The following is a 115,343-nucleotide window of genomic DNA, read 5'->3' on the forward strand; positions in this document are numbered from 1 at the left end:
GCAGCTGTTCCAGCGCGGCGGGGTCCATCTCCTTCGTCCAACAACCCAGGATTGACTTTCGCGTTCGGTATTTTACGACGAAGGCGTCGAACGGAGCGGGGCATGTGAACTGGGCAGCTTGGGTCCAAATAGGCCAGGCAGACGGTCGCAACTCCGGTGGTCTCAAGCCGAAAAAGGTTGGCGGTAGATAGCGCTCCGGCCCCCGCGACGCGCCGCCAGCCCGCGTGAAGTGGCGGATTGAGCGAACATGATCGCCGTCGCCTCATCGATCAAGCTGGCCCTCGCACCACCCAATGAAGGGCTCGCCAGCAAGTTCGCCGACCTCAAGATGTTTGTGTTGCCGGGCCGTCGGGAGCGAACCCGCGAATGATTTCCGACCTGTGTGCTGCTGCGGCGTTCAAACTGGTCGGCATTGTCCCTGCCGGAATTCAGCATCAATCCGCCGAAGCGCGACGCGGCGACGCACCTACGGGTCTTGAACCGCCGCAGGCGAGATCCTTACCTGATCGGGTAGGTCGCGGCACCTGCCGCCCGCAGTAGGGAGGGAATGATGAACTACCTGCGAACAGCGATCCTTCTGGCTGGCCTCACGGCCCTGTTCATGGGTGTCGGTTATTTGATCGGCGGCGCCAGCGGCGCAACCATCGCTCTCGTGATCGCTGCCGCGACAAACCTGTTCGCCTACTGGAACTCGGATCGTATGGTGCTATCGATGTACGGCGCCCACGAGGTCGATCAGCGCACCGCGCCCGAACTCGTGAATATGGTGGCCGAACTCGCCGCGCGGGCCGGGCTGCCGCCGCCGCGGGTGTTTTTGATGGACAATCCGCAGCCCAATGCATTCGCCACCGGCCGCAATCCGCAGAACGCCGCGGTTGCCGTGACCACCGGGCTCGTGCAGTCGCTCAGCCGCGAGGAACTCGGCGGGGTGATTGCCCACGAACTCGCGCATGTGAAGAATCACGACACGCTTCTAATGACCATCACCGCGACGATCGCAGGTGCGATCTCAATGCTGGCGCAGTTTGGGATGTTCTTCGGCGGTCATCGCGATAACAACAATGGCCCGGGCATCATCGGTTCGATCGCGATGATGATCCTAGCGCCAATAGGCGCCATGTTAGTGCAGATGGCGATCAGCCGCACGCGCGAATACGCCGCCGACAATCTCGGCGCTCGCATCGTCGGCCAACCGATGTGGCTCGCGTCCGCGCTGGTCAAGATCGCCAACGCCGCGCACGAGATTCCCAACATAGAGGCCGAACGCAATCCGGCGACGGCGCACATGTTCATCATCAATCCGCTGTCGGGTCACGGTATCGACAGTCTGTTTTCGACGCATCCGTCGACCGAGAACCGGATCGCCGAGCTGCAGCGGCTCGCTGCCGAATTCGGTACGCGCGGCGCAGCGCCGTCGGCACGTCCGGGGCCGTCGGATCCTCGACGCGGTCCCTGGGCCGCGCTTCGCAACCGCGCCGCTCCTCGCGGGCCATGGGGGTGAAGACACCGACTTTGGGCCTGGTCACGGCGGAGGGGGGATCGGTTCGGTACCGCTTCAACCGCGATCCAGCCGCCGTTGCCGTAACGCGACCTCGTATCGGATCCCGGCTCTTCATCTACCGCGACACCTTTGGCTGACGGGCTCAAGCGAAGCTGCTATCATTCCTGGAGGGCCATTGGAACGGAGCAGCGCCATGGACGCAGTGACGACGAAGGGTTCTCAGATCGCCGACACGCATTCCCACCTCGTTCGACCCGAAAGTATGGAGTGGCAGAAGACCCGCTTCCCCGGCTGCGAGGCCAAGACGCTGCTGTTCGATCGCGCGACGGGCCTGATGACCGCGCTGATGCGGTTTGCGCCGGGCGCGGTGCTGCCCGACCACGAGCACGTCAACATCGAGCAGACCTACGTTCTCCAGGGAAGCCTGGTCGACAAGGAAGGCCCGGCGCAGGGCGTCGAGTGCAAGGCCGGCGAATTCATCTGGCGCGAGCCGGGCAGCCGCCACGTCGCATGGTGTCCCGAGGGCGGGCTGATGCTCGCGATCTTCCAGGTTCCCAACAGGTTTTTCGAGGCTGACGGCCGCGTCGTCGATGCCGCGGGCCAGGACTGGGACGAGACCTGGGGTCACACAGGCGTAGCCGACCGTGAAACTCGGTGACGGACTGCCGGTTTGGAATGGCAGGCCGCTTCGAGCTATTGGGCCGAAACCGGGATCAAGGGCCGGGCGAAACTGAGTTCGTGGCCGTCGGGGTCAACCAGGTGGAAGAAGCGCTCCCCCCATTCGGCATCGCGGGGCAGGGTAGTTGGCCGGTATCCCGCCGCGACCGCACGGTCGTAAAGTGCGTCAACATCGGCAACGTAGAAGATGACCCGCCCCCACCAGGACCAGCGCCGCTCGGCAGGCTGGGCGATTAGGTTGAGATAGCTCGTGCCTGCTCGAAAACTGGTGAATGACGACTCTCCGCCGCCATACAGGATCTCAAACCCCAGCGCGCGGTAGAACCCAACAGCTCGTAGCATTTCGTGGGTGCCCAATGTGATCGCACTGATTCCTTCGATCATGCACAGAACTCCTTTTTATTTACCTGCGCCGACCCTGCCATCAGCCTCGCCGCTCGCGTTGACGATTGTCTCCTGCTGGCATGACGTGAAAGAACAGATCGGCGTCGGGGCCGCTAATGGAGTAAAGCGACGCCCAGCATACTATTCAACTCGTCACAGCTGAGGCCGGCATTGTTCTTGACGTGACGTCAAGTCGATAGGATCATATTTGACTTGAGACGCCTGACCCTCGGAACGAAATGCGTCCGTGCGGTCCCGCGCCTTCTGTTTATGGCCTCGTTGTCGGCAGGAACGGGAGGTAGCAATGACTATCGACTATACTTCACCTTCAATCGCGCGATCGCAAGCAGGCCTTCAGCTGGCTCGACCGCAGTTTTTCTGTGATGAGGTTGGACGACGAGAATTTATCTGCGGCGGAGCCGCCGGTGTCCTTAGCGTGATACTTGCTACGCTCCTCGCTGGCGCGAAGCCGGCCAAGGCCCAGTCCGTCACCGGATCACTTCCTGAGCTTGACCGCGTGGCGGTTCGGATCGTGGTCGATAGCTATCAGTTCGCTGTCGCTCCGAGCAGGAAGCTGCCAAACCTTGATGTCCAGCATTTTGGCTGGGGCCTCAGCGACAAGCCGCCACGCAGAACGTTGGTCAGCGAATTCGGCCTTGCGATGCATGTCGAGTCGCGGCGGGGCAACGAGACGCGCAATACCCTGGTTGATTTCGGTTTCACGCCGGAAGCCCTTCTCAACAATGTGAATCTGCTTGGCATTGATCCTACGGCCGTCGACGCACTTGTGCTCAGCCACGGGCACCAGGACCACTTTGGCGGTCTCGTCGGTTTCTTGCAGGCGCACGGTGGCAGGCTCAAGCCCAAACTGCCGTTATTTGTCGGCGGCGAAGGATGCTTCTGCGCGCGCGAGTGGATCGCAGCGCCGGTGCGTGGCAACTTCGGCGTCATCGACCGCAAAGCACTCAAGGAGGCCAACGTCGCCGTCACCGTCGCGGAGAGACCTGCCCTGGTTGCCGATCATGCCGTGGCCACGGGGCAGATTGGTCAGAAGAGTTTCGAGAAGGTGCTATCACCGAGCGCAATGACCATTGGTTTTGACCGAGGCCTCGGCTGCTATCCCGACCGCCTCAGCGAGGCGGAACGCAGTGCGCCCGTCGTACCTGATCAATTTCAGCACGAGATCGCAACGGCGTTCAATCTGAAGGGACGGGGGCTTGTCGTCCTGACTTCGTGCAGCCATCGCGGCGTGGTCAACGCGATCAGGCAAGCGCAAGCCGCTTCCGGTGTGGAAAAAATACATGCAGTGATCGGCGGCTTTCATCTCGCGCCCTATCAAGAGGAATATGTTCGAGATACAGTCAAGGCACTCCAGGAAATCGATCCGTCTTACGTGATTCCGCTGCATTGTACGGGCGAACCTTTTTACGAAATCGCGCGCGCTGCGATGCCGACAAAACTTTTACGCTCGTACACGGGAACTCGCTTGGTTTTCGAGGCGTGAGCGTGGCATAACCCGGCTGGCAATTGAGGCCCCAGCCTTGCTACGCAGCTTGACCGCGCCGTGCATTTCGCCAGGGTGGTGAGAGCTGTAGCTAGATCAGTTCTGAAATGCCACGCCGACAAAATCGCCCTGCCGCCAGACCACGCGGCATTTGCGAATGGTGTGGAAATTATCGAATGTCAATTCGAAGTTCAGGGGCAAGACGTTAAGCTGTTGCAATCGAATTCCCGCGCCACGGTTTGTTACGTCGTGGACGGCACAAGTGAATACGCCGCGCTGCGCATCAAAGAAGAGCAACGCGCTCTTCGAGATCGTCGTTCTGCCGACGGATCGTCGTTCGACGCTCATTCAGGGCCACCGGCGTAAGGCTGCGCAGGGACTCAAGCCTATCGAAACGGGCTCCGACATCAACCGGGTTCAATTTTCTTCGTAAACAAACAATTTTATCGATTGCGTACTGCCGCTTCTGGTGAGGCGCACATGCCTGCGGGGGCGGGCTCCAATGCCGAGCCCCAGCGTCTCGGCCCGGGTTCCTGAAGTCGCGCGATGTCTGGACGGGGGTCAAGAGCTGACGTTCTGGCAATGAGTACCTCTTGCGCGGAGCCGGACATAAGTCAGCAGGTGATGAACAGAGGTGTTAATGTTAACGGGCGGGAAGAAGCTCAACGCTCGTCTCGATTATGCCGCAGTCTGGCCCACATAATACTGCCCGTTTCGGCGGTTCCCTTGCGGATCGAGTAATTCGTTAGGGCGGCGAACCCCGGGGGATGGATGGGCTACGGTACAGCACTCGCTGACAAGTCTCTGGCGGACAACGGCACTTCCTTGTTCCGCAAGATTGCGTGGGGCGTTGCAGTATTCTCGTTGGCATCGGGAATGGCTGCGTGGATTGCCGACTGCAATCCGGTTTCTTGGATTTCATATTCCGCTTCTTCGAGAGATGACTACACCCCATCGTTTGATGCCCGGTTCTTGCAAGGTTCTCAGCCCAATTCGTCTTCGACTCACGTCAAGTCGCCGCCCCTCGTTCAATCGATGTCTGCAGAATTGGAAATAAAACGCGAACAGGCCAAAGACCTTCTTGCCCAGCGACTATTATCTCTGGACTCGCGAGCGGCCCTCATCGACGAACTTAAGCCGTTCGACCAATCCAAGCCATCGATCGTGACTGCCATTCCTGTTCCCAGGTCGCGTCCCGTCGAGGCCGGTCTCGAATTGAAGAGCGGCCTCCCTGTTGCTCAAGCTGAAAATCGCACGTTGCTACAGAAACTTTCCGATCTGTTGCCCGCGCGTATAAGGCTTGCGTCGCTGGCTCCCGATGGCGGTCTCTTTCGCAGCGGGCCAGATCTCGCGTCGCTTGGTTACGACAATCTCACCGCCGTCTACGACATCTCGGCGCGCGCCGTTTACATGCCGGATGGATCAAAACTTGAGGCGCATTCAGGACTCGGCGGTCTGATGGACGATCCGGAACGTGTGAGTGAGCGAAATGCCGGTGCAACGCCGCCAAATGTATATGACTTGAAACCCCGAGAAAAACTGTTTCACGGCGTCCAGGCGCTCCGCATGATACCCGTGGGCGACAGCGGTACGCTTGGGCGGTCCGGATTGCTTGTGCACAGCTACCTGCTCGGTCCGAACGGTGATTCGAACGGCTGCGTGTCGATCAAGGACTATGAGACGTTTCTGAAAACGTTCACAAAGGGTGAGATCAAGCGCCTCGTTGTCGTGCCAAGCCTTAGCGGTGAGACGTCAGCGTCGCGGCGCTCACCCTCAGAGTCATGACGCTGATCATCAAGGCGCTGATCGTCAGACGTCATCAACGGTGGCGAAAGAATTCCGACTGACTTTGCCGTCCTCGTTCCACAACCCGATCATGAGCGAAGCATCAAATTCTGACACACCGCTAAGGACGACGTTCAACATAAGTTTGAACGGCAAGACGGTTTCGATTGGCACCGTCGGCCAAGCTTATCAGTTTATAACCAGTCTCAGCTCGGTCGAGTGGATGGAGTTTAAATCACTGCATGAGGATGCGGTAAACTCGCTTCAGGGGGCGGCCGCGAATGGGATGTTAACTGTCCAGGCAACAAACGCGTTGCGCGCGTTGTTCATCCGCGCCAGGCTTCTTTGAACAGAAGGGCGCTTGTTCGGCGTTTGATCCGTTGGCGCCACCGAATTAGCGTTCCGGCTATTTGCCCTTCGTCTCGACTTTCCGCTTTTCGTCTTCGTTCATCTGTTTGACAGTCGCATCCTGGTTGTTCTGGCCGGTCGTCTCAGTTGTGGTGGCCGGAGGGCTGGCGTTGGGAGTGGAAGTTTGTTCCGGTGGCGTCTTCGCCGGTCGCGTGGCTGAGACGTCGGGCGGAGAGCCCGTTTGGGCTCTGACCGCCTCCGTACTCAAAAGAACGGCGCTCGACAGTAGGGACACCGCGAGCGCCATGAGTTTGATGTTCATAGCTGGGCTCCTCTCAGATCAAGGGAAACCGCCTTTATCGTCTAACGTTCCATCTTTACGTCTCGAGTTGCTTGCCGATCGGCAGTGCCCGGATGCGTTTTCCGGTCGCTGCGAAGATGGCGTTGATCAAGGCTGGGGCAAACGGAGGCACGCCCGGCTCGCCGACGCCGCTTGGAGGGATATCGGCATCAGCGGGTATGATGTGCACGTTGGTGACGAGAGGAGATTCGTCGATTCGGATGACGGGGAAGTCGTCAAAATTACCCTGCTGGACTTTGCCGTCCTTGAAGGTGATCTCGCCATATCTGGCGAGGCTCAGGCCCATGATCGCGGCGCCTTCCATCTGTGACGCGATCCGCTCCGGATTGACGAACGTGCCGCAATCAATCACCGTATCGACCCGGGGGACGACAAGCTTACCCTTTTCGTCGACCGATACTTCGACAATGGTCGCGATATAGCTGACGAAGCTCCGATGCACGGCAATCCCAAGGCCGTGGCCTTTGGGCACGGTCCGTCCCCAGCCACCCTTGTCCGCGACAACCTCGACCGCACGGCGCAGACGCGCAGTATCGATCGGATAGCTATCGTACGGCTCGCCATAGTTCCACAGGTCCTTCACGGAATCGAGCTTGAGGATCCGCGGAGAGCCGATCAGTTCAAGCAGCATGTCCTTCTGGTCGCGGTTGGTGGCATGTGCGAGTTCGCCCACCATCGATTGGACTGCAAAGGCGTGCGGGATATTCGACACCGAGCGGAACCAGCCGATGCGGGTGTGAGCGGCGGCCTCCGGATTCTCGCATTGAACATTAGCAATCTCGAACGGCATGTCGACGAGACCCATGCCGAGTTCGAAGGGTGCCTCATGCACCGCATTGGCTGCAAAGGTTGAGGCGATGCTCGGCGCGACGCTACGATGTCGCCAGGCAATCACCTTGCCGCTCTTGTCGAGGCCCGCTTCGATCCGCTCAGCCGAAACGGTATGGAGAAAGCCGTGGCGAACGTCATCTTCCCGTGTCCATTGCACCTTCACCGGGGCACCAAGGGCCTTCGAAAGCAGCGCCGCTTCAAGCGCGTAATCACATTTCGATTTGCGCCCGAATCCGCCGCCGAGCAGCGTGACGTTGACGGTCACATTCTCCTCAGGGATCCCAAGCGTCTTTGCGGTGTCTTCCCGGGTCCCGCCGGGACTTTGCACGGGTGCCCAGATCTCGGCCTTGCCGTCCTTGACATTGGCGACCGCGACGGGTGGCTCCATGCTTACATGCGCGAGGTGAGGCAGGTAGTATTCGCCGACAATCACTTTGTCGGCGCCTTTCAGGGCGGCGTCCACGTCGCCCTCCTTACGTACAACCAGGCCCGGCTTGCGCGCGGCTTCCTCGAGTTGGGTCCGATAAGCGGCCGACTCGTACTTGCCGTTGGCCCCGTCGTCCCAGACGATCTTCAGTGCGTCGCGTCCTTTGATGGCCGCGCCGGTGTTGCGTGCGATCACCGCGACGCCACCGAGCGGCTGGAACTTGGACGGCCATGGCCAACCCTGCACCTCCATGACTTTCTCGACGCCGGAGATTTTCATCGCTGCGTTTGAGTCGAACGACACCAGCTTGCCGCCCGTCACCGGCGGCCGCGCGATCACGGCATACTTCATATTGGGAAGGCGCACATCGCCACCGTATTGCGCGGTGCCGACGGTAATGTCGCGAAGGTCGACAATTCTGACTTGACCTTTGCCGAGATAACGGAAGTTCTTCGGGTCCTTCAGCTTCAGGCCTTCGACGCTCGGTACCGATTGCTTCGCCGCATCGGCAGCCAGGTCGCCGAACCCGAGACGGCGGCCGGTTGCGGAATGAACCACCTCGTGGTTTACCGCCTTGACCTCGGTGGCCGGCACGCCCCAACGTTTGGCGGCTGCGCCTTCGAGCATTGTGCGCGCGGACGCGCCGATCTCGCGCATCGGGATCAAATAGTGCCGTGTGCTGCGCGATCCATCGGTATCCTGATTGCCGAACTTGACCTCGTCTCCGGGCGCCTGCGCCACCTTTACGCGCGACCAATCGGCCTCCATTTCCTCGGCCACAATCAAGGGCAGGCTGGTCCGGACACCCGTTCCCATTTCGGATCGGTGCGCCACGATCGTTACCGTTCCGTCGGATGCGATGGCAACGAAGACGCGCGGGTCGACGACCGTACCGTGTGGCATCTTTCCGGCACCGGTTTGATAGGCCGCAAACGCCTGACGCGACATCACCGGCGCGGCCAGCACGAGCCCGCCCACGATGCCGAGGCCTTTGAGAACGCTGCGACGGGAGACGTTTTCGACCTTGATGCGGCGCTCAATGCCGCGAAGCTTGTCGGGATTTGTGATGATGTTCATGATCAGACCCCCGTCGAAGCGAGATGGACCGCGTTTTCGATGCGCTGGTAAGCGCCGCAGCGGCAAATATTGCCCGCCATCGCTTCGCGTATCTGATCGTGTGTCGGCCTTGTGTTTTCCATCAGCAGCGCAGCAGCCTGCATGATCTGGCCGACCTGGCAATAACCGCATTGCGGGACATTTAGCTGGCGCCAGGCCTTCTGAACCGGGTGATCACCCGTGGGATGGAGGCCTTCGATTGTCGTGACCTCTCGGTCGACCACGTCGGAAACCGAAGTAATGCAGGCACGGACGGCCTGCTGGTTGACAATAACGGTGCATGAGCCGCAGAGAGCCTGGCCGCAGCCAAATTTTGTGCCCGTCAATCCGACTTCATCACGCAGAAACCAGAGTAGCGGAAGATCCGGGTCGCCGTCCCAGTTTCGTTCCTGGCCGTTAATCTTCACCTTGATCATGATCGATCCTCGCTCTTCATAAGCTGCCAATGCCTCTTCGGCGTGAACGAGAACCTGTTTCTTGACCGCTCAACGCCGTCGCTTCAAACTTCCTTGCAGGGTCTCACGGAAAGCGGAGCTTGCTGAGAATCCGCAAACTACATCCTTCGATCCGTTTGATTTTGTGTGTCGACGCCATCTCCTGTTTTTGCTTTTGCTTGTTCACTGGATCCGCTTCGCGAGATGGAAGTTCTCACGGCGCTACCGGAAGACGGGCGGATCGCCAGACGCTATTTTGATTTTGCATTTTTGCGCTAAATGTTTGGCGAAAGCAGGGCCTTGGAAGTTTCGCGTTTGTGTCAGTAATCCTTACGCAGGGGGTCCGAACGAAACCATACTTTTGAAAAACTGCAGCGTGGTATCAGGACACTGTGCAAGAATTTTCTGTTGCGTCGACTGACGTAGTCATGGATGTCCATTGTTTGCACGAAGCGGAGACCGGCGGAGCCGAATACTTCACAGGTTTAGCAAATCCGAACTACATCGGAATTTCGGTTTCACCCACAATGACGCGCTGTGCGATCCAGAGATGTCTGTGCTGTTCAGTGAAATACGCATGATGTGGCGTTCTGTACTTGCGACCAGATGAAGTGCGATGGACGCATCGGAGTGCCTGCAGTCACTTGGATCGAGAACGCTAGTGGAAGGCGCATTATTTAGAACGGCAATCGCATTACTCGGAACAACAAAACAAATTTGTCTGCCGCCTTCTTTTTGGCCGACTTCCGCCGTTCAATTTACGCATGTCCCAATCCGATCAGAGCACTGCAACATCGGCTGAAAGCATAGGCGCTGAACTCGGGACGGCTATGCCGTCGTGTTCAGACCCGACACGGCGCAAGCTCATCTTGACGGCTCTCGCCACGGGAGCGTGCATAGCGTCGTCCAGATCTGCTGCTGCTGCTGATGAGGATCAGCCGGGCAGCGATGAGCGACCCCAAAAGGGGGATGTTCTCGTTTTCTCGGAAAAGGATCATGCGGGCGAAGTCATCGAGCCGCAGGATCTGAAACTTGGCGGCCCGCCGGTGCGCGCCTGGCCAAAGGATCCGAAGACCTCGGTGGTCCGCAAGGGCTCGCGATTAAACGAGGTGGTTGTCGTAAGACTTGATCCGGCCGAGCTGGATGAGGAGACGCGGCCGCGCTCTGCTGACGGCATCGTCGCCTATTCGGCAATTTGCTCGCACGCGGGATGTCCCATTACGGCCTGGGTGAAGGGCGCAACCGGCGACAAAGATGTGCTTAAATGCGTCTGCCATAATTCCGAATTTGACCCCCGGCACAGCGCGCAAGTTGTGTTTGGACCAGCGCCCCGGCGTCAGGCGGCGCTTCCGTTGGCGATGGCCGACGGTTCACTCACGGTAGCTGCAACATTTGTTGGAAAGGTAGGCCAGCAGGCAGGGTGACAGCGGTCGCCACCGCATCGAAGTCGCACAATGATAAAAACAACCGCAAATAACGGGAGGTAGCACCTATGACGATGAAGCAATGGCTATTATCGAGCTTGGTCGCGTCCACATGCCTTATTCCGATCACTGCCGGCGCCGGCCCGATCGAGAATTACAGCCCGGTGACGGCTGATCGCCTCAAAAATCCTGAACCGGGCAATTGGATGCATTATCGCCGGACTTATGACGGCCAAGGATACAGTCCGCTCGACCAGATCAACACCTCGAACGTGAAAAATCTGACACCGGTGTGGACCTTCTCGACCGGTGTGGTGGAGGGACACGAGGCCCCACCGATCATAAACAATGGCGCGATGTTCGTCACAACCCCGATGGGCCAGGTGATCGCTCTCAACGCCAAAACCGGCGACGAGTACTGGCGATATAAACGGCAGCTTCCCGATGACCTCTTTCAGTTGCATCCGACCAACCGGGGCGTCGGACTGTGGCAAGACAAGCTATATCTGGCCACAACGGACGACCACTTGGTCGCGCTTGACGCCAAGACCGGCAAAGTGGTCTGGGATACCAAAGTTCAGGACTACAAGAAGGGCCAGTACTTGACCCTGATGCCGCTGGTCGTCGACGGAAAGGTGATCGTCGGCGGTTCCGGCGGCGAATTCGGCGTGCGTGGTTACATCGTTGCGTACGATGCCAACACCGGCAAGGAGCTGTGGCGGACCTTCACCATTCCGGGCGAGGGTGAGCCAGGTAGCGAAACGTGGAAGGGCGACGACTGGAAAACGGGTGGCGGATCTGCCTGGATGACGGGCAACTACGATATCGACACCAGGACGATATATTGGGGCACCGGCAACGCCGCACCTTGGCCGGGAGACACTCACCCCGGCGACAACCTCTACACGAGCGCAGTACTCGCGCTTGATCCTGATAGCGGCAAGATCAAAGCGTTCCACCAGTACCATCAAAACGATTCCTGGGATTGGGACGAGGTGGACGCACCAATGCTGGTCGACCTGCAAAGGGATGGCCGCTCTTTCAAGAGCCTCATCCATCCGGGACGCAACGCGATCTTCTGGGTACTCGAGCGCAAGCCGGACAAAATCAACTATGTAGCCGGCTGGCCCTTTGTTCATACCGATGTCTGGAAAGGCATTGAGCCCGAGACTGGCAGGCCGATTGTCGACCCAGCTCACAAGCCGGTTATCGGCAAGCGGGTTGAATTCTGTCCGTCGTTGTGGGGCGGCAAGGATTGGCCTTCCGCGGCCTATAGTCCGAAAACCGGATTGGTCTACGTTCCGGCCAACGAGAATTTCTGCGGAGGCTTTACCGGCGAGAAGGTGCCGTTGGTTGCGGGCCAACTTTGGCTCGGGACAAAGGCCGAAGATATCGGCCTGACGGTTCGTCCCGGTGCCACTCATTTTGGTGAACTGCAGGCATGGGATCCGGCCACCGGAAAGAAGGTCTGGTCGCACAATTTCCCAAAATCGCACCTGTTTGGTTCGGTCACTGCTACGGCGGGCGATCTCATCCTTGCGGGAGGTACCAATGACCGGATATTCCGCGCCTTCCATGCCAAGACAGGCGAACTGCTTTGGGAGCAAAAGACCAACTCCGGCATCATGGGCATGCCGATCGCGTATGAAGTCGACGGGACGCAGTATATCGCTGTCCAATCGGGCTGGGGCGTAGACGCGCAGCGCATCCAGGACGCATTGGCGAGCGGTAATAATGTCGGTATTGAGAATAACGTGCCGCAGGGCGGCGTCGTTTGGGTGTTCGCCGTCAAGAAGTGATTGCAAAGAGGCAATGTCCGGATCCTGGCCGCTTCAGGTGGCGGCCAGGTGTGCCTCGGAAAAGGCTCTAGTCCGCTGCTCTCAACCGATATCCTATCCCGGTTTCGGTCAGGACGAAATGCGGCCGCTCCGGATCGGCTTCGATCTTTTGCCTGAGCTGCCGCACATAGACCCGCAGGTATTGCGCGTCGGTCAGTTCATCCCACAATTCGTTCAAAAGGAACCTGTGAGTCAGTACCTTGCCGGCGTGCTGCACCAGAACGCGCAACAACTCGTATTCCTTGGGTGACAGCTTGATCTCCCTGTCGCTGACCTTGACGATGCGGCGCACCAGATCGACCGTGAGATCGCCTGACCGGAACACCGGCCGTTCGCCGTGAACCTGCAACTGATGCCGCAACGCCGCACGCATGCGGGCGAGCAGTTCATCCATCCCGAACGGTTTGGTGAGGTAGTCGTCGGCGCCGAGGTCGAGCGCCTGGACCTTTCCCGCCTCATCGCCACGGCTCGACAGCACCACTACAGGCACGCTGTCGTTACGCCCGCGGATCATGCGCAGCAATTCATGACCCTGGATATCGGGAAGGCCGAGATCGAGAATGATGAGTGCGGGCTTCTCAGCCAGCAATTCGAGACCGAGCTTGCCGTTGGAGGCTTCCAGGATCTCGTAGCCCTGCGTGCTCAACCCCATCCGCAGCAGCTTGCGAATCGGTGGCTCATCATCGATGACGAGGACCTTGATCGGCGTGGCGCTCATGCGGCGGTGTCCAGTGCGTCAGGGATCGCCGGGATCGGCAATCGGATAGTCAGCACGGCGCCGCTTCGATCGGTGCGGTTGGCAGCCGAGATCGTGCCATGCATCGCCTCGACAAAGCCGCGCGAAATAGCAAGGCCAAGGCCGGTGCCGGGACGGACATGGTCGCCTTTCTGCGCGCGATAGAACTTGTCGAAAATGCTCTCCAGCTCCGCCGGCGGAATGCCGTCGCCTTCGTCGAAAATCTGGAGGCATACCGAATCGTAGTCCCGCAGGCTCCTGATCGAGATCGTGCTGTCCGCAGGCGCATACTTCGCGGCGTTATCCAGCAGATTGAAAAGCACCTGCTCGAACAATACCGCATCGAGCTCCAGCATCGGCACGTCTGCGGCGAGCTCAAGCGAGACCTTGTGCCGCACGAGGATCTTGCTGGCGCGCCGCAATGCGCTGCCGACGATCTCGCCGATATCGTGTCGCGCCGTGTTAGGTACGATGGCGCCGGACTCCAGCTTGGTCATGTCGAGCAGATTGGCGATGAAGCGATTGAGCCGTTCGGACTCGTCGATCACGGTCGCGAGCAGATCGCGCTTTTCGGTATCGCTCAGGCCGCTGGAGAGATCCCGGAGCATGCTGGCGGCGCCGAGAACCGAGGCCAAGGGCGTCTTCAAATCGTGCGAGATCGAGGTCAACAGCGCCGAGCGCAGGCGTTCCGACTCCACGGTGCGCCTGACGCGATCCATATCCTCGACCAGCAGCACCCGCTCGATCGCCAGCGCGCCTTGATCCACCAAGGCATCCAGCAGACGGCGTTGGTCAGGCGTGAGCAGGGGCCCGGTTTTGTCATCGTCGATGCCGATAACGCCGATCGGCCCGCGTCCGGTTCGCATCGGCAGGAACAGACGCTTGGCCCCCGGCAGCGTGTCCGAGCCGCGCCCCGCCGGGAGGTCGTTACTCCATGCCCAGTTCGCGGCGGCAAGATCGGCCTTGTCTAGCTGATCCTCAGGCGGGTAGCCCGTCTTCACGATCAGTATGCCTTCCTCGGGCAACAGCATGACCACGCGTACCCGGAGCATTAGCGCGGTCTGGTAGGCGGTCGCCCACAACACATCGTCGAGTGTCGCGGTGCCCGCAAGTTTGCGGCTGAAGGCGTAAAGCGATTCCGTGGTCCGCACTCTTCCGATCGCGGTGTCGGCCTGCGTGCGTACCCGTGCCGCGACGTTGGAAACCAGGATCGCGATCAGCATGAAGAAGAAGAACGCCGCAACGTTGGTCGGATCGGTGATCGTGAGGGTATAGACCGGCGGCAAAAAGAAGAAATTGTAACCCAGCGACGCAGCGACGCTGGCCAGCAACGATGGCCACAGGCCGAAGCGAACCGCCACGCTCACTACCGCTGTAAGGAACACCAGATCGACGTTCTCGATCCCAAACCAAGGATGGATCAGCTCGGCAGCCCCGAGGCTGATTGCCACGAACGCCAGCGCCATTAGATATGGCCGTACATCGAATGGCTCGGATCGCGCAGCCGTCTGCACCGCGGTCTTGGCAGCGGACACTGCAGGCAGTTCGTCGCCGGGGATCACATGCACGCTGATATTGCCGGCGCGCCGCACCAGGTCATGGACCACAGAGCCCCGGATGATCTCGAACCACCGGGAGCGCGTCGACTTTCCGATGACAATATGGGTCACGTTATTGGCGTGCGCGAAGCTGATTACATCATCGGCAATGCGGCGTCCAACACCAGGAATGGTCAGTGCCTCGCCTCCCAGCGCTTCGGCCAAACGCGATGTGTCGGCAAGCCGGTCGCGCTGCTCGTCGGTCAGTTGCAGGCTGCGCCGCGTCTCAATGCTGATAGCGGTCCAGGGCGCGTGCAGCCGGTCCGCGAGCCGCTTGGTGTAGCGCACGAGGCCTGCCGCCCGCGGATCCTCGCTGATGCAAACCAGGACGCGCTCGCCCGCGGCCCAGGGTCCGGCGATCGCGTTGGCCTGCATATGCGTAAGGAGCTGCTCATCGACGCGCTCAGCGGTCCGCCGCAGCGCCAGTTCGCGCAGCGCGGTCAGATTGCCCGGCGAGAAATAATGCTCGAGTGCCCGCTCGGCCTGCTTGGGGACATAGACTTTGCCCTCCTTCAGCCGCTGAATCAGGTCGTCCGGCGTGAGATCGATCAATTCGATGGCGTCCGCCCGGTCGAACACCGAATCCGGCACGGTCTCGCGCACCCGGACATGCGTGATCTGGGCGACTACGTCGTTGAGGCTTTCGATATGCTGGATATTGACTGCGGTATAGACGTCGATGCCATGAGAGAGCAATTCCTCGACGTCGAGATAGCGCTTCGGATGACGGCTGCCCGGCGCATTGGTGTGGGCGAGTTCATCGACCAGTGCGATCCGCGGATGGCGCGCGATCAGCGCATCGAGATCCATCTCCTCGAGAATCTGATCCTTGTATTCGAGCCGTTTGCGCGGGATAACTTCAAGGCCGTGCAGCAGTACTTCGGTCTCCGCGCGTCCGTGGGTTTCGACGATGCCAACCACGACGTCGGCGCCGGCCTTTCGCTTGGCGTGCGCACTCTGCAACATCTCGTAGGTCTTGCCGACGCCCGGTGCGGCGCCGACAAAGATCTTGAGACGGCCGGCCTGATCGTTCTCTCGCCGCGCGGCTTCCAGCAGCGCGTCCGGCGAGGGTCTTTTTTCAAGGTCGCGGAGTTGATTTGCCATGCGGCAATATAGCCCTCACGCCCGATACCGCCTAGGTAGCTTTATTTGGTCGCAGCCGCATCCAGCGCCAAATTCAGCGCCAGCACGTTGACGCGCGGCTCCCCGAGCAAGCCGGCGAAGCGGCCTGTGGTGTTCTCCGTGACCAGCGCGCGGACGCGGTTTTCCGGCATATTCCGCGCCTTGGCGACACGCGGCACCTGGAATAGCGCGCCCTCCGGCGAGATATCGGGATCGAGGCCGCTGCCAGACGTGGTGACGAGATCAATCGGAACGGGCACGGAAGGATTCTCGGCTTTTAGCTTGTCGACGTCTTCCTTGACGCGGTCATTCAGCGCCTTGCTGGTCGGCCCGAGGTTGGAGCCGCCCGAATTGGCTGCATTGTACGGCGCCGGGACCGTCTTGGTGGAATCAGCGGGATCCGGCGCTAACGTCGCCGAGGGCCGACCATGGAAATACTTGTCGTCCTTGAATTCCTGCCCGATCAGGGCGGAGCCGACCACCTTGCCGTCCCTCTCGATCAGGCTGCCCTGCGCCTGCTTCGGAAAGATCACCCCCGCAATCGCGGTCATGGCGAGCGGATAGGCCAGGCCCGTGATCAGCGTCAGCAGGACCAGGACGATGATGGCGGGGCGAATTTCTCTCAAAATGACAGTTTCTCCTCAGTAGTTGCCCCCGTCATTGCGAGGAGCGAAGCGACGAAGCAATCCAATCTTTCTTCTCGGCTCCTGGATTGCTTCGCGGCGCTCGCAATCACGGTGTCAAGCCAGATGCAAGGCAGTGACGACGAGGTCGATGGCCTTGATGCCGATGAACGGAATGATAATGCCGCCGACGCCGTAGATCAGCAGGTTGCGCTTTAACAGCGCGCCGGCGCCGACGGCGCGATACGCCACGCCTTTCAAGGCAAGCGGAATTAGCGCGATGATGATCAGCGCATTAAAGATGATCGCCGACAGGATGGCGCTCTGCGGGCTCGTCAGGTGCATGATATTGAGCGCCTGGAGCTGCGGATAGAACGCTAGGAAGATCGCCGGGATGATGGCGAAATACTTCGCGACGTCATTGGCGATCGAGAACGTGGTGAGCGCGCCGCGGGTCATCAATAGCTGCTTGCCGATCTCGACCACCTCGATCAGTTTGGTCGGATTGGAGTCGAGATCGACCATGTTGCCGGCCTCGCGCGCGGCTTGCGTTCCGGTGTTCATGGCGACGCCGACGTCTGCTTGTGCGAGTGCCGGCGCATCGTTGGTGCCGTCGCCGCACATCGCGACCAGCTTGCCCTTGGCCTGCTCGTCGCGAATGAGCTTCAGCTTATCTTCGGGCGTGGCCTGCGCGAGAAAATCATCGACGCCGGCTTCCGCGGCGATTGCCGCCGCCGTCATCGGGTTGTCGCCTGTTATCATCACGGTGCGGATGCCCATGCGACGCAGTTCGGCGAAGCGCTCGCGGATGCCGCCCTTGACGATGTCTTTCAGGTGCACGACGCCGAGCAGACGACCATCCTTGGCGACCGCGAGCGGGGTGCCGCCGGCTTTTGCGATCTCGTCCGAGATCGTCTGGATCTCGCGGGCAATGTCGGAATTTGCCGTGCTCTGGATGGCCCTGACGGTGTTTCCGGAGGCCATGGCTTGTGCCATCCCGCCCCCGACGAAGTTCAGGATCGCGTCGACCGCGCCCTTGCGGACCGATGATGCGCCGGCGTCGACGCCGCTCATGCGGGTTTGCGCCGTAAACGGAATGAACGTTGCGTTAAGTTCCGCCATGTCGCGGCTGCGAATGCCGTACTTTTCCTTGGCGAGCACGACGATCGAGCGGCCCTCCGGAGTTTCATCAGCCAATGAGGCAAGCTGCGCGGCATCGGCGAGCTCCAGCTCGGTCACGCCGCGGACGGGGCGGAACGCGGTCGCCTGCCGGTTGCCGAGCGTGATGGTGCCGGTCTTGTCGAGCAGCAGCGTATCGACGTCGCCCGCCGCCTCGACCGCACGGCCCGACATCGCCAGCACGTTGAAGCGCACCAGCCGGTCCATGCCGGCGATGCCGATTGCCGACAGCAGCGCGCCGATGGTGGTCGGGATCAGCGTCACGAACAGCGCCACCAGCACGACCACCGAAATCGAACCGCCGGCATAAGCGGCATAGCTGGGGATGGTAACGGTCGCGAACACAAAGATGATGGTCAGGCCCGCGAGCAGGATATTGAGCGCGATCTCGTTCGGCGTCTTCTGCCGCTCGGCGCCCTCGACCAGCTTGATCATGCGATCGATAAAGGTCGATCCCTGCGCCGCCGTGATGCGGACGCGAATCCAGTCCGACAGCACCTGCGTGCCGCCGGTGACCGCCGAGCGGTCGCCTCCGGATTCGCGGATCACAGGCGCGGACTCGCCGGTGATCGCGGCCTCGTTGACCGAGGCCACTCCTTCGATCACTTCGCCGTCGGAAGGAATGTTGTCGCCGGCTTCGACCAGAACGATATCGCCGACCTTGAGGCCGGTGCCGGATACAAGGCGATAAGTTTTGTCAGAACCCGTCAACAGCTTGGCCTGACTGTCGGTCCGCGTTTTCCTGAGCGAATCGGCCTGGGCCTTGCCGCGGCCTTCCGCGACGGCCTCGGCGAAGTTGGCGAACAGCACCGTGAACCACAGCCACAGGATGATCTGGAAGGTGAAGCTGAGGCTCTCGCCGCCCGTCACCAGATCGCGCAGGAAGATTACAGTGGTCAGCGCGGCGACAACCTCGACCACGAACATCACGGGGTTCTTGATCATCAACCGCGGATCAAGCTTGGCGAAGGCGGAGCTGATGGCCGGCATCACGATCTTCGGATCCAGCATGGTCGATACCGGCGCCCGTTTTTGCAGTTTCAACGCTTCCATGGACGTAACTCCGAAAGAGATCGATCAGAACAGGGTGTTTGCCGTCATCGCGAGATGCTCGACGATTGGCCCGAGCGCGAGCGCCGGGAAAAAGGTGAGACCGCCGATGATCAGGATCACGCCGACAACGAGCCCCACGAACAGGCCGCCGGTGGTCGGGAACGTACCCGCCGACGCGGGATGCAGCTTCTTCCCGGCCAGCGAGCCGGCCAACACCATCGCCGGCACGATCATGAAGAAGCGGCCGACGAACATCGAAGTCGCGAGGGTCAGGTTGTAGAAGAAGGTGTTGCCGGTCAGGCCGGCAAAGGCCGAACCATTGTTGCCGGTTGCCGAGGTGAAGGCATAGAGCACTTCGGTGAAGCCGTGCGGACCGGCGTTGGCCATCGACGCCACTGCAGATGGCAGCACTACCGCGACGGCGGTCCAGCCGAGATACATCAGCGGCAACACCAGAATGGCGAGCATCGCCATCTTGACTTCGCGCGCCTCGATCTTCTTGCCCACATATTCGGGGGTGCGGCCGACCATCAGACCAGCGACGAAGATCGCGAGCACGACGAACAGCAGCATACCGTAAAGGCCGGCGCCGACGCCGCCGATGATGATCTCGCCGAGCTGCATGTTGATCAGCGGAATCATGCCGCCAAGCGCGGTGAAGCTGTCATGCATGGCATTGACGGCGCCGCAGGAGGCCGCTGTCGTAACCACCGCGAACAGCGACGAGGCGACGATACCGAAGCGGATTTCCTTGCCTTCCATGTTGCCGCCGGTCAGCCCGAGCGAGCTAAGCGCGGTGGTGCCGTTAGCTTCTGCCCAATATGTGACAGCGATACCGGCGATGAACAGTACACCCATCACACCCAGGATCGCCCAGCCCTGACGCTGGTTGCCGACCATGCGGCCGAACACATTGGTCAGCGCGGCGCCGATCAGGAAGATGGAAAGCATCTGGACGAAGTTCGACAATGCCGTCGGGTTCTCGAACGGGTGCGCGGCATTCGCATTGAAGAAGCCGCCGCCATTGGTGCCCAGCATCTTGATCGCGACCTGCGAAGCGACGGGACCAACCGCGATGGTCTGCTTGGCACCTTCCAGCGTCGTTGCATCGACATAGGCGCCGAGCGTCTGCGGCATGCCCTGCCAGACCAAGAAGAGTGTGTAGACCACGCAGATCGGCAAAAGCACATAGAGCGTAGTGCGCGTCACATCTATCCAGAAATTGCCAATGGTCCGCATCGAGGAGCGGGAGAAGCCGCGGATCAGCGCCACCGCAAGCGAGATGCCGGTTGCCGCCGAGAGGAAATTCTGGTGCGTCAGGCCAAGCATCTGCACGAGGTAGGACATCGTGCTTTCGCCGCCGTAGTTCTGCCAGTTGGTGTTGGTGATGAAGCTGATCGCCGTATTGAAGGAAAGGTCTGGCGCGACCGCGGACTGTTCCTGCGGGTTGAACGGCAGAACGGCCTGAAGCCGCATCAGCGTGTAAAGGATGAGAAAGCCGCCGACATGGAAAAACAACATAGCGACTGTATAGGTCAGCCAATGCTGCTCACGTCTCTCGTCGACGCCGCCGATCCAGTAAAGTCCGGCCTCGACCGGCCGCAGGATCGGGGAGAGGAACGTGCGCTCGCCATTGAAGACGCGCGTCATGTACCAGCCGAGCGGTTTGACCAGCGCGACGATGATCGCGCAGAACAGAAAAATTTGAATCCAGCCAATGGCGGTCATGGTGTATGCCTTGAGGTTTGCGCGTGTTTTGTGCCGGAATGCGATTAAAACCGCTCGGGCCGTAGCAGGGCGTAGGTCAGGTAAAACAGCAGGCCCAAGGAGACGAGACCGGCGAGTGAATAGTCGAAGATCATGGCCGTTCTCCTAAAGTCGTTCGCAGGCGTAGGCGTACCCCACCGACGCTACGAAGAAGCCGAGGCCGAGGGCCAGAATGACGACATCCAGCATGAGATGCTCCTTGCGCGCTTTGCTTCCGTGCGCGGGAAAACGGATTGCGATGGATCGGATTGCGATGGATCAAGTCTGATCGCATATGCAATCCTGACTTTACCGGTATCAGAGGCGATGAGGTGCCACTCCCCGCATATGTTTTCGAGGCAGCTGCACGGGGAATTTTATAGGAATTGCATAAATGCGCGGTCTCATGCCACGCTTGCAGTCCAACTCTCGATTTTTAGGATAGTTGCGGACGGAATCGTGGTCTTGCAGACTTCAACGCGTTTTCCAGAAATGCACGTTTAGTTCCAGAAATGCACATTTATGAAATTCCTATATCTCGGACTTTCATTCCATCTCGTTTTCAAATGGCGTTCTGATCATTTTGCGGGCGGCTGCTGTTCGCGGCCGTGCCTTATGTGAGATGACGCCATGTTAGCTCTTTCAGAACATCATGATTCCCTCGAAATCAGCGATCGGCTGCGCGACGCGAACGCCGTGACAACTGATCTCATCTCAGAGATCATCGGCGAGACCTGCCGGCGCTTTCCGTCCGCGGGGCAGGCCGAGAAGACGGCGCGGATCGAACGATTGGTTGGGTCGGGGGCCTGGACCGATGCAGCGCTCGCGCTGATCGACCTGGAATTGCCGCTATGGCAGGTTCGCCGTATCGCCTATGACGAGGGCGAGTGGTATTGCGCGCTCTCGCGCCAGCGCGAGCTTCCTGATTGGCTCGACCGATCGATCGAAGCCCGTCATGCGGATTTGCCGCTGGCGATCTTGAGCGCGTTCGTCGACGCCAAGCGCAATGCGGCGCCGTCGAGCAGGACCAGCGTTCCCACTGTATCGCGCGACGTTAGCCCGCTCTACGAGCCCGTCCTAAGCGATAATTTCGGCTAGAGCCTTTCCCGTTTCGATAAAATCGAAACGGTGCTCCAGCTTCTTGATTTGACGCGTTTCTTGATGCGAACCGGTCTCCACTTCGCTTGAAACGCTCTATGCCGCAACCAACGATCGTCGGAGTTTCGCATCTTGGCGCAGGTCCCGAATCTACCGCGAGAACTAAGATCCGCCCAGGTGATCGTTCGCTTTTTCCTGCGAACGATCATCCTGGCTGTTTTCGCCGCCTTTGGCAGCATCGGCTTCGGCAGAAGTCTCGCCGCGCTGCTGGGGATGTCCATCATCCTAAGCTCGGTCGTCGGCGCCATGAGGCGCGAGCCGCCGTTCGACGCAGTGCTCAATCACTGGGATGAAACGGTGGCCTACGCGGCATTGTTTTTCCTGGTCAGCAGTTTCAATCACGTCGTCCCGGTCTGAGACAGCATCGCGCGATCTTATACGCCTCTTATGAGATCGTTGCCTTGTCGCCCTCGAATTCATATCCGGCCGGGAGGATATTGGCACCATGAGTCAAGCAGTCTCCCGACCACAACCATCCGAACACTCGCAGACAAAATAACACAGCGACGGAAGGCCCGTGGCGTGGGTATCGCGCGTCACTCGTCACCAGAAGGAATACCAACGTGAAGCTCGTCGAACCTCCATCGTGTAGCTCCGCATCTAGAATCGTGTTCATTGGCAAGAACAAACGCGGCAACTGGGTCGCCCAGGAACAGAACGGTCTCTACGGCGGCCTGTTCGTCAATCGCGCGCAAGCCGTCAAGTACGCGCTGTTCGAGAACGGCCATCACCCGGAAAGCATCATCGAGCTGTCGCGCGAAGTTGAGCTCGATATGAGCGGCAAGTTCTCATCCTCCGATCGCATATTCGCTGCCGCCAACACGCGGCGCGCTGCATGATCAACCTAACAGCCGTCACACAGGAGAGCCAAATGGTTCAGCCTCATTCCGGTTCAAACCGCGAGCAGGTCGTCGATACCATGATCGGGCTCACCCGCTTGTCGAATCTGCATCGCGCCATTGTCGCCGGCAGCGACAGCCTCGAACTCTATCTTGCGCTGCGGCGACGCGGGTTCATTCGCGTGGCCACTACCACAACCTGCCGTATTCCGAAGAGGCAGCATGCGGTCGGCCTGATCACGGGGCAGAACACATTTCAGGCCCTTGAGGCTGCCCTCACCGAGATATCGCAGTTCCTCAGCGCCAGTGCCGCCATTGCTGTCCTGATCGACTCTCGCGAAAGCGGCTTCTGCCTGAAGGTCCGGGCGAGGCTAGAACGGATGGGTTTTCGGATCGAGGCGGGCGTCAGGTGCCAGCAGGGCCTTTTGCTTTCCGCCTATCGGCAAGGCTTCGTCCAGATGGAAAAACGCGGCGTGAAACCCCATGACGTCCCTTGCAAATCCCGCTACCTGGCTGGCCGGCTACATACCCGATCTTGCCACACCGTTTGATGAAAAGGGCGCGGTCGATCTGGCAGCATTCGCGAAGCTTTGCGAACGTCAGATCGAAGCGGGCGTCTCGGCGATCGTGGTCTGCGAAACCACCGGCGAGGCCTCAACCCTGACACCAGCTGAGCAAGAAACGATCATCCGTGCTGCCATCGAGATCGCGCGAGGTCGCGTCCGCGTAATCGCCGGGGCGGGATCGAATTCAACCAGCCAGGCTATCGAGTTGACGCAGCGGGCCGAAGCAGCAGGCGCCGATGCAGTCCTTTCGGTCGTGCCTTACTATAACAAACCGATGCAGGCCGGCATTCATGCGCACTTCCGGGCGATCGCCATCTCGACCGCGCTGCCGATCATCCTGCACGACATTCCCTCCAGAACCTTCCGCGAGTTATCCGACGACACACTCGCGCGGCTGGCGGAATCGAGACAGTTCATCGGATTGAGGGACGCCACCGGCGACATGCCGCGTCTCATACGCTTGCGGCCGCGGCTGCCGACCGCGTTTCGGCTGTTATCCGGAGACGACGCCACTTCGCTCGCCTTTATCGCCACCGGCGGGGATGGTTGCATCTCGATGGTATCGAATGTCGCGCCCGACCTGTGCCGGGCGATCTTTTCGAACTGCAGACAGGGACGATTGCAGTCCGCCAGGTACCTGCAAAATCGGCTGACGCCGCTGACCGCTTGCCTCACCAAAGAAAGCCCGGCCGCCCTGAAGTATGCCTTGTGCCTGCTCGGCTTCATGTCGCCGAACACACGCTTGCCCATCGTTGAACTGGCCGATTCGGCGAAAGCCGAGCTCGCGAGTGCGATCGCCGAGATCGGCGATGAGGATCTCGCCTGTTCGATCGAAAGCTGGCACGGGCCTCGCCTTCGCGAGGGACACGCGCGGTCCCTTCGAACGGATTTCCAATTCACCGGGAAGGCGTGACACGATCGACGCAGGTAGCGCAGAAGCGCACCGCTGTTCCGTGACTTCACGGACCACGTCCACACGGTTCAGGAGCAGATCGACTCGCTTCGAGAGGTCCTTGCCTTTGCCTTCGATACGAGCCTTCTGGTCGGCCAGGCTCAGGAGACCGCCGTCTCCAAAAAACTTGGCTCATGGCTTGCCATCATCGCGGTCCCCACCGCGATCGCGGGTCTCTACGGTATGAATTTCAAGAACATGCCGGAACTGGAATGGGAGTATGGTTGCTTCGCCGTTGTCGGCGTGATCCTGCTTGCGTGCGCGGCGCTGTTCTGGCGATTCCGACGCGTCGGATGGTTGTAAACCGGCAGCCGGCGACCTTCTCTTGAATGATCTCAGGATTCAGATGGAATCGAAGGATTTCCTGATCCCAATTTGGGCCAAAGCGCCACCAGCCAATGTATCATTCCCTACGTTCCTTCATCCTCGTCACCATCATTTCGGCGACCAGGTGACTGGAGGGCGAGACGTTCCGCGAAGCAAGTCGCACCAAGGTGACCTGCGTTGCTTCTAGGCGCTTTTCCTTCAGCGGGACCGCCACGAGCGTGCCAGCAATTAATGCAGGCATCGCAGTATCCCTTGGCAAAAACGTAGCCAATTCGGTCCGGGCGGCTAGCGCTTGCGCGAAGGCGAGGGAATTGGTTTCGTTGCAAATCTCCAGGCGAACCTGGGCCTGCGCGCAGGCCCGATCGATTTCCTGACGGATGCCGAATGAAGGATCGGGGACGACGACACGCAGGCCCGCCAGGTCCTTTACGGTGCAACTGCTTTTCGTCGCCAATGGATGGTTCGGCGCAACGATCAGGCATAGCGATTGTCGCATGCGGGCGAGTTCAATCAAATCGCGCCGCGGCGCCCGTCCGAAGACGAAGCCGAGGTCGACGTCGTTGTGCCCCACAAGTTCAGCGACGTCCCGTGAACCGACCACGGTCAGTGCAATCGAGATACCCGGATATTCTCCCGCGAGATCGACAACAAAATCTGAAAGAAAGCTGGCCAACAATCCTTCAACAGTAGCGATCTTCACCTGGCCGCGGCGCAGCGAGTCGAACTCCTCGACCTTGCTGCGTAACCCGTCCAACTGGTTTCGGTTCTCGATTGCATAGCGATAGAGCACGTGTCCAGCGTCGGTCAGATTCATGCCGCGTGCGCCGCGCTCGAACAGCTTGACGGACAGCTCTTCTTCCAGCCCCTGCACCTGCCGGCTAATGGCTGACGGCGCGATCCGCAACGATGCCGCCGCCTGTTTGATCGAACCGCACTCGGTAACGACCCGGAAATACCGTACGGCGGTAGATTCGATCATCTCGCCCTTCCAAATTCGGCTGCTCAACAATCCGGCAGCTTCTGACTAGAGGTCTGATTTTCAGACCGATAGCGTCTAATTTCAATGCTTTTATTCGAAAGCTGGATTTGCCATGCTTTTTGCCAGGCATTGGTCACAGTCATGGACGGAGAAAACGGATGGTTCAATCCCGGCTCGCTCGCTACGCCCGCATCTCAGGCTCGCTCTTGATCGCGGTTGCCGGTCTGGCCGGTTCCGCATCGCTGGCCTCGGCCGAAGACGTGATCCGCTTCGGCGCGCCGCTGCCGATCACCGGGCCCTTGGCGCCCGAAGCCGTCAAACAGCAGATGGGCTACAACCTCTGGGCCGAGGAGGCCAACAAGGCCGGCGGCATCAATGTTGGCGGCAGGAAGTACAAGGTCGAGATCGTCTACGCGGATTACCAGTCGAACACGCCGCGCTCGGTACAGACCACCGAGCAGATGATCACCCAGGACAAAATCAACTTCATGTTTGGCCCGTTCGGCTCCGGCGCCGCCAAGGCCGCCAGCACGATCTCCGAAAAATACAAGATGCCGACCATCGCGGCATCCGCCTCATCGTCGCAGGTCTATGACCAGGGGTACAAATATCTGTTTGGCACCTTCACGCCGAACGACACATTGACCACGCCGCTGACCCAGATCATCAAGGCCAAGGCGCCCGAGGTGAAGAAGGTGGCGATCCTGGCACGCAACGACCTGTTTCCCCTGGCGATCGCCCAGGAGATGGAGAAGTCCGCCAAAGCCAATGGCATCGAAGTCGCCTACTTCGAGAAATACGCGATCAACACGCTGGATCACTCCGGCACGCTGTCGCAGATCAAGTCGCTGGCGCCGCAGTGGATATTCGTCACCGGCTACACCAACGATCTCCTGCTGATCCGCAAGCAGATGGTTGACCAGCAGATGAAGGCCGCCGTGGTGACGATGATCGCCGGTCCGGCCTATCAGGAATTCATCGAGGCTGCCGGCCAGAGCGCCGAGAATATCTCGAGCGCTTCGTGGTGGCATCCGGCCGAGCAGTATGCCGGCAAGGACATTTTTGGCCAGACCTCGAATTTCGTGAAATTGTTCAGGGCCAAGTACAACAGCGATCCGGACTACGCCCAGGCCTCGGCCGCGCTGTGTGGCGCTTTGTTCCAGATGGCGATCGAGAAGGTCGGATCGCTGGACCGCGAGAAGGTCCGCGACGAACTGGCCAAGATGGACGTCGTGACGTTCTTCGGACCCGTAAGATTCGGTGCCAACGGCCAAATCAACTCGCTGGAGCCGCCGGTTTTCCAGATCCAGAATCAGAAGGCGGTGGTGCTGTTTCCGGATGCCATCAAGCAGGGCGAATTCAAGCTCGGCGTGAACTGAGGGCCGCGCCCGGCGAGGAATCCACATGCTGGCCGTCCAGGTCTTGATCAATGCCTTGGTGCTGGGATGTCTCTATGCCTGCATCGCCATCGGCTTCTCGCTGGTCTGGGGTGTCCTCAACGTCATCAACCTGATCCACGGCTCGTTTATCGTGCTCGGCGCGTACCTCGCGTGGGGCGCCTATCAATGGCTGGCGATCTCGCCATGGTATGCGCTGGTGATCGCGGCGCCGCTGTTCTTCGTGTTCGGCTATCTGCTGCAGCGGTTGTTGCTCAACCGCGTCATCACTGCGCCGGTGCTGGTGACGCTGACCCTGACCTTCGGGCTCGACCTGATCCTGAACAACGCGATGATCTACTATTTCAAAGCTGACTATCGCAAGCTGACGCTGAGCCCGCCGACCGGCTCGATCTCGCTGTTCGACGTGGTGGTGCCGGTCGATCGTCTGATCGCCACCGCATCCGCGCTGGTCTTGACGGGTCTGCTTTATCTGCTGCTGCGGCGCTCGAAAGTCGGCCGGGCCATTGTCGCGGTACGGCTCGATCGCGATGCCGCCGTGCTGATGGGCGTCGATGTCAAATCGATCTATGCCATTGCCTTCGGGCTCGGCGCGGCGCTGGCCGGCTGCGCGGGCGTGCTGATGGCGTTGATCTTCCCGATCTCGCCGCTGACATCGTCGGCCTATCTCGGCAAAGCGTTTGTGGTCTGCGTGCTCGGCGGCCTCGGCAGCGTGTCCGGGGCGCTGGCCGGCGGTTTGTTGCTGGCGCTGGTCGAAGGCGTCGGCTCGACGCTGATCGGACCGGCGCATGCCACCACGCTGTCCTTCGTGCTGCTGATTATCTTCCTGGTCGTACGTCCGCAGGGCCTGCTTGGCCGAAAGGGTTTTGAATGACCCGGGTCAATCTGGCACTACTGATCCTGATCGCCTGCGTGGCGTCGCTGCCGCTGTTCGGCGGCGCTTATGCGTTGCGAATCGGCACCATCGCCTGCATGTATGCGATCTTCGCGCTGTCCTGGAATGTCGTCGGCGGCTTTGCCGGCTATCCGTCTTTTGCCACCGCGGCGTTCTTCGGCTTCGGCGCCTATGCCACCGGCATTCTGCTCAACAAAAGCGTGCCGCTGAGTGTCGCGGTGATCGGCTCGCTGGTGATGTGCTTCCTGCTTGCCGCGGCGCTCGGCGCGGTGCTGCTGCGGCTGCGCGGGCATTATTTCGCGATCGCCAGCCTCTCATTGGTCGAGGTATTTCGCGAACTGGTCAACAACGCCACGGATCTGACCGGCGGCGGCATGGGGCTGAATATTCCGCTGGCGTCAGGCTCCGGCATTCTCGCCGATGCGACGTTCTTCTTCTATGCGATGTGGGGCCTGCTGCTGATCACGGCGGTGGTGGTGATCATCGTGTCGGCCTCAAAGCTCGGTTTCGGCCTGAACTGCATCCGGCAGAACGAGACGGCGTCCGATATGGTTGGCCTGAATTCCACGCTCTACAAGAGCGTGGCCTTCGGCCTGTCGGCGTGTTTCGTCGGCGCCGCCGGCGGCATCTATGCGGCGTGGGTGCATTACATCGACCCGTCCGACGTGTTCGACATCCTCTATTCGGTGAAGCCGATCGTGATGGCGCTGATGGGCGGGCTGGGGTCGCCGCTGGGTGTGGTCTGCGGCGCTTTCGTATACCTCGGCCTGGAGGAGGTGGTCTGGCGCAACTACATCCAGATCCATAGCGGCGTGCTCGGCGTGCTGATCATCATGCTGCTGCTGTTCCTGCCGCACGGCCTGATCTCGCTGCGCTCCGGCATGTTCTGGCGAAAGGCGAAGCATGTCTGAGATCCTTCACCTCAGCAACGTCTCGCGCCACTTCAGTGGCCTGCAGGCGCTGCGCGACGTCACGATATCTGTCAACAAGGGCGAGGTGCTCGGCCTGATCGGGCCGAACGGCGCCGGCAAGACCACGCTGGTCAACACCATCTGCGGCGTGACACCGGCAAGTTCAGGTGTTGTAACGTTCGACGGCAAGGACATCACCCGGGTGAAGACCTATCAGGCGGCGCGGCTCGGCCTGTCGCGTACCTTCCAGATCGTGCAGCCGTTTGCCGAATTCACCGCGCTCGACAATGTCGCAGCGGCTGCTTTGTTCTCGCAGCCCGGCGAAAGCCTCAAATCTGCGCGCGAGGAAGCACGCGCGCATCTTGCCTTCGTCGGCCTCGCCGCGCAGGCCAACCAGTCGGCGGCGACGTTGACGCTGGCGATGCGCAAGCGGCTTGAACTGGCCAAGGCGCTGGCGATGAAGCCGAAGCTGTTGTTTCTCGACGAGGTCAATGCCGGCCTCAACAGCGCCGAGGTGGAGCGCGCTACAAAGTTGATCCATCAGCTTGCCGCTGGCGGAATTACCATTGTGATGATCGAGCATTTGATGAAAGTGGTGCTCAACGTCTGCACCCGCATCGTCGTGCTGCACAACGGCCAGCTGATCGCCGACGGCCAGCCGCGCGACGTCATCAAGAACCCCGCTGTGGTCGATGCCTATCTCGGCCAGCAATACGCACACCGGAATGCCGCCAGTGGCTGATCCCCTGATCCTCGAACTGCAAGGTTTGCGCGCAGGCTACGGCGAGATCCAGGTGCTGTGGGGCATCGACATGGCGGTGCGCCGCGGTGAGATCACCGCGCTGATCGGCTCCAACGGCGCCGGCAAGACCACGCTGATGCGGACGCTGTCCGGGCTGATCCCGATGCAGGATGGCCATTACTTCTCCGAAGGCAGGGATCTGACAGGGGACACTGCCGCGCAGATTCTCGCCCATGGCATCGTCCACGTACCCGAAGGCCGGCGGCTGTTTGGCGCCATGAGCATCGAGGACAATTTGCTGATGGGCGCCTATTCGCGCAAGGCCAGCCGGGCCGAAATCGCACGCGATATGGAACGGGTCTACACGACGTTCCCGAAATTGATGGAGCGCCGCAACCAGGCCGCCGCGACGCTGTCCGGCGGTGAGCAGCAGATGTGCGCTATCGGCCGGGGGTTGATGAGCGCCCCGCGACTGCTCATGATCGACGAATTGTCGCTCGGCCTGTCGCCGTTGCTGGTCGAACAATTGGTCGCGGCGTTGCGGACGCTGAACGCCGAGGGCGTGTCGATCCTGTTGGTTGAGCAGGACGTCACCACCGCGCTCGACCTATGCCATTCCGCTTATATCATGGATATGGGCCGCATCGTGCGCACCGGCCTCGGTCCTGAATTGCTGGCCGATCCGATCATTCGCGACGCCTATCTCGGCGTCCTCGAAGACTGACCATCGTCATCGCGACGAATGCTTTTCATTCCATCCAAAGAGGCAATATGATCCAGACCGTCGAAGCAGCCAACAGTGGTTATCGTTTCATGCCCGGCGTCAGCCAGTATTCCTGCGGCGTCGGCGCGTTACCCGGTTTCACCCTCGAGCGCGTTCGCTTCTCCCGCGTGGTGCCGCTGAAGCAGGGTTTTGAGAAGATCGCCGAAGTCATCAAGAAGGCGGGCCGGCCGTTGACGTCGTTTGCCGCCTGCGAGCTGCGTTCGCCAGCGCCGTTCACCGAAGACGGCTTCAAGGCCTTCAACCAGATCTATATCAAAACGCTGATCGAATGGGGCGTGATGAAGGACGGCGTTAATCCTGTGGCGCGCAGCAACGTCTGTCCGAAGCTCGACCCGCCGTCCGAGCCGGGCTTTCACGCCTTCTCGTTCACCACTGTTGCGCCAGATTCGCCAGCGTCGTTCGTCGTGGCCGGCAGCGGCGAGTCTCAGGAAGGCAAGGCGAACTACCGCGACTATATTGTTCGGCTCGGCGATACCAGCCCGTCCGGCATGCTGGAAAAGGCCAAGTGGGTGCTCGACGAAATGGAGCGCCGCATGAGCGCGTTCTCCGGCGACTGGAGCCAGACTACCGGCGTTCAGCTTTACACCGTGCAGAACGTGTTCTCGGCGCTGGAGAGCGAACTCGGCCGCCGTGGGGTGTTCCGTAACGGCCTGACCTGGCATTTCAACCGCCCGCCGGTGGTCGATCTCGAATACGAGATGGATTGCCGCCGCGTCCATGTTGAGCGCGTGATCGAAAGCTGAATCGATGGCAACTCCGGCAATGATTGTTAAAGGCGAGATGCGCGTCGCGGTGGTCGGCCTGGGAGCGATCGGGCGGAGAGTCGTCAAAGCGCTGGATCGCGGCTTGGATGGGTTGGTGCTGGCTGCGGTCTCGGTTCAGGAGCCGGGGAAGCATCGAGACTTCCTCGCGACCTTGTCGAGGGCGCCTGCCATCCTGCCCATCGAAGACCTCTCCCAAGCCGCCGACGTAGTCATCGAATGCGCACCAAGCGCATTGCTGAAGTCAATTGTCCTTCCGTTTGTCAGCAAAGGAAAAACCGCGATCGTACTGAGCGCGGGGGCGCTTCTGGAGCATGACGACCTCATTCAGATCGCGAAACAGAGTGGCGGTCAGATCGTGGTACCGACTGGAGCCCTGATCGGCCTCGATGCCGTGACGGCCGCCGCAGAAGGGACGATCCATTCGGTGCGCATGATGACGCGCAAGCCGGTCACGGGTCTGGCCGGCGCCCCCTACATCGTCGAGAACAATATCGACATTGAAAATATCACCGAACCGCTGAAGATCTTCGACGGCACGGCGCGCGAAGCTGCGAGGGGATTCCCGGCCAACCTCAATGTCGCCGTCGCGCTCTCGCTCGCCGGAATCGGCCCGGACCGGACCAGACTTGAAATCTGGGCGGATCCCGCACTGACGCGCAATACCCATCGTATCGATGTGGAATCGGATTCTGCGAGCTTCGCGATGTCGATCGAAAATATTCCGTCCGAGAATCCGAAGACCGGTCGGATTACGGCCCTGTCAGTGATTGCCTATCTTCGCAAGCAACGATCCGCGCTTCGTATTGGAACGTGAACGAGCCCAAAGGTGGAGCCGGCTAGGGCGTATTCGTTTCCTCTTGGGTGGCACAAGTCGCACCTTCTTTAGAGCGAGTGCCCGGTCAATCGCTTTCTCGGCCACTGCCGCCGATTTACTGTGGGTTTGGCCGGTGATCACCACGTCCGCAATCGACTCGGACCATATCCACAAGACCCGCCCGATGTCTTAAACAGCCGTGTATTCGATGTTTCCGCACCTAAGCTGGTCAGCGTCTTTGGTATTGCTTGGTATTTAAATAAGGTTCCGCTTTGGGTTCCACCGCTTTGATGGCGATGCTGGCCAGCTTGATCCGGTGCCGAACCCCCGCCTTCCAAGCAGCCACGATCGCCATGGCCGCCGCGCGCTGCACCTCTGCAAACTTCGCTGCCTGTCCGGTGCGTTCGAGGTAATCCATCGCAATGTCGAGGGCCTCGTCCATCACGTAATCAAAGTCGCCGATAGGCCACGGGTACATGGCATGCTCCGAGACTTTTCTTGGAAACAAAAACGCCAAGGCCTGCCAAGCGTTCCTTTTGGGGGGCCGACTACTCGAACAGGTGCGCCCCGGTTTGCGTGAACGACCGCCGTACGAATGCGGCGTGAGCCGGCCGTGCGCGATGGCGGCGGCCACCGCCTCGCCATTCCTCGCCGCCAGCCGCCAAGAACCGGCTCGCATCTGTATGCAGCCGGCTAAGGCTCAGAACTCTGGCGATTTAAACAGCGAAAAACCAACCCCCAAGGTCGTCAAATACTGGCGGACACGCTAGACGCGGTGCAGACATTCAGGAGGGAATGTTGCTTCGCCGCCCGGCCAAGCGATGGTCACTAGCTCGCCAGTCTCAACAACTAAACCGATTGGACTTCCGCTATTCAGTCGGACACGTTCCCCTAGATTCAAGGGTATGCGACGGCTCGCGACCGTCCATCTCCTCTCTAGGAGAAGGTCACTGGTAGGAATGCGGAGAACCTTTGGTTTCATTTCCAAGACTCCGCAACTAGGATGCACTTTCTAATTCCACCTAACCGGAGGCGATATGTTCAAGGTCGGCGACACAGTGCGTCTTAATCGGGCGGTCAATTAATGACCGTCACCGCCATCGGAAGCGATGAAGAAGGAGACCAGATGCTGTGGACTCTTGGTTCGTGAATACCAAAGAGGAATGGGGTCACTTTCCCGCCTCATCTCTGATGCAGATTATGGCGCGGTCTCAGTTTAGATTGGTTTAATGCCCGGCCTTACTTACCCGGCTTTTCTTTGCTCTCTTTGTCGCCTTCCCGACTCTATATTTTTCCTTCAGCGGCTTTGGCGGCGTGTTGAAAGCGCTCTTATTCGTTCAGGATCTCGCGTGCTTTCGTCCGAGCCTGTTCAAGCGTCAGCGCGAACGCTTCTCGGATCAGACCATCTCCGCCTTTCACTTAGCGGTAGTCGCGCGAGCTGACGAATCTGATTGGCGATGTTCCGTGGTCGCTTCATTGCGGTTTGATCGTCGCATTGCCGCTTAGCCGATGCTGAGCTTCAGTGCCTTGAGCAAAGAATGAATAGACGCGTGCGGCATCACTTGCCAGAGCGGCTCTCACGCCGTCTGATCGCGCTCGGACATGGATGCCCGCAAAACTTACGTCCGCTAACTGCCGCAAAGCGCCGGCGCAAAGGGACGCCGACATGCTTCGGCTGAGTGACGAGCGCGTGTTACTGGCTGAAACGATCAGTTTCTGCTCAGTTGCAGGCGGCTTCCGAAAATTTATTGTTTCGTGAGTTTCGTGATTGTCTTCGTCCCGCCCGTTTCGCTGACGGAAAATGTGACTTTGTCGCCCGCGTGTACTGTGTTCAACAAGCCGTCTTGTACTTTGAATTGTTCCGTAGCTCCGCCGGTATTCGCTCCGACGGTGCCGCTTGGCGTCTGTCGAATTGCGATGGTCCCACTAATCCGATCGATTGTGGTGACCGTTCCGGTAAGCGCTTGCTGGGCCAACGTCGCCGAACTGATGACGGTGAGCATAGAACCAGCCAAAACCATCTTTGCCAGTCTCATCCAAGATTTCTCCGGCTTTTGGACAGTCGGAGATAAGCCGGAATGAGCGGATTTGTTCCCTGGTGGGTACGCCACAAGTCGAAGGAATGCTGAGTTCCCTATTCGGGATTCATCTTGGGATGCCGCCCCGTGTTCGCTTCGTTGCTGGGCCGATCTCAGTCCCTTGGCCCATATCGTAGAAGCGCCTCAAGGGTGAGCCCCTTGCCGACCGCGCCGAAGGTGTCACCTTCGACGATGCGGGCCGACGGCGCCGCCTTCGTGATGGCTTTGCGGACATGGGCGAGTCTCACCGACCCGCCGGTCAGGAATACGGCGTCGATGTCGCTCGCGGACAACTGTGCCTGCGCGAGGCAGACCTTGATGCGGGCCCCGATGCGCTCAGCCAGTTGCCGTGTATGGCTCACAAGATCGGGTCGACCGATGGCGGCGCTGAGGCCTGGCGCGACCCATTCCAGCGGGATGTCTGCCCGGCGCGTGTCGGATAGAGCAATCTTGGCTTCCTCAACCTCCATCGCCAGCGTATGGCCGCGCTGTTCGTCGACCACCCGCACCAGCCGATCGAGCAGGACCGTCTCGCTGGCATCCTGGCGAACCTGACGGATATCCGCGATCACGCGCGGTTCGTACATGCGGTTGATGTTCGACCAGGTCGCTAGGTCGTGGAAATAACTCGAAGGCACATCGAGGCCGGGACGCTTCATGGCGCTGCCGAAACCGAACAACGGCATGATGACGCCGAGACTGAGTTGGCGATCGAAATCGGTGCCGCCGATACGTACACCATCGTTGGCAAGAATATCTGCGGCGCGGTCGATCTTGCCGTGACGCTCCGGTCCCAGGCGCACCATCGAGAAATCCGAGGTGCCACCGCCGATGTCGGCGATTAATGCGATCTCTTCAGTTGATATCTGTCGCTCGTAGTCCAGCGCGGCGGCAATCGGCTCAAACTGGAACGTGACCTCATCGAAGCCGACCTCGCGGGCGATCTCACGCAGGGTTCGTTCCGCCTTGCGGTCGGCATCCGGTGCGTTGTCGACGAAGTGCACCGGCCTGCCATGCACGACGTCGCGCAACTCGCGACCGGTGGCCTGCTCGGCGCGCCGTTTCACCGCGCCCAGATAATAAGCGATCACGTCGCGAAAGCTGGTCCGCTCGCGCCCGAGTCGCGTGGTTTCGTCGATCAGCGACGTGCCGAGCACCGTTTTGAGGCTGCGCATCAGCCGGCCGGGTGCGCCCTCGACATAGGCCTCGATCGCCTTACGTCCGATCAGCACGGCACCATCGACTTCATAGAAAATCGCGCTGGGGATCGTGGTCTGGCCGGTTTCCAGCGCTGTCAGAACCGGCTCACGGCCAGCAATGGTGCCGAGCGTCGTATTTGACGTCCCGAAATCGAGTCCGCAGATTGACATGAGCGCTCCAGGAAGGAGCGTTCGTCTACACATTTAAGCGCCATCGATCCACCCTTATCTCGTCGCTTGATGCATGCGCGCCCATCCACAGATCAATTTGTTTCGTGCCACGGGTTGCTGAATCAATAGGCGATGGTCCATAAACGTCCTCCCGCTGTCGGCGTTTTCACCCGCCGCGGCTGCCCAGAAAGATCGCGCGTGGCAAACATCAATCGGCAGATCGCGGAAGAACTCGGCGTTCGCGAACAACAGGTCGAGGCGACGGTGGCGCTGCTCGATGGAGGCGCCACCGTCCCGTTCGTTGCGCGATACCGCAAGGAAATCACCGGCGCGCTCGACGATGCGCAATTGCGCACTCTGGAAGAGCGCCTGAACTATCTACGCGAACTGGAAGAGCGTCGCGTCGCGGTTCTCAACTCGGTTCGTGAACAGGGCAAGCTGGATGCCGCGCTCGAAGCGGCAATCCTGGCGGCCGACAGCAAGGGTCGCCTGGAAGACATCTACCTCCCGTTCAAGCCGAAGCGCCGCACCAAGGCCGAGATCGCCAAAGAGGCGGGGCTGGAGCCGCTGGCCGCCTTGTTGCTGACGCAGCCGGAGAACGATCCGCAGGCCGTGGCCGCACCGTTCATCAACGCCGACAAGCAGGTGGCGGATGCCGTGGCCGCGCTCGACGGCGCGCGAGCCATTCTAGTCGAACGATTCGCCGAAGACGCCGACCTGATCGGCGCGCTGCGCGAACAGATGTGGTCGAACGGCCTGATGGCCTCAACGGTGCGCACCGGTAAAAAAACCGCGGGCGAGAAATTTAAGGACTATTTCGATTTCAGCGAGCCGCTCACCAAACTGCCATCGCACCGCATCCTCGCAATGTTCCGCGGCGAGAAAGAAGAGATCCTAGAGCTGCAGATGCTGCCCGAGCCGGCCGCGACTACGCCGGCCGCGGTCAGTTCTTATGAACTGAAGATCATGCAGAGATTCGCGATTTCCGATCAGGGCCGGCCCGGCGACAAATGGCTGACGGAAACCGTGCGCTGGGCCTGGCGCACCAAAATCCAGATTCATCTCAACATCGATTTGCGGATGCGGCTGTGGACCGCGGCCGAGCAGGAAGCGGTACGCGTGTTCGCGTCAAATCTGCGCGACCTCTTGTTGGCGGCGCCGGCGGGCGCACGCGTCACCATGGGCCTCGATCCCGGTTTCCGCTCCGGCGTCAAAGTCGCCGTCGTCGATACTACCGGCAAGGTGGTTGCGACGACGACGATCTATCCGCACGAGCCGGCGCGGCGTTGGGACGAAGCGCTGGGGATGCTGGGCAAGCTCGCCGTGCAACATCGCGTCGATTTGATTGCGATCGGCAACGGCACTGCGTCGCGCGAAACCGACAAGCTCGCCATGGATCTGGTGAAGCTGCTGCCGGACCTGAAGATGTCAAAGATCGTGGTGTCGGAAGCCGGCGCCTCGGTCTATTCGGCGTCGGCCTTTGCGTCCGAGGAATTGCCCGAACTCGACGTCACATTGCGCGGTGCGGTGTCGATCGCGCGGCGGCTGCAGGACCCGCTGGCTGAACTGGTCAAGATCGATCCGAAGGCGATCGGCGTCGGACAATATCAGCATGACCTTGGCGAGAGCAAACTGGCGCGCGCGCTCGATGCGGTGGTGGAGGATTGCGTCAATGCGGTCGGAGTCGATGCCAACATCGCCTCGGCGCCGCTGCTGGCGCGGGTATCGGGGATTGGCACTGGGCTGGCGCAAACCATCGTCCAGCACCGCGACGCCAATGGGCCGTTCAAGTCACGCAGGGCACTGAAGCAGGTACCGCGGCTCGGGCCGAAGGCGTTCGAGCAATGCGCTGGCTTCCTGCGCATCACGGGTGGCGACGATCCACTCGATGCCTCCGGCGTCCATCCGGAGGCCTATCCCATCGTGCGCAAAATTCTTGCCGCGACGAAGAGCGACATCAAGGCGCTGATCGGCAACGCGGAGCTCCTGCGGCAGGTCAAGCCACAGAGCTTCGTCGATGCTACCTTTGGTTTGCCGACTGTGACCGACATTCTGCGCGAACTGGAAAAGCCCGGCCGCGATCCGCGCCCGGCGTTCAAGGCCGCAGTGTTCAAAGAGGGTGTCGAGACGCTGAAGGATCTCAAACGCGGCATGATCCTCGAAGGCACGGTAACCAACGTTGCGGCATTCGGCGCCTTCGTCGATATCGGCGTGCATCAGGATGGGCTGGTGCACATCTCGGCGATGTCGAAGTCCTTCATCAAGGATCCGCGCGAGGTGGTGAAGTCGGGCGACATCATCAAGGTGAAGGTGCTCGAGGTTGAGGTCGCCCGCAAGCGCATCGCGCTGACGCTGCGTCTCGATGACGAACCCGGCGGCAGGAGCGAGCGTCCGGCGCAAGGCATGCCGCGCGAAAAGTCCCGCGCGTCGGTGACATCGTCGGCGGCGCGCAAGCCGCAACAGCCGTCCGGCGGCGGAGCGCTCGCCGAAGCCTTGCGCCGCGCCAATGATAAAAGCGGGAGCGGCAAGACCAAGGCTTGATTGGAGTGCAGCCGGCCGAGCCGGGCGCTTCTGCGGACTTATGGCCGCCATGCACGCTGGGCGTACTCGCGTCACATCGCCAATCTGGCCCAGCATCTTTCGAAGGGCTCGATGGCAGGTTTGCCAAATCTGCGCAAATCGTTCGCGAACGGAAGCTTGAGGGCGATTCGGCCCAATGGCTGAGGCCATGCATCCTTGGTGCGCGCGGTGGTCTCTTTGGCGATAGCAGACGTAGGACGGATGCTTAAATCAGGTCTTTTTCCTCTTGACCGCCTTTTGGCGGCGTGGGCCTCTGCCGCATTTCGTATGGATCTAGCGTAACTGTCTGCGGCGTTATCGGCAGAAATTTGCAACCTCTTGGCGATGGCAGCTCCTTGCAACATAGTGTTTTTGGCGATCTGCTTATATCTTTCCTTGGTCTCCCTGTCCTTGGTTTTGGCAGCGAGACTGATATATCGATCACGCCGACTTTTTGCCGCGGCCATGAGACCTTTATGCTGTTGCTTCGCAAGGTGCCGAATCACGACATCCAGATCGGCGTCCGCCATCGATTATTTCCTCAAGTACCAAAACATTCCATATGATCAAGTATGCAACGGCGGAGGGGACTTTGCAATTCTGCGGCTGGCGAATGGGCCATCTGCTCTCAAGCGGGCGACCATCGGATTGTTGACGCGGTACCCCAGTTATTTTGCGAATTCGTTGAGTTCGGATGGGGAACAAACACTTTGATAAAAATTCGAACGAGGATAGGTAAGGGACCGATCCATCAGGAGGAGCCAATGTCGAGAATTGTCAGGCAACTAAGTCTTTTTTTCGCAAGCGCGCTTTTCGTTGGAGCGCTGGTTGCGACTGCGCAGGCGAAGGAAAGGGTCAAGGTCGGCTTCATCGGGCCGTTGACCGGAGGCGTTTCAGTCAACGGGATCGGCGGTCGAAACTCCGCTGAACTAGCTGTCAAGCTGCGCAATGCCGATGCGAAAGCGAAATACGAATACGAGCTCGTCGTGCTCGATGACGAATGCAAGCCGAACGTAGCCGTGCAGGTCGCCACCAAGATGGCGGCGGACAAGGAAATCATCGCCGGGGCCACGCATTATTGCTCCGCCACCGCGATCGCTACCGTCGATATCTATCACAAATTCGGCTTCCCGATTATCGTGTGGGGCGCCGTGCTGCCGGACATCACCTACCGGAGCAAGTATGCGGAGGTGCATCGCGTTAACGGGACCATGATCGACCAGAACGATGCCAATGCCGAACTCATCACCAAGCTCGGTTTCAAGAATGTCGCGGTGATCCACGACACCACTGATTATGGCAAGGGTCACAACGCGTATTTCAGCAAATCTCTCGCCAAGCTGGGCGGCAAGATCGTCGGCACGTTCGGCGTCACCGCGGACCAGCAGGACTTCACCGCCGAACTGACCCAGATCAAGTCCCTCAATCCGGAGGTGGTCTATTTCGGTGGGCTTACGCCGATCGGCGTCCGCGTCCGCTCGCAGATGGACAAGCTTGGCATCAAGAGCGTGTTCGACGGCACCTCGGGCATCGTGTCGGAAGCTTTCATCCAGGGGCTCGGACCGCTCGCCGAAGGCGCGCTCGCGTTCCGTGAAGGCGCTTCGACCGAGAAGCTGCCGGGCGGGAAATTCTTCCTGGAGAAGTATGCCGCACAGAAGTACGACAATCCGCCGGAAGCTTACGGCGCTTTCTCTTATGCCGCTATGGACCTGATCCTCGACTCGATCGAAAAAGTCGGGCCGGATCGCAAGAAGGTCATTGAGGAACTGGCGAACGTAAGAGACCGCGACTCCATCATCGGCAAGATCACGTTCGACGATCACGGCCAGAATACCGTGGCCTTGATCACCAAATATGTGGTGCAGGACGGCAAGTTCGTGGAGTGGGACGATAGCGAATACGCCACGGGCAGGCGCAAGCTTCCCGGACAGAAATAGCCAACAGCGGGACGGGCGGCACCAGCTCCCGTCCCGCTTCCGCCTTCGCGGTGCGCACAGGATCAGAAAAAAATGGATGTGGGGCTCCTCTCGCAATACATCATGAACGGTCTCATGCTCGGCATGATGTATACGCTCGTCGCGGTCGGCTTCACGCTGTTCTTCGGTGTGCTCGATATCATCAAGTTCTCGCATGGTGATGTGCTGACGGTCGGCGCCTTCACGGGGCTAGCGACCTATATCGGCCTGCGCTCGGTCGGAGTCAGCTCCACCCCGCTGTTGCTGCTTGCGGTACTGGTCGTCGCGATCCTCGCCATGGCGGCGCTCGGCATGCTGATCGCGCGCTACCTGGTGCTGCCGCTGCGCTCGGCGCCGGCGCTCAACACACTGCTGATCACGTTGATGCTCGGCACGGTGCTGCGCGAAATGGTTCGGCTGTTCTACCCGCAAGGCGCCAACCCGAAACCGTTCCCGGCCTTGCTTCCAACTGATTCAATCAACCTCGGCCAGTTCAACCTGCGGCTCGACAACGCCATCATGCTCGCGGCCGGCGTCACGATCATCGTCGGGCTGCGGCTTTTGCTCAACCGTACCAAGCTCGGTCTCGCCATCCGCGCGGTGGCGCAGGATGAAGAGACCGCGCGAACGATGGGTATCAACTTCACCGCCATCGTGCTGATCACGTTCGCGATCGGGTCGGCGTTGGCCGCCATCGGTGGCGTGATGAACGGCCTGTATTACAACGAAATCAATTTCGGCATGGGGCTGCTGCTCGGCGTGATCGGCTTTTCCGCCGCGATCATCGGCGGGCTCGGGAGCATCTACGGTGCCATCCTGGGCGGCTTCCTGTTCGCGGCGTTGCAGACCATCGGCGCCGTCGCGCTGCCGTTCGCCAGCGCCTACAAGGACGTGTTTGCCTTCACCGTCGTGATCGCGCTGATGGCTTGGCGTCCGACCGGACTGATTCAAGAAAAAATCAGTGAGCGGGTCTGAGCGCATGCCGGAAGTCAAGCAGGAACCGCAGGCTCCCTTGTTGCCGGGCGTTGTCGCTGTGGCGCTCTCGACTGCGTATCTGATCGCGCTGCTGGCTGTCGAAAAGCAGCCGCTCGTCATTGGCCTGCTGGCATTCGGCATCGTCGCCGTGCTCGTCGCCCATTACATGGACTGGCTCGATCCGGTAGGCCGAAGTTTTGCCGAGCGCGAGGGTGTGCTCAGCGCATACGCGGTCCTCGCCGCCTGCGTGGTGGCGGCGTTCTTCCACGACAATCATTTCGTGCTGCTGCTGTTCGTCACCGTATTGCTCTATGCAGTGGCGACGCTCGGGCTGAATATCGAATTCGGCTATGCCGGCGTGCTTAACTTCGCGGGTGCGTCGTTCTTCGGCATCGGCGCTTATACCTCGGCGGTGCTCAATACCTACACTGCCGTGCCTCACCTCCTGGTGCTCCTGATCGGCGGGACGCTTGCCGCGCTGATTGGTTCGCTGCTGCTGCTCCCGGTGTTGCGCACGCGCGGTCATTATGCGGCGCTGGTCACCATCGCATTTGCGCTGCTGCTCAAGACATTCCTGGAAGTCAACGACGTGCTCGGCGGACCACAGGGCATGCAGGTCAAGGGCATGAGCATCCTCGGCTGGTCGTTCAACGATAATTTCGAGATCGGCAAGATCGAGATGTCGTTCTATCTCAACTATTTTGTGATCAGCATGCTGCTGTTGTGCGGCACCTTCGTCCTGGTGCGGCGGCTGGAACGGTCATGGATCGGGCTCGACCTCGATGCGATACGGCTCGATGAGACCGCAGCGAGTTGCTTCGGACTGGATATCGCGCGCTGGAAGATCACCGCCTTCGTGCTCGGCAATTTCGTTATCGGCCTCGCCGGCGCGCTCTTCGGCATGGTCGGCGGCTTCGTTGCTCCCAACAACTACACCTTCGCCGATTCGCTGATCATGGTGTCAATCCTGCTGCTCGGTGGCATAGGCAACCCATGGGGCGTGGTGGTAGCGACCTTCATCGTCGTGGTCTTGCCGGAGAAATTGCAGACCATCCAGGAATACCGCTTCCTCCTGTATGCCTTGATCGTGATCGTGGTGCTGCTGTTCCGTCCTGAGGGGCTGCTGCCGCGGCCGGTACGGCGTTATTTCCCCGGGGGGCGGGCATGACCTATTTGCTGGAGGCTCGCGGGCTGACCCGGAAGTTCGGCGGCGTCGTGGCGCTGGACAATCTTGATCTTACGGTAGTGCCCAACGAAATCATCGGCCTGATCGGACCCAATGGGTCGGGCAAAACGACATTCTTCAACGTCGTCACCGGAATCTACGGCGCGCACGGCGGCTCCGTCACCTTCGACGGCGCGGACATTACGCGCGCCTCGTCGCGCGCCGTCTATCACGCCGGCGTTTCCCGCACCTTTCAGCGCTCGCGGCTGTCGCTGCCGTTGTCGATCTTCGACAACATCATGATCGGCAACCACAAGCGGCTCAATCAAGGGCTCTGGTTCAACCTGGTCCGCCGCGGCGAATTCAAGCGCGAGTTCGAGGTCAATTATGCCGCAGCCCGCACGCTCATCGAAGTATTCGAGCCGCGGCTTGCCGAGCGGATGTTCGAGCCGGTCGCCGGGCTGCCGATGATCGACCGGCGCCGCATCGAGATCTGCCGCGCGCTGATCAGTCAGCCAAAGCTGCTCTTGCTCGACGAGCCGTCGGCCGGAATGACGCATGACGAGACCAAGGAATTAATGGACGACATTCTGCAGGTCCGCGATCTCAATCGGAACCTCACCATCGTTATCGTTGAGCACGAGATGGGGTTGATCGAGCGTATCACCGACCGTTGCGTGGTGCTCAATTTCGGCCGCAAGATCGCGGAAGGGCCGTACCGTCAGGTCGCCGTCGACCGGCAGGTGCAGGAAGCCTATCTGGGGGTGGAGTAGATGACCGGCCGATTGGAAATCGAGGGCGTCTACACCGCTTATGACAAGGCGGACGTTCTCGAAGGCATTTCGCTCAAGGTAGAGCCTGGGCGCATCACCTGTCTGCTAGGTTCCAACGGCTCCGGCAAAACCACGCTGATCCGCTCGATCCTGGGGCTGACGCCGCCGCGCGCGGGCCATATCGTATTTGACGGTCAGGACATCACCGCGCTGCCGACCCACAAGGTTATCGCCGCGGGCGTGGCCTGCATCCCCGAAGGCCGCAAAGTTTTTCCCAAGCTTACGGTCGAGGAGAACCTGCGGCTCGGCGCCTATCAGGAACCCTCCAATGCAGTTACCGAGGAGCGCATGGCGGAAATCTTTCGTTTGTTCCCGCGCCTGGCCGAACGCCGGATACAGCTCGCCGGCACCATGTCGGGCGGCGAGCAGGCCATGGTCTCGATCGGCCGGGGCCTAATGCGGGCTCCGAAGCTGTTGCTGATCGACGAGCCTTCGCTCGGCTTGTCGCCGCTTTTCGTCAAGGAGAACTTCAACATCATCCGCAAGATCAACGAGCGTGGCATTTCGATCTTTCTTGTGGAGCAAAATGTGCATCAAACGCTCGCCATCTCCGACTACGGATATGTTTTGTCCAAGGGCAGGGTGGTGATGGAAGGTACGCCAAGCGAGATCGGCAAGACCAAAGAAGTCCAGCAAGCCTATTTTGGCTGAGTCACCAGCTCTCTATGTAACGCGAAGTGCGCCAAACCAACCACTGCATACGGAAAAAATGCTTGGCGTCAGTGTCTCGTGAGCCTCTGGAAGGCAATCCAACAATCTCGAACGGGAGGGCCTGGGACTTCAAACGAGGGTGCCCCTGGGTGCACGGCGTCGCGCCCACCGCTCCGCGGCTGAACCGGCTGCGGAAGCCGCAGTCTCAGCGGTCCACCGGAGCGGCTGCCTAGGGTATGCCGCGCCAGGCGAGCACCCCGTCGCCGGCTTCCGCGCCGCGTATCTTTCCTGTGGCCGTCTCAACGAGAGGGGTCACCGCGGGTCAGACTCGAAAGTGCTTGACCGCAAACTCAGCGCGTTTCGCCTCGGGAAGCCAACCTGAGCTCATGCGTCGCCGCGCGAGTTCGAGGATTTTCGTGGCACTGGAAACATGCCCCAGTGCGAATAGCTGATCCACTCATCGGGATCGATCGTGAACGCAGAGCGTGATGCGATTACCGTCGATTTCATGGTTGTCCCCTTTGTTGTACGAACATTGCCCACATAAGAGACGACCAAACCGTCACCACTAAATTTTTGCTTAGGCGTGGCGGAAAGTGCAACCTCGTTCAGCAGCTTGCGCCGCTCTATATCTTTCTCTCAACCGGGGCTGGTTGCGAAATGACTGATGCAGCACCTTAAAAAAACGGTGTGGCGGTTTCGTGCAGCGAGTGACCAAAGCGTTCAGGGACCAGCCCCGAATTTGAAAGTTTGGATCAACTACAATGCAGGTCGAAAATGCAGTTCCTGCTCAATGATGATGATTTGCTGCTGATAGTTGACGTGCAGAATGATTTCTGTCCTGGCGGTGCGCTCGCGGTGGCCGACGGCGATGCCGTGGTGCCGGTCATCAATCGCCTCGCCGAGCGCTTCGATCATGTCGTGTTGACCCAGGATTGGCACCCGCCGGGCCATAGCTCCTTCGCCACTTCACATCCCGGCTCTGCACCTTTTGAAACCATCAGCATGCCTTATGGCCAGCAAACGCTTTGGCCCGAGCACTGCGTGCAGGGCACGCCAGGGGCCGCCTTTCATCCGCAACTGGCGACGAAGCCGTCAGAGCTGGTGATCCGGAAAGGCTTCCGCACCGAAATCGATTCCTATTCCGCATTCTATGAAAACGACCGCCGCACTCCCACTGGGTTGGCTGGCTATTTGCGCGAGCGCAGCTTGCGGCGTCTCTTCCTCGTCGGGCTCGCGACCGACTTTTGCGTCCATTACTCCGCCCTCGATGCGCGCCGGCTCGGCTTCGACACCGTCGTTGTCGAGACCGGGTGCCGGGCCATCGATCTGGCGGGTTCGCTCGATGCCGCCTGGGCCGCGATGGCTGCGGCCGGCGTGCAGCGCATCAACGATCTTGGCTAACGCGTTCCGCAACAGCCCGCCATCGGACTTGATCCGAGGGTAGGTACCGCCCGGCACTAGTACGGAAATTGCGATTTGGCAGCCGGGCGGAGCCGTTAGGATCGTCTCGGAAGAATAAACTCGAATTTAGAAGACCCAGGTTTGAAGGCGATGCAATATTCGATGGTTGGCGCAAAATTGTTTGCGTCGCGCATTGCGGCCCGGAGATGAACCGGTGCCCTCTGGAGGCGCAGACGCGCGGATCGTTCTGAGGATTGAGCATGCAGCACATTACAGTGACGGGAGCGCCTTTCATGGGCGACACCAATTTGAGGTCAACGGCGAAGCCTCGTGGACGACCGATCCATAGAATGCTGGTGTCGTTTTCCGTCGCATATTTCGCGGGTGCTCTCGTCACCGATCTTGTCTACTGGCAGATCCCCGATGTGCTGTGGGAGAGGTTCTCCATCTGGCTGATCACCGCCGGTCTGATCATCGCGGGCTTTGCCACCATCGCTTACGTGATCGACCTTGCAGGCGGCAGACAAATCGATAGGCCCGCCTGGCCTCGCGTAATTGGCTACGCTGTCGCTGTCTTGCTCTCGCTGGTAAATGCCTTCGTTCACAGCCGCGACGGTTACACCGCAGTGGTGCCGACGGGCCTGATGCTTTCCGGGCTCGTCGTCGTCGTTCTCTTATTGACGGCCTGGGTTGTTATGGCCCTGGAAAATCGCCAACGCATTGGAAGAAAAGCATGATGCACGCGCTCAAGATTGCACGTTCGGAGAAACTACCGCGTATCGCCGTTCTCTTTGTCGCCGTCGCAGGGTTGGGACTCGCCGGCTGTGATGATCATGCCGGCGACCCGAAAGGACAGATCGGCGCCAATCCCGTGCTGCCCGCGCTGCAGCAGTATCTGATGCCGCCGATACGGGTCGCAAAGGTTGTCGGATGGGGAAAGGACGAAACTCCCGCGGTGGCGGAGGGATTGCAGGTCCATGCATTGGCTAGCGGCTTTGAACATCCGCGGTCTCTCTACGTCCTCCCTAATGGAGACGTGTTGGTAGTTGAGAGCAATGGTCCGAAAGCGCCGGTACACAGGCCCAAGGACATCATCACCGGCTGGGTACAGTCGTTCGCCGGCGCCAAGGCAAAGGACGCAAACCGCATCACGCTGTTGCGCGGTGCCAATGGTGACGGCGCTCCCGAACTGCGAACCGTGTTCCTGGACCACCTCAATTCGCCATTTGGCGTTGCCCTGGTTGGTCACGATCTTTATGTCGCCAACACCGATGCCATCGTCCGCTATCCGTATCAAGATGGACAGACCAGCATCACTGCCGCAGGCACCAAGGTTACCGATCTTCCTGGCGGACCGATCGATCATCACTGGACGAAGGCCCTGTTGGCCGGTCCGGACGGCTCCAAGCTCTATGTCGGGGTCGGATCGAACAGCAACGTCGGCGAAAACGGAATTGGCGCCGAATACGAACGAGCCGCGATATGGGAGGTCGACGTTGCATCGGGCGCGCACCGCATCTTCGCCAGCGGAATTCGCAATCCCACCGGGCTGCAGTGGGAGCCTGAAACCGGCAAACTCTGGGCGATCGCCAACGAACGCGACGAGATCGGTCCCGACCTGGTTCCGGATTATTTGACGTCGGTAAAGGACGGAGGCTTCTATGGGTGGCCCTATAGCTACTATGGCCAGCACCTGGACCCACGGATCGAACCGCAGCGGCCCGATCTGGTGGCGTCAGCGATCGCACCGGACTACGCGCTAAGCTCTCACGTAGCGCCATTGGGCTTAGCCATGTACACAGGCACCGATCTTCCCGCAAACTTCCACGGTGGTGCGTTCGTGGGCGAACACGGAAGCTGGAATCGAACGCCTCTTAACGGCTACAAAGTTGTCTTCGTGCCCTTTAACGGCGGACGGCCTAGCGGTCCGGCGCAGGATGTCGTCACCGGCTTCCTCGACGCGAACAATCACGCGCGCGGAAGGCCGGTTGGTTTGGCCGTCGACCGGACCGGCGGACTACTGATCGCTGACGATGTTGGAAACACGGTTTGGCGGGTGTCATCTAATAATGCCCATTCTGCGTCCAACAACTGACGATAACAGGCGATCGAACGGCATTGCGCCCGTCGTCGGGACGAAACGGCTCGGCGAGAGTGGGGCGCCACCAAATACCGAACTCAAGTCGCCTCGAATGGGGGCGAGCACACAAAAGGCCTAGCCATTCAACTAGGCCTGCCGGGACAGCTCGCTTCAAATACGGGCGGCACGGCGGACATTGATATGTTCGCGCTAATGTCAGGGAAGTGCAGCACACTTAAAATCGCGGGACGCGATTTCGCGTGCAAGTCCGTTGTAGTGATCGCCGAGATTTTTTTCAGCGGAAGGCGCCAACGTCGCGATATGTGCTGATCATTACTCCAAAGGCCTCGGCAATCAGCTCATCGGGAAAGGCATCCGGGTCAGCGCGGTGTCGTCGGGAAATACCTATTTTGAGGGCGGCATCTCGCAGAGTATCGAGCGCGGCATGCCTGATCTCTACAAGCCGGCGATGTCGTTGAACCCGACAAATCGTATGGGCGCGCCGCAGGACATCGCGGCTGGCGTCGTCTTCCTGGCAAGTCCGGTGGCGAGCCGCTTTTCCGGCACGAACCTGATTGTCGATGGTGCGCTGACTATGGCTGTCTGATCCGGGCCCTGCCGCGGGCCGGGCGGTTCGGGAGCTCTTGCGAGAGCAAAATCGGGTCGCCATCTGATATGCGAAGGAATACCCCGATGTTGGATTTTACCCAGGATACCCTCAACAAAGACCCGTCGTCGCAAGCAACCAAACAACCCGCCGCCAGCGACCAGGTCTTACTCGATGCCTATTCCAATGCCGTGATCAGCGTGACCGAACGCGTCGGACCCGCGGTGGTTCGCGTTGAAACCGGGCCGAAGCAGCGAAACGCGCGCGAGCGCGGCGGGCTAGGCTCCGGGATCGTGATCTCGCCGGATGGACTCGTGCTGACCAACAGCCACGTGGTTGGGTCGTCGAAAGAGATCAGGCTGCGAGACAATGAAGGCATCATCACCGATGCGCGGGTGCTCGGCGTCGATCCAGACACCGATCTGGCACTGCTGCGCGCCGACGGCGTGCGGGATTTGCGTTACGCTTCGCTCGGCAATTCCAGGAGTCTGCGCCGCGGCCAGCTTGTGATCGCGATTGGCAATCCGCTAGGATTCGAGTCGACGGTTACGGCGGGCGTGGTGTCGGCGCTGGGGCGCTCGATCCGTTCGGTGAGTGGCCGGACTATCGAGGACGTCATTCAGACCGACGCCGCGCTCAATCCCGGCAATTCCGGCGGGCCATTGGTGTCATCCGCGGCCGAGGTGATCGGCATCAACACGGCGATCATCAGCGGCGCGCAAGGCATCTGTTTTGCGGTCGCCAGCAATACCGCGCAATTTGTCCTGTCCGAAATCATCCGCCATGGCTATGTCCGGCGCGCCTATATCGGGGTGTCCGGCCAGACCGTGCCGATCCCAAGAAGGCATGCGGTGGTAGCCGGCGTCGAAAACAAGATGGGCGCCCTGCTGGCGCAGATCGAACCGGGCGGGCCGGCGGCGCGAGCCGGATTGCTGCCGGGCGATGTCGTAATCAAACTGGACGGCATTGATGTCAACGGCGTCGACGATCTGATCCGAGCCCTGGACCGCGACCGCATCAATCGTTCGGTTGAGATGGATGTGCTGCGCATGGGCCGGTTGCGGGCAATCGACATCCATCCGATCGAACGCAGGCCGTCAGCCCGGTAGAATTGCTGTTCGTGGTCTACGGAGATGCTATATTTTCCGTGTAGTCAGGCGAAACAGCAGGTTCCGAAGCCTTGCGATCACGCAGAAATCACGCTCATGCGGATTCCTAGTACAGCAGGGTCTAGAAGCCGTCGCGACGGACAGGGGAAACAATGACTGCGATCATCTACAACTTTGATCGGCTGGGCGAGGACAGTTCAGTTGATGAAACCGAAAGGCTTTTCTCGGCTTTGGGCCGGTACACCATCGCAGAACTTCTCGAATTGCTATATGTCGGGGAGGAGCAGGGGTTTTTCGAGTTGACGCGTGGACTATTTGGGCTGTCCGACGAGAGTCGATTTATTCTCCAGCAGTTTCTTGCAACTGCGCCGCTCCAGAAAATAACTGCGACGATCGATCCCGACGGAAGATGCATCCTTGCTCCTGCGACTTGCGAACGGGAAAGTCCCAGTGAAGGAATTGTGCGTTAGCGCTGTCGCGCCGCAAGGTAGCGAGCGTCGACAAGAAATCCGGCTCGCAGGGTTGGCGCCGGCGGCTTCGCGACAGACGTTCTGCGGCAGCCCGCGGCATTGCTGGTGCGTTGATCAGGATCACCCGGTGGTTCGTATGGCCCCCTTTCGGGCAACAAGCTTTTTTGGTGCGCCCTAGTCTCCAAAGCCCGCTATTCGCACAGCTTTCAACAGATTCGAACTGCACAAAAAAACCAGCAAATGACATGATTTTCGGCGTTCAAAATCATGATGTTGTCACAACTGGAGAATGAGAATAAGACCGCCTTGATATTGGGATCACTGCAATGCTTGCCACCCTAATCCTGTCCTCGGTGTTCATCGGCGGCTTCTTCCTTGGATACGGAACCCGCGCCTGGCGGTCGAACAAGCATCACGCGCGACCGTCTTATAAGGCCAGCTCGCACACCAGTACGTTCGGGCACGCTCGCCGCGCATTCTGACTTTGCCGGCAAGCAATCCTGCCACTGGCCGAGAGGCCTGCTCTTGGAAGCGAGCCGCTTCCCGGAATGGCTGGAGATTGCTCTCGGAAGAAAAACGCGTGGCCGCGTCCGTCATCTCCATCGCGGGTACCGTGAACGGTTGAGAGTTCGTCGCCACTGCGGCATCTGGCGGCAGCGGATGGTCGAAGCCGTCGCGGCACAGTTTAACCATTTATTAACTAAGATCGAGTGAGTTGAAGTATATTTGCGCCGGATGACCGTGGCCTTGGACCGGACATACGCTGATGTTTCAATTTTTCTTGCGGGCTCGCGCGCACAGTTATCTTCGGGCTCGCGTGGGCGATCAGGATTTTAGGGCACGTTCAGCCGAACGAGACGCTGAAACCGACCGGTCGCGCGTCGGGTCAATTATGACAGCAATTGAAGCCGCCCTGCGTGCAGCAGAGAATGAACAATCGGGCCTGAATCGACGGGTCGAGGACGTCCTGGCACGCGCTGCTGTGACCTTTGGGAATGGGACAGACGAATATCTTGAACGCGAGGCGCTCGATAGCCGTCACCAGGACTTGTTCAGTGCCGAGATTGCTAACGGTCAACGGCGCCTCAAGGAGCTCGGAGCCGCGATCACCCATTTCAAGTTCCTGAAGGCTGCGGCGTTGAGCAGATTTCCGGACTTTCAAGCTTTAAACGTCGAGCAAACGACGAACGCGAAATCAACCGCTGGTAAATAGCACCTGTTTGGCCGCTTGGTCGACGCCCAAATACTTCAGCCCCGCGATCCGCTTCTGACGCCTCAAAAGCTGATCGAATTGTCGGTACGTCGAAGCGCTAATCATACGGCCAGTAAGCGGCTACCCTGAATGGACAGCAATGTCAGATTTCCAGTTGCGTAGGCCCCTGTGTCAATATTGGCGCGATTTGCCAGAACCTCCGCACTGCGAACCGGGGTATGGCCATGTACGACATACTTGCCGAAATTTTTCTGACTCTGAAGAAATTCTTCGCGAATCCACAGCAGGTCTGCTTCCTGCTGTTCTGACAGGGGCACGCCCGGCCGAACGCCGGCATGAACGAAGAAGAAATCCCCGCAGGTGAAGCTCAGGCGCAAGCGCTTGAGAAACTCACGGTGCAGTGGTGGCATCGCTGCGGCGAGCTCTCGGACCAGTGCCCGTTGCTCTTCCTCATTCGGGTGGGGCGGTGGCGAAAGGCCATAGGACATCAAAGTTTGCAGCCCGCCAACCTGGAGCCAATCAGGGATACGTAATGGATCGCGAAAGACCTCTGCCAGGAAGGCTTCGTGATTGCCCCTCAAAAAAACCGCGTTTCCACGGCGGGCTCGCCTGATCAAAAGGTCGATTGTCGATCGCGAGTCTGGACCGCGGTCGATATAGTCCCCCAGGAAAACCTCGATCGCCCGATATGGCCTGCTGTGTGCTACATCGGCGTCGATAACTCCAAGCATTTGTTCGAGTAGATGCGCGCAGCCGTGAATATCACTGATTGCGTAAATTCGAACGCCATCCGGTAACTTCGGCTTGGCCGTCGACTTAGGATAACGCAGAGCTGACAGCATCTGGGAAGCGGATATTTTCAAGGTAGCTCCGACTTCGATGTGCGAGCCGGCACAGCAAGTTCACGCCCCGAAAAAGATTGGTCTGGAGCATACGCCTATTAGCTGCGAATTGGGTTAAGCGCGAATTGAGTTTAGGCGGTGCTATGTCGCTGCGGCTGCCGCGTTCCTTGGGGAACCGCGCCATCCACCCTCCAGCGCGCAGAGTCGCCTTGGACAGACGCTGAGACCGACAATTCCCGGAACGTTCGGCCTGCATCAAAGGCAAAGGGAAGCGAAAGCTCGACCGCAGCGGGTGTAACACTTTGGTTTATCGAAGCTTTGGACTTTCAAGCAACGACCGCTCGCCGGCGGCAAGGGCGGGCGTTACAGCATGCCTGAGAAGCGCCGTACAGAAATAACCAAGCTGCAGAAGGGATACGAACACGCCGATCATCGCCACCGACTGTAGCAAGGCTTGATCTTGTGCGAGCGCAAACGCGACGAGGGATACAGAACCAATAAAAATGAAGGGTAGCAGAACGGCAGATCTGAACCGAATTCCCAAAATCGAACCGATCATCGCGCTGCAAATGGCCAGCGTAGTCACGTCACTTTTACTCCATGAAAAGACCATGTTCCTTAACGTCCGCCCCCTAAGATTGCTTTAATACCGTGCGTCGAAATGTCTTGAACGAGGCTTCATGCCGCGACCAGGACGCGATCGTACGACGCAAGAAGCGCCTAATGATTGCGCACCGGCATCAGCACGATTCGGTCAAAGCGATGGCAATCCAAGCAAAGCGATTGTTTGGCTCCCTCTCGTTTCTGCATAAATCATTCTCACAGCGGTATTCGTATTGTCGTGTATCAGCGTGTCCAGCTGGTGAACGAAAATTGCCAGCCGAAGACCGCAAAAGCGCTACCTTTGTTTTGCGAGTTGGCGCGGAAGTTTTTGACCCGTCTCGTTCACTGATCTAAATACGTTTGCTGTCTGGCAGAAAACCTCGACAAAAAGAGAAAGTACTCAGTTCATGCGCATAGTTGTCGTTGGAACGGGATATGTGGGATTGGTTTCAGGCGCCTGTTTCGCCGATTTTGGACATCACGTCACTTGCGTGGACAAGGATGAGGCGAAGATTGCATCGCTACGGCGCGGCGAAATTCCGATATTCGAGCCTGACCTCGACCGCATTGTCCAAAGTAACGCCCGCGCCGGCAGACTTGTGTTCACGACGGAGCTTGCGAGCGCCGTAGGGGAGGCAGAGGCTGTCTTCATAGCAGTGGGCACACCTTCGCGTCGCGGTGATGGTCACGCGGATCTTAGCTATGTTTACGCAGCGTCTCGAGAGATCGCAGAAGCGGTCAAGGGCTTCACAGCCATCATAACAAAATCAACTGTCCCTGTTGGCACTGGCGATGAGGTGGAACGAACCATTATGCAGGTCAACCCGTCGGCCGACGTCGTCGTCGTTTCGAACCCTGAATTCCTGCGTGAGGGCGCAGCGGTGCGCGATTTCAAACACCCGGACCGTATTGTTGTCGGCACTGAAGATGAACGTGCGCGCAAGGTGATGGGCGAAATTTACCGCCCACTTTATCTGAACCAGGCGCCGATCATGTATACTGGGCGCCGCACCGCCGAACTCATCAAATATGCGGCCAATGCTTTCTTGGCTACCAAGATCACCTTCATCAACGAAATTGCCGATCTGGCAGAAAAGGTCGGCGCAAATGTCCAGGAGATTGCCCGCGGCATAGGCCTGGACAATCGCATCGGGCCCAAATTCCTTCATGCTGGCCCCGGTTTTGGCGGTTCGTGTTTTCCGAAGGATACCCGCGCTCTGATCAAGACCGCCCAGGATCATGATGCTCCGCTGAGGATTGTGGAGGCCGTAAACGCCGTCAACGACACGCGCAAACGCGCGATGGCCCGAAAGGTCGCAGCGCCATTCGGTGGCAATCTCCGCGGCAAGATCGTTGCGGTACTTGGCCTGACGTTCAAGCCAAATACCGACGACATGCGGGAGGCGCCATCGATTCCACTAATTACGGCGCTTCGCGATATGGGTGCGACCGTTCGAGCCTTCGATCCGGTGGGTATGGAGCCGGCTCGCGCCGAAATGCCCGATATCGAGTATTACGAAGATCCTTATAGTTGCGCCGACGGCGCCGATGCCCTGGTCATTGTAACCGAGTGGGAACAATTCAGGGCGCTTGATCTCGATCGATTGAAGCGCGAGATGGCTTGTCCGGTGGTCGTCGATCTTCGAAATATCTATAGTCCCGAAGATCTGACGAACCGCGGGTTTCTTTATCAAAGCGTGGGACGGGCCGGGAAGCCGGAGGCCTAGCTCGCGCGCATTGCGGTCCGAGCGTTCGTCCCCGTCCGAACTGATTTCAGCATGAATGATTTCATCGTGGTAGGAAAGAAAATGAATGTCCCAAAGCCGTGCGATTCTTGTAACCGGGGGAGCCGGGTATATTGGCGCTCACTGCTGCAAGGCTCTGTCTGAAGCAGGGTATATTCCTGTCTGCTTCGACAATCTGTCGACGGGACACCGCGGTTTCGTGAAATGGGGCCCGCTTGTTGTGGGCGACGTTTCCGATACGCAGCGAGTCGCTGACGCAATAGCAACTCATGAGGTTGCGGCGGTGATGCATTTTGCGGCATTCAGCCAGGTCGGCGAGTCGGTCGGTGACCCCCAGAAATACTATGTTAACAACTTAGGCGGAACGTTATCGCTACTGAAGGCGATGCTGGAACGTGGTTGCACCAAACTGGTCTTCTCAAGCACCGGAGCAGTGTACGGAGATGCGGGACGCGATCCGATCGCTGAGGGAGCTGCGGGCGCCCCAGTCAATCCTTATGGTACTTCAAAGTGGATGATCGAGCAGGTTCTTAAAGACTATCGCAGCGCCTATCGGCTGAATTCGTTTTGTTTGCGCTATTTTAACGCCTGTGGAGCGGATCCCTCCGGCACGATTGGCGAATTCCGAGATCCCGAAACGCATCTCATTCCACGCGCGATGATGGCGCTACAAGGGCATGTGGGCGACTTCGCAATTTTCGGAGATGACTTCGACACTCCGGACGGGACGGCGATACGCGACTATATTCACGTCGTTGATCTCGCCGCAGCCCATCTCCTGGCGCTCAATGCTCTGTTGGAGGGTTCGCCGGGCGGCAGTTTCAATCTTGGCACAGGTTCAGGTTATTCGGTGCGCCAGGTACTAACGGTAGTCGAACGCGAAACCGGTCTGAAAATGCCGCTGGTCACGAAGGCGCGCCGGGCGGGCGATCCGCCCATCCTGGTTGCAGATCCTTCCGCGGCGCGCGGGAACCTGGGCTTTGTCCCTATCTGTTCCGATATCGCGACAATCGTGAAATCCGCGTGGGCATGGCACCAGTCGGCCCACCCGAAAGAGCAAAGAGTGTGATCATTTGCCTTTCATTTTTTCGCGATGAAAAAATTCCGCCGCTCATCGCGAAGGAGTAGCGCTGCTCATTGAAATGTCAGAGCTGTGAGAAATGTCAGAGATGTGACGCCATTCGGGCAAATGCGCCTCCGCACATCAAAATCAAAATACAAATCCAACGCTCGCAGTAAACGATCGTGCCGCCGAAAACTGGCCGATTTTCGTCACGAGTGATCGCTTCAGTATCACATTACTGCAATGCAGAGCCGCGTTTATTTTTATTGGTGCGGTGCCACAATATCGCTTCGATTGGCTAACAGGTTCCGCGAAGTCACAGCGACCGCGATTTTTCTCGAACATTTTCTTCAGCCTGAGTTCGCCTAGTTGGTTCAAGTTCTTCAGGGGACCAGCAACTGCAGTTTCGGTTTGTCCCGTTGCGATCGTTGAACAAGAGGTTCGAGATGTCTGCAGCAACTTACGGTTCCGAAGAACTATACGCCGTAACGGCGAACCGCGGTGCCTCACTGCAGAGACCTTTCCAGGTTTTTATCATTGCCGGTGACTTCCTGTTGATCCTGATGAGCTACTCGGTTGCGAGCGTTCTGTATCGTCACTTCATGGGATCCTCCGCCGATCACGAAAATTCAATCGGTCCGGGACTGATTGTCGGTGTCGTGTTCGTCGGCATCGCCTATTTCCAGGGTGTCTACGACAGTCATCGTTGGCTCAATGCGATCTGGCAAGCACGCAAGGTCGTCGTCAGCTGGCTGTTGTCGCTGACGATTTTGGCTGTCGCGGCTTTTCTTTTGAAGTCGACGGAGAACCTTTCACGCGGCACGACTATCCTGTTTGCGATCACTGGTTTGATCGGATTGGGAGGGCACCGCGTGTTTTGGCGTTACGGCCTCGCGTCGACGTTTGCCAAGGCGCGGTTGATCGACAGGAAGGTGGTGCTGCTAAGCCTCAGATCGCTCGATTTTACCTCGAATCGCTTCAAGGACCTCCGCAAGCACGGCTTTGACGTTGTGCGCCATTTCGTGCTGAGCGCGCAGCAAGATCAAGACGACGATGTGGCGTGGAGCCGCGAAATTCAGGACGTGATTCAGCAATCGCGTGCGACGGATGTGGACGAATATCTGTTGGCGATTGATTGGAACGAATTGCCTATGTTGCAGAAGCTGAGCCAGCATCTGCGCGTAGTTCCTCAGCCGATTCGCCTGTTGCCCGATTTTCCGATTGCCGATCTGGTATCGCGGCCATTCTTTCCCGTGAGCGGCACAATTGCAATCGAAATTCAGCGGCCGCCCCTATCTGTGTTTGAACGGGCTCAAAAGCGCTGTCTCGATATCGGTCTCGCTTCTTTCTCTTTGCTGATGCTCGCACCGCTGATGTTGGCAGCATCTATCCTGATCAAGCTCGATACGCCCGGCAGCGTGATCTTTCGGCAATCTCGCCGCGGCTTCAACGGTAAGCCCTTTGAAATTTGGAAATTCCGTACCATGTGTGTGTCGGAAAACGGGTCCACTATCACACAAGCCACGAAGCAGGACGCGCGGGTGACCCGTGTTGGCCGATTCTTGCGCAGGACGAGCATTGATGAGTTACCACAGCTTTGGAACGTGCTGCGGGGGGAAATGTCATTGGTTGGTCCGCGTCCCCATGCGCTCGCTCACGACAACTATTACGATCAGGTGATCAGCAACTATGTGTATCGCCATCATATGAAGCCAGGTTTGACAGGCTGGGCTCAAGTCAACGGGTTTAGGGGCGAAACACCTACAATCGACCTGATGGAAAAACGTGTTGAGTACGATGTCTGGTACGTGAGCAACTGGAGCATCTGGCTGGATCTCCGAATTATCCTCCGGACTGCGTTGGCTCTGATGTATCAGGAAGCCTACTGAGGGGCGGATAAACGGCCGCTGGCTGCAGGGCTAAGGGCTATAAGCATCCTTGGACGGTAAATTGCGAGTGCGATACGGGCGCGGTCAAGGCGTTGCTGTCCCGGCCGCGCCATTCCTTGTCAACAATCAAGATCATGAATTGAAGGAACGACGGTACGCCTACGAGTTCGGGGGCGAAACAAATGGTAATGGTCGCCGGCCAAGGTGATGGCAAGGCAAGGGCTTGCATTTGAACCTCAATAACCGAAGGGTTCAGGCTCTATCACGGCTACCATTGCGGTGCTATTCCGGTCCACAAATCCGGACTATGCCAAATAGATCATCCGGCAAAAACGACTGACGACCGGCCAAGTATGGCTCTACAATTAGCGAGGTGCCAGAGTGGGCGAAGGAGCTGCGGCTCGGTATGATTCGCGAGCTACGTTCCCACCATTCGCGGACCAAGTCTCCTGCCAGATAGTCGGCAGTAGACGCCGCGGCATCCGGGAGGCTGCCGGAGCACGACCGAGGAGGGCCCTTGCTCGTTGGATCGACATCCGATGTCCTGGTCCGGCCGACCCAAATGGTCTTCGAACCGAGTCTTCCGCGGCCCCAATTGCTGAACAAGCATCGCGCAGGATTTTCGAATTGCAAACGCACTGGTCGGGTTGCAGGTATGCCACGATCTGCATCAGCAGTGCCGGATCGGAAGTCTCTCCGCGCGCAACGTAGTCGGCAGGTCTCTGCTAGACCAGGCGGCGACGACTGCGAGGAGGATACCTACGCCCCCACCAGCCAGTCCAGTTTGGCCGAGGACCGGTCGGCGGCGCCCGCTCTCCTAGGCACCTTCGATGTAATAACTGTTATAGTGTGAGCCCTTATATGCTTCGATGCGTTTGAGCATCTTCGGGTTTGCACGGTTCAAGACCGCACCCAACAGCTTCTTTTGAATGACTTCCGAGCCGGATACCGATTCTTGAAGGGCGCTTCGCGTCGTCCGTCCCCACTCGATCACATAAATCATCGCGTCAACGAGGTGGCCGATAGCCTTCGCATCTGTCACCGGCATGACCGGGGCGAGATCGATGATTATGTATTCGTAATTCTCCCGAACTATGTGGAGCAAATCCGCCATAGCCTTGGATGCCATTACGTCGGCCGAATTGACCATGCGTGAGGCGACGAACGAGGGCAGAAGATCCAACCCTGTCTCCTTGCTGCGCTGAATATGATAGCCGAGCGATTTCGGCTCTTTCAGCGCTTCGAGCAAGCCCGTCTTGGCGTTTGGCGCGAGGTCACGCGTCAGCGAGCGGGTGTGCAGGTCGCCGTCGATCAGCAGGGTGCGGTGTCCGGTCAACGCGGTCAGGTGCCCGAAATTGGCAGCCACTGTCGTCTTACCTTCCTTAGGCAGGGATGAAACGATGCCGATCACCTTGACGTCGCGAGTCAACCGCGCGACGTCGATGGATAGCTTTATGTTCCGCAGCGTTTCCGCAAAGCGCGAGAATGGATGGTCGACGACATAGTGCGAGAGCGACGCCCCATTCTGTTTCGCCGATGAATTGTCCGTCGGCAACAGCGCACGGGCCTTTTGCGCGACGGCGGTTGCGGGGCGAATGTCCGGAAGAACACCGAGGCATTTCACCCCAAGTTCGCCTTCGACATCGCTCGGCGATCGCAAAACGTCGCTCAGAAGCTCTCTGGAGAAAGCCGCCCCGAAACCCAAGCAGAGCCCCCCCACCAGACCGCCGGCGATCGCCAGCAGCGTTCTCGGCGAGCTCTTCTTGTCAGGTTTGACCGCCGTGCTGATGATACGTGCCTCGCTGATGGGGAAGCTCTGGTTTTGCGTGGCCTGCTGAAGTTTTTCGAGAAAATTGTTGTAGAGGTTGCGATAAGTATCGGCCGCGCTTTCCAAGTCACGCAGCTTCACCTGCGCCTGACCGGTGCTGCCGGCCTGGGCGACCAGAGCCTTCATGTTTTCTTCGAGCGAGGATTCCCGGCTCTTGGCGATCGCGTATTCGCTACGATAGGAATCGGCGATGCGCCGGACCTCGTCGGCAATTGCCTTGCGCGATTCTTCCATACGGTTGGCGAGGTTGACGGAGGCCTGATGGGTTTTGCCGTAGCGGCTCGACCAGTCGGCATATTGAGCGGCCAGATCTAGATATTGGGCGCGGAGCCGGGTAATAACTGTGTTGTTGAGCGCGTCGGTGACCGTCGGTTGGGCGAGGTCCTTGTCCGAGATCGCTTCAATTCGATCAAGACGTGCCTTGGCTTCGGCAGTGGCTGCGCGAGCTTGAATGAGCTGGGTATTCACGTCAGACAGCTGCTGCTCGGTCATCAAGCCGCGGCTGGTGCCGACGATATTGTTTTGCGCCTTGAAGGTCTGGACCGCGCGATCGCTCGCAGTCGCCTGCTCCCGCAGTTCAGCGCTGCGCTGCTGCAGCCATTCGCCGGCCCGCTTGGTCGACTGGTATTTGGCTTCGAGCGCTCCCACGATATAGGCGTCGGAAATTTCATTTGCGATCTGAGCGGCCCTGTCCGGATTCCGCGAACGGAAGCTCAAGGACAGAACGTAGGTGGTCAGCACGCGTTCGACCCTGAGATTTTTCTGAAGGGCTTCGACCGCACCACGTTCGATCCGTTCCTTCGAGGGCGGCCCATCGGAGCCGAACAGCGATATCACCTTGCCCAGAATCAACGCGATGATTCCGGGATCGGAGCCGTTGAATTCAGGATCCTCCGTCAACCGCAGGCGTCGGACGATCGATAGAATCAGGTCGTCCGAGTTGAGGATCTCGACCTGGCTGTCCACGAAGCCCGTATCGATCAGTGCATTGTTGACGCCGCTGTCCTTGTCCAAGACTTGAGTCTGGCGTGTATCCATCAGGATCCGGGCGTTCGCGGTATACATTGGCCTCGCCGCCAGCAGATAGATCATCACGAGCGCGAGCGTGCCTGCGAGGATGGCGGTGATCAGCGGCCACTGCCGGCGCAATATATCCAAGACGCGGTCGACGCTTAGCGTCGTCCCACCAAGCTCGATGCCGGACTTTTGGTCGGGCTGAAACTGATCTCTGGGTTGATACATTTGAAAATTCACTGCGCTCGGGAATGGCTATTGCGGAAGCGGCATGGCTTTGAACGGGTCTGCAAGTTCGGTTTTCCATTCTCCCGACATGAGGCCGGCGCTCGAGTTGCGGGGCTTGGCCGGCGGTGGCGGCGCTGTGGGCTCCTCAGCCGCAGCCGAATAGCCAGACAAAACCGCGCTGTCTCCCAGTTTTCGCACGAAATCGTTGATCTTCCGCGCGACTTCGGGCTGCGATGCGACACATCGGAACTCCGCGTGTCGAAGAGCCTCTCCTATGGTGGGACGATCGGCAGTCGGGGCGTCGTTAACAAGCTTTCGGACGGAAGGGAGCAGGGTCGGGTCGGTGACAAGATAGGCCGTAAGTCGGCCCGCCAATTTTTCCTTGTCGTTGCGCAACTTGCGCAGCAGGGACACCGGCTCTGTCGAGAAAACTTGCAGGTCTATCTGTGGCACGCGCTCGGATAATTCGACGCATTGAGCATTGCTTGAACTTGCGCTCATTCCGGCGATAGCTACGCCCATCCCGATTGCTGCCACCCAAGTATGCCTTGCCACGATTTGTTGAAGCATGGTTTTGCCGCTCATCTCTTCTATCTTGGCTGGTCTTCTATCTTGGCTGGTTGCGCGGAAAACATGGTTTCGTCAGTTCGCTGGACATATGGGCAGACAACTGTGTCAATTTTTGTGCGGTGCAAACATAGCCTTGAGTTGTGCTAGTGCAGGCAAATTTCAAGCCAGCACGACCTCGCCTGAGAGTAGTGTGGGGCCGGACGTTCGCCCAACCTTCCGGGTGGCATGATGCACGGGCACTCAACGGGTAGCGAGCAAAGGTGTTCCGGGAGTAGTGAGCGGAATGCGAGAAATGGGTTCGTTGTGCAGCTCTCGCACGCGACGAATATCAGGCTGATGACACAAGAGTGGCGCAGATAAGGACAGCGTGCGTCTACAGCGCAGCGCGATGCCAGACATTCGCCGCAATTCGATAAGCGGTTCGCTCGGATAATTCAGCTTTCATGCCGAAGGCTTTGAAATGTCTTTGATCAAAATCTGGCGAAGTCGAGAGAATGATCCCGGACGCCCGGTGGAATTGCGGGCAATCGCAGGTTGATCGCCACGCAGAAATACGGCCGCGCTTCAAAAGGACTTGCCGATTGTCTCGCAGAGACGAGCAACCAAGGCCTAACGGTGGCAAACTTTTCCCGATGTCTGAATGTCAGTGATGCACCGGCCGGTCCGGCAGATTCGGAATTCGCTTTGGCGCGTTCTGCAGCCACCTTTTTGTCGCAGTGTCCTTTTAGTCGCAGTGTCATTTTTTTGATCTCAAAGACTTTTCAATTACGTGCATGATCAGTTACGTGCACGATCAGTTTCGCGCTCAGTAGTTAGCTGCCATGCATCACGGTGCCTCTGCGAGAGTCGACATTGAAAATGCCGACGAAGCCTTATACAGATTCTGCATCGCACAAAGCACTGGGATGCAGATGTGACGGCGCCGGTTCATCGCGAGAAGACTCACTTTCTGCCCCTAGACAGCATCCGCGGCATCGCCGCGGTCTCCGTCGTGATACATCACGTCATTCTAATGAAAACCTTCCTCGCGGCCTTTCCGCAGCACGCCTGGATCGACTGGTCATTTTTTAGAAGCGCGTGGCTTCTCGTCGACCTGTTTTTTGTTCTCAGCGGAATCGTTATGTCGTTGAGCTACGTAAAGCCGGACTTCGGGCATTTCTCGTTGCGCGAATTCATGGTGCGGCGACTGGCGCGTGTCTATCCGCTGCATATCGTGATGCTTTTCGCCACGCTCTTGTTTCGATTTGTTCGAATAGGGCTCGTCATGGCTGGGGTTATCGTCGCCATGCCGGCAACATTCGAAGTCAACAATACTTATGCATTTTTCCTGCATGTCTTTTTGCTGCATTCGCTGGGCTTTGTTGACTACCTCAGCTGGAATGGGCCGAGCTGGAGTATCAGCGTCGAATTCTACACTTATCTGGTGTTCGGGCTTGTTCTGCTGTTGGCGCAACGGTTTGGCTCGGTACGATACCTGTACGGGTGCGCTGCGTTCCTTGTTGTGGGTAGCTGGTTTACGATAGTGTTCGTGTTGAACAAAGAAAGTCTGGGTCTTCAGTACGACTTTGGATTTCTCCGGTGTGTCACGAGCTTTTTTCTCGGCGTGCTGACCGTGAAGGCGGTGCAACGCCTGCCGCGCAAAATTAGCCCCGGTTTGCAAGGTGGGCTTCAGTTTGGCGCTATGGCCGCGAATGCTATCCTGGTTTCGATGGTGGAGGCCTATCCGGCGATCAGCTTTTTCGCGCCTTTGACCTTCGCCATCTTTCTTGGGACCCTTCTGGCTTTTCCCGATGCCGCTCTGGTGCCCAGAATGCTCACCGCCAAGCCGCTGGTCTGGCTGGGACGTCGATCCTATTCCGTCTACATGGTGCACGCCTTCGTGGTTCTTATCGCCGAGTATTTCGTGCGGGCCGTGGGCCCGCGGCCGGTCGTGGCGCTCGACTCCATATGTGTCGGGTTAGCGGCAACGCTGAACCTTGCCGTGGTGCTTGCGGCGGTGTTCGTTCTGTCGCATTTCACATATCTCTACATTGAACTTCCAGGGAGCAAGCTGCTCAGGAATTTCTTCCGCACAACTCCGGACCTTTCCGCGTCTTCAGCCACGCCGTCCGCGCGGCCATCAAACTGAGGTCCGGAGAAATGATATCCAGTCAACGCCCTGCATCCTTATTGTTGCCGATAGTCGTCAGCCTCGAAGCGATCGTGCTCGCGGTCTACCTGATCCGCGACGCCTTTGGCGGCGTGATGCGATATTACACCAGCATCTATCATGTGGATGCGTTGTGGTACCTGCCGGACGCCCTCGCTGTCCTGTGTGTTGGCCAGTTCATCATGCATTGCATCGTTCGGAACAAAAGCATCCTGGCCTCACTGGTTTTGTTGCAGATCATGTTGTCGCTTGCGCTCGGCTACATGATGCTTGGTACCGCCAATGCGTTGTTTTCGTCGTTCAAGATGATGCTGCCAGTATTTGTCGGCTTCTGTTTTTGCGATTCCAATCTTGGCTCCTACAAGAAACTGCTGTGGGTTGTCGCCGCAACCTTCTACCTCTCGCTCGTGGGGGTCTTCTTAACTAAATTTTTTGTGATGCCGTGGGTCGGTTTCAAATATGAGTCGTTTGGAGCGGTTCGGGAAGCGGGCCGGTTGTGGTGGGCGTTTTCAGACCAGCAGCGGCTTATGGGCTTTGCAGCGGATAATACTATGGCCGCTTTCTTCATTCTTATCTCATTTGTTATGACGTCGATCCGCAAGAGTACTTTCTGGTGCATCTTGTTCGGTTCGATTGCGATCCACGCCATTCGGCTGACCACGAGCAAGACCACCATGATCGTGCTCGGGCTATATTTGATGTTGCTGCTTATTGTCCGAATGCTTCCGGAGAGGGCGCGATTTCCGACGGTACGAGCAATTGCGTTGTGGTCGTTTGTGGCGATCTTAGTGCCTTTCTTTTTAATCTTGTTTGCGTCGGGCGTCGCAGCCGTCCCGCACACGGTGCTGTTCAGCATATTGGACCGGATCAACAACAGCTGGCAGCTTCCGTTCGTATATCTCAGTCAGCTCATGCCGGTAGGCATCTTCACGGGATGTGGCGCAGGCTGTTTCAACTATCCGCAAAAGTTGTTCTCGCCTCTGTCGCCTTACTGGGTGCCGGTCGATAATTTTTACATCGGGACCTACTTGATGTTCGGACTTCCTTTCGCCGCGTTCATGGTGATGGTCATACGATCGACCTTCGCAGTCACCGACGTTTACAAACTTTCTCTGATCTTTGTGGTCAACCTCTTCACCATCACCGTCCTGAATTATGGCCCGGCAACGGGCCTGCTGATCATTGCTTTGAGCTTTAGCGGGGTATTCTCGCGGCGTTTATCGCGGGTCACGAGGGGCGATACGCCTGGGGTGGTCCAACAGCGTTTGGTTCATGTCGGCGTGTCCGGAAGCAGAATCCCGGAATTCGGTTCGCAATTGCCCAGGCCGGCTCAGTGAGTTGAGCCAAAGAGCCAAAGAGAGAGGCGCGATGAACAAACGTCTTGCATTTATCGATACTTTGCGCGGTGTCGCCGTGCTGTCGGTGGTATTGCAACACTCGCTGGAGGAGATCGTCTCGAATCAGGCGACGGGCGAGTACTATTGGATTTTTCACAATGCGATCGGATATTACTTCAATTTCGGGAGATTTGGAGTCGTTCTGTTTTTCTTCGTCAGCGGCTTTGTCATCCCCTACAGCTTCCCAAGCACTGCAACGCCGGTTCGCGATTTTACCATAAGCCGTTTTTTCAGGCTCTATCCCGCCTACTGGTTATCGATTGTAGTCGTGCTCATTACTGCGCCTATCGTGGAGGGAAAAACATTTCCGCTGTCACAGGTCATCGTCAATTTGAGCATGTTCCAGACATTTGTGAACGTTCCCAACATGAGAGTAGTGTACTGGACGCTCGCCATTGAGCTGGTCTTTTACATCGGCTGCATCGCCCTGTTCGCAGCCGGCCTTCTGAATCGACGCTTGACCGCGTTCTACATCGTGGTCGCGGCGTCGCTGATTTGCATTGTCGGGCCGCTCTTCATCCATAACCGGATTGTATGGGCGCTGATGGAGGTCGCCTTAAATCTGACGGCCATGTTCGTCGGAAAGGTGACACGCGACACGGTGATAGGCGGCCGATTGCGGTGGTGGCATGTCGCCATATGCGCAACCCTGTATTGCGTATTTGCGGTCACACTTTCATTCAAGCGGTTCGGCGGCGAGTACCATGAGAACTTCTTCTTTGGCTACTCGATTGCCGCTGCCTACGTCAGCGCCGCCGCTGTCTTCATCGTTTTCGCCTCGTTCGGCGAGCGACTGTCCTGGCGGTTCATGGCATTTGTCGGCGTGATCAGCTATTCGGTCTATTTGATGGCGCCCTTCGTCATCGTATGGATCTATTATTTTTGTGGTGCAGGTCGAAATCCAGCGGAATGGCTTCTGTTTGTCGCCGGCGTCATCGCGATATCCATTCTGGTCAGTTGGCTGACGCATGTGGCCGTGGAGAAGCCCTTTATTTCCCTCGGACATAGAGTTCGTTCGCGGTCTCGCCGCGCTGTTGCACTCGAACCCACCCTTCGCGGCCAGGGGGCGGAGTGACGGCTATGGCTCGCAACCCAGATGCCGGGGCTGGCGGAACGTTCGTGCCGTCAATCCAAGGGCTTCGCGGCGTGGCAGCGGTCAGCGTGCTGATGGACCATTTCTACGACATGCCAAAGGGAGGCATGTACGACATTCCGAATCCGGGCTTTCTGCCACCGATCTGGCCATGGCTTCAGTCGGTCATCAACGTCGGTGGGCACGGGGTCGAACTGTTCTTCATGATCAGTGGCTTCCTGATTCCCGCAAGCCTCGTGCGACATGGATCCCTGTCGAAGTTCATGTTCGACCGGGTCTTGCGCATCATGCCCGTCTTTATCGTTCTGCACCTCGCCGTGTTCACCGTCGGACCGATCGTCGGCTACAAGTTTTTCCATGGTATCGACGTCGGCCGCTATCTCGGAAGTTTCTTTGCAAACATGTTTTTTTTGCAGGACGTGCTGGGCCTTCCGATCGCCCAGCAGAATGCATGGACGCTGACCTATGAGTGGGCCTTCTATATCTGGTTCGCTCTGATTTTCGCTGCCATGACGCGACTGGGAAGCTGGATGCTGGCGGCGCCCCTGATCGTGCTGGGATTAGCCTGCGTCTTGTATTGGCCGATCAGCGCCTATTTTGGCATCGGCATGCTATTCAGCGCCACAGACTTCCGCATCCGGCTCGCAGGTCGGGCAGGGCTGGTTGCGGGTCTGTTGTGCGCTGTTGCGATGTACGCATCTTTGCAACTGTTCCATCCGTTCCTCGGCCTGATTCCTGGTCTTTTTCTGTTCGGTATGGTGCTGGCCTCCGGCTGCGGGATCGGCACTGCACTAAGCACACCCGCGCTTCAGTATCTGGGCAAGATCAGCTACAGCCTCTATCTCGTCCATCCTTTCGTCCTGTTTCCGTTGCAAATGATCGGCCTGAAACTGGTCGTTCTTGGGGTTGATCGCTGGCTACTTTGGGCGGCATTTGTGATTCTGGGATTGATCCTGTCGCTGATCGCGAGCGCGTTGAGCTACGAACTCATCGAAGTACGGCTGCGGCGTTTGTTGGACAGCGCTTTTCGAAATGTCGTATCTCGGCCGCTCGGTGAAGCCGGACATCCCGTCTGATGACGCGCCCTAGTCCGAGCGCCCGGACCGCGTCGGGATTTGCCTACGCGAATCGCGTTACCTCTTTCGTCATCGCCGTGGGATCGCTGGCGATTTTGGCGAGGTTATTGCCGCCGAGCGAGTTTGGACTTGTAGCGATGACCACGACGACTGTCGGGTTGTTGGCTACGTTTCGAGAGTTTGGTCTAACATCTGCGGCCATCCAGGCCGCGAAACTTCCCAACGAAGATCGAGATGCGCTTTTCTGGTTCAATGCCCTTTTAACCGTAGCTGTCACGGCGATCGTAGTACTCATGGCTCCATTCGTGGCCAGATTCTACGACGCGCCTCGTTTGGTCATTTTGCTCTATCTTGCCGGTGCAGGATTCCTGATTGCGGGCCTGGCAACACAACACAACGCTCTGCTTCGGCGCGATCTGAGGCTTGGCGCTGTATTTGCAGCAGATGTTTCCGGCCTTTTTGTCGGATCGTTGGTTGCCATCGCCATCGCAAGAAGCGCAGCCGATGCCTCAGCCATCGTGTTTGGCTCAGTCGCCCAGTCGCTTGTTTCTTCGGCGATTACAATTTGGCTGGGTGGATGGTTGCCGGGGCGTCCGGTCGATCTTCATCGACACCTAAAACTGGCTGCGTTCGGTGCAAACGTGAGCGTCTTCAGCATTCTAAATTACATAACGAATAATATAGCCAGCATTCTCGTCGGCTACTGGCGAGACGCAGTAGCTATGGGCTTTTTCAGTCGAGCTCAAAACCTTTACGCCCTTCCAGTGTCGTTTGTGCTTACTCCGTATTTGCAGGTGCAGTTCCCTCTGTTGTGCCGCGCAGCTGGTGATGACGAACAAACACGCAAAATCTACGGCGACCTGCTGCGACTTATTGGGATTGTTTTTATCCCTATGGCTGCGATTCTTCCTTTCACTGCGGTTGAGCTTACTCACGTCATAATGGGTCCGCAGTGGACAGAAACCGGCCGGCTTTTCGCCTGGTTTTCACCCGCGCTCGCCGCTCTTGGAGTGGTCGGTCCCTTCGGACAATACATGACTAGCCAAGGGCGGGTTCGAGAGCTCCGCATTTGGGGCTTTGGTGATTTCCTACTAAGGGGCGGCGGATCCGCGATTGGTGCCTACTATGGAGCACAATACGCTGCTGCAGGCTTTTCCTTGGCGACCTTGTTCCTAGCGACGCCCATCATCGTCTGGCTTACGCAACGAAATGGCCCCTTCCGCATAAGAGATTATATCAACAGCAGCGCACCGGGAATTGTCGTAGCCATAGCCACCGGTGCCGCAGGAGGGACAACCTCCTTCTTGTGCAACGTCGGCCCCACATCCCTCGCTCTCATCCTTGCGGCATCTGCCATCGCATGGCTTACCGCCGTCGTCAGCATAAGAGCCACGAGGACTCTGTTGTTTGGATTTATCAAGGAGGATCGATGACTGAAACGCTAAAGAGCAGGATCAAACGATTGGCCCGCCAGCAATTGCTTCGTGTTGATCGTGGGCTGCGTGGCGGCGTCAAACCCGAGCTTGAGGCCGTCTATCAGAATATCTTCAACAGAGACCTTGCTGCGCTTTCGATCGAAGATACTTTCTATCCGCTCAACTCTGCAGCAAACTACAGTCTGCTTTATCTTGTATTGCGGTCTGCTCGCGAACTGAATATCCGCTCCGTCGTCGAACTGGGAGCCGGCCAAACCACAATTTTGATCGATGCCCTTCGCAAGAAGGGAGTCTTAAAGGGGTCAGCATTGACGATAGAGCACGATGATGCCTGGGCGCAACGCATCGGACAACTTGTCAGTCATCCGATCTTGAATGTTCGGCTAGTTGAGAGACAGGATGGTCCTTATCGTTACAAGGGCTACGATCTCTCCGCGCTAAAGACGTCCGACCCAATCGATCTGCTCCTTATTGACGGGCCTGTCGCGGGAGACGAGGAAAGAATGCATTCCAGGCATGGAGCTCTCCCGCTGCTTGATCGCCTTGATCCCGATGGCTTCATTTTAATATTGGATGATGCGGAACGCGACGGAGAGGCGGAACTCGTGGAGCGCGTTAAGGAGTACTTTTTGAAAAAGAACATCAAGTTTGCGTCAGGACAGAGCGACGCCGCTAAGCGTCAAGTCCTATTCGCGACCGGCAGAATGATGTCTTCGGCTTTCTTCTGAATTGCTGCGGAACGGTACCGCCCGGGAAAAACTCTTGCGCAGCTCGGGAAAAATGCCCGGGCCCTCAGCCCCAGGCTTCAGTCCTTATGGAGCCAACATGGCTTGACACGCGCTTTGGAAAAAGTCGCACTTCAATGTCTCGAAACATAAGTCGCGCGAGGCCAGTTTCTGTCGCGAAATGCTAGTCGCGTTTCTTTGGAGACAAGAGCGACCTCAGCCTTTCTCTGGAATATGCAATGAACTCTCTCGGGCTCAGGCCGCCGAGAAGAAAGGCTCCGAGCAGCGATCGCAAGGCAACGATATGGTTGGCCTTGCGCCGATCAATTTCTAGCGAGATAAAACGGGTAACACTTCTTCGGCTCATCGCGGCTCTGTGCCGCGCCAGAAATCTAAGAGATGGCACAATAGAGGCTGAGCGGCTGACGTTGGCCCCGGTTTGAAGATGATAGATCGTTGTTGGAACCGGCAAGAGAAACAGGGCGATCTGGTGTCTGATCATGCGAAATATCAGATCCCAGTCCTGATGCCGGCGGAGGCGACCATCGAACATGAATCGTGCCGCCGTATCTCGCGGCATGAGGAGCGTTGAGGTCTGGAAGGCCAGGTTCCCCGCTAGGACAAAATGTAGCTTTTGAGCAACCGATGAAGTTTCGGGAAAGGCGCACTTGGGAAAAATGATGTCCTTTTCACTAATCCTCGCCGAACTTGCTACCACGAAATCGCCCTTTTCGCGGGAGGTGTACGATACCAGAGTTTTCAGATGCTCGCTTTCCCACTCATCGTCGGAATCGAGAAAGGCGACATAGTCCCCTTTCGCTAGGCGAATACCGGCATTGCGGGCAATCGCACCACCGCCGTTCTTTTCGAGACGCTTATAGACAATAGGAATTTTGGAGGAAATTGTTCCAACCATTTGCTGTGTGTCATCTGTCGAGCAATCATCGATTAATAACACCTCAATCGGGCGAAGGGATTGTCGTTCGACCGACGCGATAGCCCTCTCAATGAGGGGGGCCCGATTGAATGTTGGAATGATGACACTAATTCTAGGAAGATCCGTCATCCCTGTCTTCATGCTCACAAAGTCCAGCAACGAAATGTCAACAAGTTCGTGGCTGGAATATATCAACTATCAGCTGTCAACGATCGAAGAATATTTGGTATGGAGAGCGCTCAATTGCATCTCACATTGCTTAATTGCGCCCCATTGTTCGGCATTGACGCACTCGACCGGATCCGCGAACCAGCGCGAGAAGGTTCACTTCATCGCGCCGGTCACCGGATACTGCGTCGGGACAGCTGGACGGGCGTAGCCAGCAACTGGTCCAACTCAGACGAAAATGAAATCGTGACTGTTCAGGCTGCTGGCGCTGACGTTCTTTAAAAGGATCGAGTCGGTTGCCGAGACATGAACCAACGTGTCCGATCCGGATTGCGTGATCTGGAGATGGCTGTAGTCGCTGACCAGCGATTTCGCGATCTCGATCGTGTCGTGGTTGGCCGCGCTTCCAGCCACGAAGTTGTGGATCTGATCGTGCCCGTCATTGACCACGGTCGTCGATCCGGCGGACCAGAAGGTATCGTTGCCGGTACCGCCCGAAAGCGTCAAGCCGGAGCTGACCGCGGTGACATTGTGCGTGCCGTTGCTGTGGAAAAGATCGATCGCCAGCAATTTCCCGGTAGTGCCGTAAGATTCGTGCTCGACCGCGCCTGGCGATCCGGCCACTACATATTTGTAGACGTCGCTCGAACCCGAAGCATTGTTGATAATCTCCTGGGTCTTGTTGCCGACGCTGTCGTAGAGATTGGTCACCTTGCTGCCGTCGCTGTTGTTGACCTGGGTATAATCAAGTGAGCCGTCGGCGTGGGTACGGGTCACGGCGACAACCTTGCCGGTCGTATCGAGATGCTGGTGTTGCGTGGTATAGCTATGGCCGGTGATGTTGTAGGAATAGTTGTCCTGGGTATCGTCGGCGTTTGTAATAAAGGCTTTAGTCTTGATGCCGGAGGTGTAGAGCGTCGTCGAGGAGTAGCCATCCGCCTTATGCACCACCTCGCTGGTGATGGTGCCATTGGCATCGTACCAATCGGTGCTCTTGGTGCCATCATTGGTCTGAGCCAGCTTGAAGGCAAGGCTGCCGTCGCTGTGGGTGCGCACGAGCGTCGTGAGAAAGCCCGTGGCATCGTAGCTGCCATGCTCGGTCGTGTAGCTCTGCCCCGTGATGTGATAGCTAAAGACGTCCTTGCTGCCATTTGCGTGGTAGTCGGTCTCCAGCATTTTGACGCCGGTGGCGCTATAATTGTCGACCGAGCTGCTGCCGTCGCTGTTGACGACTTTGGTGTAGTCGAGCGAGCCGTCGGCATGGGTGCGGGTCACGGCGACAACCTTGCCGGTCGTATCGAGATGCTGGTGTTGCGTGGTGTAGCTCTGGCCGGTGACGTTGTAGGCGTAGTTGTCCTGGGTGTGGTCGGCGTTGGTGATATAGGCATTGGTTTTCACGCCTGAGCTGTAGAGCGTCGTCGAAGAGAAGCCATCCGCCTTCTGCACCACCTCGCTGGCGATGGTGCCATTGGCATCGTACCAATCGGTGCTCTTGGTGCCATCCTTGGTCTGAGCCAGCTTAAAGGCAAGGCTGCCGTCGCTGTGGGTGCGCACGAGCGTCGTGAGGAAGCCTGTGGCATCGTAGCTGCCGTGCTCGGTGGTGTAGGTCTGCCCCGTGATGTTGTAGGTAAAGACGTCCTTGCTGCCATTTGCGTGGTAGTCGGTCTGCAGCGTCTTGACGCCGGTGGCGTTGTAATCCTTGACCGTGCTGCTGCCGTCGCTGTTGATGACCTGGGTATAATCAAGTGAGCCGTCGGCGTGGGTACGGGTCACCGCGACAACCTTGCCGGTCGTATCGAGATGCTGGTGCTCTGTGGTGTAGCTCTGGCCGGTGACGTTGTAGGCGTAGTTGTCTTGGGTGTGGTCAGCGTTGGTGATATAGGCATTGGTCTTCACGCCTGAGCTGTAGAGCGTCGTCGAAGAGGAGCCATCTGCCTTCTGCACCACCTCGCTGGTGAGGGTGCCCTTGGCATCGTACCAGTCGGTGGTCTTGCTGCCGTCCTTGGTCTGAGCCAGTTTAAAAGCAAGGCTGCCGTCGCTGTGGGTGCGTACGAGCGTCGTGAGGAAGCCTGTGGCATCGTAGCTGCCGTGCTCGGTGGTGTAGGTCTGTCCCGTGATGCCGTAGGTAAAGACGTCCTTGCTGCCATTTGCGTGGTAGTCGGTCTGCACCATTTTGGCGCCGGTAGCGTTGTAAATGTTGACCGTACTGCTGCCGTCGCTGTTGACGACCTTGGTGTAGTCGAGCGAGCCGTCAGCATGGGTACGGGTTACGGCGACAACCTTGCCGGCCGCATCGAGATGCTGATGCTCTGTGGTGTAGCTCCGGCCGGTGATGTTGTACGAGTAGTTGTCCTGGCTGTCATCGGCGTTCCGGATATAGGCTTTGGCCTTCGCTCCGAAAGTATAGAGCGTAGTTGAGTAGAAACCATCCGACTTATGCACCACCTGGCTGGTGAGGGTGCCCGCGCCATCGAACGAGTCGGTGGTCTTGGTGCCGTCCTTGCCGACATGAAGTTCGCTGATTTTCGCACCCCCGGAATAGGAGGTGATATCCTTCGAACCATCGGTATGAATCACTGTAGTCGAGAGCGGAAGGCCGTCGCTCAAAACTGTGTTCGACGTTGATAGAAGCTGCCCGGTCGCATCGTAGATAACGGTTTTGCTCCACATCGGGGACGAGGTTGTAACCGAAAAGGAATAGCCTCCCTGAATGGCCCCGAGCGCTTTCCCATAATGGGAGATAATGTAGCTCATCGTCGATTGAGAGGCGACCGGCAACGTGTGCGTATCCGTCAGCGTGATCGTGTCGAGCGTGGTCGACGCATTGAGAGCCGAAAGCTGCGCGACAATATCGACGGCCGTTCCGCTGACATCGGGCGGGAAGGTGGTTCCGGGAACTGTCGTGGTCGCCGGCGCGTCGATCTCGATGATGACCGGATGATCGCTGATCGGAATGGTGATGGTGCTGACGTCAGTGTAGGTGGCGATTGCGGTCGTTCCGCTCAACGGGTCGTATACATTGACCGAGTGATGAACGCTGCCGAGATTGACGGTAACTGATTGCGTCGGATTGGTGATCTCGGTATCGGTCTTGTCATTCCAGACTTTCGGTTCGGCCCAAACGACGAGATCATAGGCGCCGTTACTTTTGCCGAGAACCATACTGTTGCCCGAAGCGGGCAGATTGTGGAAAGAATAATTTAGCGGCGTGGTCGGTTGGTGGCCGCCGTTTCCCTCATCGCTCAGGATGGTCGTCAGGTTGTGAATCGCCGTCGCCGCCAATTTGGGCGTTCCGTCGGAATTGAACAGGCCGAAATTATTCTCGGGATGCGTGTCGCTGCTGCTCGAGTTCCGGTCCAGCAACTCGTACAGATAAGTGGTGCCGACTCCAGCCTTGTAGGCGTCGACCAAGGTGTTGAGGATCGATTTCGCCTGAACATTTTGATTGACGCCGAGATACGGCGTGTCTGACTGCGTCGTATAGCCGGTCTCCGTGATGACGAAGGGCTTGCCTGGGCCCGCGGAACTCACGGCGCTAAGAGATTCCGCGAGAGAACGTTCAGGGTTAGTGCCCGTGCTTACATAGGCGTGGGCATTGGCATAGTCGGATGAGCCCGACAGATCTCCAAGCTGGGCGTAGTCCGCGAGATCATTGTAGCCGAGCGAGAGATTGTAGACGGAAATGCCGGATAAAGCGGCGTCACCCTTCACGGCTTGATAGAAGGCGCTCTGGAACTGCGCGGCAGCGGAGAGGCTCGAGCTGCCGTTGTAGCTGAAGTGCTGGATGTTTGCCTCGTTGAGCCCCTCGAGCGCGATGATGCTGCCTGGATGACTGGCCTGAAACTTTTCCAGGGTCACCAGATACTGCTGCAGACCGCTAGCGCCCGAAGAGGGCAGCCCGGAGGAAACGATGAAATCGAATTTGTAGCCCGCCGACGCCAGTCCATCGACAACAGGTTGCGCGCCGGGACTGGTGGCGATCGAATCACGCAGCTTGGTCACGCCAAGGTACTTAAGGTTCTCCTCCATGAGCGCGAGGTTATTATACCCGCCCCAAGCATATCCCGCGTGAGTATTGACTCCGATGGAACCAACGAAGGAATTTGCGGACAGGATGGTTTGATCGACGGCAGATGTTGTCATAGCTCACTCAAGTTTGGAGGAGTGGATTTTTCGCTACGTTGTAGTTGTAGCTTTCAATTTTCTACTTTGCGTTTTAGATTCGGATAAAAATCGAAACAACCGACCGTTGATTCAAGTTTCCTTCGTTTGGAAAATGGTCGTCGTCGTTTTCTCCGCGCGACGTCGTTCGTGTATGAGCACAATGGCGCGAGGAAGGCGCTTTCACTTCTAACCACAAGATTATCGCGTCTGCCGAAAATGCGCGCACATTGCCGGCGATGTAGGCGGAACAACGATGACTCTCGAACATCTCCTTCAATTCATCGCGTTGAACTTGCCGCAGGCTTGTCACATTCGGATCATCAGCGTCTTCGTCACGTGCGGCGGACAGCAAGATAGAGATTGGACTCTCGTTTTGCTGATTGCGCTTTTTCACCAAGAATCAAGCGCCATGATACGAGCGCGCAATCATCAAGGCCGCTTGCGGGGTCGCTCGTCCCGTAAGAATACGTACGTATTCTTACGGACTGCAGATCGCTCGGCGCGATTGGGATCTGAGGCGCGAGCAGGTATCTGGCAGACACCGGCTGCTCGAAAAGAATCGCTCGTGAAAGACGAATGCGATCTGATCAACTCAATTGCAACGGCGTCGCCGCTGAAGGTGAGCGAGCGTCGGCGGTGCCGCCGGGGTGCGTCTTGTCAGACGGTGCTGAAAGGTTGAAAAATTACAATACAAACTGGATCAAGGTCGTATGACTCGGTAACGCCGGACACGACGACGCTAGAATGGCGCGGTAAAGCAACAACTGCTGCGCTATGCCGTTCGCTGCTCGCGAGATTTGCTCGTTACGGATTTGATCCCGCGGACCCGCTCGTCAGCGAACGACCACCACACAATCGCAATGGCGAGGGCCATGCAGGAAAGAAAACCTGCTGCGAAAGCGACAAATGCAATCTGTAAAACGCTCATATTGGTCTTCTCCGTCTCCCTCATTCCTGCTCTTGGCCAGTTTGGGCGCCTTCAGCCCAAGAAGCACAAAACGTGACCCCGAGGCGGCAAATTGGGCAACTCTGCGAGGATCTTTTTCGTTCGTCGTTAACATCGACGGATTTGTGCAATGACCACAAGGGTTTGCGGTATGACGGCAATTGAATGAGACGTGATTGTTGCAAGAATTGCTGCTATCTTCGGTGCCGCTGGGGGAGCACCATTGACCACTGTATTTTACGCATTGTCGGGCTGGCTGCTGTTTAACGTTGTTTTTGCGGTAGCCATGTATTTCAGGCCAACCCGCAAACCAGCAATTGGCCCCGCCGATAGCTCGGAAACACGCTCAGATGTGCGGCCCCAACTTTCGAAAGCCGGGGACGGAATAGTTGACGCCGCCGCGAGCGCGCCGGACGCACAAAAAAAGATCGCGCGGCCGGCGATATTGAGCAGGGTGTTGTTCTTCGGCTTCTGGCTCAACGATCACCGTCATTCGGCGTGAATCGTCGATAATCATTCGTCGACAGGCGGAAGGTTGAGTAACTTTAGTCAATCGCGCCGTGCCAGCATCAAAAAATTGCCCCACCAGGCGATAAGTGCCGTTGCAATCGCCGAAAGAGCAATCTTGCCAAGGAGCCAGACCAGCGGCTGGGAAGGGGCGATGGAGAGCGATGCAATCAAGATGGCCGCGATAGTCGCCGCCGTCACGAGGCGCCATCGCGGGATCGCGCCGAAGCGAATCGTCGGACCGCTGTCCAAGAGGATGACGATCGCAGTTGCAATTGATGCCCCTGCGACCACGCCGGAAGGCGATAGGCCGACGGCTACCGCAACCGTCGAGAAGACGGAAATAACCCCCAATTGACACGCCGCGACAACAACCAGCCTGGTCGCCGACTTCTGCAGATGCGGGATGATCGCGAGCGTTGCCTGCAGATGCGTGTGAAGGAAATAGAATATGGCCACCGTCGGCGCCACGGCCAGGAAGCTCGCTAGAATTTCGTGCGGCACGAAAATGCGGCCCGCATCGGGTAGAAAGCCGATCAGCCCGCCCAACATCACGACGGTTGCACAAATGACGAAATCGAACAGCCGTGCAGTCGACTGTTTTGCTTCTCCATTGGTGCCGTGCTCGAAACGACCGACGACCTCCGGATAATTTACCGTATGAATCGCTGCTATGAGCACCCAGAAGGGTCGCTGAAGCAGATCGAGTGCCATCGAGAAGCCAGCGCCTGCTTCTGCCACACCCAAACGGCTGATGACTATGAACCGGATCATCACCGGCACCGAAAGATGAATGACAGAAGCGCTGGCGGCGAGCATGCCGTAGCGGCAGAAATTCGTCCAGTCCGCCAGCATCGTTCGGCGAGGCACTCTTCGCAACGGTGTGCGATGCGCGATCAAGCCGGCAACGAACGCTGTTGCGTGCCCGGCGGCGATGCCAAAGAGCGTCGCTTCGGTGGTTCCATAGAGGCCCGCACCGGAGACGGCGCCGACGAGCAAAAGGCTGGCCCGCAAGATCAGCAGGAGTGCCGCCGTGCCTAGCCGGTCCGAGAGGCGGACCACCATAAAATACATATCGGTGATTCCCTGAAGCACCGCCACCGCTAGCCCGAGAACAACGACATTCGGCGCAAACGTACTAGCCAGCGAAGCTGCACTGCCTACTGAAATCAAAACCAAGGCGCTCAGCAATCCCGCGGCGAACAGCGACCAACGCAATCGTGCCGCGTCGTCTCCTTTTGCCGCTGCCAGGAAACGGAGCCCCGCAAGTTGCAGCCATTCGAACATGAACACGCAGAGAAGCTGGCTTGAAGCAAGCGCGAGCGAGAAACTGGTGTAGTCGGCCGAGGGCAGGATATGACTGATCGCAAAGATCAGTACGATTGCCGCTGCACTCTGATAGATGTAGCTGACAATTGCAAAAAAACGTATCATCTCGAACGATAGTCGCGTCGCTGGAGACGCCAGAATGTGGCAAGAGCCGCATTGCGTCCTCTCAGAGAAATCACGGCGCTACTCCGCGATTGGGCAGACGTTCGAACAGCTTTCGATACTCGGCAACGACGTCGGAAAAAGTCCATTTGTTCGTGCTGTTTGCCAGGCGATAGCTGATGTCGGATATCTGCTGCGGGTTTGCCGCGATCTCAAGAATACTCTTCGCCAGCGACTTTGGATCGGCTGCAGTGATCCACCCTGTTTTGCCGTGCTCGATCACTTCCGGCATGCCGCCGAAGTGAGTTCCGAGGATCGGCTTGCCGGCGGCGCTTGCATCGGCCACAACGAGAGGACCGGGGTCGTCCCAGATAGACGGTGCGACCACGACGTCGATTTGTCTATAAAAGTCATCGGGTGCAATGAAACCCAGAAATTCAATGCGCGCGTCCGGGGCCATGGCTTTCAGGCGCTGTTGCTCGGTATCGCTTGCGCGACCTGCGATCAGAAGTCGAACTTTTTTGCGTGGCACGTCGGCCACCGCTTGAACCAGATTGTCGACGCCTTTTTCTTCCGTCAGCCGGCCGATAAACCCGAACGTGACTTCGGTGTCGGAGCAGATGCGGGGGTGGGGCTCGAGGGTTGCAGTCGAGGCGTTGCGGATGACAGTGCGCACGGGCACATCGGTGAACAGACCGAGCGCAACGTGAATGTCGAGAATGCGCCGGCTCACGCCAACAACGGCGCTCAACCAATGGCTGGCTCGCTTGCGGTTAATTGTCAGGATGCCGCAGCTCAGACAGGTTCGCTCGCAGACGTGACCTTTCGAGAAGCGTGAACATCGTGGGCAGACCAGGTAGTAATCGTGAAGCGTATGAACGACCGGGACGCCATGTTCGGCGGCTGCCTTCCAGATTGCAGTAGTCAATCCCGACAGATTGTTCGAATGCAGGACATCCGGCTTGAAGGTGCGGATGCGCTCCGAAACCATTGGCGCCGTGCGCTGCCAGTCTTCGATCGCATGCCAGATGCCGCGCATCCCGGCATTTCTCTGTTCTGTGAACGGCGGATAGATGTTCTGCACCGGTGCGGAATAGACGTTGATTCCGTTGCATTCTTCCTGCGGCTGGTCAGGTTTGGACGCAGCACGGATCACCTCCACGCTGTCGCCATTTTCCCGCAGGCTTTCGGCGAACCGGCGGGCGAATATCTCCGCCCCGCCGACGAGCAGCGGCGCTTCCGGTGTTGGGTAAATTGAAGACGTTAAAAGGACTTTCATCTGGTCGGTCTCGTCCCGGGGTTAAGGGCGCCCGACTCTGTCAGCTGCCGCCGCGGCGGTCGCCCCTCGTACAAGCGTTCGATCATTTTGGCGGCTTACCTGGCCGGTCGCATTTCAAGATCGGGGGCAGCGTCGCCGTCAGCGGTTATTAGGAGGGGTGTGCTCGAGACAGCCATCCAGGTTCCCGAGGCCGGTCTGGAAGACCCGTCGCACGGATGTTGGAAGGTCACGTTTGGCAAATCGCTTTTCAGCCGCACTTCGTAACGTCGGGCCGGATCTTCCGACCACACTGCGGCCTTGCCGCCGGTGGCGGTCACACTCTTGATTAAAACGACATCCTTCGAAAGTCTTGTCCGGTCCGCCCCAAGACTGGAGCGGATGAAGGCCCAAGCGTCGCGAACCGCGCAAGCCGCCGGTTTGGGAGAATTATCGAACCGAAAAAGGCCGAAATTGTCCTCAAGCTCGGATGGATTCGTGCCGCTGTCCTTGAGTTCGTATAACCAAAATCCCTTGAGCCAGGACGAAGCGGTCGATGCCCACAGAATCAATTGCGCCATATTGTCAGCTTCGGTCTGTTCATTCACTCCGCACTTGGCCGTTGCAGTAGGCCAGCCTGTCTCTGTCACATAAATCGGAAAGTCCGGATTTCCACTCGCTTGAGCGACGAGGCGATGAAAGCTGTCCAGCCGCTCGATGACTTCCGCGGCGGAGCGTTTGGCAGGTGCCATGCAGAAATTGTAAAGATGGACCGAAATGCCGTCGGCAAATTTTAATACTCCGAGTTGAAGGATGCTTTGCGTCCATCGCCAGCCCGGATCATCGCCGATGGCGCCGACTATGAACGGAGCGTTCGGCAGCACACGCTTTACCGCCGGCTGCGTTACCTTTGCCAAGGCTAGATAGTTCTCCGCAGAAAAGGCCGGGTTCTGCCGAGCAGCAATATTCCATTCGTTCCATAGTTCAAAAATTGGGCGCTGGGCCGAAACGGACTGCGCAGCCGCAGTTGCGTAGTTTGCAAAACGCTGCCGAGCCTCATCCGTCGTCGGCGGATTGGAATTCGGGACGAGATGGTGGCCGAATGCGAGAATCAGAACTGGTCGTGCGACCCCGGATTTGATTTGCGTCTCTAGTCTTCCCAAAAGTGTCGTGAAGCCCGGTGGGCGTCCAGGCAACTCGAAATCCGACCAGGGAAAATCATCGCGGAACGCGGTTAAACCGAGTTCTTTGATCTGCTTTATATTGACTGCGGGGACATAACCGCGCTTGCTGACGACGCCGCCCAAGCCTTGGTGCGTTCCCACTCCCAGCAGAAACCGATCCTCCAGCGGCCGCGCATTCTGAGCTTGTGCCGAATGCAGAAAAAGGCTGACGGCAACCCCGGGTGCGACAATCCAGTATCTGCGGCCGCACAAGCCGAGTATTTTCGCAAACGCGCTCATTTTATCCAACAACGCTGGAGGGTCCGTTCGGGCGTCTGGAAGATCTACCTCTCCGTCATGGTTGGATTTAGGCAATGCATCGCCGGCAAGGCCTATCTTGCAGCGGTCGAACTGATGAGATCCGCGTTGACCGCCGCCGAATTGAGCAGCAAGGGCCGCGATCGGGATTCGCAGGGCGCGTTGGAAAAAAGCCGGCTCATCAAAATCTGTCGCGATCGTCTTCATTTTGGTCACGTACCGCTTGCTAGTGTCCGAGCCCTACCTCCCTGGTTTGTTTTGATATAGGCGACATCCGTCTTCCGATCTTTAACGGCGGCGCTCCGATGTCCGTTACGGAGCAACTCGAACGGTCGATGATTGTCTGGAGTAGAAAACCGTCGCGCCGATGTTGGACGCATTGGTGGTGACCGCAGTCAACGGGTTCATGAGCTTGATGAATTCGGTTGACGGCGCCTCCGCAGCAACAAGCAGGTCATGATCGCGCATCTTGAAGGTGTTCGCGAGGAACATTCCGTCAGGCTTGCTCATGTCGAATTTGTAAACCGCGGGCGCCGTCTGAGTGGGAAACTGCGAGACGTCGATGCCGACACTTTCCAGGAGGGGTTTTGGCTCAAATCGGTAAACATAAAACGACCTGGAGTCGGCGCGGGTTGGATCCAATCCGCCGGCCTTTGCCAATGCTTCGGAAAGCGACATCTCGTCGTTGTCGAATGGGAAACGACGGTTGTTGATGCCGCCGACGGAACCAGGAGAGGGCGTTGATCCAAACACCATGAAGACGCGCGGCACCCGTGCCAGGAAGACGACGTCGCCTGGCGCCAGCAGGATATCCTCACCCGGCCGACGCACCACGCTCGACATCGATTGCTCGTAGGTACGGCCGGCCCGGTTGATGGTGATCTTGGTTTCATAAGCGGGATATTTCGGGCCGCCCCCGCGCGCAATCGCCGCCATCAGGCGAATCCCGCCCGGATCGATGGGAAAGCGTATAGGCGCATTGACTTCGCCCAGTACGTTAACCTGATGGCCGCGCTGTTCCGCGACCGAGACAACGACCTGCGGATCGATCGCTCGATCCTTGAGACGTTCGTGGATGATGGTTGAGACGGCGCGTGGGGTCAGACCGGCTATCTTGATGGAGCCGGCGTAGGGAATATTGATGTTGCCCGACTGGTCGACCTGCTGGCGCGGGATGTCGACGAAATTTCCAGGACGCACGCTCGCTTCACGCGGAATGAATAGGCCGCCCGCCTGCGCCTCATATACCGTAACGTTTACAATGTCGCCGACGCCGATCGTCACGTTGCGATAGTTGCCGCCAGGTATCCGGGAAAACGATAAGCCGGGAGCGTCGGTGATGGAATTTGTGGCGCGAAGCACGTCCGCATTGATGGGCATCAACGCATACGGAAGCGGAGCAGATGGCGCGGAAACCAACGCGGCGTTGGCATTTACCGAAATGGCATTGGGCGCGTCCTGGGGTGTGAAACCTGCACATCCCGCGATCGTCGTCGCTAGGGCGAGAAACGCCAAATAGCGCGTCAGGCCGCCAAAGGATTTTTTCCCCACGGAAAATCTACCAACTCGCTGAAATGTCACGTTTCCCGATTCCCTTTCGGCACGCCCGCACCAGTGACACCCCCAAGTTCAACCGTAGCAGTGACACGAACTGAGAGTCACCACTGTCTGTTGCGATGCATTCGGTAAATCGACCGATGTGACTATAGTGCAACGATTTCCCCGATTGCGTCTTTAACTGGATGGAACCGCCCGGGGATGTTAGAGCGCGGCGACTTTGGCGGGTTCCCGTCGGCCGTGCTCATTTACCTCGCAATAAAGGTCGTTAAGCAGCTGGTGAGTTCTTTTCACGTCATATAGGCGTCTGAACCGGTCGTATCCGTTTCGTCCCGTCGCCGGCAGATCGAGCTGCCTTGCTCGTTGAATGGCCGCGACCAGCGACGCCACCGATACGGGGCTGCCTAAAATGCCGGTCACACCGTCTTCGACAATTTCCGGCAAAGCGCCGACGCGAAACGCAACAATCGGCTTGGCGGCACGCATGGCTTCCAGCGCGACCAGACCGAATGCCTCCCAGCGGGATGGGATCACCACGAGATCGGCTGCCTGCAAATGCGCCTCGATCTGAGGCCGATCCATCCAACCCAACAAGGTGACGTTCGAAGGAAGTTCCAGGTCTTCGCGTTTGCCGATCACGGAAGAACCGATGACCTGGACGTCGACCGCCTCACTGAGATGACGAGCCGTTTCGACCAGCAGGTCGTAGCCTTTCTGCCGGTCCAGGCGGCCAATGAAAAGAACCCGCGTCTTGCGCGATGTCCAGGCAATTGAATTGGTGCGGGGCGACGGTCGATCGGCCGAGATTCCATTGTGCACAAGGACTAGCCGCTCGCGAGCGATCCCTGCGTTGATCGCCTGCTGCTGCTCGTCAGAGGAAATGCAGATGATTCGGTCGGTGATCCTTGCCAGCAGATATTCCACCAGTTTGGTCGTCTGATGACTGAGACGTGACGTCTCGCGCGCGAAGGCCCAGCCGTGCGGACAATAGACCACCTGCGGTCTGCCGCGCGTCAACAACAAAAGGGGACGTATGACCAGGCCCGCAAATGTCGAGTGGATATGAACAATATCCGGTCGGACGCGGCGAATTTGCCGGAGCGTCACGATAGCCATTCGAAAGAGACCCGGAAGACTTCGGCCCGCGCGTTTGAACACCGAGACTTCCGTTTCGTCGAAGCCGACGAGATCATCCCGATGATCCGACGGAACGATATAATGCACGTTGTCGCGGCCGTAGCTGGCGCGCTGATGGGCGCAAAGCTCATTGAAATAAGTAGCTATCCCGCCGCGAATAGTCTCGGCGACATGGAGCACTCTCAATGCTCCGGCATTTTCACTCAACATGGGAAATATATCCGGTCAGGTCCTATTCGCAGGTGCGGCAACCTCGCGTACTCATGGAGCAATATTTAGACCGGAACTTTTCGCCCGGTATTGGTTCCTAACTTGTTGTTTCTCCGAAAAATTGTAGCAGCGCCTGTGCCGACTTGCGCCATGAAAATGCCGCGATGCGTTCTGCTTGTTTCCTCCGTTCCTCCTCGGAAATTCTGCCAGCTGCCAATCTTTCGAGCATGCGTTGACTTAGTTCCTCGGCGTCGAGCGGATTAAAATAGGCCGCCGCATCGGCACAAGTTTCCCTGACCGCGTCGGCAGTCGAGGCGATGACCGGACAACCGAATATCATTGCCTCCAGGGGAGGCACCCCAAAACCCTCATAAAGACTGGGGAAGACAAATGCCATCGCGCCCGCATAGAGCGCTGCGATCTCTGCGTCAGTCAGTCGCCCGGTTAGAATCACACCATTGTCGGCGCCCTTGCTGCCTCCCCGAAACACCTTGCTGTTGTCGCCGCCAACAACGACGAGTGGAACTTCCGGTCGCTTCAGTCGCTTTGCAGCCTCGATCGCAAGCGAGATATTCTTGTTTTTGTTCATGGAACCGACCGAAAGAAAAAAGCGAAAAGGCGTCAGCCCCAGTCGGTCGATGATCCCGAACTCCGGAACGATCGCAGCAAAATGTTCAGCGCTGTTTGCAAAAACCGGAACCAGTGCCGGCGGCAACCGCAATACCGATGCGAGCTCGCGACGCGAGAATTGTGAAACCGTAGCAATCGTTGCCTTGCGTGCTAGAAGATAGCCTAGCGTGCGATGCGCAGCCAAATAGGTCCAGTGGAAGAATTCGGGTTTGCGAAAGACCTGAGCATCGTGGATGACCACGACATGATCATTGTGAAGCACGGGCCCGGAATTCGCGAGGCTAATGAGGCGTCCATTCGCCGAGGCTCGCGCCAGGTCGATCTGGTCCCAAGCATGCCCGGTCCGCCGTCCGATTTTTCGAACTTCGATCCGCTGGAGATCCAGGAAGAACTTGGCATCGGGTGAAACCAAAAGTTGCCACTCGGCACCAAGCAGCTCCCGCGGCACCTCACCCGAGGCCAGCAGTTGATCAACAGCCTTGACCATTTCGGCGGCGTAGCGCTGAACACCGGTCATCGATTGTGAGAGAAATCGACCGTTGATAAATATCTTTAAAGGCAATCCTCTTTGAGATGACATCAGATCTGGCAGCCTAGAATTTGAGCAGCATCGGGGATCTGATGCAATTCGGCGTGCCTCTCGTCAAACGAATTTCTCGTCAGCACCGACATGGGAACCTCATGATCGTCTCGCTCAGCGCTCCCGCATCCGCGAATTTGCCCGGCCGTCATCGTTAATCCAGATTAAATACGAGGCATCGCGCAACATCATCTGACTTTTCGCGTCACTGCAAAAGCTTCGAAATGAATTTAGAGCTGCGAAACGAATTTTCTGTTGATGTGATTGCGAACGTGCAGGCCGCAAAACTACGGGAACGGACAAACGCCGCATTCTCCATGCAATGAAAGTACGGGCGAGTTTTCCAGATCAAATTCGGTCTTTGATCGCGTGTGGGTATTTGCAGGAGGCAATCGGTTCGATGAAAGTTAGCGCTGTTCTCACTGCCGGGCTGAAATCATGCGTGCCGGCTGTCGCGACGACCGTCATTTTCAGCTTTTTCATCAATCTTCTTGCCTTCACCAGCCCTCTCTACATGTTGCAAATCTATGACAGGGTGATTGGAAGTCGCAGCGAAACGACGTTGCTCGGCATCACGCTGCTCGTTGGTTATCTTTTGATCATTAACGCGTTGCTGGAGATGCTGCGCTCGCGCCTCATGGTGCAGGCAAGTCAAGTGGTCGACAGCAAGCTCGCAGGCGCGGTGTTCGATGCCACACATTCGGCCGGTTTGCGTTTCCCGCGCCTTGCTCAGGGCCAATCGCTGCGCGATCTGGACTCGGTTCGCGAATTCATCGGGGGTCCGGCGCTGATCGCGCTATGTGACCTGCCGTGGATGCCGATCTTCATTGCTGCTTGTTTCATCCTCCATCCATGGTTTGGAGCCATCGCCATTGGCGGTGCACTAGTGATTCTGGCGTTGACGCTTGCGAGCGAACTCGCGACGACGCGCCAGCTCGGCCTTGCATCCAAGTCGTCCGCCGCCGCCACGCAGAAAGCGGTATCTGCGCTCCGCAACGCCGAAGTCATTCAAGCTATGGGCATGCTTGGCGTATTGCGTGAGGAGTGGCTTGAGCGGCGCAACGAGGTGCTGGGTTCGCAGGCCGCGGCCGGCGGCCGATCCGGACTTATCGCTGCCGCCTCCAAATTCGTGCGCATGTTTTTGCAGACCATGATTCTGGGGTTGGGCGCCTATCTCGCGATCCACGGTCAGATCTCGCCGGGAATGATCATTGCGGCTTCGATTTTCGTCGGACGCGCGCTCGCCCCGATAGAGGGGGTCGTGGGGAACTGGAAGGGTATGACCAGTGCGCGCAACAGCTGGACGAGGTTGGTCAAGCTGTTCGTCGTGGCGGGCGAACAGAAAGAGCAAGTAGCCTTGCCGCGACCGCTTGGGCATCTGAAGCTTGTATCCGTTACGGCAGGCCCGCCGGAGCATTCGCACGCCACCCTGCATCACATCTCTTTCGAAGCCCAGCCGGGCGATGTCGTGGGTGTGGTCGGTCCGAGCGCCTCGGGAAAGTCCAGCCTGGCTCGCGTCATCACCGGCGTTTGGCCGCCATCCTCAGGACAGGTGCGGCTTGATGGGTCCGATCTTGCGCATTGGGATCCGCAGCAACTAGGTCGCCACCTCGGCTATCTGCCCCAGGATATCGAGCTTTTTTCCGGTACAGTTGCGCAGAATATCGCGCGCTTCCAACGCGTCGATAGCGAAGCGATCATCGAGACTGCCAGACTTTGCGGTTGCCACGAGATGATCCAGGCGTTGCCCGACGGTTATAACACCCATATAGGCGACGGCGGAGCTACTCTCTCCGGCGGTCAGCGCCAGCGCATCGGTCTGACGCGTGCGCTTTTTGGCTCCCCTTCACTTGTCGTTCTCGACGAGCCCAATGCGAGCCTCGACCAAAGCGGCGAAGATGCGCTGATCAATACAATCCGTCGATTTCGATCAGTCGGTTGCACGATCATCCTCATAACCCACAAGGTCAACGTGCTGGCGGTTGCGGATAAAATTCTCGTGCTGGCCAATGGCAGGATCCAAAACTATGGCTCTCGCGAAGAGGTGCTGGCTCCTCTGATCACGCCGCATCCGATCAGGGCTGCTGCGAGTTGATAAGAGGTAACGTTGTGTTCAGTTTCGGCAATTCCACTTCCCCGACTCGCGCGCAGCGCCGGACCGCGATCGCGGGTTATACGATCATCATACTCACATTCGGAGTGATGGGGGGGTGGGCTGCCGTCGCTCCGCTCAACCGGGGTGTGGTTGCTCAGGGCGTCGTGATGGTCGAAGACAATCGCAAGGTCGTGCAGCATCTCGAGGGCGGGATAGTCAACGAAATTCTCGTCAGGGAGGGCCAGGCGGTTACAGAAGGCCAGGTGTTGTTGCGGCTGTCGCCCGTGCAGGCTGGTTCAAACCTTGAAACCGTTCGCAGCCAGCTCGATAGCGAGCTGGCGTTGGAGGCTTCGCTCACGGCTGAGCTTGCGGGGCGTGACGACGTCGAATTTCCCGAGGAGTTGCTTGCGAGGCAGGCCAGCTCGCCAAATGTGACCCGCATGATTACAGACCAGAAGGTTCAGTTTGACGAACGCAAGCGTTCGCGCAACACGCAGGTCACGTTGATCGAAGCCAAAGTCCAGCAGCTCCAAACCGAAACCGAGGGCATCGCGGTCGAGAAATCGTCGACCGAAAAGCAGATCGAGTTCCTTGAAGAAGAGTTGACGGGACTTCGCTATCTGAAGGAGAAAAATCTCATTCCGGTGACGCGGGTCCTGGCGATGGAAAGGGAGCGTACGCGGCTTCAGGGCGTCGTCGGCCGCGCGGTTGCCGATACGGCAAAGGCGGCCAACGGAATGAACGAAGCGCGATTGCAAATCATGCAACTCAATCAGAAATTCCAGGAGGAAGTGTCGGCTCAACTCCTGGACACTCGCCGGAAAATCAATATGGCGAAGGAGAAGCTGCTCGTCGCGGGCGATCTGATGACGCGTCTCGAAATCAAGGCGCCGCGCTCGGGGGCCGTGCAGGGATCAAAGGTTTTCACTGTGGGACAAGTCGTTCGCGCCGGCGACTCACTTATGGAAATCGTGCCGAGCGGCCAGACGCTTGTCGTTCACGCGCAACTTCCCGTCAATTCGATCGAGCATCTCAGCGTTGGGCAAATTGCGGAAATACGTTTTCCCGCGATTCATTCACGTCGGATGCAAATGATGAGCGGCAAGCTGGCCTCGATCTCACATGATCGTCTCGTCGACGAGGCGACCAAGCAGCCTTACTTTCTCGGCCTGATAAATCTTTCGGAAGCGACGATCGATGAGCGTGCCCGCGAGAAACTTGTCGCGGGAATGCAGGCGGACGTCGTGATCGCCACCGGTGAGCGCACGGCATTGGAGTACATGATCTCGCCGCTGGCCGACGCCTTGCATAGTTCGTTCAAGGACTGATGCAGGCAACGGAATCCTGGGTCTCGAGTTTCGCGACCGATAGCGGAGCAAGAGATTGCCCCGCCAAGATGCTTGATGTGACCGGCAATTCTCCGAAACGCTGATGCCCGGCGAGTTCATCGGGTCAGGCACTGTCGGCAATGGATGCGGACTTGAAATCGGCTGGTATCTTGTGCATGGCGATACGATCGAGCTTGAGGTCGAAAAAATCGGCATTCTGAAAAACAAAGTCGAGCGTCAGGAGGCTTGAGGCTCTAAATATCCCAAGAAGGCAACAGCAATCTTGAGGAACGCATATGGCCAGACAACTGATCGACATTTCCGTGCCGCTGCAGAACGACGTGCCGGCCGATCCGCCGGGAGGACATCCGACGATCCAGTATATCGATCACCAGCAGGGCCTGCCGCGCATGCTGCAGTTCTTCGAAGGCCTCAAGGCCGAGGATTTGCCGGACGGGCAGGGCTGGGCGGTCGAGCAAGTACAGCTCTCCACCCACAACGGCACCCATCTCGACGCGCCCTGGCACTTTCACCCGACCATGAATCGCGGCGAGCGTTCGTGGACCATCGACGAAGTGCCGTTGGAATGGTGCCTGCAGCCGGGCGTCAAACTCGACTTTCGCCATTTGCCGGACGGCTATGTGGTAACCGCCAAGGATGTCGAAAACGAGCTCAAGCGCATCGGCCACGCCCTTTCGCCGCTCGAGATCGTCGTCGTCAATACCAGTGCCGGCGCCAAATACGGCCGGCAGGATTACGTCACGTCCGGCTGCGGCATGGGCTACGAGGCGACGATGTATCTGCTGGAGCGCGGCGTGCGATTGACCGGCATCGACGGCTGGAGCTGGGACGCGCCGTTCGTCCATACCGCGAAGAAATACGCCGAAACCAAGGACGCCAGCCTGATTTGGGAAGGTCACAAGGCCGGACGCCACATCGGCTATTGCCACATCGAAAAGCTGCACAACCTCGAACAACTGCCGTCGACCGGTTTTTCAGTGTCATGTTTCCCGGTGAAAATCGAACGCGCGTCGGCCGGCTGGACCCGGGCGGTGGCTATCATTGACGGGTGAGGCTGCAACCCCCGCTCGTAGAGTGCAGCGAATCGGAATTTTCAGCCTTTCGTACCAAAGAAAGGCACCGGGTGAATAGGCTCGCCTTTTTCTAGAAACTTGCCCTTTTTGGGCCACAAGCAGACCGACCAGCGCGGCAAAACGCCCCCAGAAAATCTGGCCGGGGGCTGGAATGTTTCTTGCTTTTAGCAGCTTCGACTGCATCCATTCGTCAAGATCCTCCTTTCGTAAGCAATCACGAGTGTCATAAATGAGCCAACTCATTGTCCGTGCCGGCGACTTCACGTTCCAGGCCCGTTTCGAAGAACAACTGGCGCCCAAAACCTGCGCGGCGTTTCGCAAGGCGATGCCGTTCGAGAGCCAGGCGATCCATGTGCGCTGGAGCGGCGAGGGGGTCTGGATGCCGCTCGGCGATCTCGATTTCGGGGTCTCTTACGAGAACCACACCAGCTACCCTGCGCCCGGCCAGATCATCCTGTATCCCGGTGGCATCAGCGAAACCGAAATTCTGTTGGCCTATGGCGGCGTGCACTTCGCCAGCAAGATGGGCCAGCTCGCCGGCAACCACTTCATCACATTGATTTCAAATCTTCAGAATTTGCCGGCGCTGGGTAAGACCGTGCTGTGGAAGGGTGCGCAGAAAGTCCGCTTCGAGGCCGCGTAAATGGCGCAAGCCCGATATCCGAGGGATCTCCAGGGTTACGGGCGTAACCCGCCCGATCCCTGCTGGCCCGGTGGGGCGCGGCTTGCCGTGCAATTCGTGGTCAATTTCGAAGAGGGCGGCGAGAACAACATTCTGCACGGCGATCCCGCCTCGGAGGCGTTCCTGTCGGACGTATTGGGCGCACAGCCTTGGCCGGGGCAACGCCACGTCAATATAGAAACGATGTTCGAATATGGTTCCCGCGCCGGCTTCTGGCGGCTGTGGCGGATTTTCACCGAACGCAAGCTACCAACGACTGTGTTCGGCGTGGCGACTGCGTTGAAACGAAATCCACAAGTGGTCACTGCCATGAAAGACGCCGGCTGGGATATCGCCAGCCACAGTCTGAGGTGGGTCGAACACAAGGATATGTCGGAGGCCGAGGAGCGCGCAGAGATTGCGGCCGCGATCCGAATCCACACCGAGGTCACCGGGCAACGGCCACTCGGCTGGTACACCGGGCGGTCCTCGATCAACACGGTGAAGCTGGTGATGGAAGCCGGTGGCTTCCTGTATTCCTGCGATTCCTATGCCGACGATCTGCCGTACTGGATCAAAGGACCGGCGGGGCCGCATCTGATTATTCCCTACAGCCTCGATGCCAACGACATGCGCTTCGTCAACGCGCAGGGATTCGGCGGTGGCGACCAGTTCTTTACCTATCTGAAAGACAGTTTTGACGTTCTGTATGCGGAGGGCGAAACGTCGCCGAAGATGATGTCGGTGGGCCTGCACTGCCGCGTGGTTGGCCGGCCGGGACGCGCGGCTTCGTTGATGCGATTTCTCGACTACATCATGAAACATGAACGGGTATGGGTGCCGACGCGCCTTCAAATCGCGCAGCACTGGCACGCCAATCTGTCGCATCTCGCCGTCAACGCGTTCGATATCGGATAGTGGGGGACGAATGTCGTCATTCCTCGGCGATGAGATCGTCGGCCGGATCAGCCGGCTGGCTGCAATTTCCGAAACGTCCGAGCAACTCACACGCATTTTCCTCACCGAGGAGCATCGTGCAGCCGCCGACCTCCTCCTGAGCTGGATGCGCGACGCCGGAATGCACGTGCAGTTCGATGCGATCGGAAATGTCTGCGGCCGTTACGAAGGCGAGCGTCCGGCTCTGCCGTGCCTGATGCTGGGCTCGCACTACGACAGCGTCCGCGAAGCTGGCAAATGGGACGGCCCGCTCGGGCTGATCACGGCGATTTCCTGCGTCGCCGATTTGCACAAAAGAGAACGGCGATTGCCGTTCGCGATCGAAGTGATCGGATTCGCCGACGAAGAAGGGGTGCGCTTCGCGTCCACCCTGCTGGGTAGCCGCGCGGTTGCAGGAACGTTCGACGAGCGCGTGCTCGATGCAAAGGACAACGCCGGAATTTCGATGCGCGATGCGCTTTTCCAGTTCGGTCTGGACCCTGCACATATCGGCGCGGCTGCAAGGTCCCGCAGCGAATTGCTTGCCTACATCGAACTCCACATCGAGCAGGGACCGGTGTTGGAAGCCCAGAATCTCCCCGTCGGAGTTGTGACCGCGATATCCGGCGCAACGCGGCTTGCGGCAAGTCTGACCGGCATGGCCGGCCACGCCGGCACCGTGCCGATGCTGCTGCGGCGCGATGCGCTCGCAGGCGCCGCGGAATGCATCGTCGCGATCGAGGAATTTTGCCGGACCGACCGAGGCGGATCGGTCGGGACCGTCGGATATATCCATGCGATGCCCGGTGCGACCAACGTCATTCCGGGGCAGGTATCCTTCACAATCGATCTCCGCGCCGTCTCCGACGCGCACCGCAATCTCGCGGTCGCCGATATCGTCAGAAAAATCGAAGACATCGCCAGGCGCCGCAAGCTGTTGCTGCAGGTCGATGTCACCCACGAGAACCGCACCGTGCCGTGCGCGCCGTGGCTCAAGGCTCAGGTCTCGGAGGCCATTACAGGCGAAGGCTATCGCGTGTTCGAACTGCCGAGCGGGGCCGGACATGATGGCATGGCGATGATTGATATCGCCGACGTGGCAATGGTGTTCGTACGATGCCGTGGCGGCATCAGCCATCATCCCGACGAGCATGTCGATGTGGCCGATGCCGATGCCGGCGCGCGGGTGTTGTTGAGGCTGATCGAGAATTTTCGTCCGCGCGGCACACGAGAATAATGAGTCCCGCGGTCACGTCGACCAGTTCGTCGCCGTCGAGAACCTGCCGTTGCGTCAACTTGCTGATGCGGACTCGTCCTGTGACCTCAAGCTGCCACGTCCCATAACCTGGACGAGCCTCTTATCAGGACCTTGCGTCCTCTCGGTGTGATAACGGGCAAATCGTCGCGCATCGTCGCGAGGCCGAGCGCGATGAGGTCATCGAGAACAAGTCGATTCAGGCCGCGGGATCTTGGTGCGGGCACACGAAGTGTCTTCAGCGCTTCCCATTGATTCGGCGTGAGGTCGTAGTCGAATTGCGCGTTCATGGTACCTCGAAGGCGTTGAGCTTTTCGTAGGTGGTCTTACAAGTACCGTGTGAACGGGATGCGACCACATTGCGTCGGGGTTTCGATCAGCGATCAAGCTTTTTTGAATCACTCTCCGTTTCCAATCATTGCGCGTTCAAAAACGGACGGTAACGCGGCTGTCATAACAACGTGTCAAGGGATTGTATCGACCGCCCCGAATCAGGCGGCAACGACCGTTGACGCCGTTGCTCGATTGGACAGACACGCTGGAAGTCACGAATACCCTGGAAGTTACCGTGCCACAAAAGACGCCCGGCAGCGGCGCCCGACTGGGCTTGGGTGTCGTTGTCAGCATCGCCATCGCTGCGATCGCGGTATTCGCGCTGACGCAAGCACTCAAGAACGTCGACTACGACCAAGTGTTCGCTGTTGTTGAACGCACGAACGTCGGTGTCATCGCGCTTGCCCTGATGTTGGTGGCGATCTCGTACGGTAGCTTGACGTTTTATGATCTGCTGGCGCTTCGCACCATTGGACGCAAAGACATTCCCTATCGGATTGCAGCTCTCGCGAGCTTCACCAGCTATCCGATCGCGCACGGAGTAGGGGCGGTCGCGGTGATCTCGCCGCTGATCCGCTATCGAATCTATTCGTATCATGGTCTCGGCGCGATCGGCGTGGCAAAAATCTGCTTTCTAACGGGACTGACGTTCTGGTTGGGTAACCTGACGGCGCTCGGGCTCAGCCTGCTCTATGAGCCGGGGGCTATCAGCCTGATCGATTATCTGCCGCCAGCGGTCAATCGATTGCTGGCAGGAGCGCTGCTCTGCGGGATCGTCGCTTTTCTGGTCTGGAGCTGGCTTGCCCCTCGAAGTGTCGGAACCCGGCGGTGGCCGGTACCGCTTCCGTCCGGGCCCATGGTGTTGCTGCAGATCGCGATCGGAATCGTCGATCTCGGAGCCGCGGCGCTTGCGATGTATGTGTTAATTCCAACCGGGTCGAATATCAGCGTCTTCCATCTGACCGCTGTTTTCATTGCCGCGACATTGCTCGGTTTTGCAAGCCACGCGCCGGCGGGAATCGGCGTGTTCGACGCAGCTATATTGATTGGACTTGGCGGCGAAGACCGAGAGCCACTGATCGCGGCTCTCCTGATGTTCCGCTTCCTGTATCACTTGCTGCCCTTTGTGATCTCGCTTGGCCTATTCGGCGGTATTGAAGGGTGGAGGAGTTTGCGCGCGAAGCGATAGCCGTAAAACCGCCTCTGGCATCGCAGTCGCAGCCGTCGGCCAAAACCCGGGTCAGGCCATCGGAACTTCAGACTGAATGCCCAGGCGATCTCAAGCAAACCCACCGCAACAAGTGCAAGCCACGCTCACGGCGTCCTTGCCTGCGGCGGAAGCGTCAGTACGGCACACTGTGCGTAACCACGGAAGGGACGTTCGAACTTCACATGGGCGCCAGTGGCATCAGCCATAGCCGACAGCACGCGCTCAAGATCGTCGCGCGGCGTGACATCAAACAGGGCAAGCCATCGCCGCAGCAGCGCGCGGGCGACATTCGGCAATCGCTCCAGATCCCCGAAATCCACAATGTGCAGACGACCGCCGGGCTTGAGGCGGGTTACAGCCGCCTGAAGCACCCGACGCCAATCCGGGATCATCGACAGGCTATAGGAAATCATCACGTAATCGAATGTGGGGACGCCGAACAAAGCCTGGGGATCAAACGCTGTTCCGTCGCCATGAGCGAGGCGAATTCGATCCGCCAGGCCGCGCCGTGAAATGGCAGAGATCGCGGATGTCAGCATTTCCGTCGAAACGTCGATGCCGAAGAATCGTGCCTCGGGATGCAGCCGCGCGGCCAGCACAAGGTTTCTGCCGGTTCCGCAACCGATCTCCAGCACATTTGCGCCGGCCGCCGGCCGCAAGTCGGCGATCAGCTGGTCTCGGCCGAGAAGATAATATCGCCGCGTACCGTCGTAGATGTGGCGCTGCCGGCGGTACATCCGGTTCATCCGTCGCGTGGCTTCGACCGGCCACGAGACATCTGCACCAACGTCGGACGGATAGACGGACATCCATGCACCTCATATCGCGTGTGTCGCTCATTCCCTTCTGATGTTCGCGCGACAGCGGTGTGACAGGCGGGCGCTCCCCACGAATTGATCTTCCGAAATATTGCCGAAGGAGCGGTTCCTCACATTATGTGCTTGCTATTGCGGACTGTCGCAAAACTGCAGTGACCTCGCGATACCCTCATCAAATTGTTGATTCGGGGGATGCATGAATACGCAGCTTATCGCGGACGCGGTCCGGAACAGCAGGGGCGAGGGCGAAGCCACCATTTGGGACAGGCTGTTCGCGTTCTGGTTTCGCCGGCTCGTGTACACCCAGATATGGGAGGATCCGGAAGCCGACCTCGCGGCACTTCAGCTACCGATCGGATCGACGATCGTCACCATTTCGTCCGGTGGATGCAATGCGCTGTCCTATCTCACCGCGCAGCCGGCTCAAGTGTATGCGGTCGATCTCAACGAAGCCCACCTTTCGCTGCTCAGGCTGAAGCTCGCCGGGCTTCGTGCTTTCTCAAGCTACGCCGAATTCTGGCAGTTCTTCGGCGAGGCGGCCTCGGCGTCGAACTCTGCGCTCTATCGTGAACGGCTGTGGCCGATGCTGGATGCGGACACCCGCGCATACTGGGACAAGCGCAACGTCATTGGCCGTCCGCGGCATGCCTATTTCACCGACGGCTTCTACCGCCACGGCATGCTCGGCCGCTTCATCGGCGCTGCCCATCTGGTGGCGAAAGTCGCCGGGATCGATCTCGCGGCGCTGTTGAACGGCAAAGCGGACGCTCCCGAGCGCATTCAGGCGCTGGATCGTTTGCACCGGCTGTTTCATTCGCCGTTGGCGCGGCTGATAACCGGAACGCCCGCGCTGCTGTTCAGCCTCGGTATTCCGCCGCAGCAGCGCGCCCTGCTGGGAGCAGGCGCGCCGCTCAACGAAGTGCTTTATGAGCGGCTGTTGCGCCTGATCAATGATCACCCCAATGAAACAAATTATTTTGCCTGGCAGGCGCTGCATCGCAGCTATCCCGGTCCCGGCGATCGCTGTCTCCCGCCGTATCTGCAGCGCAGCCAGTTCGGACGCATGCGCAACGGCGCGGGATTGATCATTCCGGTCCACGCCAATCTGCGCCTGTTTCTGGAAAGCCTTCCGGCACGCGAGGTCGATGCCGTGGTGCTGCTGGACTCGCAGGACTGGATGGCGCCGGAGGAAATCCGTGCGCTTTGGAACGTCATCGATCGTACCGGCAGCGACAACGTTCGCGTGATCTTTCGCACGGCCGGCACGGAATCTCCCTTGGAAAACGCGGAACTTGCGCCGTTGCGGCAAATCTGGTGTCGCGACGCGGAACGAAGCGCGATCGGTTTCGCGCGGGACCGATCGGGAATTTACGGCGGATTCCACTGTTACGAACGGCGCTGATTGATGGCCGCGACTGCTTCTTTGTAAGGAGGTTTAGGCATTTGTCGCGTTGCAGTGGCCGTGATGGCACCTACGACGTTTCTCCGCGTCATCAGGCGCCGCGCGTTCATCAGCACGGTGTCATATTGGACGGCGGCCATGAAGGCCGCCGCCTGAAGTGTCAGGCGAATGTGATGTTTTGATCTCTCAGCGGTACCGAACGGATTCGTTTTCCGGTTGCCGCGAAATAGGCGTTGAGCACGGCAGGGGCCGCGATGCAGATGGTGGGCTCGCCGACGCCGCCCCAGAAACCGCCGCTAGGCATGATGATCGATTCCACCTTCGGCATCTCACTGATCCGCATCGAATTGTAGCTATCGAAATTTGTCTGTTCGATACGGCCGTCCTTGACAGTGCACCCGCCATAGAACAGCGCCGACAGACCGTAGACAAAGGAGCCGGCGACTTGGCGGTCGATCTGCTCTGGATTGACGACATAGCCTGGATCGGTGGCAGCAACGAGACGATGCACCTTGATCTTGTTGCTATCGGTTACCGAGATTTCGGCCGCACCGGCGACGTAACTGGCATAGCCCATGTGTTGCGCGATGCCGCGATAGACACCTTGCGGCGCCGGTTTGCCCCAGCCGATTTTGTCGACCACAGCATTGAGTACGGCAAGATGCTTCGGATGCTTGGTCATCAGCTTGCGCCGGAATTCAACCGGATCCTGGCCTACAGAATGCGCCAGTTCGTCCATGAAACATTCGAGGTAGATCGCGTTCTGATTGATGTTCACGCCACGCCAGAATCCCGGCGGGACATGGGGATTGCGCATCGAATGCTCGACCAGAAGGTTGGGAACCGAATATCCGATCGCAGCTTCGCCGCTCGCATTGAGGCCCTGGAATGCGGCTGGATCCATACCGTTGACCAATGCTTCCGGACGCAGGCTGAACAGGATGGACTGTCCCGACAAACGGATCTGCAGCGCGCTTAGATTGTTCTCGGCATCGAAGGCGCCAGTCAATTTGCACTGGGTGATCGGATGATACTTGCCGTGCTGCATGTCCTCTTCGCGCGACCACAGCAGTTTGACCGGCGTGCCGGGCACCTGCTTGGCAATCAGAACCGCCTGCCGCACGTAGTCAGTCTGGCCGCGACGGCCAAATCCACCGCCGAGTATCTGCTTGTGCACGTCGCATTTGTCGGCCGGCAGACCGGATGCTTCCAGCGTGGCGGCGAAAGCGGCCTCGCCATTTTGCGTTCCGCACCAGACCTCGCATTTGTCTGCGGTATAGAGCGCCGTGGCATTCAGCGGCTCCATCGCGGCTTGGTTCTGATAGGGATAGTTGTAAACTGCCTCAACTTTCTTGGCGGCGCTCGCGACGGCAGCTTTGGCATCACCATTCTGATTGCCGATAAAGGCCGGCTGCGCGGGATCAAGCCCCTCCTCAAGCCATTTCGCAATCGATGCGCTTGAGACCTTGGCACTGTCGCCTTCGTCCCAAACGATCGGCAGGGCTTCGAGCGCGGTTTTGGCGTGCCACCAGGTGTCGGCAACGACCGCGACGGCACTGTCCCCGACCCTCACCACCTTCTTGACGCCGTTCATGCCGGTGATTTTGGCTTCGTCGAAGCCTTTCAATTTGCCGCCGAATACCGGGCAATCCTTGATCGCGGCGTTGAGCATGCCCGGCAGCCTGATATCGATGCCGTAAGTCATCCGGCCGGTAGTCTTGTCAACGGTATCGAGGCGCTTAACGCCTTTGCCGACGAGCTTCCAATCCTTCGGGTCCTTCAGCTTGACGTCCGTGGGTGGCTCGAGCCGTGCGGCGGCTTCAGCCACCTTGCCAAAGGTCGTCACGCGTCCTGACGGCGTGTGCGTGATAACGCTGTGGGCCGCTCTGCACTCCGAAGCCGGTACCTTCCATTCGTTCGCCGCAGCCTGGATCAACATCATCCGCGCGGTCGCGCCGCCCTTGCGCACATAATCCTGCGAGCTTCTGATACCGCGGCTGCCGCCGGTCGAGAAGTCGCCCCATGCGCGTTTGCGCACCACGCTTTGTCCTGGCGTCGGATATTCGGTGGTGACTTTCGACCAGTTGCATTCGAGTTCTTCGGCGACGAGTTGAGCGAGGCCGGTAAGCGTGCCCTGGCCCATTTCCGAGCGGGCGATGCGTATGACGACGGTATCGTCGGGCCGGATCACGACCCAAGCATTGACTTCGGGCGAGCCGTCGGCCGCGCGCACGACAGTGGGGCCACCAAAGGGAATATCGAAGCCGAGCGCGAGGCCGGTACCGACAGCGGCGGTGCCGATAACGAAAGCGCGGCGGTTAAGGGCAGGCATCTGATTCATGATTGCCTCCCTCAAACGTTCGTGGCGAGGTGGATCGCCTGGCGCACCTGCTGGAAGGTGCCGCAGCGGCAGATGTTTGTGATGGCTTCGTCGATGTCCTGGTCGGTCGGCTTCGGCTTCTCCTTGAGAAGCGCCGCGACCGCCATGATCATTCCGGTCTGGCAGTATCCGCATTGCGGGACATCATTGTCGATCCAGGCTTGCTGTACCTTGTGCAGCCCGGCGTCGGAGGCCAGCCCTTCGATAGTGGTGATCTGCTTGCCGCTGGCCTCGCTGACCTGCACACCGCAAGAGCGCATCGCAACGCCATCAACATGGACCGTGCAGGCTCCGCATTGCGCAATACCGCACCCGTATTTGGTGCCGGTTAGACCGATATTTTCCCGGATCACCCATAGCAGTGGCGTGTCCGGCTCGACGTCAACGTCGAAAGCTTTGCCGTTGATTGTGAGATTCGCCATCTTGTTCCTTTGATGGATTTAATCCCGCGCTGTGAAGCGATGCTGGACTGAAAATTAAAATCGTTCAAATCAACATTCTGCGTTCGCGAAAATCCAAGCTGATCGCGCGCCGTCAGCATTTGCGCAATGCATTGCCGAGTTGATGGCGTTAATGAACGAATTTTCGCGCATGTTCGAAATCGTCGAGCCGAGCGCGCGCTTACCGTCATGCGCTTATGGTCCAAATGTGCGCTGCGAGTTCCACGCAGACACTTCGACTGAACCCGATAGGGAACGATCCTGACGAACGGCGGCGACCGGGCGCCGTTCGCGGGAGATCGGCTGTAGCGGCGACTCTCCGAATTATTCGGCGCTGCTCACCAGCTTGATACGCGGCTCTGCGGCCTCCATCAAGCTGCGATAGGTGGCAAGATAGTCGAGCGCCATGCGGCGCGCGGTAAAGCGCGCCTCGAACTGTTTTCGGATTGCAGGTCTGCTCAACCCGGAGAGGCGATCGACCGAAGCGACCGCGCTGGTGTCATCCTCCACGATGAAGCCGGTCAGCCCGTCGTCGATGATCTCCGCGACTGAGCCGCGGTTGTAGGCGATCACTGGCGTCCCGCATGCCATGGCTTCGATCATGACTAGGCCGAACGGCTCCGGCCAGTCAATCGGGACCAGTAGCCCGATCGCGCCGCTCAGAAACTCGGATTTCTCGGGGTCGCCGATCTCGCCGATGTATTCGACAAGAGGATTACGCTCGATCAGCGGGCGGATGATTTCATCGTAATATTCCTGGTCATCCCGGTCCACCTTCGCGGCAATCCGAAGGGGAATGCCGCACCGGGTCGCAATCTTGATTGCCCGATCGACACCCTTCTCCGGCGCGATCCGGCCGAGCACTGCGAGATAGCCGGCCTTGACCGGTTGCGGCATCAGCAGGTTCTCGGGCAGGCCGTGATGGATGGTGCTTATCCAATTGGCTTGCGGCACGGGGCGCCGCTGGGCGTTCGAAATCGAAATCACCGGAACGGAAGGGAAGGTGGCGAACACCGGCTGGTGCTCGGACAAATCCAGCCGGCCATGCAGGGTAGTCACGAACGGGGTCGGCTGCCGGGAGAATAGCGAAAACGGGAAATAGTCGAGATGGAAGTGCAGGAAGTCGAATTCCTCGTCGTCGCATTTCTGCCGGACACGCTCCAACATCACCATGTGCAGCGCGTTGGGGTCGCGGACGGAACCGTCCAGGCGCAACGCCTTCGGCCATGTCGCGTCAAGTTTCGCTGAAGTCCGGGAATCGCCGCTTGCGAACAAGGTGACTTCGTTTCCCAATGCGACCAGTTCCTCGGTCAGCCAGTGTACCACCCGTTCAGTGCCGCCATAAAGCTTCGGGGGAACAGCCTCCGTCAGTGGAGCAACCTGCGCGATGCGCATCTATTCTTCTCCTCTATTTGTCATGGATGAATGAAAGCCCCACTTTGCGTCGACACGAGGCCCGCTAAAGAGGGAACGTTTTCGCATCTGCGAAGTTCCCAAATACGCGCAGTTCTTCCACACCGTGGTCTTGTTCATGCCATCACGCCCGACCAGACTTTACGTCAGCGTCAATGCTGTACAATTGTTGCGCGGTGATGGCAGCACGACGGAACTGAAGAGGCATCTCCGGCATTCGGTCGCATGGAACGTATCTGAATAGATTCTCCTTCTCCTCCAACGGGTTTTGCAGTCACATGGACAATCTTTCGGGATACGCACATCGTCCGCTTCCATTCGTGTTGCGCTATCTTCGCCAGCGTCTAGCATCGCACGTCGTTATTGTGGCCGCCGTTGTGGCGGCGGTTGCTTGTTCAGTAGGCACCCAATATGGCGTGAAATACCTGGTCGACGGTCTATCGGCCGGGGCGGCCCGCGCAGGCAGCGTATGGCTGGCATTCGTTTTTCTCATGTGCCTGATAGCAGCGGATAATTTTCTGTGGCGGATCGCGAGCTGGACGGCGAGCTTCACCTTTGTGGGGGTTACCGGGGATTTGCGACGCGACATTTTTCGGCACCTCACCGGACATGCGCCGAGCTATTTTTCCGACCGGCTGCCGGGAATGCTGACAAGCCGTATTACGGCGACGTCGAACGCCGTTTTCACGGTCGAAAACATGTTCGTCTGGAACGTGTTGCCGCCATGCATTGCCACGATCGCAGCGATCGCCCTGATCGGAACCGTCAGCCTGTCGATGGCCGCGGGGCTGATCGTCATCGCGGGCGCGATGGTGATCGCGATGTTTCATCTGGCCGCTGCCGGCAAGCCGCTGCATGACGATTTTGCGGACAAGGCCGCTGCCGTCGACGGCGAAATGGTCGATGTCATTAATAATATGCCGCTGGTGCGGGCATTTTGCGGCCTCAGCTTCGAGCACGACCGGTTTGACGCGACTGTCAACCGCGAATTGACGGCGCGCGGGCGCAGCCTCCGTTACCTCGAAAAGCTGCGGATTACCCACGCCGCGATCACCGTGGTGATGACGATTGCGTTGCTGGCTTGGGCAATCGTGCTTTGGCAGAACGGCAACGCCACTACCGGTGACGTCGTGCTGGTCTGCACGTTGGGAATTTCCATTTTGAGCGCCACGCGCGATCTCGCCGTCGCGCTGGTCGACGTCACCCAGCACGTCGCCCGGTTGACCGAAGCGCTCGCCACCCTGTTGCTGCCGCACGAACTTCGTGATCATCCGGAAGCCGAGCCGCTGGTAAAGAGCGGCGCAGCAATCGCCCTCAACAACATTACGTTCCGCTATCCCGGTGGACTTCAGGTTTTTGACAAATTCAGCCTTCGTCTCCAGCCTGGGCAGAGGGTGGGGCTGGTCGGTCAGTCCGGCGGCGGAAAATCCACGCTGTTCGTGCTGCTGCAACGCTTCTACGACGTCGAGAACGGTAGCATCACGATCGACGGTCAGGACATCTCCAGGGTGACGCAGCAAAGCCTGCGTCAGGCGATCTCGGTCGTGCCGCAGGATATCTCGCTCTTTCATCGCTCGATCATGGAAAATATCCGATATGGACGGCCGAACGCTACCGATGATGAGGTGCTGCGTGCCGCAATCGCGGCGCGTTGTGATTTCGTCGAGACATTGCCGGAAGGCCTTGCGACCATGGTCGGCGACCGCGGTGTCAAGCTGTCGGGCGGCCAACGTCAGCGCATTGCCATCGCGCGCGCGTTCCTGAAGGACGCGCCAATCCTGCTGCTGGATGAAGCTACCGCCGCGCTCGACAGCGAATCGGAGGAAGCGATACGCGAAGCGCTTGGCCGCCTGATGCGCGGGCGCACCGTCATTGCGATCGCCCATCGTCTCGCGACGCTGCGCAATTTCGATCGGGTGGTGATGCTGAAGGCCGGCAAGATCATCGAAGACGGCCCGCCGGATCGCTTAATGCAGGGCCAGGGTCCCTATCGCGAATTGGTGACCCAGGAAATGAGCCGGCTTGCGAAACACGCAGCCTGATGTACCGAGTTGGTGTGGAGTCCTAGTGCGCTTGTCGCAACGCCGGGGGAAACCGCTCGAGGTCAAATGGCAGCCGAAGTCCTATCCCACATCATGACCGTCCGAGCCGTCGAATGGGTCTCGGAATCGCCGTTCTACATCCCGATGACCGGGCCTGCGGCGAGGCCGCGGCGCTCGCTCAAGCACGACGATACATTCATCGTGCTCGACTGTCATGGCGACATCGGCGCTTCCGCTGGCGGACCGGACGGCCTGTTCAACGCCGACACCCGTTATCTCGCCCGGCTCGAGCTGCTTCTGGATGAACTGCAGCCGCTGCTGCTCGGATCTAATCTGCGCGATGACAATTCCGCCTTGACCGTGGATCTCACCAATCCCGACATCTATCGCGACGGCAGACTCGTGTTGCAAAAGGACATGCTGCACATCGTCCGCACGATCTTTCTGTGGCGCGGAACCGCCTATCAGCGGATTGGCGTGCAGAACCACGGAGATCTGCCGGCGAGCTTCGATCTGACACTGCTGTTCGACAACGACTTCGCGGATCTGTTCGAAGTGCGCGGCGAAAAGCGCGCGCGCCGAGGCATTGGCTCCAGCGAACTGCTTGGCCCCTCCGACGTCGGGTTCGAGTATTACGGGCTCGACGGCAAAACGCGTACCACCACGCTGCATTTCGATCCATGGCCGACGCGCCTTGCGGTGAATGCCGCGACCTATCATCTTGATCTCGCGCCGCAACAGGTCAGCTCTCTGTTTGTTGCTGCATCCTGCAACAAGTCGGCCGCGTTCAAGCCGGCTTGGTTCTTTCGCGGATTGCTGGCGCATCGGCGCGAGATGCGCCGGTCGACAGTGGGCGCCGCCAGCATCGAAACGTCCAATAACATCTTAAACGAGGTGCTGTGCCGGTCGATGGCCGACCTCAACATCCTGATGACGGATACGCCGCAGGGACGATATCCCTATGCGGGCATTCCCTGGTATTCGACGACGTTCGGCCGCGATGGAATTATCACCGCAATCCAGATGCTGTGGATCGACCCGCGGGTCGCGTGCGGCGTGCTGAAGCGGCTTGCATTCTACCAGGCCAAAACAGTCGATCCCCTCGCTGACGCCGAACCCGGAAAAATTCTGCATGAAATGCGTGGCGGCGAGATGGCCTCGCTGCGCGAGGTGCCATTCGCGCAATATTACGGCAGCGTCGATGCGACGCCGCTGTTCGTGCTTTTGGCTGGACTTTATTTCGAGCGCACCGGCGACAACGAGACGCTGGTCGAATTGTGGCCTTCGATCGAGGCGGCGCTGCGCTGGATCGACGGCGCCGGCGATCCCGACCGCGACGGATTTGTCGAGTATCAGCGCGCATCAGAGCAGGGTTTGGCCAACCAGGGCTGGAAGGATTCTTACGATGCGATCTTTCACGCCGATGGTCGACTTGCCGAGGGGTACATCGCGCTCGCCGAAGTGCAGGGCTACGTGTTTGCCGCCAAGCAGTTGGCGGCACGTTGCGCGGCGCGCCTCGACAAAATCGACATGGCGCAAAAGCTCGAGGCCGAGGCGCAGCGGCTCGCCGAGCGTTTCGAAGAAGCGTTCTGGTGTGAAGAACTCGGAACCTACGCGCTCGCGCTCGACGGCGCTAAGCAGCCGTGCCTGGTGCGCACGTCGAATGCCGGGCAGCTGTTGTTCAGCGGGATGGTACGCGAAGATCGGGCCCGAATGGTCGCCGCCGATCTGATGCGGCCACATTTTTTTTCCGGCTGGGGTATCCGCACCGTGGCGATCGGCGAGGCGCGCTACAATCCGATGTCCTATCATAATGGCTCGATCTGGCCGCACGACAACGCGTTGATTGCGCTCGGGCTTGCGGGCTACGGCTTCAAACATTCGGTCGCGCATCTGTTCAAGGCCCTGTTCGACGCTGCCACCTACATGGATCTGCGGCGGCTACCTGAGCTGTTCTGCGGCTTCCGGCGTGAAAAGCGACGCGGACCGACGCTCTATCCGGTCGCCTGTGCGCCGCAGGCATGGGCCAGCGCGACGCCGTTCACGCTGCTGGAGGCGGCCCTTGGACTTGAATTCGACGCGCAGCGCGGCGAAATTCGTCTGCGCAACCCACGCCTGCCGGTCTTCCTCAACGAAGTGGTGCTGCGCGATCTGCAGCTTGGTCCGTCAAGCGTAGATCTTCGGGTTCGCCGTCACGGCGACGAAGTATCGCTAGAGGTCTTGCGTACGCGGGGCCAGATCCAGGTGTCGATCGTGCTGGCGCACTAATTGGCACCGCCCCGCGTTTCAGGCATCCGTACGTCAATTAATGCCCTTCGGGCGAGTAGTTCAGGAGGCCATATGCGCGCGAGACGCCAGTACATCTTCATTGCAGCCGCTTTGGCGATGTCGGCAGGTGCCGCATTGTCGGCCGAAAACGACAAGGGGCCGCAAGCGGATGGCAACGCACCGCCACCGGCTCAACCGCAAAGTCCGGCGCCTCCGGCGGCACCGAAAGAGCCGGCGCCGCCGCCCTCGGTCACGATCATTGGTGCGAGGGAGGCACACGGCGTGCTTGGCCGGGAGGTTCGCAGCGCGGCGAACGAGAACATGGGGCGTATCGTCGACGTTATCGTCGATCGGACCGGAGTAGTGCGCGCGGCTGTGATCGATTTCGGCGGCTTTCTCGGCGTCGGTAGCCGAAGGATCGTTGTAGATTGGAGCGCGCTGCATTTCGGACGCGTGGCCAATAAAAGCGACAGCATCACACTCGAATTGACAAAGGAGCAGGTGATGGCGGCGCCGGAATACAAGGAAGATACGCCGATCGTGGTGCTTGGCGCAACGGGCAGCTTGAAGCCGCTACAGTTTGACCCCTGAAGAAGCCGGAGAAACATCCTGTTCGCACGCTCATCCCATTCGATTGATCGGATTGATGGTGATCGCCGCGATCGGCCGATCGGCAGCGATAGTGCTACGTCGCCGGTATCGGAACCAAAGGCGGGCAAGCCCACGCCAACGCCCTCCCGCCAGAGTTCGCACGGGCTCGATTGGTTCATTTTCTTCCTCGCGGACGTGCAGACCGGATTTGGCCCTTTCGTCGCGGTGTATCTGACGACGCAGAAGTGGACCCAAGTCGAGATCGGTCTGGTGCTGTCGATCGGTGGCGTGATTGCGCTGATCGGGCAGATGCCCGGGGGAGCCATCGTCGATGCCGCCCGCTCCGAACGTCTGGTGGCCGGCCTTGCGGTAGCGACGATCGGCGCATGCGCGCTCGCTTATGCGTTATGGCCGATTTTTCCGGTAGTGGTTACTGCTGCAGCGCTACACGCCGCCGCCAGTTGCGTGCTGGGTCCGGCAATTGCCGCGATTAGCCTCGGCCTGGTTGGGCCCCTTGCGATTAGCGAACGGCTCGGCCGCAATGCCCGCTTCGCGTCGCTTGGCAACGGAACCGCCGCGGCCGTGATGGGCACGGCCGGCTATCTGCTGTCCAGTCAATCGGTATTTCTCGTCACTTTCATCCTCGCGTTTCCAACCCTGATTGCTCTCTCGCGCATCCGTGAGCGCGAAATCGATGTAGCCCAGGCGCACGGCGCCCTGCCGCGCGAGGAGCCCGACGCCAAGGCAACCAGCGTTCTCAGTTTGATACGTCAACGTCCCTTGCTAATCTTCGCCTGCAGCGTGCTCTTGCTGCAGCTTGCTAACGCGGCGATGCTTCCATTAATGGCGGGTGTCGTGACGACCCGATCTAGCCAGTGGGCGCCGGTATTGATCGCCGCCTGCATCATCGTGCCGCAAGCTATCGTCGCGCTGATGTCTCCGTCGGTCGGACGCAAGGCGCAGCAATGGGGTCGGCGGCCGTTGCTGCTCATCGGTTTTGGAGCGCTGGCTATTCGCGGCGTGCTGTTTGCGACGGTGCACGATCCATATCTGCTGGTCGCAGTGCAGGTGTTCGATGGAATCACCGCGGCTGTTTTCAGCGTGATGGTGCCGTTGATTGTTGCCGACATCTCATTCGGAAGCGGCCACTTCAATCTTGCGCAGGGTATTGTCGGCACGGCAGTCGGCATCGGTGCGTCCCTTAGCACCGTGCTCGCCGGCTACGTCAGCGATAAATTCGGCAGCAGCGTTGCTTTCATCGGGCTTGCGGGCGTTGCGGCGGTTGGCCTTGCCATGATCTGGCTGATAATGCCGGAAACGCGGCGGAGCGCGCACTGGCAACGCGGCGGCAAGGACGGAGCCTAGGGAGATGGCTTTCCGAGGTAACGAATAAGACTTTCAAAGAATCGCTTCCCTGGCGTAACGGCGCAATTTAGGGTCATGCCGCGGCCGAACGTGCGCAGCACGGAGGGAGTGTTTGGAATGACGATAGCAGCAAACGATGAGGGGAGCTTGACAAAGAGCTTCGCGGGGCTTCGCGTACTTGATTTTTCCACCACGATTGCCGGTCCACATTGCACGCGGATGCTCGCCGATATGGGCGCGGAGGTCATCAAGGTAGAGTCTTTGGAAGGCGAGACGATGCGAACCCGTCCGCCGGTCCGCAACGGCTTTAGCACCGCCTTCGGCCAGCTCAATGTCGGCAAGAAAAGTCTCGTTCTCGATCTGAAATCGCCCGACGCGATCGAAGTTATCCGCCGGCTTGTCGCCGATACCGATATCCTGGTCGAAAATTTCCGCCCCGGCGTGATGCGACGGTTGAAGCTGGACTACGGCTCGCTGCAACATCTCAATCCGAAACTGATCTATTGTTCAATCTCGGGGTATGGTCAGACCGGTCCATCGGCGGAGCTGCCGGCCTATGCGCCCGTTATCCATGCGGCCTCCGGTTACGACATCGCCCATTTGTCGTACCAGCCCGGGCGATCCCGGCCCGACCACTGCGGCATCTATCTCGCCGATGTGCTCACCGGGGTCTATGCGTTTGGAGCGATCTCGGCAGCGTTGTACCAGCGCCACGGCAGTCAAAGAGGTCAGAACATCGACGTCTCGATGCTGGAATCGATGCTGAGCCTGACCTTGAATGAATTGCAGTGGGCGCAGTTCGAGGTGAAGCAGACCCCGCGGCCGATGTTGGGGCCTATCGAATCGGCGGATGGCTTTGTGATGCTAGCCATCGCCAGCGAGAAAACGTTCCAGAGCCTGATCAAAGTCATCGGTCATCCCGAGTGGATTGCCGATGCGCGCTTTGCGAAATATTCCGACCGCCGCGACAATTGGGCAGATTTGATGAACGGAGTCGAGACGTGGTCGCGCGCGCTCACGACCGAAAAATGCCTCGCTGAGTTAAATGGACACGGCGTTCCCTGTTCGGCCTATCGCACGGTTGCCGAAGCATTGCGCGATCCGCAAATCGCCCATCGCGGAGCGTTGTCCGAGGTCAGGGATGGCGGAGGCACGTTCAAGGTCCTGAACCTGCCGTTTCGCATGTCCGGAGCCAATGTCTCCGCCGCAAAGCGAATGGCGACCTTGGGCGAGCACACCGTTGCGCTCCTCAAAGAGACCGGTCTTTCGGAAGGTGAAATAGCGGCCTTCACAGGTAAATCGCTGGCGGCAGAGCGGCGCTGAAGGCCCAGCGTTAAGAGGACACCTGCGGCTTTTCATCCGGCGCCCGCCTCCGGCCTTGCCGGAGACTGCGATTCCCGCCAATCTGATCGGTAGTCATCGACGATCCGGAATACCGGGCGGCGGAATATTGGAGGAAGCACCAGATGAGAGCGGTATCGGGGGCGCGTGTTTTCGCGCAAATTGTTGTTGCCGCATCCGGCATCGCTTTGTTTGCAGGCGCTGCCAATGCCCAAAAACAGGGCGGCAGCATCACCGTAGGCCTCGAACTCGACATTACCGGTTTCGATCCGCTGAAGGTCGGCGTCTTCGATACCGCGGCGGGTACCGCCGCGGCGTCGATCTTCGACACGCTTACCTATCTCGACGACAAGGGCGTGGCGCAGCCGAAGCTCGCCTTGTCCTGGAGTCATTCCGAAGATTTCAAGACCTGGACGTTCAAGCTGCGGCCCGGCGTCAAATTCCACGACGGCTCGCCTTTCAACGCCGAAGCCGTGAAAGCGAATTTCGACCGACAGAAGGACCCGGCCAACAAGTGCCGCTGCGCCTTCTACATCTCCGGTATCAAGGACGCGCAGGCGCCGGACGAACTGACCGTGGTCTACAATCTGAACGATCCGTCGGTAAACTTCCCGGCGATCGTCACCATTCAAAGCTCGAACTGGGTCATGCAGTCGCCAACGGCGTGGAAGACCAAGGGCGACGAATACAACCGCAATCCCGTCGGTACCGGTCCGTACATATTGAAATCGTGGTCGGCCGGCGATCGAATGGTGCTCGAAAGGAATCCGGACTACTGGAACAAGGGCCGTCCCTATCTCGATCGTATCGTCCTAAAACCGTTGCCGGATGCGCAGTCGCGCTTCGCCAGCCTGCAATCGGGCGAGGCGGATCTGATCTGGGACGATGAATACGACGCCGACAACATCCAGAAAGCGCAAAAGGATCCGAAGCTGACGGTCCATACCTATGTCGGGTCCGGCGCCCAGGTCTATGCCTTCAACACCAAGACGCCCCCGTTTGACGATGTGCGCGTACGCCAGGCGCTGGTGATGGCGATCGATCGCAAGAAGATGTCGCAGGCGATCACGAACGGCTTGAGCCGGCCGGCCAGCAATCCCTTCGGCGATGGCTCGTGGGTCAAGTGCAAGGACGACGGCGCGCTTGCCACCGATGTGGAAAAAGCCAAGGCGCTGATCAAGGACTATGGCAAGCCGGTCGAATTCAAGATGCTCGTCACCGCGACGCCGCGCGGGCGCAATGTCGGTCAGGTCCTGCAGCAGTTCTGGAAGCAGGTCGGCGCCGACATGGAGATCGAGCAGGTCGATCAGGCGACCATCGTGCCGCGCGCCTTCATGCGCCAGTTCCAGTTGACGCCGTGGCGGATCATCGACCTCGCCGATCCCGATCCGCAGATGTTTGCAAATTTCCGCTCCGGCAGTCCGGTGGCACTTGCCAACTACGCGAATCCGGAACTTGACAAGCTGCTCGATCGGGCACGCGTGACGGCCGATCAGGCCAAGCGGATCGAGGACTACTGCTCCGTCGGCCGGATAATCAATCAGGAAGCGATCTGGTTCTGGACCTTCCAGAACACCTACTACGCGCTTTCGAGCGCGAAGCTCAAAGGTTTTCCGAAGATGTATGGCGGGGTGATCGACGTATCCAACGTCTGGATGGAATGATCTCGCATGCCGGGATTTGTTGCGCAAAGGCTCCTGTATCTGGTGCCGGTCCTGCTTGCGGTATCTCTGCTGACCTTTCTCATCGCTTCGCTGCTGCCGGGCGATCTCGCTTACGTGATCCTCGGCGACCAGGCCACGCCGGACAAGGTGGCGGCGTTGCGCCATGACATGGGGCTCGATCAGCCGATCTGGTGGCGTTATCTCAGTTGGCTCGGCAATGTACTGCAGGGTGATTTCGGAAGGTCGTTCCGCACCGGGCAAACGGTGCTGCAGGCGGTCATGGAACGGCTTCCGGTATCGCTCGAGTTAATGCTGCTTGCCCAGCTCGGCGCATTAGCGATCGGCATTCCGCTCGCGATTGCATGTGCGGTGCGCAGCGGCAGCGCGTTCGATCGCTTTATGACCGGCAGCGCCTTCAGCATGCTGTCGGTGCCAGCCTTCCTGTCGGCGATCCTGCTGATCTACCTGTTCGCCGTCGAGCTTCGGTGGTTGCCGGCGACCGGCTATGTGCCGTTCAGCGAAGACCCCGTCGGGAATCTGCGATGCTTCCTGCTGCCGGCGCTGACATTGGCGCTCGGCGAATGGCCGGTGCTGATGCGGGTGCTGCGATCCGATATGATCGCGACGCTGCAGGAGGACTACATCGCGATGGCGCGGGCCAAGGGGCTGAAGCCGTCGCGCATCCTGCTGGTGCATGCATTGAAGCCGTCGTCGCTGACGCTGGTCACAGTCACCGGCATCAACATCGGCCGCCTGATCGGGGGAACTGTTATTGTCGAATCGATCTTTGCGTTGCCGGGGATCGGCCGGCTATTGCTTGGCGCCATTTTCACCCGTGACCTCATCATCCTGCAGGGCGTCGTGCTGTTCGTGGCCTGCGGCTATGTGCTGATGAATTTTGTCGTCGACATGCTCTACGCCGTGCTCGATCCGAGGATCCGTCATGGCCACGCTTGAACTCGATATCGACGAGCAGGTCGTCGCCGCTCCGATCAGGAAAACGCGACGGCTGGGACTGTTGTTCTGGGCCGCGATCGGCTGGATCGTTTTTGTCTTTGCCGTCGCGATCTTTGCCGGCGTGCTGCCGCTGGCCGACCCGACCGCGATGGACATGCTGGAACGGCGGCAGCCGCCCTCGATGCAGCACTGGCTTGGTACCGACGGCCTTGGGCGGGACGAATTGGCCCGGTTGATCCACGGCGCACGGATATCGCTGGTGGTTGGCCTGTGCGCGCCGATGATCGGAATCACGATCGGCGGCGCGCTTGGCATGCTGGCCGGCTATTTCCGTGGACGTTTTGAAACGCTAGTTGTCGGGAGCATGGATGTGCTGCTGGCATTTCCGCCGTTGATCCTGGCGTTGGCGGTGACCGCCTATCTCGGGCAATCATTGCCGAATCTCACTCTCATTCTCGGTGTGCTCGGTATCCCCGCCTTCATGCGCGTCGCACGAGCAACGACGCTGAGCCTGGCGCGGCGCGAATTCGTCATTGCGGCGCAAGCACTCGGCGCCACGCATGCGCGCATTCTCTTGCGTGAGCTGCTGCCTAATGTGTTCCTGCCGCTGTTCGCCTTCTTCCTGCTCGGCGTCGCCGTCACGATTGTCGTCGAGGGAGCGCTGTCGTTCCTCGGCCTCGGCGTGCCGCCGCCTATCTCGAGCTGGGGCAGTATGATCGGAGAGGGGCGCGAGAGCCTGGAGATTGCGCCGCGGCTGGCCTTCATTCCCGCGGTGACGATGTTCCTGACCGTGCTTTCCTTTAATCTCGTCGGCGACACGCTCCGCGCCCTCACCGATCCGCGGCAGGGCGCACTGTGAGCGACCCCGTGCTGCTTTCCGTCGAGGGTGTTGCGGTCGATCTGCCGACGCCGCGCGGCAATCTTCGCGCGGTGGATCAGGTCGACCTGAGAATCGGTGCCGGCCGAACGCTTGGTGTCGTCGGCGAATCCGGTTGCGGCAAGACCATGCTGTCGCGGGCCATCCTGCAATTGTTACCCAGGAAGGCCAGGCTTTCCGGCCGTGTGATGTTCGACGGGCAGGATCTGGTGCGGCTTGAGCCGGAACAGTTGCGCAAACTGCGCGGCCGATCAATTGCGGTGGTTTTTCAGGACCCCATGACCTCGCTCAATCCGGTATTGACGATTGGCACGCAGCTTATTGAAACCCTGCAGGAGCATCTCGAACTTGGTGCTCTTGCAGCAAAAAAGCGCAGCGCGGAGTTGCTGGCTGCAGTTGGCATTCCCGCTCCGGAGCAGAGATTGATGCAATATCCGCATCAACTGTCGGGAGGCATGCGGCAGCGCGTGGCGATCGCCATTGCGCTGTCATGCGAGCCGAAACTGCTGATCGCCGATGAACCGACCACGGCGCTTGACGTGACGGTTCAGGCCCAAATTCTTGATCTGCTGGCGCGCGAACAGCGTCGGCGGCATATGGCGATGATCCTTATCACGCATGACCTCGGCGTTGTCGCCGGCCGAACCGACGAAGTGGCAGTGATGTATGCCGGGCGCGTCGTGGAACGAGCCCCGACGCCTGAATTGTTCAAGAGAATGCGCATGCCCTACACCGAGGCGTTGCTCGCGGCGATACCGAAGATCGATGCCGCACCGCACACGCCATTGCCGGCGATTTCAGGACGCCCACCCGATCCGACCCGACCTATTCAGGGTTGCTCGTTTTCGCCGCGCTGCCGTTATGCGGCCAGCCGATGTTTTCGAGAGAAGCCTTTGCTCGCCGATGCTGATCGGCTGGACCACCAATATGCCTGTTTTCACCCGATTCAAGTCGCAGCCGGCATCTGCGCATGATGCAGGAAGCCCGGCAATCCAGTTCGCGTGATTCCCTTCTCAGGGTGGAAAACCTTGTCGTTGAGTATGCCGTCGGCGGCAAGACGATCCACGCGGTATCCGACGTAAGCCTGCAAGTTGCCCGCGGCGAGACCCTTGGCCTGGTCGGAGAGTCCGGCTGTGGCAAGTCCACGCTGGGTCGCGCGGTGCTGCAGTTGCGTCGGCCGGTCTCCGGGCGGGTTCTGTTCGACGGCCAGGACCTCACGGCGATGCAAGGCGATAGCTTGCGGCGGATACGCCGGCGCGTGCAACTGATCTTTCAGGACCCGATCGCTTCGCTGAACCCGAGGCGGCGGATAGGCGATATCATCGCGGAGCCGCTGGTGATATCGGGCGTCAAGGACCCAAAAAAACGACAAGAGCTCGTCTGCGAGGTGCTCAGCGCGGTTGGACTCGATCCCGGCCTTGTGATCGAACGGCTGCCGCACGAGTTTTCCGGCGGACAATGCCAGCGCATCTGCATTGCGCGCGCGCTCGTTCTCAATCCGGAGTTCGTTATCTGCGATGAGCCGGTTTCCGCGCTAGACGTTTCGATTCGCGCTCAGATCCTCAATCTGCTGGAAGACATGAAGGCGCGCTTCGGCCTGACGCTGCTCTTCATCGCCCACGATCTCGCTGTGGTGAAGGCGGTCAGCGACCGGGTTGCCGTGATGTATCTCGGCAGGCTGTGCGAAGTCGGGCCGTCGGAACAACTATTCGCCAAACCCGCGCACCATTATACCGCGCTTTTGATCGAGGCGATCCCGGTGCCAGATCCGGACGTGCGGCCCGCCGAAACCGTGGCGGTCGGTGAACCGCCGTCGCCGATTGCACCGCCCTCAGGCTGCCGTTTCCGTACCCGCTGTCCCCGGGCGGACCAGCGATGTATCGACGAAGTGCCGGAGCTTCGCCCGGTGGCGCCGGACCAGTTCGCCGCTTGCCATCATCCATTGATCGCAACGGCCTAAAGCTCTAACAACGGTTCGAGAACTGCCTGGCAATATCCGGCGAAAAGCAAGAACCATCGACGGGGAGAGAAACAATGAAGAGTTTCCAGGTTGCCGATTTCAATGCCCCTCTGAAAGAGGTGGATCAGCCGACGCCGCAACCGTCGGGCACACAGGTCTTGATCAAGGTGAAGGCGGCCGGGGTCTGCCACAGCGATCTGCACATCTGGGAAGGCGGCTACGATCTCGGCCATGGACGAAAACCGCTCTCTCTGAAAGATCGCGGTGTCTCGCTGCCGCGCACGATGGGACATGAGACGGTCGGCGAAGTGCTGGCATTCGGACCGGATGCCAAGGCCGGCGACAAGGGCGATCTCAAAGTCGGTGACATCGCGTTGGTTTATCCTTGGCTCGGCTGCGGCAAATGCGAGACCTGTGTTTCCGGCGAAGAGAATATGTGCCTGAAACCCAATTCGCTCGGCGTCTACTGCGACGGCGGTTATGCTGACCACATGACGATACCTCATCCGCGATACCTGCTCGATCTAAAAGGGCTCGATCCCGTCAGCGCCGCGCCCTACGCCTGCTCCGGCGTCACCACCTACAGCGCCCTCAAGAAGGTAGAAGCCAGCTTCAACACGCCAATCGTCATTTTCGGCGCGGGCGGTCTCGGCCTGATGGCGCTGTCGCTCCTGAAGGCCATGGGCGGCAAGGGCGCCATCGTCGTTGATATCGATGCCCGCAAGCGTGAAGCTGCGGAAAAAGCTGGCGCGCTCGCCACCGTCGATGGCGGCGCGCCCGACGCGCTGGAACAACTCGTCAGCAAAGCCGGCGCGCCGATCCGGGCGGTGATCGATCTGGTCGGCAATGCCAAGACGACGCAACTTGGCTTCGATTGCCTGACCAAGGGCGGCAAACTGGTGATCGTCGGCCTGTTCGGCGGCGGCGCGCCGTGGGCGCTGCCGCTGATTCCGATCAAGGCCATCACCATCCAGGGCAGCTATGTCGGTAATCTCAGGGAGACGCAGGAACTGCTCGATCTCGTACGCACCAAGAAGGTCGCCCCCATTCCAGTGACGCCGATGCCGCTCGCAAGAGCCAATGAGGCGCTGGTTGAGCTGCAGAAGGGCAGGCTGGTCGGGCGCGCGGTGCTCACGCCGTAAATCTGGTCAACTCGCAACCTTATTCCGGCTCCGGATGCTTCGCGGAGCCTGTTATCCGGCGGTGCTTTGCGCCAACCTGTAGGCTCGCAATGATCCTGATCCGTTGTTTCTCGATTCTCTTAAGGAAAATCCATGTCAGCTAATGACGCGCTCCACATCGCCGTGCTTGCCGGCGATGGCATCGGCCCTGAGGTGATGGCTCCGGCGCTCGAAGTCTTGCGCAAGATCGAGGCAACCTCGGATCTGAAGTTTCGCTTCACCGATGCGCCGGCCGGTGCCAACAATTATCGCGCGACCGGCAAGTCGATGCCGGACAGCACGGTGCGGCTATGCGATGAAGCCGACGCCATCCTGCTCGGCGCCTGCGGATTGCCTTCGGTGCGCTATCCCGACAACACCGAAATCATGCCGCAGGTGGAACTGCGCTTCCATTTCGACCTCTATGCCGGAGTGCGCCCGGCGCGCCTTATTCCGGGCGTGCCGAGCCCGATCGTCGGCGCGGATCGGCGCGGCATCGATCTCATCGTGATCCGGGAATCCACCGAGGGCTTGTTTGCGTCGATGGGGAAGGGCGTCGTCACCGATACCGAAGCCCGGGAGACGCTGGTGATCACGCGCAAAACGTCCGAGCGGTTGTTCGAGTTTTCGTTTCGGCTGGCAGAACGCCGCAAGGCGCGCGGCCGGCCGGGCGCGCTAACCTGCGTCGACAAGGCAAACGTGTTCAAGGCGTTCGCGTTCTTCCGCGAAATGTTCGACCAAGCTGCGGCGCGGCATCCCGACGTCACAACTGACCGGCTCTATGTCGACGCCTGCTCGGCGCTCCTGGTCAAGCGTCCCTGGGACTTTGACGTGATGGTGATGGAGAACATGTTTGGCGATATTCTCTCCGACATGACGGCCGGCCTGATCGGCGGCATGGGCATGGCGCCGTCGGCCGATATCGGCGACCGCCACGCAGTGTTCCAGCCGTGCCACGGCACCGCACCCGACATCATGGGCCAGGGCAAGGCCAACCCGACCGGGATGATTCTTTCCGCGGCGATGATGCTGGACTGGCTGGCCGACAAGCACGGTCTCGAAAGCGCGACGGAGGCCAGCGAGCGCATCGAGCGCGCGGTCGACAAGGTCTATGCCGACGGCATCAAGCCGATGGAATTCGGCGGCCGTAACGGCACTGCCGATATCGCCAAGGCGGTACTTGCTGCGTTATAGCCAATCGAAGGAGCCGCAATGTTCTTTCGAGAGCCATCTTGATTTGATCGTCGCTGCCATCTTTGGTTGAAGCGGTATAAGCGTGCGCGAAGGCCTTGTTGCTATCGTCCGCTGAACTGCGGCTTGCGCTTTTCCATGAAGGCGCGACGGCCCTCGCGAAAGTCCTCGCTGTCCATGCAGGCGATGCCGATCTGCTTGATCGCGTCCATGTCGCGCTGGTCGGGATCCTTCAGCACCTGCGCGATGGTGATCTTGGCGGCCTGGATCGCCAGCGGCGCGTTGCTGGAAATGGTGCGGGCGATATCCAATGTCGCGTTCCACAATTCGGCATCGGGCACCACGCGATCGACCAGGCCAATCCTGCCGGCCTCCGCGGAATCGATCCGCATTCCCGTATACATCAGCAGTCGCGCCCATGACGGTCCGACCAACGAGACCAGATGCTTGAGGCCGTCATAGCCATAGGCGATGCCAAGCTTGGCTGCGGGAATGCCGAACTGGCTGTTCTCGGCGGCGATGCGGATGTCCGCCAGCATCGCCACCTGCATTCCGCCGCCGAGGCAGAAGCCTCGGATGCAGGCGATGGTCGGCTTCGGATAGTCCGCCAGCAGAGCGCGCTGCGCGACGCTGCGTTTCGCATATTCTTCCGCCGCCTCGGCGTTGTGGCGAGTTTTCTCGAACTGGCTGATATCCGCACCCGAAACGAACGCCTTGTCCCCGGCGCCGACCATGATCACGACGCGCACATCGGGATCGTCGCGCAGTTCAATCAGTGCGTGACCAAGCCCCTCCCACATATCGAGTGACATCGCATTGCGCTTCTCGGGATTATTGAAGGTAATGACGCCGACGCCGCCAGCGACGCTCTGCTGGATTTTGCCGTCGGCGAAGGATATGTCGGAAGCTTTGGAAACGTTCAACATCGGTGCGGCTTTCGATTCGTGAGAGGATAGTGGCTTCAGGAATCAGGAACAGACCGATGTTCGCCCGCGCGAAGGCCGGTCGTACCGGCATTTTAGTTCAACAGTCGGCCAACGAGGGATGTTTCTCCGCCGCCAGATCGGCAATCGCCTACTGTGCGACGCCGTCAAGGAAGATTGCCCGCCTGATTGACGAACGCCGCTTCTTCGGCGGTACGATGCTCGGCGCGGAGCAAGTGATGAACAGGTATACGCCGTCGACCGTCCCCCCAACTACCGCACGCCGCACATGTGGTGCGAAGACGGCAGCTCGCTTTACGACGCGATAGGACCCGAGTTCGCTCCGCTGAGATTCGATTCTGCTATGGATGTGGCCGCACTTGAAACCGCGGCTCGCGAGAGGGTCGTTCCGCTGAAGGTTCTCGACATCGAACGGCCAAATAACGCCATTTCATACTGCGGCAGGCTGATGTTGTCGCGGCCGGACCAGTTTGTGGCCTGGCGCGGCGATAGCCTGCCGGCGGATCCGCTTGCGCTGATCGATCGTGTCCGCGACGCGTCAAACCATCAGCGAGAACCGGATCGCCTAGTGTTCGTTCGCGGCAATCGATTCCATCAAGGACACCAGCTGACGTTGCACGGTCTGATCCTTGATCTTGCTGTAGGCCCGCAGCAACCTCAGGCTGAACGCGC

General features: G+C 59.0%; 100 protein-coding genes and 2 pseudogenes (1 of these 102 cut by a window edge). 64 read left to right on the forward strand and 38 right to left on the reverse strand.

The features are described from left to right. Positions 1 to 247 precede the first annotated feature (247 nt). The 3 genes from N554_RS42795 (at position 248) to N554_RS0131125 (ending at position 2,159) form a co-directional block, all read left to right on the forward strand. On the forward strand, positions 248 to 370 hold the full coding sequence (locus tag N554_RS42795) for a hypothetical protein (RefSeq protein ID WP_256378770.1): 123 nt from the start codon (positions 248 to 250) through the stop codon (positions 368 to 370). A 180-nt stretch (positions 371 to 550) separates the two neighbouring features. Next, entirely contained in the window at positions 551 to 1,501 is a 951-nt protein-coding gene (gene htpX, locus N554_RS0131120) for a zinc metalloprotease HtpX (RefSeq protein ID WP_029587004.1), read from the forward strand. A gap of 193 nt (positions 1,502 to 1,694) precedes the next feature. Then, positions 1,695 to 2,159: a cupin domain-containing protein gene (locus tag N554_RS0131125; protein ID WP_029587005.1), complete on the forward strand. Its 465-nt coding sequence runs from the start codon at positions 1,695 to 1,697 to the stop codon at positions 2,157 to 2,159. Between the two features lie 35 nt (positions 2,160 to 2,194). On the opposite strand, the gene N554_RS0131130 is transcribed toward N554_RS0131125, so the two are convergent. Further along, the gene (locus N554_RS0131130; RefSeq protein ID WP_029587006.1) at positions 2,195 to 2,563 is read right to left on the reverse strand and encodes a VOC family protein; all 369 of its coding nucleotides are present in this window, start codon (positions 2,561 to 2,563) and stop codon (positions 2,195 to 2,197) included. A gap of 247 nt (positions 2,564 to 2,810) precedes the next feature. On the opposite strand from N554_RS0131130, the gene N554_RS0131135 reads away from it, so the two are divergent. Next, positions 2,811 to 4,067, forward strand: coding sequence for an MBL fold metallo-hydrolase (locus N554_RS0131135; RefSeq protein WP_245283770.1), 1,257 nt, complete (start codon positions 2,811 to 2,813; stop codon positions 4,065 to 4,067). 96 nt (positions 4,068 to 4,163) lie between these two features. On the opposite strand, the gene N554_RS40625 is transcribed toward N554_RS0131135, so the two are convergent. Then, positions 4,164 to 4,415 carry a PilZ domain-containing protein gene (locus tag N554_RS40625; RefSeq protein WP_156042215.1) on the reverse strand — a complete coding sequence of 84 codons (252 nt, stop codon included), beginning with the start codon at positions 4,413 to 4,415 and terminating at the stop codon, positions 4,164 to 4,166. Positions 4,416 to 4,838: 423 nt separating this feature from the next. Between N554_RS40625 and N554_RS0131150 the strand changes: the two genes are divergently transcribed. Together N554_RS0131150 and N554_RS0131155 are read left to right on the forward strand one after the other, a co-directional pair. Next, complete coding sequence (locus tag N554_RS0131150; protein ID WP_051677820.1) at positions 4,839 to 5,852, forward strand: DUF2778 domain-containing protein; 1,014 nt, start codon at positions 4,839 to 4,841, stop codon at positions 5,850 to 5,852. A 91-nt stretch (positions 5,853 to 5,943) separates the two neighbouring features. Next, complete coding sequence (locus N554_RS0131155) at positions 5,944 to 6,201, forward strand: hypothetical protein (RefSeq protein ID WP_029587009.1); 258 nt, start codon at positions 5,944 to 5,946, stop codon at positions 6,199 to 6,201. A gap of 57 nt (positions 6,202 to 6,258) precedes the next feature. Here N554_RS0131155 and N554_RS0131160 read toward each other — a convergent pair whose 3' ends face one another. The 3 genes from N554_RS0131160 to N554_RS0131170 are packed head-to-tail and all read right to left on the reverse strand — an operon-like array spanning position 6,259 to position 9,351. After that, a complete protein-coding gene (locus N554_RS0131160; protein ID WP_029587010.1) occupies positions 6,259 to 6,522 on the reverse strand; it encodes a hypothetical protein in 264 nt (87 codons plus the stop codon). Positions 6,523 to 6,577: 55 nt separating this feature from the next. After that, the gene (locus N554_RS0131165) at positions 6,578 to 8,896 is read right to left on the reverse strand and encodes a xanthine dehydrogenase family protein molybdopterin-binding subunit (RefSeq protein WP_029587011.1); all 2,319 of its coding nucleotides are present in this window, start codon (positions 8,894 to 8,896) and stop codon (positions 6,578 to 6,580) included. Between the two features lie 2 nt (positions 8,897 to 8,898). Next, the gene (locus N554_RS0131170) at positions 8,899 to 9,351 is read right to left on the reverse strand and encodes a (2Fe-2S)-binding protein (RefSeq protein ID WP_029587012.1); all 453 of its coding nucleotides are present in this window, start codon (positions 9,349 to 9,351) and stop codon (positions 8,899 to 8,901) included. A gap of 848 nt (positions 9,352 to 10,199) precedes the next feature. On the opposite strand from N554_RS0131170, the gene N554_RS0131175 reads away from it, so the two are divergent. Further along, the gene (locus tag N554_RS0131175; protein ID WP_371259539.1) at positions 10,200 to 10,793 is read left to right on the forward strand and encodes a QcrA and Rieske domain-containing protein; all 594 of its coding nucleotides are present in this window, start codon (positions 10,200 to 10,202) and stop codon (positions 10,791 to 10,793) included. Positions 10,794 to 10,861: 68 nt separating this feature from the next. Beyond that, positions 10,862 to 12,592: a methanol/ethanol family PQQ-dependent dehydrogenase gene (locus N554_RS0131180; RefSeq protein WP_029587014.1), complete on the forward strand. Its 1,731-nt coding sequence runs from the start codon at positions 10,862 to 10,864 to the stop codon at positions 12,590 to 12,592. 67 nt (positions 12,593 to 12,659) lie between these two features. Here N554_RS0131180 and N554_RS0131185 read toward each other — a convergent pair whose 3' ends face one another. The 6 genes from N554_RS0131185 to N554_RS36860 all read right to left on the reverse strand — a co-directional run bounded on the left by N554_RS0131185 (position 12,660) and on the right by N554_RS36860 (position 20,804). Beyond that, the gene (locus N554_RS0131185) at positions 12,660 to 13,349 is read right to left on the reverse strand and encodes a response regulator (protein ID WP_029587015.1); all 690 of its coding nucleotides are present in this window, start codon (positions 13,347 to 13,349) and stop codon (positions 12,660 to 12,662) included. Further along, positions 13,346 to 16,069: a sensor histidine kinase gene (locus N554_RS0131190; RefSeq protein ID WP_029587016.1), complete on the reverse strand. Its 2,724-nt coding sequence runs from the start codon at positions 16,067 to 16,069 to the stop codon at positions 13,346 to 13,348. Before N554_RS0131190 ends, N554_RS0131185 begins: the two co-directional genes overlap by 4 nt. A gap of 41 nt (positions 16,070 to 16,110) precedes the next feature. Beyond that, on the reverse strand, positions 16,111 to 16,716 hold the full coding sequence (locus tag N554_RS0131195; RefSeq protein ID WP_029587017.1) for a K(+)-transporting ATPase subunit C: 606 nt from the start codon (positions 16,714 to 16,716) through the stop codon (positions 16,111 to 16,113). Positions 16,717 to 16,827: 111 nt separating this feature from the next. Further along, positions 16,828 to 18,942 (reverse strand): potassium-transporting ATPase subunit KdpB, encoded by a 2,115-nt coding sequence (kdpB, locus tag N554_RS0131200; protein WP_029587018.1) that lies wholly within the window; start codon positions 18,940 to 18,942, stop codon positions 16,828 to 16,830. 24 nt (positions 18,943 to 18,966) lie between these two features. After that, positions 18,967 to 20,670, reverse strand: coding sequence for a potassium-transporting ATPase subunit KdpA (gene kdpA / locus N554_RS0131205; RefSeq protein WP_029587019.1), 1,704 nt, complete (start codon positions 20,668 to 20,670; stop codon positions 18,967 to 18,969). Positions 20,671 to 20,714: 44 nt separating this feature from the next. After that, on the reverse strand, positions 20,715 to 20,804 hold the full coding sequence (locus N554_RS36860; protein ID WP_016846764.1) for a K(+)-transporting ATPase subunit F: 90 nt from the start codon (positions 20,802 to 20,804) through the stop codon (positions 20,715 to 20,717). 514 nt (positions 20,805 to 21,318) lie between these two features. On the opposite strand from N554_RS36860, the gene N554_RS0131220 reads away from it, so the two are divergent. From N554_RS0131220 to N554_RS39260, 6 genes and pseudogenes are all read left to right on the forward strand, one after another. Beyond that, entirely contained in the window at positions 21,319 to 21,786 is a 468-nt protein-coding gene (locus N554_RS0131220; protein WP_029587021.1) for a hypothetical protein, read from the forward strand. Positions 21,787 to 21,963: 177 nt separating this feature from the next. Next, the gene (locus N554_RS0131225) at positions 21,964 to 22,203 is read left to right on the forward strand and encodes a hypothetical protein (protein WP_245283771.1); all 240 of its coding nucleotides are present in this window, start codon (positions 21,964 to 21,966) and stop codon (positions 22,201 to 22,203) included. 206 nt (positions 22,204 to 22,409) lie between these two features. Next, positions 22,410 to 22,685 (forward strand): hypothetical protein, encoded by a 276-nt coding sequence (locus N554_RS0131230; protein WP_029587023.1) that lies wholly within the window; start codon positions 22,410 to 22,412, stop codon positions 22,683 to 22,685. A gap of 32 nt (positions 22,686 to 22,717) precedes the next feature. Next, positions 22,718 to 23,236 carry a hypothetical protein gene (locus N554_RS0131235; protein WP_197033820.1) on the forward strand — a complete coding sequence of 173 codons (519 nt, stop codon included), beginning with the start codon at positions 22,718 to 22,720 and terminating at the stop codon, positions 23,234 to 23,236. Then, positions 23,169 to 24,164, forward strand: a complete 996-nt coding sequence (dapA, locus tag N554_RS0131240; protein WP_081851521.1) for a 4-hydroxy-tetrahydrodipicolinate synthase — start codon at positions 23,169 to 23,171, stop codon at positions 24,162 to 24,164. The genes N554_RS0131235 and dapA overlap by 68 nt, the downstream gene beginning before the upstream one ends. A 30-nt stretch (positions 24,165 to 24,194) precedes the next feature. Then, positions 24,195 to 24,506 (forward strand): annotated as a pseudogene (locus tag N554_RS39260) (CorA family divalent cation transporter); the annotation flags it as partial. 100 nt (positions 24,507 to 24,606) lie between these two features. Here the strand turns inward: N554_RS39260 and N554_RS0131250 are convergent. Beyond that, positions 24,607 to 25,509, reverse strand: a complete 903-nt coding sequence (locus tag N554_RS0131250) for a LysR family transcriptional regulator (RefSeq protein ID WP_029587026.1) — start codon at positions 25,507 to 25,509, stop codon at positions 24,607 to 24,609. 158 nt (positions 25,510 to 25,667) lie between these two features. Between N554_RS0131250 and N554_RS0131255 the strand changes: the two genes are divergently transcribed. Genes N554_RS0131255 through N554_RS0131285 form a run of 7 tightly spaced genes read left to right on the forward strand, consistent with a single transcriptional unit; the run spans position 25,668 to position 31,816 of the window. Further along, a complete protein-coding gene (locus N554_RS0131255) occupies positions 25,668 to 26,888 on the forward strand; it encodes an amino acid ABC transporter substrate-binding protein (protein ID WP_029587027.1) in 1,221 nt (406 codons plus the stop codon). 25 nt (positions 26,889 to 26,913) lie between these two features. Beyond that, positions 26,914 to 27,780 (forward strand): branched-chain amino acid ABC transporter permease, encoded by an 867-nt coding sequence (locus N554_RS0131260; protein WP_029587028.1) that lies wholly within the window; start codon positions 26,914 to 26,916, stop codon positions 27,778 to 27,780. Beyond that, entirely contained in the window at positions 27,777 to 28,712 is a 936-nt protein-coding gene (locus N554_RS0131265; protein ID WP_029587029.1) for a branched-chain amino acid ABC transporter permease, read from the forward strand. Before N554_RS0131260 ends, N554_RS0131265 begins: the two co-directional genes overlap by 4 nt. Then, positions 28,705 to 29,454, forward strand: a complete 750-nt coding sequence (locus N554_RS0131270) for an ABC transporter ATP-binding protein (protein WP_029587030.1) — start codon at positions 28,705 to 28,707, stop codon at positions 29,452 to 29,454. Before N554_RS0131265 ends, N554_RS0131270 begins: the two co-directional genes overlap by 8 nt. Next, on the forward strand, positions 29,438 to 30,178 hold the full coding sequence (locus N554_RS0131275) for an ABC transporter ATP-binding protein (RefSeq protein ID WP_371259540.1): 741 nt from the start codon (positions 29,438 to 29,440) through the stop codon (positions 30,176 to 30,178). The genes N554_RS0131270 and N554_RS0131275 overlap by 17 nt, the downstream gene beginning before the upstream one ends. A 47-nt stretch (positions 30,179 to 30,225) precedes the next feature. Next, a complete protein-coding gene (locus tag N554_RS0131280; RefSeq protein ID WP_029587032.1) occupies positions 30,226 to 30,981 on the forward strand; it encodes a 2-amino-5-chloromuconate deaminase CnbZ in 756 nt (251 codons plus the stop codon). 4 nt (positions 30,982 to 30,985) lie between these two features. Continuing rightward, positions 30,986 to 31,816 (forward strand): aspartate dehydrogenase, encoded by an 831-nt coding sequence (locus N554_RS0131285; RefSeq protein ID WP_245283772.1) that lies wholly within the window; start codon positions 30,986 to 30,988, stop codon positions 31,814 to 31,816. A gap of 229 nt (positions 31,817 to 32,045) precedes the next feature. Here N554_RS0131285 and N554_RS0131290 read toward each other — a convergent pair whose 3' ends face one another. From N554_RS0131290 to N554_RS0131305, 3 genes are all read right to left on the reverse strand, one after another. Beyond that, the gene (locus N554_RS0131290; RefSeq protein ID WP_029587034.1) at positions 32,046 to 32,294 is read right to left on the reverse strand and encodes a hypothetical protein; all 249 of its coding nucleotides are present in this window, start codon (positions 32,292 to 32,294) and stop codon (positions 32,046 to 32,048) included. A gap of 1,267 nt (positions 32,295 to 33,561) precedes the next feature. Beyond that, positions 33,562 to 33,852: a copper-binding protein gene (locus tag N554_RS0131300; protein ID WP_029587035.1), complete on the reverse strand. Its 291-nt coding sequence runs from the start codon at positions 33,850 to 33,852 to the stop codon at positions 33,562 to 33,564. A 155-nt stretch (positions 33,853 to 34,007) separates the two neighbouring features. Further along, positions 34,008 to 35,264: an Hsp70 family protein gene (locus N554_RS0131305; protein ID WP_029587036.1), complete on the reverse strand. Its 1,257-nt coding sequence runs from the start codon at positions 35,262 to 35,264 to the stop codon at positions 34,008 to 34,010. Positions 35,265 to 35,462: 198 nt separating this feature from the next. Here N554_RS0131305 and N554_RS0131310 point away from each other — a divergent pair, with 198 nt between their 5' ends. After that, positions 35,463 to 37,805: a Tex family protein gene (locus N554_RS0131310; protein ID WP_029587037.1), complete on the forward strand. Its 2,343-nt coding sequence runs from the start codon at positions 35,463 to 35,465 to the stop codon at positions 37,803 to 37,805. Between the two features lie 71 nt (positions 37,806 to 37,876). On the opposite strand, the gene N554_RS36865 is transcribed toward N554_RS0131310, so the two are convergent. Then, on the reverse strand, positions 37,877 to 38,353 hold the full coding sequence (locus tag N554_RS36865) for a hypothetical protein (RefSeq protein ID WP_197033821.1): 477 nt from the start codon (positions 38,351 to 38,353) through the stop codon (positions 37,877 to 37,879). Positions 38,354 to 38,587: 234 nt separating this feature from the next. On the opposite strand from N554_RS36865, the gene N554_RS0131320 reads away from it, so the two are divergent. From N554_RS0131320 to N554_RS0131340, 5 genes are all read left to right on the forward strand, one after another. Continuing rightward, positions 38,588 to 39,760, forward strand: coding sequence for a branched-chain amino acid ABC transporter substrate-binding protein (locus tag N554_RS0131320; protein WP_029587039.1), 1,173 nt, complete (start codon positions 38,588 to 38,590; stop codon positions 39,758 to 39,760). A gap of 72 nt (positions 39,761 to 39,832) precedes the next feature. Further along, complete coding sequence (locus N554_RS0131325; RefSeq protein WP_029587040.1) at positions 39,833 to 40,753, forward strand: branched-chain amino acid ABC transporter permease; 921 nt, start codon at positions 39,833 to 39,835, stop codon at positions 40,751 to 40,753. Beyond that, entirely contained in the window at positions 40,740 to 41,921 is a 1,182-nt protein-coding gene (locus tag N554_RS0131330) for a branched-chain amino acid ABC transporter permease (RefSeq protein ID WP_245283773.1), read from the forward strand. Before N554_RS0131325 ends, N554_RS0131330 begins: the two co-directional genes overlap by 14 nt. Continuing rightward, positions 41,918 to 42,691, forward strand: a complete 774-nt coding sequence (locus N554_RS0131335) for an ABC transporter ATP-binding protein (RefSeq protein ID WP_029587042.1) — start codon at positions 41,918 to 41,920, stop codon at positions 42,689 to 42,691. Before N554_RS0131330 ends, N554_RS0131335 begins: the two co-directional genes overlap by 4 nt. Next, on the forward strand, positions 42,692 to 43,402 hold the full coding sequence (locus tag N554_RS0131340; RefSeq protein WP_029587043.1) for an ABC transporter ATP-binding protein: 711 nt from the start codon (positions 42,692 to 42,694) through the stop codon (positions 43,400 to 43,402). Positions 43,403 to 43,786: 384 nt separating this feature from the next. Here the strand turns inward: N554_RS0131340 and N554_RS42800 are convergent, their stop codons facing one another. Then, positions 43,787 to 43,912 (reverse strand): hypothetical protein, encoded by a 126-nt coding sequence (locus tag N554_RS42800; RefSeq protein ID WP_256378771.1) that lies wholly within the window; start codon positions 43,910 to 43,912, stop codon positions 43,787 to 43,789. A 267-nt stretch (positions 43,913 to 44,179) separates the two neighbouring features. On the opposite strand from N554_RS42800, the gene pncA reads away from it, so the two are divergent. From pncA to N554_RS0131385, 7 genes are all read left to right on the forward strand, one after another. Continuing rightward, positions 44,180 to 44,806: a bifunctional nicotinamidase/pyrazinamidase gene (gene pncA, locus N554_RS0131350; RefSeq protein WP_029587044.1), complete on the forward strand. Its 627-nt coding sequence runs from the start codon at positions 44,180 to 44,182 to the stop codon at positions 44,804 to 44,806. 293 nt (positions 44,807 to 45,099) lie between these two features. Then, positions 45,100 to 45,543, forward strand: coding sequence for a DUF2231 domain-containing protein (locus N554_RS0131355; RefSeq protein WP_029587045.1), 444 nt, complete (start codon positions 45,100 to 45,102; stop codon positions 45,541 to 45,543). Beyond that, complete coding sequence (locus N554_RS0131360) at positions 45,543 to 46,901, forward strand: PQQ-dependent sugar dehydrogenase (protein ID WP_081851532.1); 1,359 nt, start codon at positions 45,543 to 45,545, stop codon at positions 46,899 to 46,901. The genes N554_RS0131355 and N554_RS0131360 overlap by 1 nt, the downstream gene beginning before the upstream one ends. A 304-nt stretch (positions 46,902 to 47,205) precedes the next feature. After that, complete coding sequence (locus N554_RS36870; protein ID WP_081851524.1) at positions 47,206 to 47,493, forward strand: SDR family oxidoreductase; 288 nt, start codon at positions 47,206 to 47,208, stop codon at positions 47,491 to 47,493. Between the two features lie 86 nt (positions 47,494 to 47,579). Next, positions 47,580 to 48,602 carry a S1C family serine protease gene (locus N554_RS0131370; protein ID WP_029587048.1) on the forward strand — a complete coding sequence of 341 codons (1,023 nt, stop codon included), beginning with the start codon at positions 47,580 to 47,582 and terminating at the stop codon, positions 48,600 to 48,602. A 152-nt stretch (positions 48,603 to 48,754) separates the two neighbouring features. Next, positions 48,755 to 49,072: a hypothetical protein gene (locus N554_RS0131375; protein WP_029587049.1), complete on the forward strand. Its 318-nt coding sequence runs from the start codon at positions 48,755 to 48,757 to the stop codon at positions 49,070 to 49,072. Between the two features lie 766 nt (positions 49,073 to 49,838). Then, complete coding sequence (locus tag N554_RS0131385; RefSeq protein WP_029587050.1) at positions 49,839 to 50,285, forward strand: hypothetical protein; 447 nt, start codon at positions 49,839 to 49,841, stop codon at positions 50,283 to 50,285. Positions 50,286 to 50,386: 101 nt separating this feature from the next. Here N554_RS0131385 and N554_RS0131395 read toward each other — a convergent pair whose 3' ends face one another. Further along, complete coding sequence (locus N554_RS0131395) at positions 50,387 to 51,127, reverse strand: metallophosphoesterase family protein (protein ID WP_029587051.1); 741 nt, start codon at positions 51,125 to 51,127, stop codon at positions 50,387 to 50,389. Between the two features lie 307 nt (positions 51,128 to 51,434). Further along, entirely contained in the window at positions 51,435 to 51,713 is a 279-nt protein-coding gene (locus N554_RS0131400; protein ID WP_156042216.1) for a hypothetical protein, read from the reverse strand. A gap of 424 nt (positions 51,714 to 52,137) precedes the next feature. Here N554_RS0131400 and N554_RS0131405 point away from each other — a divergent pair, with 424 nt between their 5' ends. From N554_RS0131405 to N554_RS0131415, 3 genes are all read left to right on the forward strand, one after another. Further along, positions 52,138 to 53,457 (forward strand): UDP-glucose dehydrogenase family protein, encoded by a 1,320-nt coding sequence (locus tag N554_RS0131405; RefSeq protein ID WP_029587053.1) that lies wholly within the window; start codon positions 52,138 to 52,140, stop codon positions 53,455 to 53,457. Between the two features lie 85 nt (positions 53,458 to 53,542). Continuing rightward, a complete protein-coding gene (gene galE / locus N554_RS0131410; RefSeq protein WP_029587054.1) occupies positions 53,543 to 54,544 on the forward strand; it encodes a UDP-glucose 4-epimerase GalE in 1,002 nt (333 codons plus the stop codon). Positions 54,545 to 54,984: 440 nt separating this feature from the next. After that, the gene (locus tag N554_RS0131415) at positions 54,985 to 56,427 is read left to right on the forward strand and encodes an undecaprenyl-phosphate glucose phosphotransferase (protein WP_029587055.1); all 1,443 of its coding nucleotides are present in this window, start codon (positions 54,985 to 54,987) and stop codon (positions 56,425 to 56,427) included. 817 nt (positions 56,428 to 57,244) lie between these two features. Here N554_RS0131415 and N554_RS0131420 read toward each other — a convergent pair. Together N554_RS0131420 and N554_RS0131425 are read right to left on the reverse strand one after the other, a co-directional pair. Next, a complete protein-coding gene (locus N554_RS0131420) occupies positions 57,245 to 59,497 on the reverse strand; it encodes a GNVR domain-containing protein (RefSeq protein ID WP_029587056.1) in 2,253 nt (750 codons plus the stop codon). A gap of 27 nt (positions 59,498 to 59,524) precedes the next feature. Then, the gene (locus N554_RS0131425; protein ID WP_029587057.1) at positions 59,525 to 60,082 is read right to left on the reverse strand and encodes a hypothetical protein; all 558 of its coding nucleotides are present in this window, start codon (positions 60,080 to 60,082) and stop codon (positions 59,525 to 59,527) included. 898 nt (positions 60,083 to 60,980) lie between these two features. Here N554_RS0131425 and N554_RS0131430 point away from each other — a divergent pair. The 6 genes from N554_RS0131430 to N554_RS0131455 all read left to right on the forward strand — a co-directional run bounded on the left by N554_RS0131430 (position 60,981) and on the right by N554_RS0131455 (position 67,946). After that, positions 60,981 to 62,195 carry an acyltransferase family protein gene (locus tag N554_RS0131430; protein WP_029587058.1) on the forward strand — a complete coding sequence of 405 codons (1,215 nt, stop codon included), beginning with the start codon at positions 60,981 to 60,983 and terminating at the stop codon, positions 62,193 to 62,195. A gap of 74 nt (positions 62,196 to 62,269) precedes the next feature. Beyond that, positions 62,270 to 63,553, forward strand: a complete 1,284-nt coding sequence (locus tag N554_RS0131435) for a hypothetical protein (protein WP_245283774.1) — start codon at positions 62,270 to 62,272, stop codon at positions 63,551 to 63,553. 31 nt (positions 63,554 to 63,584) lie between these two features. Then, positions 63,585 to 64,688 (forward strand): acyltransferase family protein, encoded by a 1,104-nt coding sequence (locus N554_RS0131440; RefSeq protein ID WP_029587060.1) that lies wholly within the window; start codon positions 63,585 to 63,587, stop codon positions 64,686 to 64,688. 5 nt (positions 64,689 to 64,693) lie between these two features. Next, positions 64,694 to 65,782 carry an acyltransferase family protein gene (locus tag N554_RS0131445; protein ID WP_036054788.1) on the forward strand — a complete coding sequence of 363 codons (1,089 nt, stop codon included), beginning with the start codon at positions 64,694 to 64,696 and terminating at the stop codon, positions 65,780 to 65,782. Beyond that, entirely contained in the window at positions 65,782 to 67,215 is a 1,434-nt protein-coding gene (locus N554_RS0131450) for a lipopolysaccharide biosynthesis protein (RefSeq protein ID WP_029587062.1), read from the forward strand. Before N554_RS0131445 ends, N554_RS0131450 begins: the two co-directional genes overlap by 1 nt. Beyond that, complete coding sequence (locus tag N554_RS0131455) at positions 67,212 to 67,946, forward strand: class I SAM-dependent methyltransferase (RefSeq protein WP_051677823.1); 735 nt, start codon at positions 67,212 to 67,214, stop codon at positions 67,944 to 67,946. The genes N554_RS0131450 and N554_RS0131455 overlap by 4 nt, the downstream gene beginning before the upstream one ends. A 181-nt stretch (positions 67,947 to 68,127) precedes the next feature. Here N554_RS0131455 and N554_RS37680 read toward each other — a convergent pair whose 3' ends face one another. From N554_RS37680 to N554_RS0131515, 10 genes are all read right to left on the reverse strand, one after another. Continuing rightward, the gene (locus N554_RS37680) at positions 68,128 to 69,009 is read right to left on the reverse strand and encodes a glycosyltransferase family 2 protein (RefSeq protein WP_197033822.1); all 882 of its coding nucleotides are present in this window, start codon (positions 69,007 to 69,009) and stop codon (positions 68,128 to 68,130) included. Between the two features lie 267 nt (positions 69,010 to 69,276). Further along, positions 69,277 to 73,191, reverse strand: coding sequence for an RHS repeat protein (locus N554_RS0131470; RefSeq protein WP_029587066.1), 3,915 nt, complete (start codon positions 73,189 to 73,191; stop codon positions 69,277 to 69,279). A 73-nt stretch (positions 73,192 to 73,264) separates the two neighbouring features. After that, positions 73,265 to 73,606 carry a hypothetical protein gene (locus N554_RS0131475; protein ID WP_029587067.1) on the reverse strand — a complete coding sequence of 114 codons (342 nt, stop codon included), beginning with the start codon at positions 73,604 to 73,606 and terminating at the stop codon, positions 73,265 to 73,267. 789 nt (positions 73,607 to 74,395) lie between these two features. Further along, entirely contained in the window at positions 74,396 to 74,638 is a 243-nt protein-coding gene (locus tag N554_RS40630) for a hypothetical protein (protein WP_156042218.1), read from the reverse strand. 69 nt (positions 74,639 to 74,707) lie between these two features. Next, positions 74,708 to 75,520: a hypothetical protein gene (locus N554_RS43275; RefSeq protein WP_371259541.1), complete on the reverse strand. Its 813-nt coding sequence runs from the start codon at positions 75,518 to 75,520 to the stop codon at positions 74,708 to 74,710. Positions 75,521 to 76,169: 649 nt separating this feature from the next. After that, positions 76,170 to 77,375 (reverse strand): glycosyltransferase family 4 protein, encoded by a 1,206-nt coding sequence (locus N554_RS0131495; RefSeq protein WP_029587071.1) that lies wholly within the window; start codon positions 77,373 to 77,375, stop codon positions 76,170 to 76,172. Between the two features lie 95 nt (positions 77,376 to 77,470). Beyond that, entirely contained in the window at positions 77,471 to 79,039 is a 1,569-nt protein-coding gene (locus tag N554_RS0131500; RefSeq protein ID WP_245283775.1) for a glycoside hydrolase family 5 protein, read from the reverse strand. Between the two features lie 105 nt (positions 79,040 to 79,144). Continuing rightward, positions 79,145 to 80,383 (reverse strand): polysaccharide biosynthesis/export family protein, encoded by a 1,239-nt coding sequence (locus N554_RS0131505; protein ID WP_029587073.1) that lies wholly within the window; start codon positions 80,381 to 80,383, stop codon positions 79,145 to 79,147. Between the two features lie 210 nt (positions 80,384 to 80,593). Beyond that, positions 80,594 to 81,736, reverse strand: a complete 1,143-nt coding sequence (locus N554_RS0131510) for a glycosyltransferase (RefSeq protein ID WP_029587074.1) — start codon at positions 81,734 to 81,736, stop codon at positions 80,594 to 80,596. A gap of 97 nt (positions 81,737 to 81,833) precedes the next feature. Next, positions 81,834 to 82,946, reverse strand: a complete 1,113-nt coding sequence (locus N554_RS0131515; RefSeq protein ID WP_029587075.1) for a glycosyltransferase family 4 protein — start codon at positions 82,944 to 82,946, stop codon at positions 81,834 to 81,836. A 400-nt stretch (positions 82,947 to 83,346) separates the two neighbouring features. Here N554_RS0131515 and N554_RS0131525 point away from each other — a divergent pair, with 400 nt between their 5' ends. The 7 genes and pseudogenes from N554_RS0131525 (at position 83,347) to N554_RS0131555 (ending at position 90,297) form a co-directional block, all read left to right on the forward strand. Continuing rightward, complete coding sequence (locus N554_RS0131525) at positions 83,347 to 85,041, forward strand: type I secretion system permease/ATPase (protein ID WP_197033823.1); 1,695 nt, start codon at positions 83,347 to 83,349, stop codon at positions 85,039 to 85,041. A gap of 14 nt (positions 85,042 to 85,055) precedes the next feature. Continuing rightward, entirely contained in the window at positions 85,056 to 86,369 is a 1,314-nt protein-coding gene (locus tag N554_RS0131530) for an HlyD family type I secretion periplasmic adaptor subunit (RefSeq protein WP_036054794.1), read from the forward strand. A 94-nt stretch (positions 86,370 to 86,463) separates the two neighbouring features. After that, positions 86,464 to 86,619: pseudogene (locus tag N554_RS39265) on the forward strand (fumarylacetoacetate hydrolase family protein); the annotation flags it as partial. A 46-nt stretch (positions 86,620 to 86,665) separates the two neighbouring features. Further along, positions 86,666 to 87,442 carry a cyclase family protein gene (locus tag N554_RS0131540; protein ID WP_029587078.1) on the forward strand — a complete coding sequence of 259 codons (777 nt, stop codon included), beginning with the start codon at positions 86,666 to 86,668 and terminating at the stop codon, positions 87,440 to 87,442. Positions 87,443 to 87,692: 250 nt separating this feature from the next. Then, complete coding sequence (locus N554_RS0131545; RefSeq protein ID WP_029587079.1) at positions 87,693 to 88,106, forward strand: DUF3830 family protein; 414 nt, start codon at positions 87,693 to 87,695, stop codon at positions 88,104 to 88,106. After that, positions 88,107 to 89,042: an allantoinase PuuE gene (gene puuE / locus N554_RS0131550; RefSeq protein ID WP_029587080.1), complete on the forward strand. Its 936-nt coding sequence runs from the start codon at positions 88,107 to 88,109 to the stop codon at positions 89,040 to 89,042. 10 nt (positions 89,043 to 89,052) lie between these two features. Continuing rightward, on the forward strand, positions 89,053 to 90,297 hold the full coding sequence (locus N554_RS0131555; RefSeq protein ID WP_029587081.1) for an allantoate amidohydrolase: 1,245 nt from the start codon (positions 89,053 to 89,055) through the stop codon (positions 90,295 to 90,297). An 86-nt stretch (positions 90,298 to 90,383) separates the two neighbouring features. On the opposite strand, the gene N554_RS39270 is transcribed toward N554_RS0131555, so the two are convergent. Beyond that, the gene (locus tag N554_RS39270) at positions 90,384 to 90,605 is read right to left on the reverse strand and encodes a hypothetical protein (RefSeq protein WP_029587082.1); all 222 of its coding nucleotides are present in this window, start codon (positions 90,603 to 90,605) and stop codon (positions 90,384 to 90,386) included. Positions 90,606 to 90,883: 278 nt separating this feature from the next. Here N554_RS39270 and N554_RS0131565 point away from each other — a divergent pair, with 278 nt between their 5' ends. Further along, positions 90,884 to 91,837 (forward strand): lysylphosphatidylglycerol synthase transmembrane domain-containing protein, encoded by a 954-nt coding sequence (locus N554_RS0131565; protein ID WP_245283776.1) that lies wholly within the window; start codon positions 90,884 to 90,886, stop codon positions 91,835 to 91,837. A 125-nt stretch (positions 91,838 to 91,962) separates the two neighbouring features. Here the strand turns inward: N554_RS0131565 and N554_RS0131570 are convergent, their stop codons facing one another. Beyond that, positions 91,963 to 92,667 carry a class I SAM-dependent methyltransferase gene (locus tag N554_RS0131570; protein ID WP_029587084.1) on the reverse strand — a complete coding sequence of 235 codons (705 nt, stop codon included), beginning with the start codon at positions 92,665 to 92,667 and terminating at the stop codon, positions 91,963 to 91,965. A 205-nt stretch (positions 92,668 to 92,872) separates the two neighbouring features. Here N554_RS0131570 and N554_RS0131575 point away from each other — a divergent pair, with 205 nt between their 5' ends. After that, entirely contained in the window at positions 92,873 to 94,078 is a 1,206-nt protein-coding gene (locus N554_RS0131575; protein WP_029587085.1) for a BtaA family protein, read from the forward strand. Between the two features lie 160 nt (positions 94,079 to 94,238). On the opposite strand, the gene N554_RS0131585 is transcribed toward N554_RS0131575, so the two are convergent. From N554_RS0131585 to N554_RS0131595, 3 genes are all read right to left on the reverse strand, one after another. Further along, positions 94,239 to 96,419, reverse strand: coding sequence for a xanthine dehydrogenase family protein molybdopterin-binding subunit (locus tag N554_RS0131585; protein ID WP_029587086.1), 2,181 nt, complete (start codon positions 96,417 to 96,419; stop codon positions 94,239 to 94,241). Between the two features lie 11 nt (positions 96,420 to 96,430). Continuing rightward, positions 96,431 to 96,880: a (2Fe-2S)-binding protein gene (locus tag N554_RS0131590; RefSeq protein ID WP_029587087.1), complete on the reverse strand. Its 450-nt coding sequence runs from the start codon at positions 96,878 to 96,880 to the stop codon at positions 96,431 to 96,433. Between the two features lie 342 nt (positions 96,881 to 97,222). Next, on the reverse strand, positions 97,223 to 98,293 hold the full coding sequence (locus N554_RS0131595; protein WP_029587088.1) for a glycosyltransferase family 4 protein: 1,071 nt from the start codon (positions 98,291 to 98,293) through the stop codon (positions 97,223 to 97,225). 296 nt (positions 98,294 to 98,589) lie between these two features. On the opposite strand from N554_RS0131595, the gene N554_RS0131600 reads away from it, so the two are divergent. From N554_RS0131600 to N554_RS0131655, 12 genes are all read left to right on the forward strand, one after another. Further along, positions 98,590 to 100,353, forward strand: coding sequence for an ABC transporter ATP-binding protein (locus tag N554_RS0131600; protein ID WP_029587089.1), 1,764 nt, complete (start codon positions 98,590 to 98,592; stop codon positions 100,351 to 100,353). Positions 100,354 to 100,419: 66 nt separating this feature from the next. Further along, positions 100,420 to 102,621: an amylo-alpha-1,6-glucosidase gene (locus tag N554_RS0131605; protein ID WP_029587090.1), complete on the forward strand. Its 2,202-nt coding sequence runs from the start codon at positions 100,420 to 100,422 to the stop codon at positions 102,619 to 102,621. 117 nt (positions 102,622 to 102,738) lie between these two features. Beyond that, positions 102,739 to 103,212 carry a PRC-barrel domain-containing protein gene (locus N554_RS0131610; protein ID WP_245283783.1) on the forward strand — a complete coding sequence of 158 codons (474 nt, stop codon included), beginning with the start codon at positions 102,739 to 102,741 and terminating at the stop codon, positions 103,210 to 103,212. Positions 103,213 to 103,290: 78 nt separating this feature from the next. Next, positions 103,291 to 104,577 (forward strand): MFS transporter, encoded by a 1,287-nt coding sequence (locus tag N554_RS0131615; RefSeq protein WP_036054797.1) that lies wholly within the window; start codon positions 103,291 to 103,293, stop codon positions 104,575 to 104,577. 117 nt (positions 104,578 to 104,694) lie between these two features. After that, positions 104,695 to 105,900, forward strand: a complete 1,206-nt coding sequence (locus N554_RS0131620; protein WP_029587093.1) for a CaiB/BaiF CoA transferase family protein — start codon at positions 104,695 to 104,697, stop codon at positions 105,898 to 105,900. 143 nt (positions 105,901 to 106,043) lie between these two features. After that, entirely contained in the window at positions 106,044 to 107,582 is a 1,539-nt protein-coding gene (locus N554_RS0131625; protein ID WP_029587094.1) for an ABC transporter substrate-binding protein, read from the forward strand. Positions 107,583 to 107,588: 6 nt separating this feature from the next. Continuing rightward, positions 107,589 to 108,539: an ABC transporter permease gene (locus tag N554_RS0131630; protein WP_029587095.1), complete on the forward strand. Its 951-nt coding sequence runs from the start codon at positions 107,589 to 107,591 to the stop codon at positions 108,537 to 108,539. Next, a complete protein-coding gene (locus N554_RS0131635; RefSeq protein WP_029587096.1) occupies positions 108,526 to 109,398 on the forward strand; it encodes an ABC transporter permease in 873 nt (290 codons plus the stop codon). The genes N554_RS0131630 and N554_RS0131635 overlap by 14 nt, the downstream gene beginning before the upstream one ends. Next, positions 109,395 to 110,390: an ABC transporter ATP-binding protein gene (locus N554_RS0131640; RefSeq protein ID WP_029587097.1), complete on the forward strand. Its 996-nt coding sequence runs from the start codon at positions 109,395 to 109,397 to the stop codon at positions 110,388 to 110,390. Before N554_RS0131635 ends, N554_RS0131640 begins: the two co-directional genes overlap by 4 nt. Beyond that, positions 110,387 to 111,376, forward strand: coding sequence for an ABC transporter ATP-binding protein (locus tag N554_RS0131645; protein ID WP_029587098.1), 990 nt, complete (start codon positions 110,387 to 110,389; stop codon positions 111,374 to 111,376). Before N554_RS0131640 ends, N554_RS0131645 begins: the two co-directional genes overlap by 4 nt. A gap of 74 nt (positions 111,377 to 111,450) precedes the next feature. Next, a complete protein-coding gene (locus N554_RS0131650; RefSeq protein WP_029587099.1) occupies positions 111,451 to 112,518 on the forward strand; it encodes an alcohol dehydrogenase in 1,068 nt (355 codons plus the stop codon). Between the two features lie 132 nt (positions 112,519 to 112,650). Continuing rightward, on the forward strand, positions 112,651 to 113,730 hold the full coding sequence (locus tag N554_RS0131655) for an isocitrate/isopropylmalate dehydrogenase family protein (protein WP_029587100.1): 1,080 nt from the start codon (positions 112,651 to 112,653) through the stop codon (positions 113,728 to 113,730). A gap of 101 nt (positions 113,731 to 113,831) precedes the next feature. Here N554_RS0131655 and N554_RS0131660 read toward each other — a convergent pair whose 3' ends face one another. Both N554_RS0131660 and N554_RS0131670 read right to left on the reverse strand, forming a co-directional pair. Beyond that, positions 113,832 to 114,653 carry an enoyl-CoA hydratase gene (locus N554_RS0131660; protein WP_029587101.1) on the reverse strand — a complete coding sequence of 274 codons (822 nt, stop codon included), beginning with the start codon at positions 114,651 to 114,653 and terminating at the stop codon, positions 113,832 to 113,834. Positions 114,654 to 115,236: 583 nt separating this feature from the next. Continuing rightward, a protein-coding gene (locus tag N554_RS0131670; protein WP_029587103.1) for a helix-turn-helix domain-containing protein crosses the window boundary here: on the reverse strand, positions 115,237 to 115,343 show its 3' portion. 289 nt of this gene lie beyond the right edge of the window; 107 of the gene's 396 nt are visible here — the last part of the coding sequence; its start codon lies off the right edge, out of view — the gene reads right to left on this strand; its stop codon occupies positions 115,237 to 115,239.

It is taken from the genome of Bradyrhizobium sp. URHD0069, assembly GCF_000701345.1.
Classification (GTDB): Bacteria; Pseudomonadota; Alphaproteobacteria; order Rhizobiales; family Xanthobacteraceae; genus Bradyrhizobium.

What these genes read in the sequence shown, in the direction of transcription:
- N554_RS42795 (WP_256378770.1), top strand. Translation starts at nt 248, where the DNA reads ATGATCGCCGTCGCCTCATCGATCAAGCTGGCCCTCGCACCACCCAAT.
- htpX (WP_029587004.1), top strand. Translation starts at nt 551, where the DNA reads ATGAACTACCTGCGAACAGCGATCCTTCTGGCTGGCCTCACGGCCCTG.
- N554_RS0131125 (WP_029587005.1), top strand. Translation starts at nt 1,695, where the DNA reads ATGGACGCAGTGACGACGAAGGGTTCTCAGATCGCCGACACGCATTCC.
- N554_RS0131130 (WP_029587006.1), bottom strand. Translation starts at nt 2,563, where the DNA reads ATGATCGAAGGAATCAGTGCGATCACATTGGGCACCCACGAAATGCTA.
- N554_RS40625 (WP_156042215.1), bottom strand. Translation starts at nt 4,415, where the DNA reads ATGAGCGTCGAACGACGATCCGTCGGCAGAACGACGATCTCGAAGAGC.
- N554_RS0131150 (WP_051677820.1), top strand. Translation starts at nt 4,839, where the DNA reads ATGGGCTACGGTACAGCACTCGCTGACAAGTCTCTGGCGGACAACGGC.
- N554_RS0131155 (WP_029587009.1), top strand. Translation starts at nt 5,944, where the DNA reads ATGAGCGAAGCATCAAATTCTGACACACCGCTAAGGACGACGTTCAAC.
- N554_RS0131160 (WP_029587010.1), bottom strand. Translation starts at nt 6,522, where the DNA reads ATGAACATCAAACTCATGGCGCTCGCGGTGTCCCTACTGTCGAGCGCC.
- N554_RS0131165 (WP_029587011.1), bottom strand. Translation starts at nt 8,896, where the DNA reads ATGAACATCATCACAAATCCCGACAAGCTTCGCGGCATTGAGCGCCGC.
- N554_RS0131170 (WP_029587012.1), bottom strand. Translation starts at nt 9,351, where the DNA reads ATGATCAAGGTGAAGATTAACGGCCAGGAACGAAACTGGGACGGCGAC.
- N554_RS0131175 (WP_371259539.1), top strand. Translation starts at nt 10,200, where the DNA reads ATGCCGTCGTGTTCAGACCCGACACGGCGCAAGCTCATCTTGACGGCT.
- N554_RS0131180 (WP_029587014.1), top strand. Translation starts at nt 10,862, where the DNA reads ATGACGATGAAGCAATGGCTATTATCGAGCTTGGTCGCGTCCACATGC.
- N554_RS0131185 (WP_029587015.1), bottom strand. Translation starts at nt 13,349, where the DNA reads ATGAGCGCCACGCCGATCAAGGTCCTCGTCATCGATGATGAGCCACCG.
- N554_RS0131190 (WP_029587016.1), bottom strand. Translation starts at nt 16,069, where the DNA reads ATGGCAAATCAACTCCGCGACCTTGAAAAAAGACCCTCGCCGGACGCG.
- kdpB (WP_029587018.1), bottom strand. Translation starts at nt 18,942, where the DNA reads ATGGAAGCGTTGAAACTGCAAAAACGGGCGCCGGTATCGACCATGCTG.
- kdpA (WP_029587019.1), bottom strand. Translation starts at nt 20,670, where the DNA reads ATGACCGCCATTGGCTGGATTCAAATTTTTCTGTTCTGCGCGATCATC.
- N554_RS36860 (WP_016846764.1), bottom strand. Translation starts at nt 20,804, where the DNA reads ATGATCTTCGACTATTCACTCGCCGGTCTCGTCTCCTTGGGCCTGCTG.
- N554_RS0131220 (WP_029587021.1), top strand. Translation starts at nt 21,319, where the DNA reads ATGTTAGCTCTTTCAGAACATCATGATTCCCTCGAAATCAGCGATCGG.
- N554_RS0131235 (WP_197033820.1), top strand. Translation starts at nt 22,718, where the DNA reads ATGGTTCAGCCTCATTCCGGTTCAAACCGCGAGCAGGTCGTCGATACC.
- dapA (WP_081851521.1), top strand. Translation starts at nt 23,169, where the DNA reads ATGACGTCCCTTGCAAATCCCGCTACCTGGCTGGCCGGCTACATACCC.
- N554_RS0131250 (WP_029587026.1), bottom strand. Translation starts at nt 25,509, where the DNA reads ATGATCGAATCTACCGCCGTACGGTATTTCCGGGTCGTTACCGAGTGC.
- N554_RS0131255 (WP_029587027.1), top strand. Translation starts at nt 25,668, where the DNA reads ATGGTTCAATCCCGGCTCGCTCGCTACGCCCGCATCTCAGGCTCGCTC.
- N554_RS0131260 (WP_029587028.1), top strand. Translation starts at nt 26,914, where the DNA reads ATGCTGGCCGTCCAGGTCTTGATCAATGCCTTGGTGCTGGGATGTCTC.
- N554_RS0131265 (WP_029587029.1), top strand. Translation starts at nt 27,777, where the DNA reads ATGACCCGGGTCAATCTGGCACTACTGATCCTGATCGCCTGCGTGGCG.
- N554_RS0131270 (WP_029587030.1), top strand. Translation starts at nt 28,705, where the DNA reads ATGTCTGAGATCCTTCACCTCAGCAACGTCTCGCGCCACTTCAGTGGC.
- N554_RS0131275 (WP_371259540.1), top strand. Translation starts at nt 29,438, where the DNA reads ATGCCGCCAGTGGCTGATCCCCTGATCCTCGAACTGCAAGGTTTGCGC.
- N554_RS0131280 (WP_029587032.1), top strand. Translation starts at nt 30,226, where the DNA reads ATGATCCAGACCGTCGAAGCAGCCAACAGTGGTTATCGTTTCATGCCC.
- N554_RS0131285 (WP_245283772.1), top strand. Translation starts at nt 30,986, where the DNA reads ATGGCAACTCCGGCAATGATTGTTAAAGGCGAGATGCGCGTCGCGGTG.
- N554_RS0131290 (WP_029587034.1), bottom strand. Translation starts at nt 32,294, where the DNA reads ATGTACCCGTGGCCTATCGGCGACTTTGATTACGTGATGGACGAGGCC.
- N554_RS0131300 (WP_029587035.1), bottom strand. Translation starts at nt 33,852, where the DNA reads ATGAGACTGGCAAAGATGGTTTTGGCTGGTTCTATGCTCACCGTCATC.
- N554_RS0131305 (WP_029587036.1), bottom strand. Translation starts at nt 35,264, where the DNA reads ATGTCAATCTGCGGACTCGATTTCGGGACGTCAAATACGACGCTCGGC.
- N554_RS36865 (WP_197033821.1), bottom strand. Translation starts at nt 38,353, where the DNA reads ATGGCGGACGCCGATCTGGATGTCGTGATTCGGCACCTTGCGAAGCAA.
- N554_RS0131320 (WP_029587039.1), top strand. Translation starts at nt 38,588, where the DNA reads ATGTCGAGAATTGTCAGGCAACTAAGTCTTTTTTTCGCAAGCGCGCTT.
- N554_RS0131325 (WP_029587040.1), top strand. Translation starts at nt 39,833, where the DNA reads ATGGATGTGGGGCTCCTCTCGCAATACATCATGAACGGTCTCATGCTC.
- N554_RS0131335 (WP_029587042.1), top strand. Translation starts at nt 41,918, where the DNA reads ATGACCTATTTGCTGGAGGCTCGCGGGCTGACCCGGAAGTTCGGCGGC.
- N554_RS0131340 (WP_029587043.1), top strand. Translation starts at nt 42,692, where the DNA reads ATGACCGGCCGATTGGAAATCGAGGGCGTCTACACCGCTTATGACAAG.
- N554_RS42800 (WP_256378771.1), bottom strand. Translation starts at nt 43,912, where the DNA reads ATGAAATCGACGGTAATCGCATCACGCTCTGCGTTCACGATCGATCCC.
- pncA (WP_029587044.1), top strand. Translation starts at nt 44,180, where the DNA reads ATGCAGTTCCTGCTCAATGATGATGATTTGCTGCTGATAGTTGACGTG.
- N554_RS0131355 (WP_029587045.1), top strand. Translation starts at nt 45,100, where the DNA reads ATGGGCGACACCAATTTGAGGTCAACGGCGAAGCCTCGTGGACGACCG.
- N554_RS0131360 (WP_081851532.1), top strand. Translation starts at nt 45,543, where the DNA reads ATGCACGCGCTCAAGATTGCACGTTCGGAGAAACTACCGCGTATCGCC.
- N554_RS0131370 (WP_029587048.1), top strand. Translation starts at nt 47,580, where the DNA reads ATGTTGGATTTTACCCAGGATACCCTCAACAAAGACCCGTCGTCGCAA.
- N554_RS0131375 (WP_029587049.1), top strand. Translation starts at nt 48,755, where the DNA reads ATGACTGCGATCATCTACAACTTTGATCGGCTGGGCGAGGACAGTTCA.
- N554_RS0131385 (WP_029587050.1), top strand. Translation starts at nt 49,839, where the DNA reads ATGTTTCAATTTTTCTTGCGGGCTCGCGCGCACAGTTATCTTCGGGCT.
- N554_RS0131395 (WP_029587051.1), bottom strand. Translation starts at nt 51,127, where the DNA reads ATGCTGTCAGCTCTGCGTTATCCTAAGTCGACGGCCAAGCCGAAGTTA.
- N554_RS0131405 (WP_029587053.1), top strand. Translation starts at nt 52,138, where the DNA reads ATGCGCATAGTTGTCGTTGGAACGGGATATGTGGGATTGGTTTCAGGC.
- galE (WP_029587054.1), top strand. Translation starts at nt 53,543, where the DNA reads ATGTCCCAAAGCCGTGCGATTCTTGTAACCGGGGGAGCCGGGTATATT.
- N554_RS0131415 (WP_029587055.1), top strand. Translation starts at nt 54,985, where the DNA reads ATGTCTGCAGCAACTTACGGTTCCGAAGAACTATACGCCGTAACGGCG.
- N554_RS0131420 (WP_029587056.1), bottom strand. Translation starts at nt 59,497, where the DNA reads ATGTATCAACCCAGAGATCAGTTTCAGCCCGACCAAAAGTCCGGCATC.
- N554_RS0131425 (WP_029587057.1), bottom strand. Translation starts at nt 60,082, where the DNA reads ATGAGCGGCAAAACCATGCTTCAACAAATCGTGGCAAGGCATACTTGG.
- N554_RS0131440 (WP_029587060.1), top strand. Translation starts at nt 63,585, where the DNA reads ATGAACAAACGTCTTGCATTTATCGATACTTTGCGCGGTGTCGCCGTG.
- N554_RS0131445 (WP_036054788.1), top strand. Translation starts at nt 64,694, where the DNA reads ATGGCTCGCAACCCAGATGCCGGGGCTGGCGGAACGTTCGTGCCGTCA.
- N554_RS0131450 (WP_029587062.1), top strand. Translation starts at nt 65,782, where the DNA reads ATGACGCGCCCTAGTCCGAGCGCCCGGACCGCGTCGGGATTTGCCTAC.
- N554_RS0131455 (WP_051677823.1), top strand. Translation starts at nt 67,212, where the DNA reads ATGACTGAAACGCTAAAGAGCAGGATCAAACGATTGGCCCGCCAGCAA.
- N554_RS37680 (WP_197033822.1), bottom strand. Translation starts at nt 69,009, where the DNA reads ATGACGGATCTTCCTAGAATTAGTGTCATCATTCCAACATTCAATCGG.
- N554_RS0131470 (WP_029587066.1), bottom strand. Translation starts at nt 73,191, where the DNA reads ATGACAACATCTGCCGTCGATCAAACCATCCTGTCCGCAAATTCCTTC.
- N554_RS43275 (WP_371259541.1), bottom strand. Translation starts at nt 75,520, where the DNA reads ATGCTGGCGGACTGGACGAATTTCTGCCGCTACGGCATGCTCGCCGCC.
- N554_RS0131495 (WP_029587071.1), bottom strand. Translation starts at nt 77,375, where the DNA reads ATGAAAGTCCTTTTAACGTCTTCAATTTACCCAACACCGGAAGCGCCG.
- N554_RS0131500 (WP_245283775.1), bottom strand. Translation starts at nt 79,039, where the DNA reads ATGAAGACGATCGCGACAGATTTTGATGAGCCGGCTTTTTTCCAACGC.
- N554_RS0131510 (WP_029587074.1), bottom strand. Translation starts at nt 81,736, where the DNA reads ATGTTGAGTGAAAATGCCGGAGCATTGAGAGTGCTCCATGTCGCCGAG.
- N554_RS0131515 (WP_029587075.1), bottom strand. Translation starts at nt 82,946, where the DNA reads ATGTCATCTCAAAGAGGATTGCCTTTAAAGATATTTATCAACGGTCGA.
- N554_RS0131525 (WP_197033823.1), top strand. Translation starts at nt 83,347, where the DNA reads ATGAAAGTTAGCGCTGTTCTCACTGCCGGGCTGAAATCATGCGTGCCG.
- N554_RS0131540 (WP_029587078.1), top strand. Translation starts at nt 86,666, where the DNA reads ATGGCCAGACAACTGATCGACATTTCCGTGCCGCTGCAGAACGACGTG.
- N554_RS0131545 (WP_029587079.1), top strand. Translation starts at nt 87,693, where the DNA reads ATGAGCCAACTCATTGTCCGTGCCGGCGACTTCACGTTCCAGGCCCGT.
- puuE (WP_029587080.1), top strand. Translation starts at nt 88,107, where the DNA reads ATGGCGCAAGCCCGATATCCGAGGGATCTCCAGGGTTACGGGCGTAAC.
- N554_RS0131555 (WP_029587081.1), top strand. Translation starts at nt 89,053, where the DNA reads ATGTCGTCATTCCTCGGCGATGAGATCGTCGGCCGGATCAGCCGGCTG.
- N554_RS39270 (WP_029587082.1), bottom strand. Translation starts at nt 90,605, where the DNA reads ATGAACGCGCAATTCGACTACGACCTCACGCCGAATCAATGGGAAGCG.
- N554_RS0131570 (WP_029587084.1), bottom strand. Translation starts at nt 92,667, where the DNA reads ATGTCCGTCTATCCGTCCGACGTTGGTGCAGATGTCTCGTGGCCGGTC.
- N554_RS0131575 (WP_029587085.1), top strand. Translation starts at nt 92,873, where the DNA reads ATGAATACGCAGCTTATCGCGGACGCGGTCCGGAACAGCAGGGGCGAG.
- N554_RS0131585 (WP_029587086.1), bottom strand. Translation starts at nt 96,419, where the DNA reads ATGAATCAGATGCCTGCCCTTAACCGCCGCGCTTTCGTTATCGGCACC.
- N554_RS0131590 (WP_029587087.1), bottom strand. Translation starts at nt 96,880, where the DNA reads ATGGCGAATCTCACAATCAACGGCAAAGCTTTCGACGTTGACGTCGAG.
- N554_RS0131595 (WP_029587088.1), bottom strand. Translation starts at nt 98,293, where the DNA reads ATGCGCATCGCGCAGGTTGCTCCACTGACGGAGGCTGTTCCCCCGAAG.
- N554_RS0131600 (WP_029587089.1), top strand. Translation starts at nt 98,590, where the DNA reads ATGGACAATCTTTCGGGATACGCACATCGTCCGCTTCCATTCGTGTTG.
- N554_RS0131605 (WP_029587090.1), top strand. Translation starts at nt 100,420, where the DNA reads ATGGCAGCCGAAGTCCTATCCCACATCATGACCGTCCGAGCCGTCGAA.
- N554_RS0131610 (WP_245283783.1), top strand. Translation starts at nt 102,739, where the DNA reads ATGTCGGCAGGTGCCGCATTGTCGGCCGAAAACGACAAGGGGCCGCAA.
- N554_RS0131620 (WP_029587093.1), top strand. Translation starts at nt 104,695, where the DNA reads ATGACGATAGCAGCAAACGATGAGGGGAGCTTGACAAAGAGCTTCGCG.
- N554_RS0131625 (WP_029587094.1), top strand. Translation starts at nt 106,044, where the DNA reads ATGAGAGCGGTATCGGGGGCGCGTGTTTTCGCGCAAATTGTTGTTGCC.
- N554_RS0131630 (WP_029587095.1), top strand. Translation starts at nt 107,589, where the DNA reads ATGCCGGGATTTGTTGCGCAAAGGCTCCTGTATCTGGTGCCGGTCCTG.
- N554_RS0131635 (WP_029587096.1), top strand. Translation starts at nt 108,526, where the DNA reads ATGGCCACGCTTGAACTCGATATCGACGAGCAGGTCGTCGCCGCTCCG.
- N554_RS0131645 (WP_029587098.1), top strand. Translation starts at nt 110,387, where the DNA reads ATGATGCAGGAAGCCCGGCAATCCAGTTCGCGTGATTCCCTTCTCAGG.
- N554_RS0131650 (WP_029587099.1), top strand. Translation starts at nt 111,451, where the DNA reads ATGAAGAGTTTCCAGGTTGCCGATTTCAATGCCCCTCTGAAAGAGGTG.
- N554_RS0131655 (WP_029587100.1), top strand. Translation starts at nt 112,651, where the DNA reads ATGTCAGCTAATGACGCGCTCCACATCGCCGTGCTTGCCGGCGATGGC.
- N554_RS0131660 (WP_029587101.1), bottom strand. Translation starts at nt 114,653, where the DNA reads ATGTTGAACGTTTCCAAAGCTTCCGACATATCCTTCGCCGACGGCAAA.